Source organism: Pseudomonas sp. KH_017, from assembly GCF_057840285.1.
Window position 1 is genome coordinate 6,226,245 of record NZ_CM174509.1, and the last position, 112,984, is coordinate 6,339,228.

Sequence of the window (112,984 nt, forward strand, 5' to 3'; positions counted from 1 at the left end):
CCGCCCAACACCTGGAGCTACGCGAAAGGCCTGCCGGGTTACCCTCACGACATCGCCAAGGCCAAAGCCTTGATGGCCAAGGCCGGACTCAAGGACGGCTTCCAGACCACCATCTGGACCCGCCCTTCCGGCAGCCTGCTCAACCCCAACCCAAGCCTTGGCGCTCAACTGCTTCAATCTGACCTCGCGGAAATCGGCATTCAGGCTGAAATCCGCGTGATCGAATGGGGCGAGCTGATTCGCCGCGCCAAGGCCGGTGAGCACGACTTGCTGTTCATGGGCTGGGCTGGCGACAACGGCGACCCGGACAACTTCCTCACGCCGCAGTTCTCCTGCGCCGCAGTCAAGTCCGGCACCAACTTCGCCCGCTACTGCAATCAGGACCTGGACAAGCTGATCAGCGCCGGCAAGACCACCGGCGAGCAAGGTGTGCGCAGCAAGCTCTACGAACAGGCCCAGGCGCAGATCCAGCAGCAGGCGCTGTGGCTGCCCCTGGCCCACCCGACTGCGTTCGCGCTGACACGCAAGGATGTCGAGGGGTATTCGGTCAGCCCGTTCGGGCGGCAGGACTACTCCAAGGTCAACCTCAAGTAACTCGCCTCAACACAAAACCTTGTGGGAGCGGGCTTGCTCGCGATGGTCGTGAACGATAACGCGGGTAGCCAGACACCCTGCAGCGTTCTCGGGTTTATCGCGAGCAAGCTCGCTCCTACAGGGGCCATGCACTACATCCACCCATACTCCGCCATCGACAACGGATCGCCGTCTCCAATGATGAAATGGTCGAGCACCCGCACGTCAATCAACTCCAGCGCCTTTTGCAGGCGCTTGGTCAGCACCCGGTCGGACTGACTGGGGTCGGTGTTGCCCGAAGGATGGTTGTGGCAGAGGATCAATGCCGCTGCGTTGTTGGCCAAGGCGCGCTTGACCACCTCTCGCGGATGAACGCTGGTGTTGTCGATGGAGCCGCGAAACAGCGTCTCATACGCCAGTACCTGATGCCTGGAATCGAGAAACAGGCAACCAAACACCTCGTGTGGCTCGTGGCGCAGCATCGATTTCAGGTACTCGCGAACCGCGCGCGGATTTTCCAGTGCCGATTTTTGGCGTGCACGCTCGGCCAGATGACGCCTGCTCATTTCTTGCGCAGCCTGCAACTGTGCAAATTTCGCCGGCCCAAGTCCCAACTGCTTGCTGAAGGTTTCCTGATCGGCCTCAAGCAGCAAACGCAGGCCGCCAAACTGATTCAACAGGTGTCGCGCCAAATCTACGGCGCTTTTACCTACCACGCCTGTACGTAAAAAGATCGCCAGCAACTCGGCGTCCGAAAGGCTTCCCGCGCCCTGTTCAAGCAACCTCTCCCGCGGCCGTTCCGCCGCCGGCCAATCGCGAATACTCATAGCACCTCCCTGTCTGTGGGCACCGCTGTTCCGTAGCGGTCGCTGTGATATCGTAGCCCATCTTTTTTTGCGGGCGAATTCATCCTGGGGAGGGGGTTTCGCTACGTATGTCACCAACGAATTGAAAGGCAGGCCTATGCAGCGGCTGTATCGGAAACGCATTGTTCTGGGCGTCGGCGGCGGTATCGCTGCCTACAAAAGCGCCGACCTGGTTCGCCGCCTGATCGATCAGGGCGCCGAAGTGCGCGTGGTCATGACCCGTGGCGGCGCAGAGTTCATCACCCCGCTGACCATGCAGGCCCTGTCCGGGCACCCGGTCCACCTGGACCTGCTGGACCCGGCGGCCGAAGCGGCCATGGGCCACATCGAACTGGCCAAATGGGCCGATCTGGTGCTGATCGCTCCCGGCACCGCAGACCTGATCGCCCGCCTGGCCCAAGGCATTGCCAATGATCTGCTGACCGCGCTGGTGCTGGCCACCGACGCAGTGGTCGCCGTTGCACCGGCAATGAACCAGGCCATGTGGCGCGATCCGGCGACCCAGGCCAACCTGCAAACCCTCGAAAGCCGCGACATCAAGGTCTTCGGCCCGGCCTCCGGCAGCCAGGCCTGCGGCGACGTCGGCCTGGGGCGCATGCTCGAAGCCCTTGAACTGGCCCAGTGCGCCGCCGACTGCTTCCAGCGTCGGGCACTGACCGGCAAACACGTGCTGATCACCGCCGGCCCGACCCAGGAAAACATCGACCCGGTGCGCTACATCACCAACCACAGCTCCGGAAAAATGGGCTTTGCCCTGGCCGAAGCTGCCGTGGAAGCCGGTGCCCGCGTAACCCTGATCACCGGTCCCGTGCACCTGCAGACCCCGGATCGTGTCACCCGCATCGACGTGGTCAGCGCCCGCGACATGCTGGCCGCCTGCGAAGCGGCGATCCCTTGCGACCTGTTCATCGCCTCGGCAGCAGTCGCGGACTACCGCCCGGAAGTCGTTGCCCCACAGAAACTCAAGAAAGATCCTACGAACGGCGACGGCTTGTTGCTACAGATGGTGCGTAATCCGGACATCCTGGCCACCATCGCCACCCGCCCCGACCGTCCGTTCAGTGTCGGTTTCGCCGCCGAGACCGAACACCTGCTCGATTACGCTGCACGCAAGTTGAAAGACAAGAACCTCGATCTGATCGTCGCCAACGACGTCGCCAATCCGAGCATTGGCTTCAACAGCGAAGAAAACGCCTGCAGCGTCATCGACCGTGAGCTTCACGCCACACTCTTCGCCCAGACCAGCAAGAGCAAGATTGCTCGCCAGCTGATCACTTTTATCGCCGAACGTCTGAACCAGGTTTAATTTACATGCACGCTTTGCAAGCCAAGATCCTCGACCCCCGCATCGGTACCGAATTCCCGCTGCCGCAATACGCCACACCAGGCTCCGCCGGCCTCGACCTGCGCGCCATGCTGGAACAGGACACCGTGATCAAGCCGGGTGAAACCGTGCTGATTCCCACCGGCCTGTCGGTCTATATCGGTGACCCGAACCTGGCAGCGCTGATTCTGCCGCGCTCGGGGATGGGCCATAAGCACGGCATCGTGCTGGGCAACCTGGTGGGGCTGATCGACTCCGACTACCAGGGCCCATTGATGGTCTCTTGCTGGAACCGTGGCCAGACCGAATTCACCATGCCGGTCGGCGAGCGTCTGGCACAACTGGTGCTGGTGCCGGTGGTGCAGGCCCACTTCGAGATGGTTGAAGAGTTTGTTGAAACCGAGCGCGGCACTGGCGGTTTCGGCCATACCGGTACCCGTTGATTCGATAGAGATCCATTGTGGCGAGGGAGCTCGCCACAAAATTCAAAATGTCATCTTCAAGGTTTAGCTCCGAAAATCAAGGCATTGCCCGGTCAATCCCCCGCCGCCAGGGGCGTCATGGCCATTTCATACCACGAACTCTCTGTGGAAAACGCCGTCATACCCTTCAGTTTGAACCTGCCGCCAAATGAACCGGCGGCCTGTCCAGTCACTTTCGAGATGGAGCATTTCCACAGATGAACACCCCGGCCAAAGTCGCACCCAAGTTCCCTGACAGCATCTTCCGCGCCTACGACATCCGCGGCACCGTCCCGGAATTCCTGAACGCTGAAACCGCTTACTGGATCGGCCGCGCCGTCGGCTCCCAAAGCCTGGCCCAGGGCGAGCCAAACGTATCCGTCGGTCGCGATGGCCGTCTGTCCGGCCCGGAACTGGTCGCACAACTGATCAAAGGCATCGCCGACAGCGGCTGCCACGTCAGTGATGTCGGCCTGGTCCCGACTCCGGCGCTCTACTACGCCGCCAACGTACTGGCCGGCAAATCCGGTGTGATGCTCACCGGCAGCCACAACCCGTCGAACTACAACGGCTTCAAGATCGTCATTGCCGGCGACACCCTGGCCAACGAACAGATCCAGGCCCTGCACGACCGCCTCAAGACCAACGACCTGAGCAGCGGCCAGGGCAGCATCACCCAGGTCGAGATCCTCGACCGCTACACCACCGAAATCGTCCAGGACATCAAGCTGGCCCGTCGCCTGAAAGTGGTCGTCGACTGCGGCAACGGCGCGGCCGGCGTGATCGCCCCGCAACTGATCGAAGCGCTGAACTGCGAAGTCATCCCGCTGTTCTGCGAAGTGGACGGCAACTTCCCGAACCACCACCCGGACCCGGGCAAGCCTGAAAACCTCGTGGACCTGATCAATAAGGTCAAGGAAACCAAGGCCGACATCGGCCTGGCCTTCGATGGCGATGGCGACCGCGTCGGCGTGGTGACCAACACCGGCAGCATCGTCTACCCGGACCGCCTGCTGATGCTGTTCGCCCGCGACGTCGTGGCGCGCAACCCGGGCGCCGAGATCATCTTCGACGTCAAATGCACCCGCCGCCTGTTTGCGCTGATCAAGGAATACGGCGGCCGGTCGTTAATGTGGAAGACCGGTCACTCGTTGATCAAAAAGAAAATGAAACAATCCGGCGCCCTGCTGGCTGGCGAAATGAGCGGGCACATCTTCTTCAAGGAGCGCTGGTTCGGTTTCGACGACGGCATCTACAGCGCCGCACGCTTGCTGGAGATCCTCAGTAAGGAGAAATCCTCGGCCGAAGAGCTGTTCGCGACCTTCCCGAACGATATTTCTACGCCGGAAATCAATATCCATGTGACCGAAGAGAGCAAATTCAGCATCATTGATGCATTGCACGATGCACAGTGGGGCGAAGGCGCTGACCTGACCACCATTGACGGCGTGCGAGTCGACTATGCCAAAGGCTGGGGCCTGGTACGCGCATCCAACACCACACCGGTGTTGGTGCTGCGTTTCGAGGCCGATGACGAGGCTGAATTGCAGCGCATCAAGGACGTTTTCCACGCCCAGTTGAAGCGTGTTGCACCTGATCTCCAACTACCGTTCTGATTCACCCGGAGCCCTAAATGACCCTCGAACGCGAAGCCGCCGCCAACACCGCCAAGGTCCTGTCCGAAGCGCTGCCTTACATCCGCCGTTATGTCGGCAAGACACTGGTGATCAAATACGGCGGCAACGCGATGGAAAGCGAGGAGCTGAAAACCGGCTTCGCCCGCGACATCGTGCTGATGAAGGCCGTGGGTATCAACCCGGTGGTGGTTCACGGTGGCGGCCCGCAAATCGGTGACCTGCTAAAGCGCCTGTCGATCGAGAGCCATTTCGTCGACGGTATGCGCGTCACCGATGCCGCGACCATGGACGTGGTGGAAATGGTCCTCGGCGGCCAGGTCAACAAGGACATCGTCAACCTGATCAACCGTCATGGCGGCAGCGCTATCGGCCTGACCGGTAAAGACGCCGAGCTGATTCGCGCGAAGAAGCTCACCGTTACCCGTCAGACGCCGGAAATGACCACCCCGGAAATCATCGACATCGGCCATGTGGGCGAAGTAGTTGGCATCAATACCGACCTGCTGAACCTGCTGGTCAAGGGCGATTTCATTCCGGTGATCGCGCCAATCGGCGTCGGCGCCAACGGCGAGTCGTACAACATCAACGCCGACCTGGTGGCCGGTAAAGTCGCCGAAGCGTTGAAAGCCGAGAAGCTGATGCTGTTGACCAACATCGCCGGCCTGATGGACAAGTCGGGCACGGTCCTGACCGGCCTGACAACCCAGCAAGTCGACGACCTGATCGCCGACGGCACCATCTACGGCGGCATGCTGCCGAAGATCCGCTGCGCACTGGAAGCGGTCCAGGGCGGTGTGGGCAGCTCGCTGATCATCGACGGTCGCGTGCCGAACGCGATCCTGCTGGAAATCTTCACCGATACCGGCGTGGGCACCCTGATCAGCAATCGCAAGCGTCCTTAAGCGATAGCGCATACAAAAAAGACCCCGCTCGGCCTGGCTGAGCGGGGTCTTTTTCATACGGCGACAATGTGGGAGCGGGCTTGCCCGCGATAGCAATCTATCAACCAACATCCCTGTCGACTGACACTACGTCATCGCGGGCAAGCCCGCTCCCACAGGGATCTGTGGTCAGACACCAAACTGCGCGCGGTAGGCTTCCACGGCTGGCAGATGCTGCTTGAGCTGCGGATCATCAGCCAGAAACTCCAGCACCTGATTCAGCGAAACGATGCTGATGACCGGAATGCCAAAGTCACGCTCGACTTCCTGGATCGCCGACAACTCGCCGTTGCCACGCTCCTGACGGTTCAGGGCGATCAGCACGCCGGCGGCCTTGGCGCCGTCCTGGGAAGCGATGATTTGCATCACTTCACGGATCGCGGTGCCGGCGGTGATCACGTCGTCGATGATCAGAACGTCGCCAGTCAGCGGTGCGCCAACCAGGCTGCCGCCTTCGCCGTGGGCCTTGGCTTCCTTGCGGTTGAAGCACCATGGCAGGTCACGGTTGTGATGCTCGGCCAGGGCCACGGCGGTGGTCGCCGCCAACGGGATGCCTTTGTAGGCCGGGCCGAACAGCACGTCGAAGGGAATGCCGCTTTCGGCGATAGCTGCGGCGTAGAAGCGCCCCAGCTGCGCCAGGGCCGAACCCGAGTTGAACAAGCCGGCGTTGAAGAAGTAAGGACTGGTACGCCCGGACTTCAGGGTGAACTCACCGAAGCGCAAAACGCCGCGATCGATGGCAAAACGAATGAAATCGCGCTGATACGCTTGCATGAAAAAAACCCCAAATACCACGGATTTAGCTAATTAGCTTGACGCCGTGTATCATACACGCACGCGATTTTTGGGGCCATTTATGCGGATCATCAGTGTGAACGTCAATGGTATTCAGGCTGCAGTCGAGCGTGGTTTGCTCAGTTGGCTGCAAGCACAGAATGCCGACGTCATCTGCCTGCAGGACACCCGTGCCTCCGCCTTTGAACTGGATGACCCAGCCTTCCAACTGGATGGCTACTTCCTTTATGCCTGCGATGCTGAAGTCCCTGCCCAAGGCGGCGTGGCTTTGTATTCGCGGTTGCAACCGAAGGCTGTCATCAGCGGTCTCGGTTTCGAGACGGCCGACCGCTACGGGCGCTACCTGCAAGCCGATTTCGACAAGGTCAGCATCGCGACCTTGCTGCTCCCTTCGGGGCAGAACGGCGATGAAGACTTGAACCAGAAGTTCAAGCTAATGGACGACTTCGCCCGTTATCTGGATAAACAGCGGCGCAAACGTCGCGAGTACATTTATTGTGGCTCGCTGTACGTGGCGCAACAGAAGCTGGATATCAAGAACTGGCGCGACAGCCAGCAATCTCCGGGCTTCCTGGCACCTGAACGTGCCTGGATGGACGAAATTGTCGGCAACATGGGTTATGTCGACGCCCTGCGGGAAGTCAGCCGTGAAGGCGACCAGTACAGCTGGTGGCCGGACAACGAACAGGCGGAGATGCTCAACCTCGGTTGGCGCTTCGACTATCAGTTGCTGACCCCGGGCCTGCGCCGCTTCGTACGCAGCGCACGCCTGCCACGCCAGCCGCGGTTCTCGCAACACGCACCGCTGATCGTAGACTACGACTGGACGCTGACGATCTAAGTGATTTTTCACTGGACGTCCTGATAGACAGTTGAAAAAAATGCCCGTATCGCAAGATACGGGCATTTTTTATGCGTTCTATTCAGGGGGTCCCAACGGCCTGAACTTCAAACCGCGGCGAAAAACGGCAGTGCAAGGTACAACTTGATGACGATGACATTAATGATGTCGATGAAGAAAGCACCCACCATTGGCACCACCAGGAACGCTATCTGAGAAGGCCCATAGCGCTGTGTCACCGCTTGCATATTGGCGATGGCCGTTGGCGTGGCACCCAGTCCAAAACCGCAATGCCCTGCCGCCAATACAGCCGCGTCGTAGTTACTGCCCATCATCCTGAATGTCACAAAAATCGCAAACAGGGCCATGACCAATGTTTGCGCAGCCAGGATGATAAAGATCGGCAACGCCAGTGCAGCCAGATCCCACAACTTGAGCGACATCAGAGCGATTGCCAAAAACAGCGACAAACTGACATTCCCCAGCACGGAGACTTCTCGCTCAAACACCTGATACACACCAAGCGCCGAAAGCCCGTTCCGTAAAAGCACGCCCACGAACAACACACAAACAAACGTCGGCAACTCAAATGCGGTTCCCTGAAGCCACCCATTCAGGAGTGAGCCCGCCAGCAGGCTGACAGCGATCAAAGCCAGTGTCTCGACTAGCGAAAACGACGTGATCGAGCGCTCTTTGTTCGGTTGTTCAAAGCCCTTGGGCAGCCGTGGCTTTTCCTGCTCGCAGCCGGGTGTCTGAACACGACTGATGAGCAGGCGGGCAACAGGCCCACCAATCAAGCCGCCCAGCACCAGGCCAAACGTTGCAGAAGCCATTGCCAACTCAGAGGCAGAGGCCAGACCGAACTTCTCGCTGAACGTCGCCCCCCATGCAGCACCTGTACCGTGACCGCCTGCCAGAGTAATCGAGCCTGTCAACAAGCCCATCAACGGATCGAGCCCCAACGCCGTTGCGAGCCCGATGCCCATGGCATTCTGGATCACCAGAAGTCCGACAACCGCCAGCAGAAAGATCCCCACTATGCGTCCGCCCTTCTTCAGGCTGGCGAAGTCTGCGCTCAAGCCAATCGTGGCAAAAAACGCCAACATCAAGGGAGTTTGCAGCGAGGTATCAAATCGGATTTCAATATCGAGGGTTCTCAAAGCCAGAAGACCCAAGGCAACCACCAGACCGCCCGCTACAGGTTCCGGGATATTATAAGTACGTAAAAAACCGACACGCGAGACAAGAGCGCGCCCCAACAAAAGCACTAAAGAGGCGGCGACAAGTGTTCCATAAAAATCGAGCTGAAGCATTTGGGATATTCTTGCTTTTACATTCAGGGGCGAACTTTTTACCTGGACACGCCTCTTGAACAGGTTGATCAATCTCAACACTGACTAGTATTAGATTCAGAGGCCGTCAATGGTCCGAATATATCGAGATATTTCTTTATAAATATTACTCGCGGCAACTTTATCAATCGCCAAGTCTCATTGCCAAGCACGCAAGCGGGACTGCGCCTTGCAGTTTGTGACTAAACGTGTAAGAAACTTTATTTGCACGAATGAACTTCGTTTGAATAGCGAGCGACCAAGTACGCAACATTAGAGATTAATCTGATTGCAAAAAAACAAATGCCCCAACATGTTGGGGCATTTGTATTGAACTGCGCTTAAAACAACATCAGCGTCCTGGCTTACTTGATCAACCGCCAGGTGAACGGATACCGGTAAGGCTGCCCTTCATTGGCCTTCACCCCGGCGATGATCGTCAGCACCAGCGCACCGATCGCGATCAGGCCAAACAGGAAGAACCCGATAATCAACAGCATCAGCAGGAAGCAGATAGCCGAGGCGATCGCGACGGTGATTTGGAAGTTCAGCGCTTCCTTGCCCTGGGCATCAATGAACGGGTCCATCTCGCGCTTCATCTGCCAGAGAATCAGCGGGCCGATGATCGTGCCAAACGGAATCCAGATCCCCAGCAAGGCGGACAAGTGGCAAAACATGGCCCACTGACGCACCTCTTGGCTCGGCGTGGGCAGCGGCAGTTGCTCGTCACTCATGGTGTCCTCCTTGCCTGGAGCAGTCCGGTCAGTCGGCCAGTGCGGCCTTTTGCAGTTCGAAGATCTCGTTCATGCCTTTCTTGGCCAGTTCAAGCATCGCGTTCAGCTCTTCAGGCTGGAACGGCGCGCCTTCGGCAGTGCCCTGGACTTCGATGAAACCGCCAGCGCTGGTCATCACCACGTTCAGGTCAGTCTCGGCGGCCGAGTCTTCCAGGTAATCGAGGTCGAGCACAGGCTCCCCTTTGTACATGCCCACGGAAACCGCAGCGATCATTTGCTTGACCGGGTCGCCGCCCTTCAGGCCGCCACGCTTCTTGATCACTTTCAAGGCATCGATCAGTGCAACCATGGAGCCGGTGATCGAAGCCGTGCGGGTGCCGCCATCGGCCTGGATCACGTCGCAGTCGACGTACAGGGTGACGTCACCCAGCTTGGACATGTCCAGCGCAGCGCGCAGGGAACGACCGATCAGACGCTGGATTTCCAGGGTGCGGCCGCCTTGCTTGCCACGGCTGGCTTCACGCTGGTTACGCTCGCCGGTAGCGCGCGGCAGCATGCCGTACTCGGCGGTCAGCCAACCCTGGCCCTGGCCTTTCAGGAAACGCGGTACGCCCGGTTCAACGCTGACGGTGCAGATGACCTTGGTATCGCCGAACTCGACCAGCACAGAACCCTCGGCGTGTTTGGTGTAGTTGCGGGTGATGCGGATCGAGCGGAGCTGATCGGCAGCGCGACCACTTGGACGTATCATAGGGAGTACCTGTACTGGGGACGGAAAACTGCGGAGCATTATAGAGCCGACGGCCGCCACTGGGCACTTCTAAAAAATTCCGCCGACGACCGAGGGCTCTGCACAGCGCGTCAGTGCAGGTCTGCCGCTCTTTGTCACACCGTGTGTTTGGGCGCATCCGCGCCACTGCGCTACAATCCTGCGCCTTTGCTGCCAGTCGGCTTTAATTCATTGATATCGGATTCCCGGAACCTCGGTTCTGTGCCGATCTGCCTTGCGAGGTACCTCCATGGTGCACAGCATGACCGCCTTCGCCCGCGTCGAGAAAGCCGGCGCCCAGGGCACCCTGAGCTGGGAACTGCGCTCGGTCAACAGCCGCTACCTGGAACCCCACCTGCGCCTGCCGGAATCCTTCCGCGATCTCGAGGGCGCTGTTCGTGAAGCCCTGCGCCAGGGTGTATCGCGGGGCAAGCTCGAATGCACCCTGCGCTTCACCGAGGAAAACACCGGCAAAGCACTGCAAATCGATCAGGAGCGCGCCGCGCAACTGGTCGCCGCCGCCGAGACCATCGCCAGCCTGATCAAGAACCCGGCAGCGCTGAACCCGCTGGAAGTCCTGGCCTGGCCCGGCGTACTGGTAGGCGACGCCACCGACCCGCAAGCCTTGAACGCCGAAGCGCTGGCACTGTTCAATCAGGGCCTCAAGGAACTGAAGGCCGGCCGCGAGCGCGAAGGCGCGGAGCTGGCGCGGCTGATCAACGAGCGCCTGAGCTCCATTGAAGAAGACGTGGTGACCTTGCGCGAGCTGGTCCCGCAAATGCTCGCCACCCAGCGCCAGAAAGTCCTCGACCGCTTCGCCGACATGAAAGCCGAGATGGATCCGCAGCGCCTGGAGCAGGAAATGGTCATGCTCGCGCAAAAAAGCGACGTCGCCGAAGAACTGGATCGCCTGAGTACTCACATCATCGAAGTTCGCCGGGTGCTCAAATCCGGCGGTGCCGCCGGTCGGCGCCTGGACTTCCTGATGCAGGAACTCAACCGCGAAGCCAATACACTGGGCTCCAAAGCCTTCGACCCGCGCAGCACCCAGGCTGCGGTCAACCTCAAGGTGTTGATCGAGCAGATGCGCGAACAAGTGCAGAATATTGAGTAAGGCTACCCCCGACATGACACACAGCACCGGCACCCTGTACATCATTTCCGCCCCTTCGGGCGCGGGCAAGAGCAGTCTGGTCAAGGCCCTGACCGACGCAAATCCGGAGATCCGCGTCTCGGTCTCCCACACCACCCGCGCCATGCGCCCCGGTGAAGTGAATGGCGTGAACTATCACTTCGTCGACCGCAGCGAGTTCGTGAAGATGATCGAGCACGGGGATTTCCTCGAGCGCGCCGAAGTGTTCGGCAATCTCTACGGCACTTCGCAAAGCCACCTGCAGCAGACCCTGGACGAAGGCCACGACCTGATTCTGGAAATCGACTGGCAGGGTGCCGAGCAAGTGCGCAAGCTGATGCCTCAGGCCCGCTCGATCTTCATTCTGCCGCCGTCATTGCAGGCCCTGCACCAGCGTCTGACCAATCGCGGCCAGGACAGTGACGAGATCATTGACGGCCGGATGCGCGAAGCCGTCAGCGAAATGAGCCACTACGTCGACTACGACTACCTGATCTTCAACGACGATTTCGCCCACGCGCTGCACGACCTGAAGGCGATTTTCCGCGCCAATCAGCTGATCCAGAAGCGTCAGCAGCAGCGTCACGGCAAATTGCTGGCTGAATTGCTCGGTTAATCAGCTCTTCCCAAAACCGCTGCAAGGGCTTTACATTGGCACTTGCAGCGCGTTGAAGGGCTTGGTCAAAAAATCAGCGCTTCCCTAAACGCTGGTGATTTTTTAAACTGTTGAGTCCGCTCGCCCATCCGGGCAGCGCGCATATTGCATTTGCTACGAGGAAGACCATGGCCCGCGTAACCGTTGAAGACTGCCTAGAACACGTGGATAACCGCTTTGAGCTGGTCATGCTCTCTACCAAGCGTGCCCGTCAACTGGCCACCGGCGGCAAAGAGCCGAAAGTAGCATGGGAAAACGACAAGCCTACCGTCGTCGCCCTGCGCGAAATCGCTGAAGGCCTGATCGACTACGCAGCTATCGCTGAAGCCGAAATCGTTGAAGATGAACCGCTTTTTGCTGCATTCGAGGACGAGTCCAACGAGGCCGTCTAAGCCTATGCCTGGTCGACGTAGCACGGCGCGGGATAAAAGCTTACGGCAGGAGACATCATGCCGAGCATAGACGCCCTCGCCGATCGCTTATCGACCTACCTCGGCAAAGACCAGGTCAACCTGGTCCGCCGAGCGTATTTCTACGCCGAACAAGCCCACGACGGCCAACGCCGCCGTAGCGGCGAGGCGTACGTCACGCACCCCCTTGCGGTTGCGAATATTCTTGCCGACATGCACATGGACCATCAGAGCCTGATGGCTGCGATGCTGCATGACGTGATCGAAGACACCGGTATTGCCAAGGAAGCGCTGCAAGCGCAGTTCGGCGAAACCGTGGCCGAACTGGTCGACGGGGTCAGCAAACTGACCCAGATGAACTTCGAGACCAAGGCCGAGGCACAAGCCGAAAACTTCCAGAAAATGGCCATGGCCATGGCCCGCGACATTCGCGTGATCCTGGTCAAGCTGGCCGACCGCCTGCACAACATGCGCACGCTGGAAGTGCTGTCCGGTGAAAAACGCCGGCGCATCGCCAAGGAAACCCTGGAAATCTATGCGCCCATCGCCAATCGGCTGGGCATGCACGCCATCCGCATAGAATTCGAAGACCTCGGCTTCAAGGCCATGCACCCGATGCGTTCCGCGCGGATCTACCAGGCGGTCAAACGCGCCCGTGGCAACCGCAAGGAAATCGTCAACAAGATCGAAGAATCCTTAAGCCACTGCCTGGCCATCGATGGCATCCAGGGCGAGGTCAGCGGTCGCCAGAAACACCTCTACGGCATCTACAAGAAAATGCGCGGCAAGCGTCGGGCCTTCAACGAGATCATGGACGTCTACGCGTTCCGGATCATCGTCGACAAGGTCGATACCTGCTACCGCGTGCTAGGCGCTGTTCATAATTTGTACAAACCGTTGCCGGGGCGCTTCAAGGATTACATCGCGATCCCCAAGGCCAACGGCTATCAGTCGCTGCACACCACGCTGTTCGGCATGCACGGTGTTCCGATCGAGATCCAGATCCGCACCCGTGAAATGGAAGAGATGGCCAACAACGGCATCGCCGCCCATTGGCTGTACAAGTCCAGCGGCGACGAGCAGCCGAAAGGCACCCATGCCCGAGCACGCCAGTGGGTCAAGGGCGTGCTGGAAATGCAGCAACGCGCCGGCAACTCGCTGGAATTCATCGAAAGCGTGAAGATCGACCTGTTCCCGGACGAGGTCTACGTGTTCACGCCCAAAGGCCGGATCATGGAGCTGCCCAAGGGCTCCACGGCGGTCGACTTCGCTTACGCGGTTCACACCGACGTCGGCAACAGCTGCATTGCATGCCGGATCAATCGTCGTCTCGCGCCGCTGTCCGAACCGCTGCAAAGCGGCTCCACGGTCGAGATCGTCAGCGCCCCCGGCGCGCGGCCGAACCCGGCCTGGCTCAATTTCGTGGTCACCGGCAAGGCGCGCACGCACATCCGCCATGCACTGAAACTGCAACGCCGCTCCGAATCCATCAGCCTCGGCGAGCGCCTGCTGAACAAGGTCCTCAACGGTTTCGACAGCTCGCTGGAGAAAATCCCGGCCGAGCGCGTCAAGGCCATGCTCGTCGAGTACCGCCTGGAACTGATCGAAGACCTGCTGGAAGACATCGGCCTGGGCAATCGCATGGCCTATGTGGTGGCCCGCCGCCTGCTCGGCGAAGGCGAACAATTGCCAAGCCCGGAAGGCCCGCTGGCGATTCGCGGCACCGAAGGCCTGGTACTCAGTTACGCCAAGTGCTGCACGCCGATCCCGGGCGACCCGATTGTCGGTCACCTGTCCGCCGGCAAAGGCATGGTCGTGCACCTGGACAACTGCCGCAACATCAGCGAAATCCGCCACAACCCGGAAAAATGCATCCAGCTCTCGTGGGCCAAGGATGTCACCGGCGAATTCAACGTCGAACTGCGTGTCGAGCTGGAACACCAGCGTGGCCTGATCGCCTTGCTGGCCAGCAGCGTCAATGCGGCCGACGGCAACATCGAGAAAATCAGCATGGACGAACGCGATGGTCGCATCAGCGTGGTCCAGTTGGTGGTCAGCGTGCACGATCGCGTGCACCTGGCCCGCGTGATCAAGAAACTGCGCGCCTTGACCGGGGTGATTCGCATCACCCGCATGCGCGCCTAAGCCCCTAATTACAAGGAGTCCTACATGACCAAGACTGTTATCACCAGCGACAAGGCCCCGGCCGCCATCGGTACTTACTCCCAGGCGATCAAGGCAGGCAACACCGTTTACATGTCGGGTCAGATTCCCCTGGACCCAAAAACCATGGAACTGGTTGAAGGCTTCGAAGCCCAGACCGTCCAGGTGTTCGAGAACCTCAAGGCAGTGGCTGAAGCCGCTGGCGGTTCGTTCAAGGACATCGTCAAGCTGAACATCTTCCTCACCGACCTAAGCCACTTCGCCAAGGTCAACGAGATCATGGGCAAGTACTTCGACCAGCCTTACCCTGCCCGCGCCGCCATCGGCGTAGCAGCCCTGCCAAAGGGTTCGCAGGTTGAAATGGATGCCATCCTGGTCATCGAGTAATGCGTACGGCGCAGCCTCGAGCTGCGCCGACTGCTCTGCTGTAAAGAATGCTTGAAAGGATTCCACCCATGCGCAACGCGCTTGCTCTCTCGCTGCTCGCCCTGTTCCTGGGCGGATGTGCCAGCAACCCTGCCGACCGAGATATCAGCGGCACCTGGATCAACCAGGTGGCGATCGATGCTGCCGCCAAAGGCGTCCCCCTGCGCGAAGCGCTCCAGGCCTATGGCCCCAACCTGGAATGGGACATCAACACCAAGGCCGGTCAGGCCCGCTACACCAACGGTTTTGAAAATGTCGACGGCAAGCTGCTGGGTGAAGAGTCCGGCGCCTGGAAAGTCGACTTTTATGGCAGCTCGGCCAGTGAGCTGAAGCGTGACGGCAAGCAACTGAGCCAGTCCGCCAGCGACAATGAGCCTGAGCAAGTCTTCGACCGCGTACAGATCCAGGTACCGGATGGCGCACCGATGGGCGCCAGCTTCGAACGTGCGCTGTATTCAGCCTACATGGGCGGCGGCTGGACAATCGTCAACGGACCAGGCGAAGGCAGCACGGTTCAATTCCAGGCCGACGGCCAGGTGACCGGCCTGCCAGGCAGCGATCGCTATGCGTTGTGCCTGGCCGGTGATTGCGCATCCATGAGCGGTGGCAATGACAACATGTGGCTGCAACTCAATGGCCAGGGCAACGCCTGGATCTTTGCGCGCAAGGGCAAAGAGCTGGAGATTTTCCAGACCGTGAACACGGCGCAGGTGGACGAGATGCCCTCGTTCACCCCGGGTGAGCGCAAGTGGTTGCTCGAGAAGCAGTAAGCAACGCTTAACCCCCTGTGGGAGCGAGCTTGCTCGCGATGAGGCCATAACATCCAACATCATCGTTGACTGTTATGCCGCCATCGCGAGCAAGCTCGCTCCCACAGTTGTTTCAGAGTGCCTGAACGTCAGCAGCGCCCTTCAATGATCGCCGCATACCCCTCGCGAAAACTCGGATACTTCGGCGTCCAGCCCAACGCCTTGGCCCGCGCATTACTGCAGCGCTTGCTGCCAGTGCGCCGCACGCTGTCGTCATCGGCCCATTCAGTCACACCCAGATACTCACGCAACCAGCCCACCACATCGGCCAGCGCTGCCGGCGCGTCATCGACGCCGATGTAGATATCATCCAGCGCCACCCCACGCCGATCCGCCTCAAGCAGGCACCCGATCAACCCGGCGGCATCGTCGGCATGAATCCGATTGGCATACAAAGGCGGCTCGACCGCCACGCGATAACCCCGGCGCACCTGGGTCAGCAGCCATTCACGGCCGGGGCCGTAAATGCCAGTCAGACGCACGATGCTCGCCGGAATGCCGCTTTTGAGGGCAAGTTGCTCGGCTTCGAGCATCACACGCCCAGAATAGCCCGCCGCCACGGCCGGTGAGGCCTCGTCGACCCATTCGCCATTCTGCTGACCGTAGACACTGCTACTGGAAACAAACAACAGGCGACTGGGCATCTGCCCGTAGTCGTCCAGCCACTCCAGCACATGCTCCAGGCCCTGGACATACGCAGCGCGGTAGCCGGCTTCGTCGTGATCGGTGGCCGCGGCGCAATACACCAGGTAATCCACAGCGCCGATTGGCCAGGTAGCCGGGCAGTCTTTGTTGAACAGGTCACCGGCCACGCCGATGACACCCTTGGGCAGGCGTGAAACGTCGCGTCGCAGGCCATGGACCTCCCACCCCGCCGCCAGCAATTGTGTGGCCAGGCGGCTGCCGACATCACCGCAGCCGGCGATCAAAACAGTAGGCGCAGACATCAGAAAACTCCCATCGGAAAGCCACAGACTAGCGCCGGCAATAGACAGGCGGCTAGCAATGCAGGAAAAAAAGAGACGCTATTACTTCTGTTAACAAGAATTACTTGCAATAATGCGCCCCACTTTTGTTCTCGGCCTTTCGAGGCCTGGAAGAACATCACCCGTTTTTTCTCTCAGGTCCGGCCAGCATGACACGCAATCAAATCTCCGCTTCGCCAACCAAACGACCTCGCGCCTGGAGCGCGGTGGCCGCCCTGTTCCTCAGCCTGATGCTCGCGCCAGTCGCCGCTTTCGCCGATGCCCAGGCGCCAGCCACACCGGCCGCCACCGCGCCGGCTCCGGCCGATCACGCCGCCCCGGTCGCTGCTCCGGCCGCGACCGATCCTGCCCAGGCCGCACCGGCAGAAGCGTTGGGTGAAGACGTCCCGGAAGTACTCGAAGCCGACAACACCTTGGGCATGGCTCATGACCTGTCGCCTTGGGGCATGTACCAGAACGCCGACATCATCGTGAAAATCGTGATGATCGGTCTGGCCATCGCTTCGATCATCACCTGGACCATCTGGATCGCCAAGGGCTTCGAGCTGATGGGCGCCAAGCGTCGTCTGCGCGGTGAAATCGCCCACCTGAAAAAAGCCGCCACCCTGAAAGAGGCCAGCGCTACCGCGGCCAAGGAGGGCACCCTGGCCAACCTGCTGGTGCATGACGCCCTTGAAGAAATGCGCCTGTCCGCCAGCAGCCGCGAGAAAGAAGGCATCAAGGAACGCGTCAGCTTCCGTCTTGAGCGCCTGGTCGCGGCCTGCGGTCGCAACATGAGCAGCGGCACCGGCGTGCTGGCCACCATCGGTTCCACCGCGCCGTTCGTCGGCCTGTTCGGTACCGTGTGGGGCATCATGAACAGCTTCATCGGCATCGCCAAGACCCAGACCACCAACCTCGCTGTCGTCGCCCCCGGTATCGCCGAGGCCCTGCTGGCTACCGCGCTGGGCCTGGTTGCAGCGATCCCTGCGGTCGTGATCTACAACGTCTTTGCCCGCTCCATCGCCGGTTACAAGGCTCAGGTGTCCGATGCGTCGGCACAGGTCCTGCTGCTGGTCAGCCGCGACCTCGACCACCAGCCTGAGCGCAGCTCGCAACCGCACATGGTGAAAGTGGGGTAATCGGCCATGGGCCTGCATTTGAAAGAAGGGGCAGACGACGATCTGTCCGAAAACCACGAAATCAACGTTACGCCGTTCATCGACGTGATGTTGGTGCTGTTGATCATCTTCATGGTGGCGGCCCCGCTGGCCACCGTGGACATCAAGGTCGACCTGCCCGCCTCGACCGCCAAACCGGCGCCGCGGCCAGAGAAACCGGTGTTCCTCAGCGTCAAGGCCGACCAGCGCCTGTTCCTTGGTGAAGACGAAGTGAAGGCCGAAGCACTCGGCGCCACCCTCGACGCCAGGACCCAGGGCAAGAAAGACACGACAATCTTCTTCCAGGCCGACAAAGGCGTGGATTACGGCGACCTGATGAGCGTGATGGACAACCTGCGCTCTGCCGGTTACCTGAAGGTAGGTCTGGTCGGACTCGAGACGGCAGCCAAGAAATGATCACGACGCGCCATAAGCTGACGCGTTACAGCGGTAGCCTGGCCGTGGTGCTGGGCGTTCACGCGCTGGCCATCGCGCTGGCGCTGAACTGGTCCGCTCGTCCGCCCATCGAATTGCCTCCCCAGGCAATGCTGGTCGAACTGGCACCGGTTCCTGCCCCGCCACCGCCTGCTCCGCCGAAAGTCGTCACGCCTCCGCAGCCACCGGCTCCGGTTGAAGAACTGCCGATTCCCAAGCTAGCCGAAGCGCCGAAAGCTGAAATTGCCGTGCCCAAGCCCGTCAAGCCAAAGCCCAAGCCGCAGCCGCCCAAACCGGTAGAGAAGAAGCCCGAACCGCCGAAGGAAAAACCGGCTGAAGAAAAACCGGCCGAAACCCAGCAGACTCAGGCACCGACGGAGAAATCCGCCCAGCCTGCGCCGGGCCCATCGCCGGCTCAACTGGCGGCCAAGGCCAGCTGGCAAGGCACGCTGTTGGCACACCTGCAGAAGTACAAGAAGTACCCTGCAAGTGCCCAGGCACGGGGCAAGGAAGGCATGAACCGTCTGCGTTTCGTCGTGGATGCCGAAGGCAATGTGTTGTCGTTTGAGCTGGTAGGCGCCTCGGGCACTGCCGATCTGGACCGGGCTACCCTGGAAATGATCCGCCGCGCTCAACCGCTGCCCAAGCCACCGGCCGACATGCTGACCAATGGCTCCATCGAAATCGTTGCACCGTTTGTGTATTCGCTGGAAAAACGCCGCCGCTGATAACACCGGCAATCCCTGTGGGAGCGAGCTTGCTCGCGATGACGGCCTCACAGTCAACTTATTCGCTGACTGTTACTCCGCTATCGCGAGCAAGCTCGCTCCCACAGAGGTTTCCGCCAGCTGGCAGGTCGCGCTCCAAGCCCAAAAGGCACCGAAAGGTGCCTTTTGCATATCTGCCAGCGGCAATCCGGCATTGCCCGGTGTCACTCGACGCACTCAGTCTGATAACGTGCGTCTATCGATTGCAGCCGGTATGCTTGGCCCGCAACTACATGGACGCTTGCTATGACCCTCACAGAATTACGCTACATCGTTACCCTCGCCCAAGAGCAGCACTTCGGCCACGCGGCCGAGCGTTGCCACGTCAGCCAACCGACCCTGTCGGTGGGTGTGAAAAAGCTTGAAGACGAACTCGGTGTGCTGATTTTCGAGCGCAGCAAAAGCGCCGTGCGCCTGACGCCGGTCGGCGAAGGCATCGTGGCCCAGGCCCAAAAGGTACTGGAACAGGCCCAAGGCATCCGCGAACTGGCCCAGGCCGGCAAGAACCAGCTGACCGCCCCACTCAAGGTCGGCGCTATCTACACCGTCGGGCCATACCTGTTTCCGCACCTGATTCCACAACTGCACCGGGTTGCCCCGCAGATGCCGTTGTACATCGAAGAAAACTTCACCCACGTGCTGCGCGACAAGCTGCGCAACGGCGAGCTCGACGCGATCATCATCGCCCTGCCGTTCAATGAAGCCGACGTGCTGACCCTGCAGCTCTACGACGAGCCGTTCTACGTGCTGATGCCAGCACAGCACCCGTGGACGCAAAAAGAGTCCATCGACGCCAGCCTGCTCAACGACAAGAGCCTGCTGCTGCTCGGCGAAGGCCACTGCTTCCGCGATCAGGTACTGGAAGCCTGCCCGACCCTGACCAAAGGCAACGACGGTGCCAAGCACACCACGGTGGAATCCAGTTCCCTGGAAACCATTCGCCACATGGTCGCCTCGGGCCTCGGGATATCTATCCTGCCGTTGTCGGCAGTCGACAGCCATCACTACGCCCCCGGCGTGATCGAAGTGCGTCCGTTGTCGGCACCCGTACCGTTCCGCACCGTGGCCATTGCCTGGCGCGCCAGCTTCCCGCGCCCGAAAGCGATTGAAATCCTCGCTGACTCCATTCGCCTGTGCTCGGTGGCCAAGCCAGCGACGCAAGTCGCTGCGGGCTAAGCAAGGGTCATGAGCGAGTTGTCGCAAGTGTCGGTGACGGCACTCAAGGGTGTCGGTGAAGCCATGGCCGAGAAGCTGGCCAAGGTCGGCCTGGAAAACCTCCAGGACGTGTTGTTCCACCTGCCCCTACGCTATCAGGACCGTACTCGCGTGGTGCCGATCGGCGCACTGCGGCCCGGACAAGATGCGGTCATCGAAGGCACCGTCAGCGGCGCCGATGTGGTCATGGGCCGGCGGCGCAGCCTGGTGGTCCGATTGCAGGATGGCACCGGGGGCTTGAGCCTGCGTTTCTATCACTTCAGCAACGCGCAAAAGGAAGGCCTTAAACGCGGCACGCGGATTCGCTGCTACGGCGAGGCGCGGCCCGGCGCTTCGGGGCTGGAGATCTACCACCCGGAATACCGCGCCATCACCGGCGACGAACCACCACCGGTGGATGAAACCCTGACCCCGGTCTACCCGCTTACCGAAGGCCTGACCCAACAGCGCTTGCGCCAGTTGTGCATGCAGACCCTCACCCTGCTCGGCCCCAGCAGCCTGCCCGACTGGCTGCCGAACGAACTGGCCCGCGACTACCAATTGGCGCCGCTGGCCGATGCGATCCGCTACCTGCACAACCCGCCCGCCGATGCCGACGTCGATGAACTGGCCCTCGGTCACCACTGGGCGCAGCACCGTCTGGCCTTCGAAGAACTGCTGACCCATCAGCTGTCGCAACAGCGCCTGCGCGAAAGCATGCGCGCCCTGCGTGCGCCAGCAATGCCCAAAGCCACCAGGCTGCCGGCCAAATACCTGGCCAACCTCGGCTTCAACCCGACCGGTGCCCAGCAACGGGTCGGCAACGAAATCGCCTACGACCTCAGCCAGCACGAACCGATGCTGCGACTGATCCAGGGCGACGTCGGCGCCGGCAAAACCGTGGTCGCCGCCCTCGCCGCGCTGCAAGCGTTGGAGGCCGGTTATCAGGTCGCGCTGATGGCGCCCACCGAGATTCTCGCCGAGCAACATTTCATCACCTTCAAGCGCTGGCTCGAGCCACTGGGCATTGAAGTCGCATGGCTGGCCGGTAAGCTCAAGGGCAAGAACCGCGTAGCCGCGCTGGAGCAAATCGCCAACGGCACGCCGATGGTGATCGGCACCCACGCGTTGTTCCAGGACGAAGTGCAGTTCAAGAACCTGGCGCTGGTGATCATCGACGAACAGCACCGTTTCGGCGTACAGCAGCGTCTGGCCTTGCGGCAGAAAGGCGTCGGCGGGCGCATGTGCCCGCACCAGTTGATCATGACCGCCACGCCAATTCCGCGCACGCTGGCCATGAGCGCCTACGCCGATCTCGACACCTCGATCCTCGACGAATTACCGCCCGGCCGAACCCCGGTCAACACCGTGCTGATCACCGACACCCGGCGGGTCGAAGTCATCGAACGGGTGCGCAGCGCTTGCGCCGAGGGGCGTCAGGCCTATTGGGTATGCACGCTGATCGAAGAGTCGGAAGAGCTGACCTGCCAGGCCGCCGAAACCACCTTCGAGGACCTCACCGCCGCCCTTGGCGAGTTGAAAGTCGGGCTGATCCACGGCCGTATGAAGCCTGTGGAAAAAGCCGCGGTGATGGCCGAGTTCAAGGCCGGCAACCTGCAACTGCTGGTCGCGACCACGGTGATCGAAGTCGGCGTGGACGTGCCCAACGCCAGCCTGATGATCATCGAGAACCCCGAACGCCTGGGCCTGGCGCAATTGCACCAGTTGCGTGGCCGCGTCGGCCGGGGCAGCGCCGTCAGCCATTGCGTGCTGCTCTACCATCCGCCGCTGTCGCAGATCGGCCGCCAGCGCCTGGGCATCATGCGCGAAACCAACGACGGTTTTGTCATTGCCGAAAAGGATTTGGAACTGCGCGGCCCCGGCGAAATGCTCGGCACCCGGCAGACAGGTTTGCTGCAATTCAAGGTCGCCGACCTGATGCGCGATGCCGATTTGCTGCCCGCCGTGCGGGATGCTGCCCAGGCATTGCTCGAGCGCTGGCCGACCCACGTCAGCCCGCTACTCGACCGCTGGCTGCGTCATGGCCAACAATACGGCCAAGTGTGACAACCGTCACGGTTTCTGAGGCGTGGCCCCAAGCAAGCTGGTTATACTCCCGCAATTGTTTTAGTCCGGATACAGACCATGACCGAAGTTGCCTTCGCACCCGACACCCCGCACGCTCCGTCGGTCATTCGGCTGATGCTGGGCAAATTGGGCATTGCCTACGAAGAAGTGCTGGACCGTCACGGCCTGAATGCCGCGCGCAAAGTGCAGGCCGTTCTGCTGGATGACAGCGTTGGCGTGCTGATGGTGCTGTTCCCGCAGAGCCAATTGCTGGACCTCAATCGCCTCACTGAACTCACCGGTCGCCGCCTCGCCGCCGTACCGACCGAACGCCTGACAAAAATGCTCGGCAAGCACAACCTCAGCTTGCTGCCGGGCCTGCCGGCGCTGACCAGTTCACCGTGCCTGTACGACGCAAGCCTGCTGCACGAGCCGAAGTTGCTGATCAACTCCGGTGAGCCGGGCGTGCTACTGGAAATTTCCAGCGAAGACTTCAAGACGACCATGCTGACCAAGGCCAGCGCCGCCAACTTCGGCGAAAACCTGACCAGCATCCGTCCGAACCTCAACCGCCCCGATGACGACCGCGAGGAAATCACCCAGGCCGTCCAGGCGTTCACCGCGCGGCGCATCCAGCAGCGTCTGGAAGCGACCATCGAGATTCCGCCGCTGGCCGAAACCGCGCAAAAAATCATCAAGCTGCGCGTTGACCCCAACGCCACCATCGACGACATCACTGGCGTGGTCGAAACCGACCCGGCGCTGGCTGCACAAGTCGTGAGCTGGGCGGCATCGCCGTACTACGCCTCGCCGGGCAAGATCCGCTCGGTGGAAGACGCCATCGTCCGGGTGCTGGGCTTCGACCTGGTAATCAACCTGGCGCTGGGCCTGGCCCTGGGCAAAACCTTGAGCCTGCCCAAGGACCACCCGCAACACTCCACGCCGTACTGGCAGCAATCGATCTACACCGCCGCCGTCATCGAAGGCCTGACCCGCGCCATGCCGCGCGCCCAGCGCCCGGAAGCCGGCCTGACCTACCTCGCCGGCCTGTTGCACAACTTCGGCTACCTGCTGCTGGCCCATGTGTTCCCGCCGCACTTCTCGCTGATCTGCCGCCACCTGGAGGTCAACCCGCACCTGTGCCACAGCTTCGTGGAACAACACCTGCTGGGCATCAGCCGCGAACAGATCGGCACGTGGCTGATGCGCTACTGGGACATGCCTGAAGAGCTGGCCACCGCCCTGCGCTTCCAGCACGATCCACACTACGACGGCGACTTCGCCGAATACCCGAACCTGGTGTGCCTGTCGGTGCGCCTGCTGCGCAGCCGAGGCATCGGTTCCGGCCCCGACGAAGACATCCCCGACGCCCTGCTCGAACGCCTTGGCCTGAGCCGCGAAAAAGCCAACGACGTGGTCAGCAAAGTCCTCGAGGCCGAAGTGCTGCTGCGCGAACTGGCTTCGCAATTCTCTCAAGGCTGAAAAGCAATCGCGAACAGGCTCGCTCCCACAGAATTCAGACGATCCCTGTGGGAGCGAGCCTGCTCGCGATGAATATCACTCGGTCTACCTGAAAGACCTCAAGCCTTGGGCTTGGCCTTCTTCGGCTTCAAATACTTGGTCAGCCCCTGGAACCAGATCACCAGCGCCGGGTTGCCCTTGATCTGAATCGACTTGTCCTGAATCCCCGTCATGAACGCCAGTTGCTTGTTCTTCGCCTGCATCGTGGCAAAACCGTACGCGGCGTCTTTAAAGGCAATCGCAAACGCAGGCTCGGCATGCACACCCGATTGGCTGGTGATGCGCTGGTCCTTCACACGAAAATGCCGCGCCACTTTCCCGTCCAGGGTCTGCAGCTGAAACACCAGGTCCTTGTCACCCAGTTGCTGCTGAAACGCCGGATTGGTCCGGCTGGCCTTACCCATCAACAAACCCAGCATCCACAGCAGAAAACGAAATTTCATGCGCACAGCCTCAGAAGAAAAATGAACGGCTGGGGCAGTTTAACGGCTTAACAACAGAACGCCACCTTTCAGATGCGTTAGAAGAAGATAAGCCATATTTCTCGCATGATGACCGCCAAGTCACGCTTTCATACTGTCTCACTGATCGTTCCCACACTCATGCGTAGGAATGCCTTCCGTGACACTCCTACAACGGCAGAAACACATCCCTGTAGGAGCTGCCGAAGGCTGCGATCTTTTGATCTTGCACCCCGCAGACTTCTCGGACATTTCCTTCAAAACGCCGGGCCATGTGTGAACTAGGCGATTTTGGTCGGCACCGATAACCTCTTTAAGTCACCGCAAAATCGGTGACTCGGACGTGCAAGTCCGGAATCGGCACACAATCGGTAATGGCTATTCCCAGAGCGTTTTTTTATGCTCGCGGATCATTATGGCGGCTGTGTGTGGGAGATCTTCCGATCTGCCGGTTTACCGATTCCGGTCTTGCACACCTATACACAGCTGCCACCTCTTTCGAAGTGCAAGCGAAATGGTGTTAGCTCTCAAATCGGTACAACACCAATGATCAAGCCAACACCGAATCCCCCAGCAAACGAAGCCCTTGATACCAAAGAGCTCCATGAAGCCGCAGAACGCGCCCCCGATCACCACAACACCCAAACCGAACAGAAACAATCGAAACGTAACGGCCAACTTTTCAGCGTCTGCCCAGGCATCAACACCGAGGCGCTTCTGGCCAACGCCTCAGAAGATCTGCTCTCCATCAGCGCCATCGCCGCCGACCTCGCGGATGATGTAGACGGCTCACGTCGCTCGGTTGTCCTGGCTATCAGTCGCATGGCTGACGGCGCGCATTTACTGGTAGAGCAAGCACTGGATCATCTGGACGAACCGGAAATGGCGGCGATTCTCACAAGGAAATCAAGCCAAGCTAGCTAACTCGCCAAAAGGAAAGCGACCCCGATTGTTGCCGTCACTTTCGGGGTTTTAAGGCAAGTCGCTGCCACCCTCCTTAATAGCCAACTCCCACTCACTTCTCCCTTTCCCAAATCTGCGTAGGAAGCTTCCTGTTCTCCCTGTGATGTCTTGAATTACCTCTCTGCTCACGTACTTTACGCTAGCCCGACTCATTTCCGAACCGGGATAACTCATCGTTAACAACGGCGCATTTCCCCAAGGGATGGGGCGCCAGTTGAAAGGGACATCAAGACATGGCTATCGGGCATTACATTGGGCTAGGTGACAAAACTGACTGCGGCGGTACCGTTCTGGAGGGGGACCACACCTTCAGTTTCGGTCTCATCCATGCTCGTGAGGGTGATCTGGTTAGTTGCGGAAAAGATAAGAAGAGCTACCGGATCATCGGCGGCGTCTCTCACGTCCTTAGCGAGGGTCGACGTGTTGCTGGCACGCTGGACAGTTTCAGTGGTTGCCCTTGTCGAGCCAAACTGATTCCCTCGAATTTCGAGGGTAGTTATGTCAATGAGCCCTCTGCACCGAGAGCAGCCAGGGTAAACGCTCAATCGGCCGCGCCTGCGCCATCGATGACATCCACCAGCAATTCGACTGCGCAGCGTCCATCTGGCTTTACATCAGTGCCAAGTGCGCCGCCTTCATCGCTGCCCACCGGCATCGATACTTCGGAACCGGGCTTTTACATCGTGCCCAAGAGCACCACCCGCGAACAGCTCGAGGCCTCGTTGTTCACCCTGCGCGACCCGGCAGTGATGGGCAAATTCAAGCTGCTCAATCCCAATCTGCGCGACGTCAAAGCCGGCTCGATGATCGTGCTGAGCGACCCCAACGACTACCAGTGCACCCGTGAAGAAGCCCTGCTCATGGACGTGGCCGCCAAAACCAACCAAGTGCTTGCAACGCTCAGCCCGGAAGAGGCGGATTTCATGGTGCAACACCGTGATGCCATCCAGACCTTCTTGGGCCATGGTTCGACTGCTATTGGCGTCGGCGCGAGCATTCTCCACAATAACCTGGAAAATGTCCGCGAGACTCTAAAAGAAATCGAAGCGTTGCATCAGCATTCATTTCTGCGCGATGGCCACCTGAGCTCACCGACGTTTCTGGAAGATCGCAAAAAACTGCTCGCTCAACTCGACATCCACATGACAAGCCTGACGCGCAAAGGTATCGGTTTTCCCGACCATCCCAATTTGAATCGTGCAATGTTCCTTTCGCCTCCCAGCCTGGTTCATCGCTGGACGGAAGCCGGCGGCGTAGGTCAGATGCCGGGGTACGCCACTCCTCTGGATGGGGTGGCCAGGGCTTCCAAATACCTCCAGTACGGGGGCTGGGTCGGTACCGCAGTCGGTGGAGGGGCGTCGGCTATGAAGATTCAGGATGTGTGTAGGGCTGGGAATACTGAGGCATGCGAGCGGGTTAAATTCACTGAGGCGGGGAGCTTCAGTGGAGGAGTAGTTGGGGGCTCGGCCACTGGTGCGCTATTATCTGGCTCTACCGTTGGATATCTTTGTGCGGGCCTCAGTATAGGCACTGGTGGCTTTGGTATTCCTGTATGTGGAATTCTAGTTGTCGGAGCTGGCTCATATGCTGGAGGCATACTTGGCGAAAAAGGCGGAGAGATAATTGGCGAAGTTTTGTACGAAGCAATTAGATGACTAGTGCTGAATACATCGTCGGCAGCTTATGTGGCCTAGTACTCGTTGCCTTATTGCTTTGGAACGTCGCGGCGCTTTACCTGGCATATACACGAATGGACTTAATGCTGGACAAGCTAAAAAACTGTTCCGCCATTATGACCAGAGCCCCGCTTAGGCATGGCGGCCCGTGGGGAAAGTTGTTACTTGTTGGAGGAATCTCAGGAATTTTAACATTTCCTAGCTTTTATCTGAGCAGAGGTAAGTTAAGCATCAAGGATCTAGAAAGCTTCCCTACTACACTAAAGCGAAAACTAATAGCACTACAATTGACTGTTATTGGACTATTAACAACCTTGGCATTATTGGTTGCATTGTGGGAATCCGGATTACTTAAATAATCGCTTCGACAAAAATGGGCACCCAACCCTGGTTGGCGTGCCCATTTTTTATTCCACTCCCCCGCTACGCGGGAGGTGAAAAAGGATTACGGATTAACGCTGTCTTTCAACGATTTGCCTGGCTTGAACGCAACGGTGTTGCTGGCCTTGATTTTGACGGGTTCACCGGTTTGCGGGTTTTTGCCGGTGCGGGCACCGCGATGGCGTTGCAGGAAGGTGCCGAAGCCCACCAGCGTCACGCTGTCTTTGCGGTGCAGGGCACCGGTGATTTCTTCAAGAACGGCGTTGAGAACGCGGTTGGCTTGTTCTTTGGTGAGGTCTGCTTTTTCAGCAATGGCTGCTGCGAGGTCTGGTTTACGCATGTGAGTGAAGCCCCTTTGACGGTTTGTTGTTGTTATGTCCGTGCTGCTCTCTGCGGAGCAGCGCCAAAAGCGCCGCAGGTGCTCTACTCTGCGGCAGACGGGAGTGAGGATGGCACGCAGTGAGGCCCCGCGCCAGTATCGGCGCGGCCATTGTTAGGGCAAAAGGGGGGTGATTCCGACAGAACGACCGGTATTTACGCCAACAGGGCCGGAAGCTCTTTGTTCAGGGCCAGTTTTTCCATCACGGCGGCACCGGTGAGGGCGTAACCGAGCAGCTTGCCCGCGGCATCGCGGCATAAAACCTTGATGTCGGCACCCTGCCCTTCGACTGTCCAGATGCCTTCCGCGCCCCGTGGCGGCGGGGACACCACCAGCGGGCAGACTGGGGTTTTGACGGTGATTGGCATCGGGCCATAGGTGACGGCGGTCGGGTTGCCGGCCAGGGTTTGCGCCAGCGCCCTTGCACAGCTCATCAGGGGCATGACGTACAGCAGATTCAGCCCATCGACCTCGGCGCAGTCGCCCAGGGCGTAGATGTTGGCGTGGGAGGTTTTCAAGTGCCGGTCGACCATGACGCCACGGCTGACCTGCAAACCGGCCGCTGCCGCTAGGTCGACGCGTGGGCGCAGGCCTATGGCCGAGACCACCACGTCGCACGGGATCACCTGACCATCGGACAGGTGCGCTTCCAGGCCGTCAGCCACGCGTTGCAGGCGGTTGAGTACCGGCCCGAGGTGGAAGCGCGCGCCGAGGCTTTCGAGGCCAGCCTGCACTGCAGCGGCGGCCGCCGGGTGCAGCAGGGTCGGCATGACCTGTTCGCACGGTGCAACCAGCTGCACTTCGTAGCCGCCCAGAGTCAGGTCGTTGGCGAACTCGCAACCGATCAGGCCGGCGCCGAGCAGTAGCACACGGCGCTTGCCGGCCGCCGCCGCACGGAAGCGTGCGTAGTCTTCCAGGTCGTTGATCGGGAATACGCAGTCCGCCGCGTCGCCTTCGATGGGCACGCGCACGGTTTCGGCGCCCCAGGCCAGGATCAGGTCGCGGTAGATCACCGCTTCTTCACCGATCCACAGGCGCTTGTGGCCCGGGTCGATGCCGCTGATGCGCGTGTGGGTGCGTATTTCGGCCTTGAGCTGTTCGGCCATGGCGCCGGGCTCGGCCATGCTCAGGCCGTCGGCATCCTTGTTTTTGCCGAAGCCGGTGGAGAGCATCGGCTTGGAGTAGGAGCGCCCGTCATCGGCGGTAATCAGCAGCAGCGGGGTTTCGCTATCGAGTTTGCGAAACTCGCGGGCCACGTTGTAGCCCGCCAGGCCGGTGCCAATGATTACGACAGGTGCGTTCATTCCTTACTCCTCAATTTTTCAGGCAGCGATTTCGATCATTTCAAAATCCATTTTGCCCACACCGCAGTCCGGGCACAGCCAGTCTGCCGGGACGTCTTCCCAACGGGTGCCCGGCGCAATGCCGTCATCCGGCCAACCGTCGGCTTCGTTGTAGATCAGGCCGCAGACGATACATTGCCACTTTTTCATCAGGTACTTCCTCAGGGTTCAGGCGTTTTGCCGGCCAGACGGTCGATGGTTGCAGCACTGCCGTCCAACTCAGCGCGTTTTGTACTGATCGGGGCCGTCGGATGCAAGCCTGTTCGGCGTAACGGCAGGCCATTTCAATCGATATCGGCGGCTGACATGTTAAGCTCGCCGCCTCATTTGCTGCCAATAATGACTCATTGTGCATCACACAGAATCCCCCTCTCCAGTTCCTCTCTGGCTCTCGCGCAGCGAACTGGCGCCCCTCCCCGATGCCGCCACCCTCGACTGGCTGTTCGACGAAGGCTCGCTGACCAGACGTCTGATTCATCTGTCGAATGACGCCTTCAGCGTCTCGCCGATGTTCGAAGGCTGGCAACCCCTGCGTGCCGACGAATGCGCAGCGCTGGACCTGGTCGATGGCAGTGAGGGCTGGGTGCGCGAGGTGTATTTGCGCGGTCATGGCCAGGCGTGGGTGTTTGCGCGCAGCGTGGCGTCACGCAGTGCATTGCAAGGCGACGGCTTGCACATGGACGAACTGGGCAGCCGCTCGCTGGGCGAATTGCTATTTTGCGATCAGGCCTTCCAGCGCCGGGCCATCGAGGTTTGCCATTATCCGCAAGCGTGGCTGCCCGCCGAGGTGCAATCGCCTGAACTATGGGGCCGCCGCTCGCGCTTCGACCGCGGTGCGCTGAGCGTGCTGGTGGCCGAAATATTCCTGCCTTCCCTGTGGGACGCCGCCTGCGCCCAATCGGAGAACCGTTGATGTACCAAAGTCTGCTCAAGTCCTTGAACCGCTTGAACCCTCGGGCCTGGGATTTCATTCAGCTGACCCGCATGGACAAGCCGATCGGCATTTACCTGCTGCTCTGGCCAACGCTGTGGGCGCTGTGGATTGCCGGCAAGGGTTCGCCGTCCCTGGCCAACATTGTGATTTTCGTTCTCGGCGTGGTGCTGACCCGCGCTGGCGGCTGCGTGATCAACGACTGGGCGGATCGCAAGGTTGATGGTCATGTGAAGCGTACCGAGCAGCGGCCGCTGGTGAGCGGCAAGATCAGTTCCAAAGAGGCGCTGGTGTTCTTCGCATTGCTGATGGGCGTGAGTTTCCTGCTGGTGCTGTGCACCAATGCCGCGACCATTTGGCTGTCATTGGGTGGTCTGGCGCTGGCGTTCAGTTACCCGTTCATGAAGCGCTACACCTATTACCCGCAAGTGGTGCTGGGAGCGGCATTTTCGTGGGGGATGCCGATGGCGTTCACTGCAGAAACCGGTGAACTGCCGGCAGTTGCATGGCTGCTGTGGATCGCCAACCTGATGTGGACCGTGGGTTACGACACGTATTACGCGATGACCGACCGCGATGACGACCTGAAGATCGGCGTGAAATCCACGGCAATCCTGTTCGGCGACGCGGACCGGGCGATCATCCTGACCCTGCAAGGGCTGGCGTTGGGTTGCCTGCTGCTGGCGGGGTCGAAATTCGAGCTCGGCGGCTGGTTCCACCTTGGGTTGCTGGCGGCGGCGGGCTGCTTTGCGTGGGAGTTCTGGTACACCCGCGACAAGGACCGGATGCGTTGCTTCAAGGCGTTTTTGCACAATCACTGGGCGGGTTTGGCGATATTCGTCGGGATTGTGCTGGATTACGCGTTGCGTTGACCGTTGAAAAGATCGCAGCCTTGGGCAGCTCCTGCCGGAGGCTGCGATCTTCTTGCGATGTTACATATGCTCACGGACGACGTGCCAGACGTCTTTCATCTTGTCGCCTTTCATTTCTCCGGGTGCCTTGTCCTTCTGGAAGTAGTAAAGCGGCTTGCCGTCGTAGGCCCATTGCATCGTGCCATCGTCACGCTTGATGACGGACCATTTACCTTCAGCCTTTGCGCCAGCTTCCGCCTTCAGCGGTGGCCAGTACTCTGCACACTCACCTGTGCAGGCCGACTTGCCACCGGTGTCCTTGTCGAAGGTGTACAGGGTCATCCCTTTGTGGTCGGTCATCATGCCGTCTTTCATCATGCCCGGTTCGGCGGCGAAGGCCATCGAAGGCAATGCCAGGGCCGCGGCCAGCAGCAGGGCCTTGATGGAATGCGAGTGTCGATTCATTTGAAGCCTTCCTTTGTGGTTGTCAGGATTCGGACTTAAAGCTTAGCCCAGGATCCAACCAATCGCCGGCCGACTAAAATACTGTCACACGACTGCAATAATTCCGTTATCTAATGCGGCGCAAGACAGTTAAATGACAAGAGGAATAAGGGCATGGTTGGCAGGAGCATTCTGATCGTCGACGACGAAGCGCCTATTCGCGAAATGATCGCCGTTGCGTTGGAAATGGCCGGCTATGACTGCCTGGAGGCTGAAAACTCCCAGCAGGCCCACGCCATTATCGTCGACCGCAAACCGGACCTGATCCTGCTCGACTGGATGCTGCCCGGCACGTCCGGCATCGAACTGGCCCGTCGTCTCAAACGTGATGAACTGACCGGGGACATCCCGATCATCATGCTCACCGCCAAGGGTGAAGAGGACAACAAGATCCAGGGCCTGGAAGTCGGCGCCGACGACTACATCACCAAGCCGTTTTCCCCCCGTGAGCTGGTGGCGCGCCTGAAGGCTGTTCTACGCCGCGCCGGCCCGACCGATGGCGAGGCGCCAATCGAAGTCGGCGGCCTGCTGCTGGACCCGATCAGCCACCGCGTGACCATCGACGGCCGTCCTGCCGAGATGGGCCCGACCGAATACCGCCTTCTGCAATTCTTCATGACCCACCAGGAGCGCGCCTACACTCGTGGCCAGTTGCTGGATCAGGTCTGGGGTGGCAACGTCTACGTCGAAGAGCGTACGGTTGACGTGCACATCCGCCGCCTGCGCAAAGCTCTCGGCGATGCTTACGAAAATCTGGTACAAACCGTGCGCGGCACCGGCTACCGCTTTTCTACCAAAGCCTGACCCGGACCTTTACCGCCCGACAAGCTGACAAGGACGCGCGTCAAGTGAACCAAAACTGGCATGGCACCCTGATTCGCCACATGCTGCTGCTGGTCACCACCTGCCTGGTGATCGGCCTGATCACCGGCTATTACGGCTGGAGCCTCGCCGCAGGCCTGGGTCTTTACCTGGCCTGGACCCTCAAGCAATTGCTGCGTCTGCACGAGTGGCTGCGCTTGCACAAACCCGATGAAGCGCCACCCGACGGCTATGGCCTGTGGGGCGAGGTGTTCGACAGCATCTACCACCTGCAACGCCGCGACCAACGGGTACGTGGGCGCCTGCAAGCGGTGATCGACCGGGTTCAGGAATCCACCGCCGCGCTCAAGGATGCGGTGATCATGCTCGACTCCGACGGCAACCTGGAATGGTGGAACCGCGCCGCCGAAACCCTGCTGGGCCTCAAGACGCCACAGGACAGCGGCCAACCGGTGACCAACCTGGTGCGCCATCCGCGCTTCAAGGAATACTTCGAGCAAGACAGTTACGCCGAGCCGCTGGAAATCCCTTCGCCGACCAACGACCGCGTGCGCATCCAGCTGTACATCACCCGTTACGGCAACAACGAACACTTGATGCTGGTGCGCGATGTGACGCGCATCCATCAGCTTGAGCAAATGCGCAAAGACTTCATCGCCAACGTTTCCCATGAACTGCGCACACCGTTGACCGTGATCTGCGGTTACCTGGAAACCTTGCTCGACAACGTCGACGAGGTGAACCCGCGCTGGGGCCGTGCCTTGCAGCAGATGCAGCAACAAGGCGGACGCATGCAGACCCTGCTCAACGACCTGTTGTTGCTGGCCAAGCTGGAAGCCACCGATTATCCGTCGGACAACCAGCCGGTGCCGATCGACGGCTTGCTGCAATCGATCAAGAGCGACGCGCAGCAGTTGTCCGCCCAGAAAAACCAGAAAATCACCCTGGAAGCCGACCCGACAATTCTACTCAAGGGCAGCGAAGCGGAGTTGCGCAGCGCATTTTCCAACCTGGTGTTCAACGCAGTGAAATACACCCCGGCCGAAGGCAATATCCGCATTCGCTGGTGGGGCGATGACCAGGGGGCGCACCTGAGCGTGCAGGACTCCGGGATTGGCATCGATGCCAAACACCTGCCGCGCCTGACCGAACGCTTCTACCGCGTCGACTCCAGCCGCAACTCCAACACCGGGGGCACCGGCCTGGGGCTGGCAATCGTCAAACACGTCTTGTTACGGCATCGGGCACGGATGGAAATCAGCAGCGTACCGGGCCACGGCAGCACCTTTACCTGCCACTTTGCCCCGGCCCAAGTCACCAAATCACGGGTTATCAGCACCGCTGACTGATACCGGTCAGCACACACCACTAGGCAACTGGCCGGTCAGCCGCTACATTGGCTGACTTGTGCCTGCCTTTCAGGCGCGGTTTTTACTTCCCTCTTGAATATACGGAACCCGCAAAACTCCATCATGGACCCTTCCCCTGGCTTGACCCTCGCTACAATTTTCGCCGACTTCGGCATGATTCTTTTTGCTCTGATCCTGGTTTTGCTCAACGGATTTTTCGTTGCGGCTGAATTTGCCATGGTCAAGCTGCGCTCGACCCGGGTCGAGGCCATCGCTGACAAAAACGGCTGGCGCGGGCACATCCTGCGTACTGTGCACAGCCAGCTCGATGCTTACCTGTCGGCCTGCCAATTGGGTATCACCCTCGCCTCCCTGGGCCTGGGCTGGGTTGGTGAACCTGCGTTTGCGCACCTTCTGGCGCCTGTACTGAGTGCCGTGGGCGTAGATTCCGCTGAAGTGGTCAAGGCTATTTCGTTCTTCACCGCCTTCTTCATCATTTCCTACCTGCACATCGTGGTCGGCGAGCTGGCCCCGAAATCCTGGGCGATCCGCAAACCCGAATTGCTGTCGCTGTGGACCGCCGTGCCGCTGTACCTGTTCTACTGGGCCATGTACCCGGCCATTTACTTGCTCAACGCCAGCGCCAACCAGATCCTGCGCATTGCAGGGCAAGGTGAACCCGGCCCGCATCACGAACACCATTACAGCCGCGAAGAACTGAAACTGATCCTGCACTCCAGCCGTGGCCAGGACCCGAGCGACCAAGGCATGCGTGTCTTGGCCTCGGCGGTGGAAATGGGTGAACTGGAAGTGGTCGACTGGGCCAACTCCCGCGAAGACCTGGTGACCCTGGAGTTCAACGCGCCGCTCAAGCAGATCCTGGCGATGTTCCGTCGCCACAAGTTCAGCCGCTACCCGGTGTACGACAGCGAACGCCAGGAGTTCGTCGGCCTGCTGCACATCAAGGATCTGCTGCTGGAACTGGCGGCGCTGGACCACATTCCCGAGTCGTTCAACCTGGCCGAATTGACCCGCCCGCTGGAGCGCGTGTCGCGGCACATGCCGCTGTCGCAGTTGCTGGAACAGTTCCGCAAGGGCGGCTCGCACTTCGCCGTGGTCGAAGAGGCCGACGGCAACATCATCGGCTACCTGACCATGGAAGACGTGCTGGAAGTGCTGGTGGGCGACATCCAGGACGAACACCGCAAGGCCGAACGCGGGATCCTCGCGTATCAGCCGGGCAAGCTGCTGGTGCGGGGCGATACGCCGCTGTTCAAGGTTGAGCGACTGCTGGGCATCGACCTCGACCACGTCGAAGCCGAAACCCTTGCCGGGCTGGTTTACGAGAGCCTCAAGCGGGTTCCCGAAGAGGAAGAAGTGCTGGAAGTCGAAGGCTTGCGGATCATCATCAAGAAGATGAAAGGGCCGAAGATCGTTCTGGCCAAGGTGTTGATGCTGGATTAACTGGCTTATTCAGATTCGCGGCGATCCGACTTGCCCGCGATGGCGTCAGACCAGACAACGCCTCACTGCTTGCCCAACGCAAAGTTGGGCAGCGCGCCCACCGGCTGGTTGAACTGGTACGGAATCGATACCAGCCCCAACCCGGTATTGCGCTGCACCACAAAGTGCAAATGCGGCCCGGTGCTGTTGCCGGTGTTACCGGACAACGCCAGCGCACTGCCGACCGTTACCCGCTGACCTTCCCGCACGCGGACCGAGCCTTTCTTCAGGTGCAGGTAAACACCCATGGTCCCGTCATCGTGCAGCACCCGCACGAAATTGCCGGATGCATCGGTGCCGCGCCCGCTCTGACGATTCTCGGTCTTCACCACCACCCCGCCTCGCGCGGCAATGATCGGCGTGCCCTCAGGCATTGCGATGTCTATGGCGTATCGGCTCTTGGGCCCGAAGTGGCTGTAGGGGCCATTGGCGCCCTGGCTGATCCGGAACGGGCCGCCACGCCAGGGCAGCGGGTACCGATAGCCCACCGTGGGCCCTGAGGGGTCGCCCAGGGAGTATTTGAACTTCGGGACGTACGCGAGGGGCCTCCCACCTTTAGCCGCCGTGAGCTGCGCCAGGCGAACGCTGCTACGTAGCGGTATCACCCGCCGAATCGTCCCGCCCGGCACACCGCTGGCGTTCTTCACCCCGGCAAAACTCAATTCGACTTCTACCGGCGCATACAGGTCATTGCGCACGTACACGCTGTGCACGCCGTTCTTCTTCGTGATGATGAGACGTACCTGACGCTCAAGGTGCTCGACCATGCCATCGCGAAAAACGAACACATGGGCGCCTTTGCTGGGGCGGTCGCTGTAGGAAACCACGCCATAGGCATCTTTGGACTTGTAGATGGTCATGGCCATGGCCGAGTTGGCGACCATGAACAGGCCACATAAAAGCAGCAGGCGCGAGAACATGAGCAAGGATTCTGTCGAGTGAGATCTGGGATTGAGCCTAGCAGCTGCAATGGACCCGGGTAGTCGACAGATGTTTCAGAAAAGGTGTTCAGCAGATGTGCGGTAACAGTGATGACCCCATCGTCGGATCGCCGCCCGGAGCAAGCTCGCTCCCACAGGATTCACGACGGACCTGTGGGAGCGAGCTTGCTCGCGATGGCGGACTGTCAGGCGACGCTATATCAAGCGCCAGGAATGAAATGCTTCTGCGCCGTACCCCGCGCAATCAGGCGGGAAATGTAATCGAGCTTCTGCGCATCCTGGTCGACAAAACGGAAGGTCAGTTGCAGCCAGTCGCTGTCGGGCTTCGGTTCATGGGCCACGACGGCGTGCAGATAGCCGTTGAGGCGGGCGACTTCGGCGTTATCACCCTGCTCCAGGTCCAGCACGGCGCTGTCGAGGATCTGCGGCAGGGTCTCGGTGCGCTTGACCACCAACAGGGCTTCCTTGAGGCTCAAGGCCTTGATCACACATTGCGCGATGCCATTCGGCAAACGCAGTTGACCCTGGCCACGGCCACTGGTGGGTGCCGAAGAGGCCGCAGGCGCCTTGACCGGCGGGCTGTTGAGCAAGCCCTTGGACGGTGCGGGTGCGGCCGTTGGCGTGACGACGGGTGCCTTGCCACCGGTCAAGGCGGCGAGGGAGTCGTTACCGAATGCCGGACTCGTTTTGGTCGCGGCTACGTTGATCAAGGCGTCGAGTTTGCCGACCTTGTGCAACGCCTGCTTGACCTTGGTGATCAGTTGCTCGTTGGTGAACGGCTTGCTGACGTAACCGGAAACCCCGGCCTGAATCGCCTGGACGACGTTCTCCTTGTCGCCACGGCTGGTCACCATCACGAAAGGCATGGTTTTGAGGTTGTCTTGCTCGCGGCACCAGGTCAGCAGTTCCAGGCCGGACATTTCCGGCATTTCCCAGTCGCACAGGACCAGGTCGAAGGCTTCTTTGGCCAGCATGGCCTGGGCCTTTCTGCCGTTGATCGCATCTTCGATCCGCATGCCCGGGAAATAATTGCGCAGGCACTTTTTCACCAAGTCACGGATGAACGACGCGTCGTCCACGACCAACACACTGACCTTACTCATCCACCACCCCTTTAAAAATCCCGGCCAGCATACCGCCTTGCTGATGGCACATTGCCAAAAAACCTTCAGTCACGCCGGACTTTTCGTTCGCGGGTGCTGCTTTTCGAATTCGTAAGCCGCAAACAAAAACGCCCGGCCAAAAGGCCGGGCGCTTTACTTGGGCAACCTTACTTATCGTCAGTTTTGCCCGGAACATTAGCGCTTTCGCCAGTTGTTCCTTCGACTTCTTCCTTCATGCGCTTGAGACCCAGGTGCCGCACGTCGGTGCCGCGTACCAGGTAGATCACCAGCTCCGAGATATTGCGCGCGTGGTCGCCGATACGCTCCAGCGAACGCAGTACCCAGATAATGCTCAGAACCCGCGAAATGGAACGCGGGTCTTCCATCATGTAGGTGGCCAGTTCTCGCAGGGCGGTCTTGTATTCGCGGTCGATGATCTTGTCGTACTGCGCCACTGACAAAGCCAGATCGGCGTCGAAACGGGCAAAGGCGTCCAGTGCGTCGCGGACCATGTTGCGTACCTGGTCACCGATGTGGCGCACTTCGACGTAACCGCGCGGCGCTTCGCCTTCTTCGCACAGCTGGATGGCGCGACGGGCGATCTTGGTCGCTTCGTCACCGATGCGCTCCAGATCGATCACCGACTTGGAAATGCTGATGATCAGGCGCAGGTCGGAAGCTGCCGGCTGACGACGGGCCAGAATGCGCAGGCATTCCTCGTCGATGTTGCGTTCCATCTGGTTGATCTGGTCGTCGATCTCGCGCACCTGCTGGGCCAGGCCGGAGTCGGCCTCGATCAGCGCGGTCACCGCGTCGTTGACCTGTTTCTCGACCAGCCCGCCCATGGCCAGGAGGTGGCTGCGCACTTCCTCCAGTTCGGCGTTGAACTGCTGGGAGATGTGGTGTGTAAGGCCTTCCTTAGAAATCATGTCGTCTGCTCCGCAAAAGCTGTGAGCTGCAAGCTACAAGCTGCAAGCTGATGTATGTCGTACCCAAACCGCTCTGACTTGCCGCTTGAAGCTTGCGGCTCGTGGCTGCTGCTAGCCATAGCGACCGGTGATGTAGTCTTCGGTCTGCTTCTTCGCCGGATTGGTGAACAGGGTATCGGTGTCGCCGAATTCCACCAGCTTGCCCATGTACATGAACGCGGTGTAGTCGGACACCCGCGCCGCCTGTTGCATGTTGTGGGTTACGATCACGATGGTGAACTTGGATTTCAGTTCGTAGATCAGCTCTTCGACTTTCAACGTGGAGATCGGGTCGAGTGCCGAGCACGGTTCGTCGAGCAGCAGCACTTCCGGCTCAACGGCGATGGTGCGGGCGATCACCAGACGCTGCTGCTGACCACCGGACAGGCCGAGTGCCGACTCGTGCAGACGATCCTTGACCTCGTCCCACAATGCCGCGCCTTTCAACGCCCACTCGACGGCTTCGTCGAGCACGCGCTTCTTGTTGATGCCCTGGATGCGCAGACCGTAGACCACGTTTTCGTAGATGGTTTTCGGGAACGGGTTGGGCTTCTGGAACACCATGCCGACGCGACGACGCAGTTCGGCCACATCTTCGCCCTTGCGGTAGATATTGTTGCCGTACAGGTTGATCTCGCCTTCAACGCGGCAGCCGTCAACCAGGTCGTTCATGCGGTTGAAGGTCCGCAGCAGTGTCGACTTGCCACAGCCGGACGGGCCGATGAAGGCGGTCACGCGCTGTTTCGGGATGTTCATGCTGACGTCGTACAGCGCTTGTTTTTCGCCGTAGAACAGGCTCAGGCCCGGCACTTCGATGGCTACGGTTTCCTGCTCGAGGTTCAGGCTCTGCTTGTCGCGACCCAGCGCCGACATGTTGATGCCGTGGGTATGTGCTTCGTGCTGCATGGGAGGCTCCCTGTGCTAACAAATTCGGTTCGGAACGCCGCTTCGCGGCATGCCCAATAATGTCCGGTTGGACGCGTTCTACTGTGGGAGCGGGCTTGCCCGCGAAGGGGCCATCACGGCCGCCAAAAGCTTCGCGAGCAAGCCCGCTCCCACAAGGTCCGCGCCGACCAATTAACTATCCAGCGCCTTGTACTTCTCGCGCAGGTGGTTACGGATGTACACCGCCGACAGGTTCAATGTCGCGATCACCAGCACCAGCAGCAGCGCTGTGGCGTACACCAGCGGTCGTGCGGCTTCGACGTTCGGGCTCTGGAAGCCGACGTCATAGATGTGGAAGCCCAGGTGCATGATCTTCTGGTCCAGGTGCAGGTACGGGTAATTGCCATCCACCGGCAGCGACGGCGCCAGTTTCACTACACCCACCAGCATCAGCGGCGCCACTTCACCCGCGGCGCGAGCCACGGCGAGGATCATGCCGGTCATCATCGCCGGGCTGGCCATCGGCAGCACGATCTTCCACAAGGTTTCAGCCTTGGTCGCACCGAGGGCCAACGAGCCTTCACGCACGGTGCGAGGAATCCGCGCCAGGCCTTCTTCGGTGGCCACGATCACCACCGGCACCGCCAGCAACGCCAGGGTCAACGAAGCCCAGAGCAGACCCGGCGTACCGAAGGTCGGCGCTGGCAGTGCTTCCGGGAAGAACAGACGGTCGAGCGAGCCACCCAGCACGTAGACGAAGAAGCCCAGGCCGAACACGCCGTAAACGATGGCCGGAACGCCCGCGAGGTTGTTCACCGCGATACGGATGATTCGGGTCAGTGCGTTCTGCTTGGCGTATTCACGCAAGTAAACCGCCGCCAACACGCCGAACGGAGTCACGATCATCGCCATGATCAGGGTCATCATCACGGTGCCGAAAATCGCCGGGAAAATCCCGCCTTCGGTGTTCGCTTCACGCGGGTCGTCGGACAGGAACTCCCAGATCTTGCTGAAATAGAAACCGATCTTGGTGAAGGTGTTCATGGCGTTCGGCTGGTAGGCGTGAACCACTTTGCCCAGACCGATTTCGATTTCTTTGCCATTGGCGTCGCGGGCTGTCAAAGCGTCGCGGTTGAACTGTGCATGCAAGTCAGTCAGACGTGCTTCGACATCCTGATAGCGGGCGTTCAGCTCAGCGCGCTCGGATTCCATGTCCGCTTGTGCGGTGGCGTCGAGTTTGCCTTCCAGCTCCAGCTTGCGGCCGTGCAGACGGATGCGCTCCAGACCTGCGTTGATCGCACCAATATCACTCTTTTCCAGTGACTTCAGTTGCGCAGCAAGCTTGTTCACGCGGTCGATCCGCGCTTGCAGCTCAGGCCATGCCGCTTCGCCCTCGGCGATGACCTTGCCGTCCTGTTTGACGTTAACGAGGTAGCCGTAAAAGTTGCCCCACTCGCGACGCTCGATGGCCATCAACTCGACCGGGGTGGTCTGGTTGGTCAGCCACTCGCCGACGATCCAGGTGAAGTCGTTGCCGTTCAGGTCACGGTTGCCGACCTTGATCAGCTCGCGGGTCATGAATTCCGGGCCCTGATCGGGCACCGGCAGACCGGCACTTTTCAGACGGGCGCGCGGCACTTCTTCTTTCTGCACCACCTCACCGACGACCAGATGCTGGGCCTGGCCCGGCACGTCGTAGCTGGCGTGGATCAGATCCGCCGGCCAGAAGTGACCCAGGCCACGCACGGCAATCACTGCCAGCAGGCCAATGGTCATGATGACCGCGATGGACACCGCGCCACCGCTGATCCAGACGCCGGGGGCGCCGCTCTTGAACCATCCTTTCAGGGAGTTCTGTTTCACAGACTTCTACCTTTCTTAAAGCGACGAGTATTTCTTGCGCAGACGCTGACGAATCAGTTCTGCGAGGGTGTTCATGACGAAGGTGAACAACAGCAGCACCAGCGCCGAGAGGAACAGCACGCGGTAGTGGCTGCCGCCGACTTCCGATTCGGGCATTTCCACTGCGACGTTGGCTGCCAGGGTGCGCAGACCTTCGAACAGGTTCATTTCCATGACCGGGGTGTTACCGGTGGCCATCAACACGATCATGGTTTCACCGACCGCACGGCCCATGCCGATCATCAGCGCCGAGAAGATACCCGGGCTCGCGGTGAGGATCACCACGCGGGTCATGGTCTGCCACGGCGTGGCACCGAGGGCCAGGGAGCCCAGGGTCAAGCCACGAGGCACGCTGAACACGGCGTCTTCGGCGATCGAGTAGATATTCGGGATGACCGCGAAGCCCATGGCCAGGCCGACCACCAGGGCGTTGCGCTGGTCGTAGGTGATGCCCAGGTCGTGGGAGATCCACATGCGCATGTCGCCACCGAAGAACCAATTCTCCATGAACGGGCTCATGTACAGCGACAGCCAGCCCACAAACAGGATCACCGGAATCAGCAGCGCACTTTCCCAGCCATCCGGGACTTTCAGGCGAATCGACTCAGGCAGGCGGCTGAAGGTGAAGCCGGCGACCAGGATGCCGATCGGCAGCAACATCAGCAGGCTGAAGATGCCCGGCAAGTGCCCTTCCACATACGGCGCGAGGAACAGACCAGCGAAAAAACCGAGGATCACCGTCGGCATCGCTTCCATCAATTCGATCACCGGCTTGACCTTGCGGCGCATGCCCGGGGCCATGAAGTACGCGGTGTAGATCGCAGCGGCAACGGCCAGTGGCGCGGCCAGCAGCATGGCGTAGAACGCGGCTTTCAGGGTACCGAAGGTCAGCGGCGACAGGCTCAGCTTGGGTTCGAAGTCGGTGTTGGCGGCGGTCGATTGCCAGACGTATTTTGGCTCGTCGTAGTTCTCGTACCAGACCTTGCTCCACAGCGCGCTCCACGAGACTTCCGGGTGCGGGTTGTCGAGCAGCAGCGGGTGCAACTTGCCGCCAGCTTCCACGATCAGGCGGTTGGCACGAGGCGACAGACCGAACAGGCCCTGGCCGTCGACCACCTGGTCAACCAGCAAGGTGCGGTGCGCGGTGCTGTGGAACACGCCGAGTTTGCCGGAAGCGTCGAGGGCAACGAAGCCTTTGCGGCGCTCCTCGGCGGTGATTTCAACGATAGGCGCGGTGCCCATCTGGAAGGTACGAATTTGCTTCAGACGCTGCTCGCCATCGGGATCGCGGGCCATGAACCACTGGGCCAGACCGCCCGTGGAGTCACCGACGATCAGCGAGATACCGCCCACCAGTTGTGTGGTCGCGGTAACTTCGGCGTCGCCGTTTTCCAGCAATTTGTAGCGACCGTTGAGGCTCTTGTCGCGCAGACTGAACACGTCGGCCTGGGCTCGTCCGTTGACCACGTACAACCACTGCTGACGAGGGTCGACGAAGATGTTCTTCACCGACTCAGTCATCTGCGGCAGGTCGATACGCTTCTGCTCGTTGGTGACTTCGCCGGTCATCATGTTTTCTTCGCTGGTCAGCGACAACACATTGAGTTGCGAACCGGTCGAACCGACCAGGATCAGGGTCGAATCATTGGCGTTGAGGCTGACGTGCTCCAGCGCACCTCCGCTTTCGTTCAGCGCGATGGGCGTGTTGCCGTACGGATACTCGATATCCGGAGTGATGGTTTTCTTGCCATCGGGGTAGCTGACTTTATAGGTGTGACGAAACACCAGCGCCTGACCGTTGGACAGGCCCACGGCCACCAGCGGATGACCTGGCTGGTCTTCGCCGATGGAGGCCACGGTTGCGCCTGCCGGCACCGGCAGATCGACGCGCTTGAGCTCAGCGCCACTGTCGATATCGAAGAACAACGCCTGGCCCTTGTCGGAAACGCGCATGGCCACCTGATTCTGCTCTTCAAGCGAGATCATCAGTGGCTTGCCAGCGTCCTGCATCCAGGCCGGGGTAATGGACTCTTTCGCGGTCAGGTCGGCACCCTGGAACAGCGGCGCAACAACATAGGCAAGGAAGAAGAAGATCAGGGTGATGGCTGCCAGCACCGCCAGGCCGCCGATGAGGACGTACCAACGGGTGAAGCGATCTTTGAGCGCGCGAATGCGGCGCTTGCGTTGTAGCTCAGGCGTATTGAAGTCAATTCGCTTGGGGGGATTAGTAGTCATGTTGGAATTGGCCAGATCATTCATGCGCTCACCCTAGCGATCCTGTATGACAGAAAGATGACAATGCAGTGACGCACCAAATCCACCGCCAGCGGGACTGGCAGAGGATCGAAAATTTGAGGTGTGTAAAAGGCCGGCCTGCAAGCAGATCCGGCCTTTTACTTGAGTCCGGAAGGGTTCACCCCGGACTCAATTTGTTACTTTTTTACGACTGCAGCGCCACCTTCCGCCAGACCCAGGTCAGCCAGTGCTTTTGCAGCAACCTTGGCTGGCAGTGGGATGTAGCCGTCTTTCACCACAACTTCCTGGCCCTGTTTGGACAGAACCAGCTTCACGAACTCAGCTTCCAGCGGAGCCAAAGGCTTGTTCGGGGCTTTGTTGACGTATACGTACAGGAAGCGCGACAGCGGGTACTTGCCGTTCAGGGCGTTTTCTTCAGTGTCTTCAACAAACTCGGTGCTGCCTTTCTTGGCCAGGGCCACTGTCTTCACGCTAGCGGTCTTGTAGCCGATACCCGAGTAACCAACGCCGTTCAGCGAGGAACTGATCGACTGCACGACTGAAGCCGAACCTGGTTGTTCGTTGACGTTTGGCTTGTAGTCGCCTTTGCACAGGGCTTCTTCCTTGAAGTAGCCATAAGTGCCGGATACCGAGTTACGACCGAACAGTTGCACCGGCTTGGTGGCCAGGTCACCGGTCACGCCCAGATCGCCCCAGGTTTTAACGTCGGCTTTAGCGCCGCACAGACGAGTGGACGAAAAGATCGCGTCGACTTGTTCCATGGTCAGGTGCTGGATCGGGTTGTCTTTGTGTACGAACACAGCCAAGGCATCCACTGCAACCGGAATAGCGGTTGGCTTGTAGCCGTATTTGGCTTCGAAGGCTTGCAGCTCGGTATCCTTCATCTTGCGACTCATCGGGCCCAGGTTAGCGGTGCCTTCGGTCAGCGCAGGTGGCGCGGTAGAAGAACCGGCAGCCTGAATCTGGATGTTTACGTTCGGGTATTCTTTTTTGTAGTTCTCAGCCCAGAGGGTCATGAGGTTGGCCAGGGTATCGGAACCAACGCTGGACAGGTTGCCCGACACACCAGTGGTCTTGGTGTAGCTCGGGATAGCAGGGTCAACAGCGGCAACCGCATTGGCAGTCGCAACGCCAGCAGCGACAAAAGTCATTGCCGCCATCAAACGCTTCAGTTTCATGCCTTACTCCTAGCAGATAGGGTGTGTTATTCGGGGCCAAGTATCAGCAGGCCGTGTGAACACTCTATGGCTGAAATATGACAATTGGATGAAAGGCCAGTATTTGGGGTTTTGCAGGTTTACCGCATTACCGTTCTTCGCGAGCAAGCCCGCTCCCACAGGGGATCTGCGGTGTATACAGATCCAATGTGGGAGCGGGCTTGCTCCGGGCGGCGATCGACGAAGGCGTCTGCGCAGTCGATACAAAGTGCCGGCTTAGCGACCTTTCTTCCAGAGATAAGCCCCCACCAGGATCCCAACCCCACACAGCACCGCCACATAATAAGCAGGCCCCATCGCACTTTCCTTGAGCAACAGGCTGACGATCATCGGCGTCAGACCACCGAAAATCGCGTAGGCCACGTTGTACGAGAACGACAGGCCGCTGAAACGCACCACTGGCGGGAAGGCCTTGACCATCACGTACGGCACCGCGCCGATGGTGCCGACCAGCAGACCGGTCAGGGCATACATCGGGAACAGCCAGTCGGGATGATCGGCCAGGCTGTGGTAGAAGGTCCAGGAACTGGCCAGCAACGCGGTACAGCCGATCACGAAGATTCGTCCCGCACCGAAGCGATCGGCCAGTGTGCCGGCAATGATGCAACCAAAGCTCAGGAACACGATCGCCACGCTGTTCGCCTGCAGGGACGTGGTTGGCGAGAAGTGATAGACCGTCTGCAACACAGTCGGGGTCATCAGGATCAACACCACGATGGCGGCCGACAGTAGCCAGGTCAGCAGCATCGAAATGGCAATCGCGCCACGATGGTCACGCAGCACCGCACGCAGCGGTACTTCTTCGGCCAAGGCCTTGCGCTGTTGCAGCTCGGCGAACACCGGGGTTTCGTGCAACCAGCGACGCAGGTACACCGAGAACAGACCGAACACGCCACCCAGCAGGAACGGAATGCGCCAGGCGTAATCCGCTACTTCCACCGGGGTATAGAGGCTGTTGATCGCCGTGGCGACCAGCGAGCCGAGCAGGATGCCTGCCGTCAGGCCGCTGGTCAGGGTGCCGCAGGCGTAGCCGACATGCCGCTGCGGAACGTGTTCGGAAACGAAGACCCACGCCCCCGGCACTTCACCGCCAATGGCCGCGCCCTGGATCACCCGCATCAACAGCAGCAGGATCGGCGCCCACATGCCGATCTGCGCATAAGTCGGCAGCAAACCCATGATCAGGGTCGGCACCGCCATCATGAAAATGCTCAGGGTGAACATTTTCTTGCGGCCCAGCAGGTCGCCGAAGTGCGCCATCACGATGCCGCCCAGCGGCCGCGCCAGGTACCCGGCGGCGAAGATGCCGAAGGTTTGCATCAGCCGTAGCCACTCAGGCATGTCCGCCGGAAAGAACAGCTTGCCCACCACCGTGGCGAAGAACACGAAGATGATGAAATCGTAGAACTCCAGCGCGCCACCCAGGGCCGACAGCGATAGAGTCTTGTAGTCGTTGCGGGTCAGCGGACGTGCGGGTTGGTCTGGCTGCGCTATGCTCGAGGGCGCTGTGGTCATGGCAAGGGCTTCTCTTATAGTCGGATCTGCAACCTCAACAACGCTGGCTGAGGTTTGGGCAGGTCCGGCACGATAGCAAATTGTTCGAAAAAGCACATAGAGGTGCGTTTTTGACGGTCAAAATGAGAACCGGACGGTCGTCGCGGAGTCTACCGATCGATATACTCAAAGCCTGCTCCGGTTTTTGAGGGGTTGCTGTGCGAAAGCGCCTGTCAGGTTCATAGGCGATTTCGCAGAGTTTCCCTTTAGGCGCCTTATGGAAAACGTGACGAACGTAGTATGTTCGGTGCTGAATCGTTTTTCCCGAAGACGGCTACCACCAGCAATACCAACGTAGAGTCACGGGTCAGAGGCACCCCCGGCATGATAGAGCTCGAACAAGAAGATCCGATCCCGCAAGGCGACCTGGCCCTGCAAATCACCGCGCTTCCTCGCGAAACCAACGGCTTTGGCGATATCTTCGGCGGCTGGCTGGTGGCGCAGATGGATTTGGCAGGTACCGCGATGGCCAGCAAGGTCGCCGGTGGACGCGTTGCCACCGTTGCAATCGACCGCATGGCCTTTCTGGTTCCAGTGGCGGTGGGCGCTCAGCTCTCCTTTTATACCCAGGCCCTGGAAATCGGCCGCAGCTCGATCAAGATGATGGTCGAGGTCTGGAGCGACGATCCACTGTCCAGCGAGTGGCGTAAAGTGACCGAAGCGGTGTTTGTGTTCGTTGCCATCGACGGCAGCGGCCGCACCCGTTCGGTTCCGCCTCGGGCTCGCTGAAAGAGCTTCTAAACCTGGTAGCCGTTTTGCGGTCGATAGTCGTCCACGTTACTGATCGAGAGCTGTCCCATGAGCACGCCCAATGTTGAAGCCGTAAAACTGGATGAACTGAACTGCTGGCGCATCCGCCACGGCCAGGCCGAATTACTGGTGGCCCAGCAAGGCGCGCACATCCTCAGCTATCAATTGGCCGGCCAGCCGCCGCTGATCTGGCTCAACGACGAAGCCGTGTTCAAGACCGGCAAGAGCATCCGCGCTGGCGTGCCGGTGTGCTGGCCGTGGTTCGGCAACTTTGCGCGCAACCCGCAAAGCGTGCAGGCGATGCGCACCAGCAATGAAGCGCCGTCGGCTCACGGTTTCGTGCGAGCGATGGATTGGGAACTGGGCGGCATCGAAGCCGAAGGTGAAAGCCTGAAGGTCGAATTCCTCCTGCCCTACCCCGAAGGCGGCTTTCCCGGCTGGCCGCACCAGGTGGATTTGACGCTGAGCATTCGCCTCGACGAGCAATTGCACATCCATCTGACCAGCCACAACCGGGGCTCTGAAACCGTCAGCATCAGCCAGGCGCTGCACAGTTACTTTGCCGTCAGCGATGTGCGCGAGGTGCATGTCGAAGGTGTGGATGGCCTCAACTACATCGAAACCCTGGACAACTGGAAAACCGTCCCCCAGACCGGTGATCTGCGCTTTACCGGGGAGACCGATCGCATCTATCTCGACGCCCCGCCACTGCTGAGCATCGTCGATCCGGCCTGGGAGCGACGCATCGAACTGACCAGCATTGGCTCGCGCACCGCGGTGATCTGGAACCCATGGATCGACCGCGCCGCCGCGTTCAGCGACATGGCCGACGACGGCTGGCAGCGCATGCTGTGCATCGAGACGGCGAACGTGATGGGCGATGTGGTGAACCTGAAACCAGGTGCCAGCCACAGCCTGGGTGTGAGCGTCGGTTGCAAGCCGCTCTAACAAACGCCTAAATCCCTGTGGGAGCGAGCTTGCTCGCGATGAGGCCATAACATTCAACATCCATGTTGGCTGTTGCGCCGCCATCGCGAGCAAGCTCGCTCCCACATTGGTTTGGTGCTGATCTTACAAATCCGACTCTTTCACCACTCGTACCGCCTGCGCATCCAGCGCATACGCCGCATCGGCCAGGTCATTGCTGACCTTCTCGACTTTCAGCGTGCCGGTGACCCACAGCGGCGTGTAGATATCGTTCAGCTTCAGGCCCTTTGGATAGCGCACCAGCACCAGTTGATTGGGTGGCGGCGGTGGCACGTGGATGCACGCGCCCGGGTACGGCACCAGGAAGAACAGCGTACTGCGGCCCTTGGCATCGGACTCCAGCGGCACGGGGTAACCGCCAATGCGGATGTTCTTGTCGTTCATCGACGCAACGGTCTTGGTCGAGTACATCACCGCCGGCAAGCCTTTGGCCTGCTTCATCCCACCCTTGTCGGTGAAAGTGCCATTGGCTTCAGGGGAGTTGTGGTCGATTTCAGGCATGGCCTCGAGGGCTTTCTGGTCCGACTTGGGCATCAGTTCGAGCCAGTCGGTTTCCGGCAGTTCGCCGGCATGGGCAAGGCCCGTTCCCAACAAAAGAAGAGTCAGCAGAAGACGGCGCATGAAGGTGCTCGGTATAGGAAAGATCAGGAAACGCCGAGCATTCTAGCCCTCCCGGCTTGTGCGGCCGAGAGGACTTTGTCACTTGATTCAGTTCTTTTTGATCAGTCCGTAGATCACCAGCAACACAACGGCGCCCACCAGCGCACCGATGAAACCTGCGCCTTGACCTGCCTGATAGATGCCCAGGGCCTGGCCGCCGTAAGTGGCCGCCAGCGAACCGCCGATACCGAGCAGGATCGTCATGATCCAGCCCATGCTGTCATCGCCCGGTTTCAGGAACCGCGCCAGCAGGCCGACAATCAAGCCGATAAAGATGGTTCCGATAATTCCCATGGCATTCTCCTCTCAATGAAGTAGCTATTGGAAAGCCTAGTCAGACTTTCGTAACGTGCCATGAGAGAACGGCGCACCCCGAAGGTTCCGCCGTTGCCAGATAAAAACTATTCGGCGATCAGTGCTTGAACCTTGAGGATCTGGGCCGACAGCGTCTCGCGGTCTGCACAACGAAGGTTGGCGTGACCGACCTTGCGGCCGACCTTGAACGCCTTGCCATAGTGATGCAGATGGCAATCGGCGATGGTCAGGACCTTCTCGGTCTCTGGCACTTTGCCGATGAAGTTGAGCATCGCGCTCTCGCCTACCTTGGCAGTCGAACCCAGCGGTAAGCCGGCGACGGCCCGCAGGTGGTTTTCGAACTGGCTGCACTCGGCGCCTTCGGTAGTCCAGTGCCCTGAGTTGTGCACCCGCGGGGCGATTTCGTTGGCCTTGAGGCCACCGTCGACTTCAAAGAACTCGAACGCCATCACGCCGACGTAATCCAGTTGCTTGAGCACACGGCTGGAGTAGTCTTCGGCCAGGGCTTGCAACGGGTGATCGGTGCTGGCCACGGACAGCTTGAGAATGCCGCTTTCGTGGGTGTTGTGTACCAGCGGATAGAAGCGGATTTCACCGTCGCGGGCACGCACGGCGATCAGCGAGACTTCACCGGTGAATGGCACGAAGCCTTCCAACAGGCAGGCCACACTGCCCAGCTCGGCAAAGGTGCCGACCACATCTTCGGGAGTGCGCAGGACTTTCTGACCCTTGCCGTCGTAACCCAAAGTACGGGTCTTCAGCACCGCCGGCAGACCGATGGCAGCCACGGCAGCGTCCAGATCAGCCTGGGACTGAATGTCGGCGAACGCCGGGGTAGGAATCCCCAGGTCCTTGAACATGCTCTTCTCGAACCAGCGATCGCGGGCGATGCGCAGCGCTTCGGCGCTCGGGTAGACCGGGACGAATTGCGACAGGAAAGCCACGGTCTCGGCCGGAACGCTTTCGAACTCGAAGGTCACCAGATCGACTTCATCGGCCAACTGACGCAGGTGATCCTGATCGCCGTAATCGGCTCGCAGGTGTTCGCCCAACGCGGCTGCGCAAGCATCCGGCGCCGGGTCCAGGAAAGCGAAGTTCATGCCCAGCGGAGTGCCCGCCAGCGCCAACATGCGACCCAACTGGCCGCCACCGATTACACCGATCTTCATCGTCAACAACCTCAGGCGATGCGTGGGTCTGGATTGTCCAGGACGCTGTCTGTCTGCTCAGCACGGAAGGTTTTCAGCACCGCGTGGAACTGCGGGTGCTTGGCGCCCAGGATACTCGCCGATAGCAGTGCTGCGTTGATCGCGCCTGCCTTGCCGATGGCCAGGGTGGCAACCGGAATGCCCGCTGGCATCTGCACAATGGAAAGCAGTGAATCGACGCCCGACAGCATTGCCGATTGCACGGGTACGCCCAGCACCGGCAGGTGGGTCTTGGCCGCACACATGCCAGGCAAGTGCGCCGCGCCACCGGCACCGGCGATGATCACCTCGATGCCACGCGCCTCGGCTTCTTCAGCGTACTGGAACAGCAGGTCCGGGGTGCGGTGGGCAGAAACCACTTTCACCTCGTAAGGGATGCCGAGCTTTTCCAGCATATCGGCGGTGTGGCTAAGGGTGGACCAATCGGACTTGGAGCCCATGATCACGCCAACCAGTGCACTCATCGTCGTGCCTCTTCTCTCTGGGCGCCCGCAGGCGCGTCAAAAAACAACAAGCCACGCAGGATGCGTGGCTTGATTGTACGAATTATGGCCGGTCGTAACCGGCCGAAGGCCGCGCAGTATACCTCAATGAAGCAGATAAACAGCCCCTGTTGCGACCATCTGTCATTCACCTCAACGCGGCGTATTTACTGACTCTCAAGTCAGCCAACGGAGCCCTTTCAGCGACGAGGGCTTAGCTGCCCAAATACGCCCCCCCCTGACACTGCTACGAACTTTAATCCTGACGCTGCTTTTTATAATCAACACTCTGCAATAGAAAGAAATATGCTCCAACTCGCAAAAACAGTACATCGTCGATAGATTGAATATCACCTACACCCATAGGCAAACAAAACCAACAAACATTCAATGACAGTTAAGTGGATCAACAATGAACTCAACTATCGAACACCCCAAAGAAAGCATCACTATTTTCGCCATCATTCATAACGACGTCCCGCAATCAACAAAGAACACGCTGTATGACGACCACTTCCATCCATTCGTAACCGAGTTAGAAAGTTTCACTGAAAGAAGAGTCCGTATCATCTCAAGCGAACGCAAGCCCTATAGTGACTTCCCCTACAAAGGGGAAAATGAGAGCCTCACCCTAAGTCTCTGGGAAAACATGGCATTCAACTTTTTAGATGAGATGAGGGCAAAAGGAGTTCAAACAAACCTTCTGACAAAAATTATATTGATCACCAACGACACGCTAAACGCTAAAGTCGCAGGTATTGCACGCACTGTTCCCCCGCTCCACTCAGGAACAGTTGCAATCTCATCGCTCTCCACTTATGTGAATGTCGGCCATGAAATAGGCCATTTACTGGGTGCTAAACATGAGGACGCAGAAACTCAGTACAACGGTTGGTGGTGCGATACCTACATGAGACCACAAGGAGACGTTTTAAAGTCAAACTGCTACACCTTCAGCCCAGCCAACCGACAAAACATAAAAAATTACTTGGCAAATTACGACTGATACCGCCCGCCTGACCACGAATAGATCCGCATTGACATATCAAGCCGCCGCCCCTTCGATTGAAAGGCTTGGCACTCAGTGAAAGCATAAATTTCAAAACAGGCTATCGACGTAGTCACGAAGATCGGAAGAACCACAACGAAGACAAACTCTACATAGACTTACTACGACCAAGTCGATTGAGCCTGATAATTTTTCGCACAACTCATAGTCACTGAACCGGCGGCCAAACCATCTTCGGAATATCAACTACAGAAAAATACTTGGAGTTTTTCAATGCCACGCCCATTAATGCTACTTGTTTTCATGCACAAAGACCTTTCTGACTACAAGACTGGCGAACTTTTTGAGAACCACTTCAACTGGCTATCAGATGAGTTCGAGGCACTATCCGGACGGCCATTTGCGATCATCTTCATAACGCCCTCAGATGCGCCGACGCTTAGTGACCACTCTTATAAAATTGATACGCCTGAACAAGCGCTTCATGACTGGTATCTAAAAGTCGAGGAACAAAAAATGACCTACACCTCCGGCAGCTACGACGATCACACTCGAAAGTTCCTTCTGCTGACACGCGACAACCTCAACAGTTCTACTGCCGGGATTGCCAGTCCCAAGGGGTATTGTGCAATTTCATCTATTCGCAGCAACCAGTCTCCAGCCCATGAAGTGGGTCACATGTTCGGTGCAACACATGAGGACTATGAGGTTTATTACAACGGCTGGTGGGACGAAACCATCATGGCGCCGGGTACAGGTTTTTCCGCGCTCAGGGGAGACGCCAAGCGCTTCAGCGACAAAAACAGGGAAAACATCCGTAATTATCTCGAAGAGTACGCTTGAAACGCTTTGAATCACGCGGCGGCAAAGAGTGAAAACAGAAATGGCTTTCACTCTTTACTCTCCTTCAGCTACTTGAGCCCGCTGCCCCACCCTCAAGCTTGCGCCACAACAACCGCACGTTCGCCTTGCGTACCAGCGCACAGCGGTACAGACGAATCTCCAGCGGCACATGCCATTGCGGCCCACCACAGACCACCAGCTCACCCCGCGCCAGCTCGGCGCGCACGCTCAGTTGCGGCACCCAGGCGATGCCCAGGCCTTCAAGGGCCATGCTTTTCAGGCTGTCGGCCATGGCGGTTTCGTAGATGGTGGTGAAGCGTAGCGCCCGTTGACGCAGCAGCATGTTCACCGAACGGCCGAGAAACGCACCGGCGCTGTACGCCAGTAGCGGCACGCTGCCTTCGCCTTCCAGATCGAACAGTGGTTTGCCGTCGGCGTCGGCGGCACACACCGGCAGCATCTCGGTGTGGCCAAGGTGCAGCGAGGGGAAGATTTCCGGGTCCATCTGCATGGCGGCGTCCGGGTCGTAGAACGCCAGCATCAGATCGCAGCCGCCTTCGCGCAAGGCATGCACGGCATCGCCGACGTTGGTCGCCACCAGCCGCGTGGCGATGTTCAGGCCTTCGTTGCGCAACTGCGCGATCCAGCGCGGAAAGAAACCGAGCGCCAGGGAGTGCGCGGCAGCGACCTGCATCACTTCGCCCTGCCCGCCTTCCAGGTGATGCAGATGGCGCAGCACTTCGCCCAACTGTTCGACCACGGTGCGTGCGGTGACCAGAAACAATTGCCCTGCCGCTGTCAGTTCCACCGGCGTGCGCGAACGGTTGACCAGGGTCAGCCCCAGCGCCGCCTCCAGGCTGCGGATTCGCCGGCTGAACGCCGGCTGAGTCACGAAACGCCGCTCGGCGGCCTGGGAGAAACTGCGGGTGGCGGCCAGGGCACTGAAGTCCTCCAGCCATTTGCTTTCCAGATTCATCACGTCCTCCCGGACACGCACCAATTTAGGTCACACGTTCGCCGTCAAGCCGGCGTCACACGGGCATTATGCCGAATATGCATAGCCTAGTGTTTAACAGCATTGGCCCAAAATTCTCCACAGGCCTAGCATTCGCAGCGTTCCGGCACAGACCGGGTCCATATTGAGATGATTTCTATCATGTCCTCCGCTGCATCATTCCGCACAGAAAATGACCTGCTTGGCGCCCTCGAAGTACCGGCTCAAGCGTATTACGGTATCCAGACCCTGCGAGCGGTGAATAACTTCCGCCTTTCGGGCGTTCCGATTTCGCACTACCCGAAACTGGTTGTCGGCCTGGCCATGGTTAAACAGGCCGCTGCTGACGCCAACCGTGAGCTGGGTCACCTGAGCGAAGCCAAGCACGCTGCCATCAGCGAAGCCTGCGCACGTTTGATCCGCGGCGACTTCCACGAAGAGTTCGTGGTGGACATGATTCAAGGCGGCGCTGGCACTTCGACCAACATGAATGCCAACGAAGTCATCGCCAACATCGCACTGGAGGCCATGGGTCACCAGAAAGGCGAGTACCAGTACCTGCACCCGAACGATGACGTGAACATGGCGCAGTCGACCAACGACGCCTACCCGACGGCGATCCGTCTGGGTCTGCTGCTGGGTCACGACGCCCTGCTCGCCAGCCTCGACAGCCTGATTCAGGCATTCGCGGCCAAGGGCCAGGAATTCAACCACGTCCTAAAGATGGGTCGTACCCAACTACAAGACGCCGTGCCGATGACCCTGGGTCAGGAATTCCGCGCTTTCGCCACCACCATGGGCGAAGACCTGGCCCGTCTGAAGACGCTGGCCCCGGAACTGCTGACCGAAGTGAACCTGGGCGGCACCGCGATCGGTACCGGCATCAACGCCGATCCGCGTTACCAGCTCCTGGCCGTTCAGCGCCTGGCAGTGATCAGCGGTCAACCGCTGGTACCGGCCGCCGACCTGATCGAAGCCACCTCCGACATGGGCGCCTTCGTGCTGTTCTCCGGCATGCTCAAGCGTACCGCGGTCAAGCTGTCGAAGATCTGCAACGACCTGCGCCTGCTGTCCAGCGGCCCACGCACCGGCATCAACGAGATCAACCTGCCGGCACGTCAGCCAGGCAGTTCGATCATGCCAGGCAAGGTCAACCCGGTTATTCCGGAAGCGGTCAACCAGGTGGCGTTCCAGATCATCGGTAACGACCTGGCCCTGACCATCGCGGCCGAAGGCGGCCAGCTGCAACTGAACGTGATGGAGCCACTGATCGCCTTCAAGATCTTCGACTCGATCCGCCTGCTGCAACGCGCCATGGACATGCTGCGCGAGCACTGCATCGTCGGCATCACCGCCAACGAAGCACGTTGCCGTGAACTGGTCGAGCACTCGATCGGCCTGGTCACCGCACTGAACCCGTACATCGGCTACAAAAATGCCACCCGCATCGCCGGCCTCGCCCTTGAAAGCGGCCGCGGCGTGCTGGAACTGGTGCGCGAAGAAGGTTTGCTCGACGAAGCCATGCTCGCCGACATCCTGCGCCCGGAAAACATGATTGCTCCGCGTCTGGTGCCTCTGAAGGCATAACCCGACGCGTTATCTGTAGCACCGCTCACCAGGTCGAGGGACTAGACACCTCTCACCTTTTGAGGGCTTGGGGATTTAGTCCCCAGGCCCTTTTTTTTAACCGTTTGCTCCTGAGAACCGTATGTCTGGGGACTGACCAATGTGGGTGCGGGCTTGCTCGCGAAGACGACGGCACATTCAACAATGCCGTGTCTGATACACCGCCTTCGCGAGCAAGCCCGCTCCCACAGAAAAGCAATCTCCACATAAGCCCGGCGCCGGTAACGTCGGGTGCTTCAAAGGCTTCGCTTCACCGAACGCACCACAATCGTGCAGACGGACGGCACTGTCATCGGTATAGTGCCGCCCCTCTTCGCATGAGCGGTCGTCGGTAGCGAGGCCACAACCCATGCGAAACCCGAACTAATAACAAACCCGCGATATGAAACCGGGACGAACTTCGAACCGCCCATTGTGCCGTGCGCCAACGGGTGTAACTCGATGTGTCTGCCCGGCCAGCATTGTTGCCTACACAAAAAACAGCGAGGAATAATCCATGCTCGAAGTCATTAACGACTTCCTCTCAGGGAAAGTACTGATCGTGCTCATTGTCGGGCTCGGTAGCTACTTCACGATCCGCTCGCGTTTCGTTCAATTGCGTCACTTCTTCCACATGTTCGCGGTGTTCCGCGACAGCCTCAAAAGCAGCGCCGGGCAACTCAGTTCGTTCCAGGCCCTGATGCTCAGCCTCGCCGGCCGCGTCGGTGCGGGCAACATCGCCGGTGTCGGCATTGCCGTGACCCTCGGTGGCCCCGGTGCCGTGTTCTGGATGTGGGTGACCGCGCTGGTCGGCATGTCCAGCAGCTTCTTCGAATGCTCCCTCGGCCAGCTCTACAAGCGCTGCGATTCCGAAGGCCAGTTCCGTGGCGGTCCGTCCTATTACATCCAGCATGGTTTGCAAAAACGCTGGTTGGGCATGCTGATGGCGTTCCTGTTGCTGGTGACTTTCGGGTTCGCCTTCAACGGCCTGCAAGCCCACGCCGTGACGCACTCGTTGAACAACGCGTTCGGCCTCGACACCACTTACACCGGCATCGGTCTGGCTGTGCTGCTGGGCCTGGTGTTCATCGGTGGGATCAAGCGCATCGCCAAGGTTGCCGACCTGTTGGTGCCGGTGAAAACCCTGGTGTACATCGGCGTGACCATCTACGTGATCGTGCTGCAGTTCGACCAGGTGCCGGGCATGCTGATGACCATCGTCAAGAGCGCCTTCGGTCTGGACCAGGCCTTCGGCGGCCTGATCGGCAGCGCCATTGTCATGGGCGTGAAGCGTGGCGTGTTCGCCAACGAAGCAGGCCTGGGCAGTGCGCCGAACGTGGCGGCTGTTGCGGCGGTCGAGCACCCGGTGGCACAAGGCGTGGTCCAGGCGTTCAGCGTGTTCCTCGATACCTTCGTGATCTGCACCTGCACCGCGCTGCTGATCCTGCTCTCCGGCTTCTACACCCCGGGCTTCGAAGGCGACGGCATTGCCCTGACCCAGAACTCGCTGGCCGCCGTGGTCGGTGACTGGGGCCGGATGTTCATCTCCGTGGCCCTGGCGTTGTTCGTGTTCACCTCGATCCTCTACAACTACTACCTGGGCGAGAACAACCTGCGCTTTTTGATCGGTGAAAACCGCAAGGCGCTGATGGGCTATCGCGCGCTGGTACTGGTGCTGATTTTCTGGGGCGCCATCGAAAACCTCGGCACCGTATTTGCCTTCGCCGACATCACCATGACCATGCTCGCGTTCGTCAACCTGATCGCGCTGTTCCTGCTGTTCAAGGTCGGCATGCGCATCCTGCGTGACTACGATGACCAGCGCGCCGCCGGGATCAAGACCCCGGTGTTCGACTCCGCCAAGTTCCCGGACCTGGACCTCGATCGCCAGGCGTGGCCGGCCAATCCGCCTGCCGCTGTCGGCAAGACTGAAGTTGAGCCGCAAGGTGTACCCGCAGCGCAACGCTGATCGGTAAAAAACGGGCGCATCCCTTGCGCCCGTCAGCTAGAGTGCGCAAATCCATTGTGGGAGCGGGCTTGCTCGCGAAGGCGTCAGCACATTCAACACAGGTGTTGACTGATCGTCCGCCTTCGCGAGCAAGCCCGCTCCCACAATGGCAGTCATCGCTTCGGAGAACCTCCATGAATTCCTCGACCTACCCTGCCGCCCAGCACGTCATGGTGCTCTACACCGGCGGCACCATCGGTATGCAGGCCAGCGCCCATGGCCTGGCCCCGGCGTCCGGCTTCGAAGCGCGAATGCGCGACTACCTGCACAGCCAGCCTGAGTTGGTGGTGCCGCAATGGCGCTTCCGTGAAATGTCGCCGCTGATCGACAGCGCCAACATGACCCCGACGTATTGGCAGCAGTTGCGTGAAGCCGTGGTCGATGCAGTGGATGCTCAGGGTTGCGACAGCGTGTTGATCCTGCATGGCACCGACACCCTGGCCTACAGCGCGGCCGCGATGAGTTTCCAGTTGCTCGGCCTGCATGCGCGCGTGTGCTTCACCGGCTCGATGCTGCCGGCCGGTGTGACTGACAGCGACGCCTGGGAAAACCTCGGCGGCGCACTGGTTGCACTGGGCCAGGGCCTGGCGCCGGGCGTGCATCTGTACTTCCATGGCGAACTGCTGGACCCGACCCGTTGCGCCAAGGTACGCAGTTTTGGCCGTCATCCGTTCAAGCGACTGGAGCGTCAAGGCGGCGGTGTGAAGGCGACTTCGGTTCCGTCGCAGCTGAATTACAACCAACCCAAACAATTGGCGAACGTCGCGGTGCTGCCGCTGTTTCCCGGCATCGGCGCCGAAGTGCTGGATGGTTTGCTCGACAGCGGCATTCAGGGCCTGGTGCTGGAGTGCTACGGCAGCGGCACCGGCCCGAGCGACAACCCTGGGTTTCTCGCCAGCCTCGCACGTGCGCGGGACAACGGCGTGGTCGTGGTAGCCGTCACGCAATGCCACGAAGGCGGCGTTGCACTGGACGTCTATGAAGCCGGCAGTCGGTTGCGCGGTGTGGGCGTGTTGTCCGGTGGCGGCATGACCCGTGAAGCGGCGTTCGGCAAGTTGCATGGGTTGTTGGGGGCCGGGCTTGATACGGACGAAGTCCGTCGGCTCGTCGAACTCGACCTGTGCGGCGAACTGAGCTGAATCAACACATAACCCTGTGGGAGCGGGCTTGCTCGCGAAGGCGGCGGGTCAGACGACATCAATGTTGACTGACGCGCCGCCTTCGCGAGCAAGCCCGCTCCCACATTAGGACTCTCGCCCGGCATACAACTTGCTGCGCTCCAGCCATCCCTAGGCTGGAAGTCCTCATGCTCCACTCCCACCTCACCACGCTCAACGCGGTCTCCCTGGTACTCGATGCCTTCAAGGCACAAGGCTTGTCCAGCGAAGCGCTGCTGGCCGGAAGCGGCATCAGTGCGGCGGATCTGAACCGTGCCGACACGCGCATCACCACCAATCAGGAAATGCAGGTCTGCGCCAACGCCGTCGCCCTCAAGCGTGACATCGGCCTGGAACTGGGCCGGCGGATGCACGTTTCCTGCTACGGCATGCTCGGTTACGCCCTGCTCACCAGTGCCACCTTCGGTGACGCTTTGCGTCTGGCGATGCGCTATCCGGCGCTGCTGGGAACACTTTTCGAACTGAACCTTGAAGACGATGGCGAGCGCATCTGGTTCGCCGCCGCCGATTACCGCGAGAGCCCCGCCATGGCGGTGTTCAACGCCGAGTTCTGCCTGGTGTCGCTGAAAGTCACCTGCGACGACCTGCTCGGCCATCCCCTGCCCTTGCTCGACGCACGCTTCGAACATGCCGCGCCCGATTACGAAGCGACCTACGCCGAACACTTCAACTGCCCAATGCACTTCGGTGCGCGGAACAACGCCTTCGCCTTCGACAAGCGCTGGCTCGACCAGCCACTACCGCTGGCCGATGTCATCACCCATCAAGCCATGGCCGAACGCTGCCGCAAACAGAACATCGAGTTCACCGGGCGCCAGGCCTGGCTGGGACGGATCCGCCAATTGCTCAGCGCGCAACTGAATGCCGCGCCCGGGCTGGAAGGGCTGGCCGAGCAAATGAACTGTTCGGCGCGGACCTTGCGCCGGCATCTCAAGGACATGGGTTGCAGCTACCAGGAACTGCTCGACGAACTGCGCTTCGAGCAGGCCAAGCAAATGCTGTGCGAGGATCAATTGCCGATCTATCAGATCGCCGAAGCGTTGGGCTTCAGCGAGACCGCAAGTTTTCGCCATGCGTTTGTGCGCTGGAGTGGTGTGGCGCCCAGCCAGTTCCGGCCACACGGATAACCCTGTGGGAGCGGGCTTGCCCGCGAAGAGGCCGGTACAACCGATACATCTCCATTGGCTGGAACACCGCTTTCGCGGGCAAGCCCGCTCCCACAGGTTTAGCTTTTCATGCACTCACCCGGAACGCAGCCGTGAGTAAGGGGCGAATTTCGGTCAAATGTTTTGGCCATATCGATCCCCTTTTGGCCTTTCCTGCCGTTCTCCGATTCGCCGTGCGCCGCAACACTGGGGGCAACCGAATCAGCCCTGCGGAGAACAACAAATGCTGACGATCTACTCTGACGATCACCACCTGCACCATGGCCGCTGCGAACTCATCGACGGCCAGCTCAAGCCGTGCTTCGAGATGCCATCGCGCGCCGATCATGTGCTGCAACGCGTGCAGAACCAGAATCTTGGCCCAGTCGAAGCGCCAAAGGATTTCGGCCTCGAGCCGATCGCACGTATTCACAGCCGTGACTACCTCGACTTCTTCAAAGGCGCCTGGGCACGCTGGACCGAATTCAACACCGACGGTGACCTGCTGCCCTACACCTGGCCAGCACGCACCCTGCGCCGCATCAAACCCACCAGCTTGCATGGTGAGCTCGGTTATTACAGTTTCGATGGCGGCGCCCCGATCACCGTCGGCACCTGGCAAGCGGCGTACAGCGCAGCACAAGTCGCGCTCACCGCCCAAGCGGAAATCCAGCGCGGCGCCCGTTCTGCTTTCGCCCTGTGCCGTCCACCGGGACACCACGCCGCCAGCGATTTGATGGGCGGTTATTGCTACCTCAACAACGCCGCCATCGCCGCCCAGGCGTTCCTCGATCAGGGCCATGAAAAGGTCGCGATCCTCGACGTCGACTACCACCACGGCAACGGCACCCAGTCGATTTTCTACGAGCGCAACGACGTGCTGTTCACCTCGATCCATGGCCACCCGGAAGCCGAGTTCCCGTTCTTCCTCGGCTATGAAGATGAACGCGGCGACGGCGCTGGCGAAGGGTTCAACTTCAACTATCCGTTGGCCGCCGGTTCGGGCTGGGACACCTGGAACGCAGCGCTGGAACAAGCCTGCAAAGAGATCGAAAGCTACGGCGCCGACATCATCGTGGTGTCCCTGGGCGTCGATACCTTCAAGGACGATCCGATCTCGCAATTCAAACTCGACAGCCCGGATTACCTGGCCATGGGCAAGCGCATCGCGGCGCTCGGCAAACCCACGCTGTTCGTCATGGAAGGCGGCTATGCCGTGGAAGAAATCGGCATCAATGCCGTGAACGTTCTCGAAGGTTTTGAAAGCGCTTGATGAGGAAGTAGAAGAATGAAAAGTCTTAAGCGTTTTATTGTTCCAGCCCTGTGCGCCACGCTACTCAGCGGCACTGCACACGCTGAAGAGCGAACCCTTCGCGTCTACAACTGGTTCGACTACATCACACCCAAGGCCCTGGAAGACTTCAAGGCCCAGAACACCCAGACCAAACTGGTCTACGACATCTTCGACACCAACGAAGCGCTGGAGGCCAAGCTGCTGACCGGCAACTCCGGCTACGACGTGGTGGTGCCATCCAACGTATTCCTCGCCAAGCAAATCGAAGCCGGCGTGTTCCAGCCGCTGGATCGTAGCAAGCTGCCGAACTGGAATCACCTCGATCCCAAGCTGATGAAGCTGATCGAGGCCAACGATCCGGGCAACAAGTTCGCCGTGCCGTACATGTACGGCACCATCCTGATCGGCTTCAACCCGGACAAGGTCAAGGCAGTCCTGGGCGCCGACGCGCCGGTAGACAGCTGGGACCTGATCTTCAAGGAAGAGAACATCAGCAAGCTCAAGCAGTGCGGCGTCGCCCTGCTCGACTCGCCCTCGGAGATCCTGCCGCTGGCCCTGCAACACCTCGGCCTGGACCCCAACAGTAAAAAGCCTGCGGACTACGCCAAGGCTGAAGCACTGCTGATGAAGATCCGTCCGTACATCACCTACTTCCACTCGTCCAAGTACATGGCCGACATTGCCAACGGTGACATCTGTGTCGCAGTCGGCTATTCCGGCAGCTTCTCGCAAGCCGCCAACCGCGCCAAGGAAGCCAAGAACGGTGTGGTCGTCGACATGCGCCTGCCGAAAGAAGGCGCGCCGATCTGGTTCGACATGCTGGCGATTCCGAAGGGGGCGAAAAACCCCGAAGACGCCTACACCTTCATCAACTACCTGCTGCAGCCGCAGGTGATTGCACCGGTCAGTGACTTCGTGGGTTATCCGAACCCGAACAAGGACGCCACGGAACTGGTCGACCCGGCGATCCGCAACAACCCCAACCTGTACCCGACCGACGCGGCGATGGGCACGCTCTACACCTTGCAACCGCTGCCGCGCGATGCCGAACGTGCGCGGACCCGGGCCTGGACCAAGATCAAGTCCGGTACCTGATACGCGCCTCGTTCCCGTCGTCAACAAGACCTGCGTTTACGCAGGTCTTTTTTGCCCACGAAATTTACTTACCGCCAACCGCACGCTGATGCACCCTCGCGATTGGACTGAACAGGCCGCCCGCTTCAGAGCACCTTCCACACCCTGCGCAACCGCTCCAATGCGGATTCGATCGCCTTTTCAGGTACGGCGGCAAAGCCCAGTACCAGTCCCGCACGTTGATCCATCGGAGTCACGGATTCCGGCAGCCAATAACTGCTCAAGCCGTTGACCTCGACATCGACACTGCTCGCCAACTCGATCAGTTCGCGTTCACGGGCCACGCTGTCGACCGGCACCGTCATGTGCAGTCCCGCAGCGACGGTGGGCAGTTTGCCGATGCCTGGAATATCCAGCGGCCAACCATTGAGCAAGGTATTGCGCCAACTCAGCGCCGCACGCCGCATACGCCGGATGTGACGCTGGAAATGCCCGGCCGCCATGAACTCGGCCATCACCGCCTGGGTGCTGACTTCGGAGTGCCGCACGTCCACCGCACGTCGCTGCGCAAAGGCCTGCACCAGCCCCGGCGGCAGCACCAGATAACCGAGGCGCAACGCTGGAAACGCGACCTTGCCGAACGTGCCGACATACAACACCCTTCCGTGACGATCGAGTGCCGCCAAAGGCGCCAGTGGCGCACCGCTGTAGCGGTACTCGCCATCGTAATCATCCTCGACGATCCAGCCTTGGGTGCGCTCGGCCCAGGCCAGCAACTCCAGGCGTCGCGCCAGGCTCATGACCACGCCGGTGGGATACTGGTGTGACGGCGTGACGTAGGTCAGCCGACAATCATCGAGTGCTGACAGTTCGCTGCAATTGATGCCCTCGCTGTCCACCGCCACCCCATGCAACCGCGCCCCCGCCACGGCGAAGGCATGACCTGCTGCCCGATACCCTGGATTTTCAATCGCCACCCCGTCACCGGGCTCCACCAGCAACTGTGCACAAAGGCTGATTCCCTGCTGCGCGCCACTGGTGATCAGAATTTGTTCAGCTGTGCACTGCATGCCCCGCGAACTGCGCAAATACGCGGCGATCATCCCGCGCAAGCGTGCGTCGCCTGCCGGGTCGCCGTAGCACAGCTGTTGAAAATCCGGTTTGCGCCAGAAAGCCGCATTCAGCTTGGCCCAGACCTCGAATGGAAACAGATCGAACGCCGGAACACCGACCCGAAATGCCCGGGGCGGACCGCTCGGCGGACTGGCCAAATGGTTGTTTTTGACCCGGGTCAACGGGTCGTTGTGGATAACTTTGCTGGATGGATCCACAGGTAAATCGAGCCAATTTGTGGATAAGGCTGTGGGTAACCCTGTTGAAAACCCTGTGGATACTTTTGTGGATAGTTTTTTCGCCGGCAAGGTTGCCTGGGGCAATTGCGCGACATAAGTCCCGTCGCCGACCCGCCCTTCGATAAACCCTTCGGCGTACAGCTGATCGTAGGCGCGCACCACACTGTTGCGGGAAATCGCCAGCGCTGCTGCCAGATCACGACTGGCCGGCAGACGTGTACCGCTGGCCAGTCGCCCGTCCAACACACGCGTGCGCAATGCCTGGTAGAGCTGACGACTCAGCCCCTGGCGACGATCAAGTTCGATACCTGCGGGGTTGAAGGTCAGGGACAGTGGTTCGCTAGTCATCGCAATGGACCTATGAAATTGGTCATTAATGGCTCTTACAACAGACCAATAGCCTGCCTAGGATGCAGGCATTCGCCAAGGAAAATATCTCCATGTACACGCCACGTGCTTTTGCCATCGACGAGTTGTCCCAACTGCATGAACTGATCCTCGCCACCCGTCTCGCCATATTGGTGACCCACGGTGAAAGCGGCCTGCAAGCCAGCCATGTACCGGTGCTGCTGCATTGCGAACAAGGCTCGAACGGCACGCTGTACGGACATCTGGCCAAAGCCAATCCACAGTGGAAAGACCTGCGCGACGGTGCCGAAGCCCTGCTGATTTTTGCCGGTGCCGACGCCTACGTCAGCCCTGGCTTCTACCCGAGCAAGGCCGAACACGGCAAAGTCGTGCCAACCTGGAACTACGTCGCCGTACACGCCTATGGCCGAGCCGAAACCTTCAGCGATGGCGGGCGGCTGCTCGACATCGTCAGCACCCTCACCGATCGTCATGAAGCTGGCCGCGCCCAACCGTGGTCAGTAGCCGATGCCCCCGCCGATTACATCGACGGCATGCTCAAGGCCATCGTCGGTTTCGCCATTCCCATCGACCGTCTGGAAGGCAAGCGCAAGCTCAGCCAGAACCGCAGCCCCGCCGACATCGCCGGTGTGCGCGAAGGCCTGGCCGCCAGCCCCGACGTCAACGACCAAACCCTCGCCCAATTGATGCGCTAAGGAAGTCACCATGAGTCAAATCGACATTCGCCAAGTCACCGCCGGTGATCACGCGGCCTGGTTGCCGCTGTGGCAGGCCTACCTGCGCTTCTATAAAACCGAACTGCCGCAAGCCGTCACCCAAAACACCTGGCAGCGCATGCTCGATACGAACGAGACAACCCACGCCGCCCTCGCCTGGGCCGACGGCAAAGCGGTGGGCATGGTGCATTTCATCTACCATCGTTCGAACTGGGCCATCGAAAACTCCTGCTACCTGCAAGACTTGCTGGTGGTCCCGCAAACCCGTGGCACCGGCGTTGGCCGCCAGTTGATCGAGTTCGTCTACGCCACGGCCAAGGCCGACGGTTGCAACAAGGTCCACTGGCTGACCCACGAAACCAACGCCACCGCGATCCAGCTCTACGAGCGCATCGCCGAACGCCCGGGTTTCATCCAGTTTCGCAAAGCCATCTAGGTTCAAGGAGAACAGCATGTCGATTTCACTCGCCGACTGGAAAGGCGCCCCGGCCCCCACGACTCAACTGATCGAAGGGCGTTACATACGCCTGGAAAAACTCGACCCTGCACGCCACGGCGACGGTCTGTACAAAGCCCTGCAAGGCCCGGGCGCCGACCCGAAGTTGTGGGACTACCTGCCTTACGGCCCCTTCCCGGAGCGCAGCGTCTTCAACGACTGGTTGAACAACCACGCGGCCAGCAGCGACCCGTATTTCTTCAGCGTGATCGACCGCGCCAGCGGCGAGGTCCAGGGCATTCTCAGCCTGATGTCCATCGTCCCGGCCCAGGGCCGCATCGAAATCGGCCACGTCACCTTCGGCGCCCCGATGCAGCGCTCGCCGAAAAGCACCGAGGCGGTTTACCTGCTGGCCAAGGAATCCTTTGCCCTGGGTTACCGCCGCCTGGAATGGAAATGCAACAACGCCAACGCCCGCTCCAAATACGCGGCCGAGCGCCTGGGGTTCAGTTTCGAGGGTGTGTTCCGCCAGCACATGGTGGTCAAAGGGCAAAATCGGGACACCGCGTGGTACTCGATTCTGGACTCGGAATGGCCGGCGATTGGCGCCGGGTTCGAGAAGTGGCTGAGTGATGAGAACCAGACGGCTTCGGGGCAGGTTAAAGGGTTGGTGGAGTGTCGCGCGTAAAGTGCTTCCAGGCATCGCGATAGCTGGCCATGTCCCGACTTCTTGTAAGAAAAGACGTCAGTTCGATGGGGCAAAAACTGTCTCCGTCGAACAGTCAGGCATTTACTACATGACAATCTGAGACTCCCCGCACCACCGCCGGAACCGCCTGACATCGGTACCGATAGCCTTCCTTTTAGAGTTTGGTCTTCTGACAAAGAGGCCAAACTCGATGCCTGTTCAACACAAATACCGACCCCAACAACTCGTCTTGGCGATTGCACTTGTCCTGGGTTGCGCTGACGTTGCATCAGCCCAGCAACCGGCGCCACCCAGCCCAGAGAACGCGTCTGACGCCATCGAGCAACTGGGCGCAGGCACTATCGCCAACCTGGCCAACGCGACGTTGAACAGTGACAGCTCCGTGAGCGCCGCGATGCTCTCGGCGATGCGCCAGTCAGACAGTGCCTCAGGCTTCAGCAGTCAAAGGAGAGCTTCGCGCCCGACAGCGGCCGACAATAGCGCTAGCCGAGTCTGGCTACAGGCATTGGGGTACGGCGGCACACTGGATCGCGACTACGATGCCTTGAAGTACTCGACCCAAGGTCTGGTTCTGGGAGCGGATTGGGCATTTGACGAAGAATGGCGCATCGGCATGACGGGGGGTAAATCACAGACTCGCCTGGACAGCCGTGACCTCGATGGCGATCTCGAAAGCTGGCATCTGGGGGCTTATGCCCTGCGCCAGAGCGGCGCCATGTCTTTGCGTCTTGGCGCCAGCTACAGCAATCACGACGGCAGCACTCAACGCCAGGTGACCTTCAATGGTTTCAGTGACCGCCCCAAAGGCAGGTACGACGCCAACACCCAACAGACGTTTGCCGAAGTCGGATACAACCTCGGCCGCGCCAACATCAACATCGAACCATTCGCAGGCCTTGGCTATCAACGTTATCAGCGCGATGGCTACACGGAAAAAGGAGGCGCTGCGGCGTTAAAGGTCGAGGGCCAGGAGCAGAACAATATCAACAGCACTTTTGGCCTGCGACTGGCGAAGATCAATACGCTGGATAACGGTATGCAACTGACGCCACGGTTCAGTGCCAGCTGGAAACATACCTACGGGGAGATCGCCACAGAAACCCGCCAACGGCTGATCACCGGTGGCCGTAAAGACACCGTTTCCGGTGCGCCGCTGGATCGTGACAGTCTGATGGTGGATGCGGGTCTGGAGCTGGGGCTTTCGGCGCAGCACACGCTGGGCGTCGGCATAAATGGCGAGATGGGCACCGACAGCCGAAACCATGGCGCGACAGCGCGGTGGAGGATGACCTTCTAACCATCAAACGCTGGGCGAAAAAAAGGGGAGCACATGCCCCCCCGAGGTATAAAGCGTTGTATCGCGGCCGTTAACTCAGCCTTCGATCTCGATCAGGATCTCGCCCGGGTTCACCCGGTCGCCCTTGGCCACGTGAATGGCGGTGACTTTACCGGCGATGGCCGCCTGGACTTCGGTTTCCATCTTCATCGCTTCGGTGATCAACACAGCCTGGCCGGCCTTGACGGTGTCGCCCTCCTTGACCAGCACGTCGACGATGTTGCCCGGCATGGTGGTGCTGACGTGACCCGGTGCAGTGGCTTGCTTGCGCTTGCTGCTGCCGCCGCCGACGAATTCGTTGAGTGGCTCGAACACCACTTCTTCCGGCATGCCGTCGATGGACAGGTAGAAGTGACGCTTGCCTTCGGCCTTGACGCCGACGCCGGTGATGTCGACGCGGTAGGTTTCGCCGTGAACGTCGATGACGAACTCGGTTGGCACGCCTTCCCCACCAACAGAAGCGACGCCGCCGGCTTCAGGAATCGGTAGCAACACTTCAGGTGTCAGAGTCCCGGCAGCACGCTCTTCGAGGAACTTGCGACCGATGTCCGGGAACATGGCGAAGGTCAGCACGTCTTCTTCAGACTTGGCCAGTGCGCCGATGTCGGCACGCAGCTTGGCCATTTCCGGCTTGAGCAGATCGGCCGGGCGGACGTCGATCACTTCTTCGCTGCCGATGGCCTGACGGCGCAGTTGTTCGTTCACGGTGCCCGGCGCCTTGCCGTAGCCGCCTTGCAGGTACAGCTTCACTTCGTTGGTGATGGTCTTGTAGCGCTCGCCGGCCAGCACGTTGAAGAACGCCTGGGTGCCGACGATCTGCGAAGTCGGGGTCACCAGCGGCGGGAAGCCGAGGTCTTCACGAACCCGCGGGATTTCGGCCAGCACTTCGCTCATGCGATTGAGTGCGCCCTGCTCTTTCAACTGGTTGGCCAGGTTGGAGATCATCCCGCCCGGTACCTGGTTGACTTGAACACGGGTGTCGACGGCGGTGAATTCACTTTCGAACTGGTGGTACTTCTTGCGCACGGCGTAGAAGTACAGGCCGATCTCCTGCAGCAGCTCCAGGTTCAGGCCGGTGTCGAACTCGCTGCCTTTAAGGGCGGCGACCATCGACTCGGTACCCGGGTGGCTGGTGCCCCAGGCGAAACTGGAGATCGCGGTGTCGATGTGGTCGGCACCGTTTTCGATGGCCTTCATTTGGCACATCGCGGCCAGACCAGCCGTGTCGTGGGAGTGAATGAACACTGGCAGCGATTGCTCGGCTTTCAGCGCCTTGACCAGTTCGCCGGTGGCGTACGGGGTCAGCAGGCCGGCCATGTCCTTGATCGCCACCGAGTCGCAACCCATGGCTTCCATTTGCTTGGCCTGGTTCACGAAGGCCTCGATGGTGTGCACCGGGCTGGTGGTGTAGGCGATGGTGCCCTGGGCGTGTTTGCCGGAGGCTTTCACCGCTTCGATGGCCACGCGCAGGTTACGCACGTCGTTCATGGCGTCGAAGATGCGGAACACGTCGATGCCGTTGACCGCTGCCTTGGCGACGAAGGCTTTGACCACGTCATCGCTGTAGTGGCGGTAGCCCAGCAGGTTCTGGCCGCGCAACAGCATTTGCAGGCGGGTGTTAGGCAGCGCGGCGCGCAACTGGCGCAGACGCTCCCACGGATCTTCTTTCAGGAAACGTACGCAGGCGTCGAACGTCGCGCCACCCCAACACTCCAGCGACCAGTAGCCGACTTTGTCGAGCTTGTCGCAGATCGGCAACATGTCTTCGGTGCGCATGCGGGTCGCGAGCAGCGATTGGTGAGCGTCGCGCAGGATGGTGTCGGTTACATGAATCTTCTTGCTCATTGTTCTATTCCTCACAGGCCTGCGTGGGCGGCGATGGCGGCGGCGATGGCCAGGGCCAGCTCTTCGGGTTTGCGCTTGATCGAGTAGTTGGTCAGTTCAGGGTGGCTTTCAACGAAGCTGGTGTTGAACTGGCCGCTACGGAATTCCGGGTTACGCAGGATTTCCTGGTAGTACGCAGCGGTGGTCTTGACCCCTTGCAGGCGCATATCGTCGAGTGCGCGCAGGCCACGGTCCATTGCCTCTTCCCAGGTCAGCGCCCACACCACCAGTTTCAGGCACATGGAGTCGTAGTACGGCGGGATGGTGTAGCCGGTGTAGATCGCCGTGTCGGTCCGCACGCCAGGGCCGCCGGGAGCGTAGTAACGGGTGATCTTGCCGAAGCTCGGCAGGAAGTTGTTCTTCGGGTCTTCGGCGTTGATCCGGAATTGCAGGGCGAAACCGCGGTGCTGGATGTCTTCCTGTTTCACCGAAAGCGGCAGGCCGGAGGCGATGCGAATCTGCTCACGGACAATGTCGATACCGGTGATTTCTTCGGTGATGGTGTGTTCCACCTGCACCCGGGTGTTCATCTCCATGAAGTACACCTCGCCCTCGGCGAGCAGGAACTCCACGGTGCCGGCGTTCTCGTATCCCACGGCCTTGGCTGCGCGCACCGACAGGTCGCCGATGTAGGCGCGCTGTTCCGGGGTCAGTTGCGGGCTCGGGGCGATCTCGATCAGCTTCTGGTTGCGACGCTGGATCGAACAGTCACGCTCGAACAGGTGCACCACGTTGCCGAAGCTGTCGCCAAGAATCTGCGCTTCGATGTGCTTGGGATTGACGATGCATTTTTCCAGGAACACTTCCGCCGAACCAAATGCCTTGGTGGCTTCGGAAATGACCCGTGGGAAGGCCTGTTCGAGTTCTTCGCGGCTGTTGCAGCGACGAATGCCGCGGCCGCCACCACCGGACGTGGCCTTGAGCATCACCGGGTAACCGATGCGATCGCCTTCGGTCAGGGCTTCTTCGATGCCCGACACGTTGCCTTCGGTGCCCGGGGTCACCGGTACGCCGGCCTTGATCATGCTGCGGCGAGCTTCGGTCTTGTCGCCCATACGGCGAATGACTTCAGCCGAAGGGCCGATGAACTTGATCCCGCGTTCGGCGCAGATCTCCGCCAGCTCGGCGTTTTCCGAAAGGAAGCCATAGCCGGGGTGCAGTGCATCGCAACCGGTTTCCACAGCCAGGTTCACCAGCTTGCGCGGGTTCAGGTAACCGGCCAGCGGCTCGGCACCAATACTGTGGGCCTCGTCCGCACGCTTCACATGCAAGGCATGACGGTCGGCATCGGAGTAGATCGCGACCGAGCGAATGCCCATTTCGGCGCAGGCACGTACGATTCGTACGGCAATCTCACCACGGTTGGCGATCAGGATCTTTGTTATCACTTGGAGTTTCCCTTGAGCCGGTGGTACCCACGACCTGCTAGACCAGGTCGACGAGTGACCAAATGTTTCAATTTGGTCGCAGGTCCACACTAGCGCCCACAAGGGATTAACAAAAATGAATAATTATTGGGTCACGCATAAGTAAAGACTTATAGTTGATTCACCAGCCAGCGACGAGAGCGACCATATAATGCGTAAGTCATTGATGCGTATGACTTTGCGGCAATTGCAGATCTTCAACGAGGTCTGTGATTTACGGTCCTACAGCCGCGCGGCCGAGGAAATGTCGCTCACACAACCTGCCGTCAGCCTACAGATTCGTCAACTTGAAGAGCTGATTGGCCAGCCTTTGTTCGATTACGTCGGCAAAAAACTCTACATGACCGAAGCGGCTGAAGCGTTACAGCGGGCCAGTCGGGATATTTTCGGGCGCCTGGAAAACCTCGACATGCAACTGTCGGACATGCAGGGCTCGTTGCAGGGGCAACTGAAGCTGGCGATCGAATCCAGCGCCAAATACTTCGTGCCGCATCTGTTTGCCGCGTTCAAACGCCAGCACCCGGAAGTGAACCTGCAACTGACGGTGGTCAATCGCGGCCAGGTCATTCGGCGTCTGTCGGATAACCGCGATGACCTGGTGATCATGTCCATGGTGCCTCAGGACATGGGCCTGGAATTCCTGCCGTTCCTGAACAACCCGATCGTCGCCGTGGCGCCACCGGATCACCCGCTGTGTCATATGGGGCCGCTGCGCCTGCAGGATCTCGAGCCCTACACACTGCTGCTGCGCGAGCCAGGCTCAGGGACGCGGCTGGCGTGCGAAGAATACTTCAAAGAGAAGCGCGTGCACTTCAACCAGACCCAGGAGGTCTCGTCTGCCGAAGCTCAGCGAGAATGCGTACTGGCAGGCCTGGGCGTTGCGCTGTTGACGCGCCACGCCCTGAGCCTTGAACTGGCAACCGGTGGACTGATCGAGCTACCGGTCGAAGAGCTGCCACTGTTTCGCAGTTGGTGCCTGGTGCAGGCCAAGGCGAAACGCCTGTCACCGGTTGCTCACGCCTTCCTGGCGTTTATCCGTAGCGAACGGATTCAGATCAGCGCGCTGGTTGAGCGTTTCGACGGGACGCCGAGGGAGATGCCTGCCAGAAGTTGAGTTCCAACTCCGGAAAATCGCCAATTTCGGCCAGAAGCTGACGGCGTTCGCAGCGATCTTCGATGGCGCGGCGGAATTCCATGCGGCGCTGATCTTCTTGCTGACGACGGGTTTTGACAGCGCTGTTGCGTTCTTCGTAGGGCATGGCCATTTCGAGTCTCCCAAGGCGAGTACGGGAGTTTCAAGATAGGCTCGGGGGATGACGGTTTGGCGGCTTGGGTGTTACAGACTGATGAAAATTGCGGCGTATTCGAGGACGCCATCGCGAGCAGGCTCGCTCCCACAGGAGATCGCGGTCAAAGGTGGGAGCGAGCCTGCTCGCGATTAAGGTCGGAACGACCTTACGACGACGTCAGTCGTCCAGCGCTTTCACCGACTTGGGCGACAACCGCAAGCTGCGCAGGCTGCGCTTGACGCTCTTGAGGTGGTTGACCAGGCTCGGGCCACGCGCCATGGCCACGCCCATCGCCAGCACGTCGATCACCACCAGATGGGCGATACGCGAAGTCAGCGGCGTATAGATTTCAGTGTCTTCATGCACATCGATCGCCAGATTGACCGTAGACAGCTCGGCCAATGGCGTCTGGCTCGGGCACAAGGTGATCAATGAGGCGCCGCTTTCGCGCACCAGGTTGGCGGTGATCAGCAGGTCCTTGGAACGCCCGGACTGGGAAATGCAGATCGCCACGTCGGATGGCTTGAGCGTCACGGCCGACATCGCCTGCATGTGCGGGTCGGAATACGCCGCAGCGGTGAGCAGCAAGCGGAAGAACTTGTGCTGGGCGTCAGCCGCGACCGCACCCGAGGCGCCAAAGCCATAGAACTCGACACGCTGGGCCTGGGACATCAGCGTCACCGCCCGCTGCAATTCCAGCGGATCGAGTTTCTCGCGAACCTCCATCAGCGTATGCAGGGTGGTGTCGAAGATTTTCAGGCTGTAGTCGGCGACCGAATCATCCTCATGGATCGCAAACTGGCCGAAACTCGCACCTGCCGCCAGGCTCTGGGCCAGCTTCAGCTTCAGGTCCTGAAAGCCGGAACAACCGATGGCACGGCAAAAACGCACGATAGTCGGTTCGCTGATGCCCACGCTGTGGGCCAGGTCGGCCATGGAGCTGTGCATCACAGCCGCAGGATCAAGCAGCACGTGGTCGGCGACCTTGAGCTCCGACTTGCGTAACAGGTGGCGAGACTGGGCGATGTGTTGCAGCAGATTCAAGGGGCTGGACTCTTTGTTATTGGCAGGTGCCGGGGATGTAGCACGCTTGTAGTTATACTACAAGAATCGGCTTTTTGCCTGCTCAATGCGTTACCGAATCCCTCGATTTCAGGTGCCCGCGCTTCATGTAGCACTCATCGTGCATGTCCAGGTGCACCGGCGGGTGCACAGATTTAAGAGGACAAAAGCACCTTAAGTTATTAAATGGAAGTTACATACGATTCGCTGTGACTGATTAACAATAGAACACACAGCCTTACAAACCAAACAAAGAAATCCCAACCAAAAGCAACTTCAATTGAATACATTAATACCGCAGGAAGCAAAAACCTGGTTAAAGGAGCTACACATTATGAGTATTAAAACAAAAGACTGGACCGCACAGATTGACCGCATGCCCGGTGCCCCTTCGTTCCGCGCCTTTGGCACCGTAACCGTTGCCCACACTGGCATCACCCCAAAGCTGGAAATGACAGCACTGCAAGACAAATCCTTTGATCTGCGCCTGGAACTAAAACTGGAATATTCTAATGAAGTTTCACTGCAGGTGGAATCTGACAAGTTTGTCGAATATAAAGCAATGGGTAATTCCAATGTTACCGGTGTCAGCATCTTCTACGAAGGCAAGTTGCTGCACCATATTGATGAAATATTGATTACCCACTAAAAACATATACAGCTTCCGGCATCTCAGGCGTCCTGTCCGACACTTCGTGCAGGACGCCTCCTTGTCAGCTTGCGGCTTGCGCGTGCAGCAAACCGGCCAACGTCTCGGCCTCGACCGGGCGGCTGATCAGATAGCCCTGTACTTCATCGCAGCGCTCGGCTTTGAGGAACTCAAGCTGTTCTTCCCGTTCCACCCCTTCCGCCACGACCTTCAGCTTCAGGCCGTGAGCCATGGCAATAATGGCCCGGGTAATCGCCGCGTCTTCGCTGCCCTCCCCCAAGCCACGAATAAACGCCTGATCGATCTTCACGTAATCCACCGGGATGCGCTTGAGGTAGCTCAGGGATGAATAACCGGTGCCAAAATCGTCAATGGCCAGTTTCACCCCGAGATCACGCAACTGCTGGAACGTCGCGATGATGTGTTCGACGCTATCCAGCAACTGGCTTTCGGTGAGTTCCAACTCCAGCAGTTGCGGCGCCAGCCCGGTCTCTTCCAGCACCTGCCGCACCAGACTGACCAGCTTGCCCTGGCGCAATTGATGCACCGACAGATTGACCGACACCCGAATCGCTTCGAGCCCCTGCCGTTGCCACTCACAGGCTTGCCAGCAGGCCTGACGCAGCACGAACTCACCGATCGGGCCGATCAATCCGGTTTCTTCAGCCAGGCCGATGAAATCCCCCGGCGGCACACGGCCCATGGTCGGATGGTCCCAACGCACCAAGGCTTCGGCGGCATTCAATTTGCCAGTGGCCAGGCACAGTTTCGGTTGGTAAAACACCTTCAGCTGCCTGTCTTCGATGGCTTTGCGCAAGTAGTTTTCCAGCTGTAAACGCTCCAGCGTGCTGGCTTGCAAACTGTCGGTGTAAAACTGGAAATTATTACCACCCAGGTGTTTGGCGTGCTGCATCGCCATGTTCGACTGACTGACCAGTGCAGAAATTTCCCGGGCGCTGTCCGGCAACAAGCTGATGCCCATCGACACGCTGACCACCAGCTCATGCCCCTCAATGGTCACCGGCAGGCGCAACTTGTTCGCCAGACGAGTCGCCACCCGGGCCAGGCTCGAAAGGTTACCGTAGGAGTTGAACAACACGGCAAACTCATCCCCAGAAAGGCGCGCGATGGTGTCTGCTTCAGGCAATGCATTCACCAACCGCCGGGCCATCTTCTGCAACAACTGGTCGGCGACTTCATGCCCCAGGCTGTCGTTGAGTTGCTTGAACCGATCGAGATTGATGTGCAGCAACGCCAGGCTGCGATAACCGCCCTGTCGCACTCGTTGATGAGCCTCGCTGAGTCGTTCGCGAAACATCGCGCGGTTGGCCAGACCGGTAAGCTCGTCGTAATGGGTCAGATAGCGCATGCGCTCTTCGGATTCTCGGCGGGCCGAGAGATCAGCGAAAAAGCCCACAATATGGCTCACATTTCCCCGGGGGTCGCGCACGGCATTCAGTTGCAGCCATTGCGGATACATCTCGCCGTTCTTGCGGGTTTCCACCAATTCACCCTGCCAACTGCCCTGCTGTTCCAGCGCCTGATGAATTACCGCGTAATGCCGACGCGCATCGCGACTGCATGGCAACTCAATGACATTGCGTCCGATCATGTCGTCGATGTCATAGCCGGTCACCCGACTGAAGGCCTGATTGATCGCGATCAGGACGTAGTTCGGATCGAAAATCACGATCCCTTCGCTGGCCGCCTCGAACACGGTCGCCGCCAGTTGCCGCTGCTCTTCCAGGCCTTTGCTGGCGCTGATGTCGCGGCGAGTGCCGACCATGCGAATCACCCGACCGTTCTTGGCGCGCTCGACCGCCCGCCCGCGGTCCTCGATCCAGACCCAGTGGCCGTCGCCATGCCGCACGCGATACTCGATTTGATAGTCTTCGGTGCGGCCCTTCAAATGCTCGACCAGTGCCCTTTTCAGCCCAGGAAGATCCTCGGGATGAAGGCGCGGCTTGAGGTGACGCAATATCGCCGTGACCTGTTCCGGCTCCAGGCCGAACAATTCCTGAATCTGTGTGTGATGGACTTCGTCGGTTTGCAGATTCCAGTCCCACAACCCCAACTCGCTGGCCTTCAGTGCCAGCGCCAGGCGCGCCTCACTCTTGCTCAGTGCCTGGTTGGCGGCATCCAGTTCCAGGCTGCGCTGAGCGACTCGGTTTTCCAGGTCGATCTGGATTTCTCGCAATTCGGTTTCGGCACGCCGGCGCTGTTCAATCTCCTTGGCCAGCTTCTGATTGAGCTGATCACTGCAGCTTTGCGCTTGCTGTAGATGCTCGATCAGTGCCTGGTTCTGAAAGCGTCGCATCAAGCCCCGATCGATCAATCGATTGACTTGCCAGGCAACCACGCTCAATGCACCGAGCAGAATCAGCCCGAACCAGCCCCAACCTTGCTGCTGTTCGTCAGCCCCCCAAAACATATAGGCGATGGCCGGCAACAGGCAGGGCAAGGTGAATGACAGAAAGGCCGGCAAACTGACCGCATAAGCCACGCTGGCCGAGAGCGCCGCGGCACCGATGAGGCCGAAGACCCAGGCTTGCTGAATGAAGTTATCGGCAGGAACCAGGGCGATGCCGGCACCGGCCAGGGTCAGACCGGTGAGGCCGGAGCCCAGCAAAAACATCCGTCGCCAAATGGGATGGGCCTGACGATTGGGAATGGCCGAATCGAAGGCTGCGACCTGAATCACCCGCAATGCCACCAATGACAACAACCACACCAGCCAGACACTGACCAGGAAATAACGCTGCGGACTCCAGAGCAAACCGGCACAGACCAGGCCATTGATCAGCATGAATAACGTGGGCAGCAGCGAGCCTTGATACAACAGGCGCGTGCGTTCGACCGCCATTTCCATGGCGTACTGTTTACGGATCTCCCGGGGCTCCACAGTGGGGCCCGACAGGTCGAAGCTGAGGGTCATAGGCGATGTTCTTGTTCTTATAATGATGAGCATGGGCCCGAAACTGCTCGGAGCATACACAAGCAATTGCCCGGACCAAACTGCTGCTGATCAATAAATCGCCAAATTTTTCAGCCGCCGACGCCCCTGAAAATGCCGAGGGCACGCCCCGCCAACGCCTGCAGCCGATGACCGACCGGTCGTCCTTCGCATAACTTTCATCGGTTAAAGCGAAGCGGGGTTTGCCCGGTGTGTCGCGGCCCCCTAGAATGCCCCGATGCGCGATGATCTCTCCCTTCTGCTGAACTCCCTCAACGATGCCCAACGCCAGGCCGTAGCGGCCCCCGTGGGTCGTCAGTTGGTCCTGGCCGGTGCTGGTTCCGGTAAAACCCGAGTGCTGGTGCACCGTATCGCCTGGTTGATCCAGGTCGAAAACGCCTCGCCCCACTCCATCCTGTCGGTGACCTTCACCAACAAGGCCGCTGCCGAGATGCGCCAGCGCATCGAGCAGCTGATGGGTATCAACCCGGCCGGCATGTGGGTCGGCACCTTCCACGGCCTGGCGCACCGCCTTCTGCGGGCGCACTGGCAGGAAGCGGGTTTAAGCCAGACCTTCCAGATTCTCGACAGCGATGACCAGCAGCGGTTGGTCAAGCGGGTGATCCGCGAGCTCGGCCTGGACGAACAGCGCTGGCCGGCCCGTCAGGCCCAATGGTTCATCAACGGCCAGAAAGACGAAGGCCTGCGCCCGCAACACATCCAGGCCAGTGGCGACCTGTTCCTGGCGACCATGCGCGGCATCTATGAGGCCTACGAGGCCGCCTGCCTGCGTGCCGGCGTCATCGACTTCTCCGAATTGCTGCTGCGCGCCCTCGATCTGTGGCGCGATCACCCAGGCCTGCTCGCTCACTATCAAAAGCGCTTCCGGCACATCCTGGTGGACGAGTTCCAGGACACCAACGCTGTGCAATACGCCTGGTTGCGCCTGCTGGCCAAGGGTGGCGACAGCCTGATGGTCGTAGGCGACGATGACCAGTCGATCTACGGCTGGCGCGGCGCGAAAATCGAGAACATCTACCAGTATTCCGAAGACTTCCCGGACGCCGAAACCATTCGCCTGGAGCAAAACTATCGCTCCACCGCCGGCATCCTGAAGGCTGCCAACGCCTTGATCGCCAACAACACCGGGCGCCTAGGCAAAGAGCTGTGGACAGACGGCGGCGACGGCGAAGCGATCAACCTGTACGCCGCCTTCAACGAGCACGACGAAGCACGCTACGTTGTCGAAACCATCGAAAGTGCGCTGAAAACCGGCTTGTCTCGCAGCGATATCGCGATTCTGTACCGTTCCAACGCCCAATCGCGAGTTCTGGAAGAAGCCTTGCTGCGCGAGCGCATTCCCTACCGCATCTATGGCGGCCAGCGCTTCTTCGAACGCGCCGAAATCAAGAACGCCATGGCCTACATGCGCTTGCTCGAAGGCCGTGGTAACGATGCCGCGCTGGAACGGGTCATCAACGTGCCGGCCCGTGGCATCGGCGAGAAAACCGTTGAAGCGATCCGCGACCATGCGCGCCACAGCGATGTGTCGATGTGGGAAGCGATGCGCCAATTGGTAGCCAACAAAGGCCTGACCGGTCGTGCGGCCGGTGCCTTGGGCGCGTTTATCGAGCTGATCGAGAACCTCGCCGCCAAGTGCATGGAAATGCCACTGCACCTGATGACCCAGACCGTCATCGAGCAGTCGGGGCTGATCGCCTATCACGAAGCGGAAAAAGGTGAGAAAGGCCAGGCCCGGGTAGAAAACCTTGAGGAACTGGTCAGCGCCGCGCGCAACTTCGAAAACAGCGAAGAAGACGAAGACCTGACGCCACTGGCAGCGTTTCTCGGTCACGCATCGCTGGAAGCCGGCGATACTCAGGCCGACGAGCACGAAGACAGCATTCAACTGATGACCCTGCACAGCGCCAAAGGCCTGGAATTCCCTTACGTGTTCCTGGTGGGCATGGAAGAAGGCCTGTTCCCGCACAAGATGAGCCTGGAAGAACCCGGCCGCCTTGAGGAAGAACGTCGCCTGGCCTACGTCGGCATCACCCGGGCCATGCAGAACCTGGTAATGACCTTTGCCGAAACCCGACGCCTTTATGGCAGCGAGACCTACAACAAGGTGTCGCGCTTCGTACGTGAAGTTCCGAAAGGCCTGATTCAGGAGGTGCGGCTGTCCAACAGCGTCAGCCGTCCGTTCGGTGGCAACCAGTCGATGAGTGGCAGCAACCTGTTCAGCGGCAGCGAGATTCCGCAGACCGGCTTCAGCCTCGGCCAGACCGTGCGCCACTCGGTGTTTGGCGATGGCGTGATCCTCAACTTCGAAGGCGCCGGGGCCCAGGCCCGGGTGCAGGTGAACTTCAGCGAAGGCAGCAAATGGCTGATGTTGGGTTACGCCAAACTGGAAGCGATCTGAACACCAGACACAGGACCTTTGTGGGAGCGGGCTTGCTCGCGAAGAACGATGACGCGGTATTACTGCATTACCGCGGTGCGCCCATTCGCGAGCAAGCCCGCTCCCACAGGGTTCCGTGTGGACTAACAGATATTGATCTGAATAAGATGCAAAAAGCATGGTCTCAGGCTTTTTTTCCTCCTGGACATTCTGGGCCCTGTTATCGGCGGCATTCGCGGCAATAACCGCCACTTTCGCGAAAGTTGGCATCGAAAGCGTCAATTCCGACTTCGCCACCCTGCTACGTACGATAGTGGTACTGGTCAGCCTGGCCTTGATTTTGTACGCCACGGGCCAATATCAGTCATTGGGATCGATCTCTGCGAAGAGCTACCTGTTCCTGCTGTTGTCGGGCCTTGCCACCGGTGCATCGTGGGTCTGCTATTTCCGCGCACTCAAGGTCGGTCCAGCGCCACTGGTTGCCCTGCGACGCTAGGCAAGCGTCCTACAAGCCCTGTCCACTCATCTGACAGATCAAAGTCAAAAGGCCTTCTTGCACTGACTGGAGCTGAACACGACCTATCAGGCAAAAGCCCGAAACACTCTGCCGCTAGCCAGTAACACTTCACCTGTGCAACATGGCGCGCGTGCCTTCCACAAATGGGAATTCCCTTTATGAAACGTTTTCTTAGCATCGCCATGGCGTTGTGCATCGGCCTGACGATGAGTCTCGACGTCAATGCCGCCAAGCGCTTCGGTGGTGGCAAAAGCGCAGGCGCTGCGCCGACTCACCAGACCAGCCAGATGGCTCCTTCTTCTCCAGGCATGGGCGGCGCTGCGGCGACCGCGGGTGCTGCCGGTGCCGCTGGCGCCGCTGCCAAGGCCGGTGGCGCTTCGCGCTGGCTCGGCCCACTGGCCGGTATCGCGGCCGGTGGCCTGCTGGCATCCATGTTCATGGGTGACGGCTTCCAGGGCATGCAGATCCTCGACATCCTGATCATGGCCGTCATTGCGTTCCTGGTCTTCCGCTTTATCGCCGCCCGTCGTCGCAAGCAGCAGGAGCAATACGCTCCGGCCGGCCACGCGCCGATGCAACGTGAGGCGTTCGAACAAAAGCCGGCCGGCGGTTCGATCTTCGGTGGTTCGGCAGCGCCTGTTGCCGCTCGCCCAGTGATCAATGCGCCAGCCTGGTTCAACGAAAGAAACTTCGTCGAAGCGGCGCGTAATCACTTCCAGTCCCTGCAACAGCACTGGGACGCCAACGAAATGGACAAGATCACCGAGTTCGTGACCCCGCAAATGCTGGAGTTCCTCAAGCGTGAGCGTGCTGACCTGGGTGACGGTTTCCAGTCCACCTACATCGATAACCTCAATGTACAGCTGGACGGTGTAGACGATCGCGCTGACAAGACCATTGCCACCCTGACTTTCACTGGCGTGTCGAAAACCTCGCGTTTCGACCAGGGCGAAGTCTTCAGTGAAAGCTGGAACATGGAACGTGCACAGGGCGAGAATCAGCCTTGGCTGGTAGCTGGTATCCGCCAGAACGGCTGATCACCCTCCACGTTTCACTTGCTGCAAACAAAACCCCGGCCTCGGCCGGGGTTTTCTATTTCGCGGTTGCATCTATAGCAAGCTACTGTATAAACCGCCCCATATAAACCGCGCCATACAAGCAAGAGGATCCCGGACGTGGAAGAAATCATCGAACAACTGCGTGAAGCCAACGAACCGGTACCGGTCCCCTTGGAGTTGCCCGACGAAGACCTGCTGGTCGAAATCGAAGAACAACTGTTCATCGACATACCCTTCGTCTTCAGAGAGTTTCTGCTGACCGTCAGTGACGTGGTCTACGGCAGCCTGGAACCGGTCACCGTGACCGACCCGCAATCCCACACCTACCTGCCCGACGTTGCCGCCAACGCCTGGGACGCCGGCGTCGATCGCAGCCTGATCCCGATCTGTCAGGACGGTGACGATTACTACTGCGTCGAAGAAGACGGCACCGTAGTGCTTTGGCAGGCCGAAGAAGAGCTGATCGCCGAAGAGACCTGGGAGTCGGTTTGGCACTGGGCACGGGACGTCTGGCTGGAAAGCTGATCAAGTCAACGCCGCTGGTTGGTCAATGCCCGGACGACTCCTTGTGATTGTCGAGGGTTTCCAGCAACGCCACCTGCATCCGCGTATGCACACGAATGAACCAGCGCCATAGCAGCGCCGCCACGGCGGCCGCGACCACGGCGATCAGTACCAGCAACTTGTTGGTCGGCAGAATACTGGCCGACAAGGCTGCCAACAGCAAAAAGATCACCAGCAGCGACAGGATCGGGATCACTTCGGCGATCACCCGGCGCACTCGCTGCGTGTGGCGCCCGGCCATCTCCGGCTTCACACCCATTTCCGCCAGCAACATCGACAGCGCCTTTAGCTTGCGGTACGCCGCAATCAAAAAAGGCAGCGATAACAGCAGCGCCCCACCCCAGATCAACGCCTTTTGCCAACTCGGATCGCTGATCCAGTGTTGCAGGTAAGCCGACATGCGTTCGGCGAAGTACGCGCCCGAGAAGAAGATCGCGATCACCAGCGCCAGATTGACCCCCACCTGCAGCAAGATCCTGCGAATCATGGATGCCAGTAACGCGCCCTCGCCCTGAGGCTGGATGCTGCACAACCATTCGCCGTACATCCCCAGCACCCGCCCCAGGCGTTCTGGCATGGCGCCGGCGAGCTTGATCGACAATGGATCAGCCGCACGAATCAGATAAGGCGTCAGCAAGGTCGTGATCACCGAAACCGCCACAGCCACGGGGTATAAAAAGTTACTGGTGACCTGCAAGGTCATGCCCAGTGCCGCGATGATGAAAGAGAATTCGCCAATCTGTGAAAGACCCATCCCGACCCGTAGCGAGGTGCGTCCGTCATTGCCGGCGATAAATGCACCAAGGCCGCAGGACAACATCTTGCCGAACACCACGGCTACGGTGATTACGGCAATTGGCCAGGCGTACTGAAGCAGGATCGCCGGATCGAGCATCAACCCGATGGCCACAAAGAAAATCGCACTGAAAAGATCGCGAACCGGTTCAATCAAACGCTCGATTTTCAGCAGTTGCCGGGATTCAGCCATGATCGCGCCGATCAGGAATGCCCCGAGGACCATGCTGTATTCAAGCTTGACCACCAGCAGGCAGAAGCCAAAACACAGGCCCAGCACCGTGATCAGCAGCATTTCGTTGCTTTCGAACCTAGCGACGTAGGCCAGCAGCCGCGGCACCATCAGGATACCAATGACCAACGCGACGATCATGAACAGCGACAGTTTGCCGACCGTGGAAAACACTTCCCCGGAGCTGACCGTACCGCTGACCGCGATGCTGGACAGTAGCGCGATGATGCCGATGCCCAGAATGTCCTCGACGATCAGCACTCCGAATATCAACTGGGCAAATCGCTCGTTCTTCAGCTTCAGATCATTGAGCGCCTTGACGATGATGGTGGTCGAGGAAATCGCCAGGATCGCGCCGAGGAACAGTGAATCCATGGTGTTCCAGTCGAACCAGCGGCCAATCTCGTAGCCGATCCAGATCATCAGCACGATTTCCAGGAATGCCGCGATGAATGCCGTGGCACCGACCTTGAACAACTTGCGCAGGCTGAACTCCAGGCCCAGGCAGAACATCAGGAATATCACCCCGAGTTCGGCCAGGGTCTTGATGGTCTCTTCGTCGTGGATCAGGCCGAATGGCGGGGTGTGAGGGCCGATGATGAAGCCGGCGACGATGTATCCCAGCACCACCGGTTGTTTCAGGCGATGGAAGACTACGGTGACCACACCTGCGATCAACATGATCACTGCCAGATCCTGAATGAAACTGATGGCATGCATGGCGTGAGACTCCCTGAGTGGCATTGCTCGATCCCCGGACGCAGGAAAAGTCTGATCGAGCAGAACAAAAATCGGAATTGCACGTAGGAAATGCCCTTGAGGCAGGGCTTTTTGCAGGGTAACACCGCGACTTCTGGCAGAAAGACGGTGCAATATATGGAAACAGATCGATCCGGCGTGACGGCGACCCTGCACCCGGCGTCCCGATAACTGTTGGTTTGAAAAAACCGCCGAGGCACCCGCAGAGGTGCATCCCTCAAACCTGGCCTTGACCCGTGAGAATGCTATGGAACCCGGAAACGCCCAGCTGTCGATGACGGTATTGATGACCCCCGACATGGCCAACTTCTCTGGCAATGTCCACGGCGGCACCCTGCTCAAATACCTCGACGAAGTGGCCTACGCCTGCGCCAGCCGTTATGCCGGCCGCTATGTGGTGACCCTGTCGGTGGACCAGGTCATTTTCCGTGAGCCGATCCATGTCGGCGAATTGGTGACCTTTCTCGCCTCGGTCAACTACACCGGCAATACCTCCATGGAGGTGGGCATCAAAGTGGTGACCGAGAACATCCGCGAACGCTCGGTGCGCCACACCAACAGCTGCTTCTTTACCATGGTTGCGGTGGATGACCAGCGTAAACCTGCCTCCGTACCACCGTTGCAACCGCAGAATAGCGAAGACAAGCGTCGTTACATGCAGGCGCAGCAGCGCCGACAGATTCGTCAGGAGTCGGAAAAGCGCTATCAGGAGATCAAGGGCGACGTCTGAGTTGTTCAGGCAGGTTGATGGTGTTCTCTAGATAGCCTTCGCGAGCAAGCCCGCTCCCACACTGGATCTATGCAACAACGAAGATCAAATGTGGGAGCGGGCTTGCTCGCGAATAGGTTCAACGCTCAATCAGAGGCTGATCGAGGTCGCCTCGAACCGCACCCGCGGATGGGCAATCCGGTCCTGAGCCCGTACCAGTTCCAACTCGTAGCTGGCGCAGGCCTGGGTTTCCAGCAGCACTTCATGCACCGCCGACGCCGCGAACTCGAAGGCGGCCACCAGGCTGTCGCCCAATAGCACACGCGCCAGGAACAGACCGGACGTCAGATCGCCCACGCCCACCGGCTGACGCGGGAACGCCAGCAACGGGCGCTGCAAATGCCAGCTGCCTTCGGCCGTCACCAGCAGCATCTCGAAGGCCTCTGCCGATTTGCCTGGGTAGTCCAGATGCTTGACCAGCACTGCTTTCGGGCCGCGCACCAACAATGCACGCGCCATTGCCAGGCAATCGAACAGCGATTGCGGCTTGCGCCCGGAGAAGCTGTCCAGCTCCAGCTGGTTCGGGCACATGAAGTCCGCCACGGCGGCGGCTTCTTCCAGCAGAAAATCACTGACCTCCGCCGGAACACTGCAGCCCTTCTCCGGATGCCCCATGACCGGGTCACACAGGTACAGCGCCTTGAGATTCATCGATTTGATCCGCGCCACACCCGTCAGGATCGCCCGGCCCTGGGCCGCACTGCCGAGGTAACCGGAGAGCACCGCATCACAGTTGCCCAGCTCGCCAATCGCGGCGATGCCTTCGACCAAGTCAGGTATCTGGTGCGGCGCCAGCACTTCACCGGCCCACTGACCGTACTGGGTGTGATTGGAGAACTGCACGGTGTTGAGCGGCCAGACATTCACCCCGACCCGTTGCATCGGGAAAACCGCGGCACTGTTGCCGGCGTGACCGAATACCACGTGGGACTGGATAGCGAGCAAATGCGGAGTACGTTTCATGCGGTGGATTTCCGTAAAACGATTGAAATTCTAGCCGCGCAGTATGCGACTAAACGCAGCCTGTACGACAGACCAGCGACGCAGTTAAGCTGACACTATCTTGTTGGAGCACCCTGTTGATGCTGACCCTTGGAAATATATTCGTGCTGATGCTGTTCGCCACTGCCGGCGCATGGCTATGGCATAACCACGGCTTGCGCGAGCGCGCGCTGGAGCGGGTCAAGCAGCATTGCGGCAAGCTCGGGATCGAATTGCTCGACGGCAACGTGGCCTTGAAAAGAATCGCGTTCATCAAGGATGCCAATGGTCGGCGACGCCTGGCCCGTGTGTATAACTTCGAATTCACCGTGACGGGCGAAACCCGCCACAACGGCACCATCACCCAGTTCGGCGCTCACAGCGCACAGATTGAGCTAGCGCCCTACCCGGTCCCGTTCGACGAAACCGAGCCGGTGGTCGACGTGGCGAAACCTCGCGCGGAAGTGATCGAGCTGAGCCAGTGGCGTCAGGACCATACCAAGTGGCGACCTTGAGTCATTAACCCGATCCGGATCGGCACGCTGCCAGCTCACGCTGCAATCGTTCTGCATTCTGCGCCTCACTGAAAATCAGCTCGATACGCGAATCCTGCCGCCATTCACTGGGCTGCCAGTCCAGCACCGAGTTATCCACCGCGTTCGCCGAGACCCACCCGTGGGCGCTGTGGATAACCAGCTTCGCCCGCCTCCAGCCAAGGCTTTCAAGCCACCGGCCAACCAGCGCGGCATCAAACACCTGGCTTGGGTGCCAACGCCATCCGATGCTCCAGCCTCTGTCCTGTTCCTGACTCAAGCAAATGGGCAACGCGGGATCGCTCCAGACCGCCGGCAGCTGCGCCAATCCCTTGGGCACGACGAAGTTATCCACACCTGCCCGCGCTTTGGCATTCAGCCCTGGCAACTCGCTCAAGGGTAAAACCGCCTGTTGCGTCCAGCACAGGGGGAGCGGCGGCAATTGCCCGGCGATTCGCTGGCGACTGTCTTCGTCGAGCCCTTCAGACTTGTTCAACAGCAGTAGTCCCGCATGGCCCAGCGCTTGCTGCTGAACATCCGGCAGCGGTTTGCCTGCGGCGAGCGCCTGGGCATCCAACACCAGCACACAAGGCTGGACAGCCAACACGCCTTGCCACGGCGCTTCGCTCAATTGCCTGAGCAACTGCGCCGGATGCCCCAGCCCCGAGGGTTCGATGAACAGCCGATCCGGTTGTGCCTTGCGCAACAAGCGCCCAAGGCCAATCTGAAACGGTGCACCGTTGACGCAACACAAGCAGCCCCCGGCCACTTCCCCCAGTGCGATACCATCGGCGTCCCGGGTCAGTAGCGCAGCGTCGAGACCGATCTGGCCAAACTCGTTGATCAACACCGCCCACCGCTCGCCAGCCGGGCGCTGGGCCAGCAGGTGCTTGATCAGGCTGGTCTTGCCGGCGCCCAACGGGCCGGCAATGACATGAGTGGGGATATTCTGCAGCATGGTTGATGATTTCTGAGGAGGTGGTGGATGCGGTTGATCGGCTTGTCGTTGCTCCTGGCACTCGTTTCAGGCGAGGCGCTGGCCCAGGCTTGTGTGGTTCATAGCCAGGGCCAGCGGCTTGATGTCCAGGTTTGCCAGCAGAACCGCAACATCCCGCCAAAACTCTTCGCCGATGGTTTCTGCCAACCGAACCTGGCGGGGCAGAAAGTCGATGTGCAGTATGTCGATCAATGCCCCGGCGGCGCATTTGGTGTCTGCAGCAACGCCCAAGTCGCCAATATGCCCTACCGACAGGATATTCACTATTACGGCGTTGCCAACGACGCGGTGTATTTGCAGCCTTACTGCGAGGCCCAGAGCCAAGGCACCTGGCTCAAGCCTTGAAGCGACACTAGTGGATCAGGCGGCTTCTTCATACCAAGGGCCGAATGGATCAGGCAGCAAACGCCAGCCCTCTACGCCCAGCGCCATTTCCTCATCGGTCAGCAGGCATGCGTCCAGCTCGGCCGTGAGCTGCGTGAAGTCGATATTCTGGCCGATGAACACCAGTTCCTGGCGGCAGTCCCCGCTGTCCGCAGTCCAGTTTTTCATGATCCCGGCGGTACTTTCTTCGTCCTGAGGCCATTGGTTTTTCGGTACGTAACGCCACCAGCGCCCGGCAAAGCCATAGCGCATCAAACCACCGGCCTGAGACCAACTCCCTGCGTCCATGTGCTTGCTCGCCAGCCAGAAAAAGCCCTTGGAGCGCAGCAGTTTGCCGTTGTCCCAAGGACCGTCGATGAAGTTGAAGAAACGCTGTGGATGGAACGGCCGGCGAGCCCGGTAAGCACTGGAAGCGATGCCGTATTCCTGGGTTTCCGGCACGTGCTCGCCGCGCAGCTCCTGCAACCATCCCGGTGCCTGGGCCGCCTTTTCGAAGTCAAAACGGCCGGTGTTGAGAATCTTGTTCAAGGGGATTTCGCCCATCGCCATCGGAATGATTTCCGCCCGGGCGTTGAGCCGCTCAAGTATGGCGATCAGTTCCTCGCGCTGGTGGCTGCTGATCAAGTCGATCTTGCTGAGCAAAATCACATCGGCGAACTCGACCTGCTCGATCAACAGATCGGTAATCGAACGTTCGTCTTCTCCTCCAAGGGTTTCTCCTCGGGAAGCCAGGCTTTCGGCAGCCTGGTAATCGAGCAGGAAGTTCATGCCATCGACCACCGTGACCATGGTGTCGAGACGGGCGATGTCGTTGAGGCTCTGGCCGTTTTCATCACGAAAAGTGAAGGTTTCCGCCACGGGCAGCGGTTCGGAAATACCGGTGGACTCGATCAGCAGATAGTCGAAGCGACCCTCCCTGGCGAGCTGACTCACCTCCTCCAGCAAGTCTTCACGTAACGTACAGCAAATACACCCGTTACTCATCTCCACCAACCGTTCTTCGGCTCGGTTTAGGCTGACATCGCGCTGAACTTCGGTGCCATCGACGTTGATTTCGCTCATATCGTTGACGATGACTGCAACCCGCAATCCATCTCGATTACGTAGTATGTAATTAAGAAGTGTACTTTTTCCGGCGCCAAGAAAGCCGGAGAGAACGGTCACGGGGAGTCGATTGGACATCTGCATATTCCTCACAGGGATGCCCGGTCACTGTGTCGGGCTTTCCTAATGTTATACTATAACAACACAAACAAACCATTCCCTCTTGCCCGACAGGGCAAAGGACAGGATGCTGAACGCCGCTCCCCTCGTGAGAAAGCCCATGCGCAACGCCCTTAAAGCTGCATTGATCATGCTTTCCCTGCTGGTGGCTGCAGACGCGACGGCCCAGGTCCCGAGCCTGGCCAAGTGCACCCGCAGCGCCAACCTGCTGGCCTGCGTGGATGCGGATGGCGACGCCTACAGCGTCAATACCGCCGGAAGCACCCTCTATCTGCGGGGTTTCGAAACGGCCGGAAAACGCTATTGGGCACAGACCAACAGCCGCTACGGCCAGCTTACGTTTTTCACCGGTATCGCTTCCGATGGCGAGGCCTGGGTTGGCTACAACCGGCGCGTCGGCTGGACCACGATCAATCGGTTTTCCAGTTCCGGCGGCAGCAGCGCCAGGTTCACCTGCAGCCGGATCGCTGGCTGTTAGGCCTCTTTGTTTTTCTGTTGATGGCATGAAATCAGGCTGAGCATGTGGTGGTTGCGCATGATGAAAGTCCGTTCATGAAAAAGGCATCGTCGATTGTATTGTTATACTATAACATGTCAAATCAACTCCCACGATGGACCTGCTCATGAATGCGCTGACTCTGCCGGATATCGCCGCGCAGGCCTCACGCCAAGCCCTGCCACTGGAGTGGGTGGGCATGTGCGGCATTGATCTTCCCGTTTTGTTCGATGGCCAAAGACTGAATGCAAAGGCCGATGCCGGCGTAAGCCTCGACGATGGCAACGCGCGTGGCATTCACATGTCACGGCTCTATCTGGCGCTTGAATTGTTGGAGCAGGAAAGCCTTTCACCGGCTTTATTGCGGCGGGTTTTGCAGCGTTTTCTTGAGAGCCATGAGGGACTATCCAGCAGCGCACACCTAACCATTCATACCGATTTGTTGCTGAAAAGGCCGGCGCTGATCAGTCCACTGGCTGGCTGGAAAAGCTATCCGGTCAGCATCGAAGCACGTTTGAAAAACGCGATGTTCCACGTGGAACTAAAAATCGATGTGCCTTATTCCTCAACCTGCCCGTGTTCCGCAGCCCTTTCTCGACAGTTGATTCAGCAGCAGTTCGTCGATGATTTCGCCAACAAGCCACTGCAACACGCCGACGTTTTAACGTGGCTCGGTTCCACGAACGGCATAGTCGCCACACCTCACAGCCAACGCAGCAGCGCAAAGTTGTGCGTACGGCTGGCTGATTTTCTGGACGAGTTGCCTCTGATCGCTGTCATCAACGACGCCGAAGCCGCACTCGGCACCGCCGTTCAAACAGCGGTAAAACGCGCCGACGAACAAGCCTTCGCCCTGGCCAATGGTCAGAACCTGATGTTCTGCGAGGACGCCGCACGCCGTTTGAACCTGGCTCTGAAACGCTCCGCGGGCATCAATGCCTTCCACATTCGTGTGACCCACGCCGAAAGCCTGCACGCCCATGACGCGGTAGCCGAAAGTCGTTTCAACTGGGAGGCCGAATGATTGCCTGCCATGCCTTGCGCTGGGGCGCACCGGGGCAGCCACTCACACCCGCGCTGGACTTCGAACTGTCGCAGGGCAGCCTGATCGCCATCATCGGCGCGAACGGCTCCGGGAAAAGCAGCCTGTTGAAGGTCATCGCCGGCTTGCAAAAACCGTTGGCCGGAAAGGTTCGACTGAGTGTTCCACTTAAAGGCGGAGTGTCGTTCCTGCCCCAGCAACAACACCTGGACAGGCAATTTCCGATCAGCCTTCAGGCATTGGTCGCCGCCGGTTTCTGGGGCAACAAACAGTCACCCGAGATCCGCAGCCAACGACTTAACACCGTCCTCGAAAACTGGTGCCTGAACGGCCTGGAAGATCGACCCTTGATGGCCCTCTCCGGCGGCGAACTGCAACGCGCCCTGCTCGCCCGGTTGAGCCTGGCCGATGCACCCTTGCTGTTGCTCGATGAACCCCACGCGGCCCTCGATGAGCTCGGCCAGGCATTGCTCTGGAAGCACATACAGGATTGGCACCTCGAGGGCCGGACACTGATGGTCGTATGCCATGACCTCGCTGCTGTCCGCGAGCACATCCCACACACGTTGCTGATCAAAAGCAGCGGTTGCGCATTCGGCCCGAGCACCGAACTGATCCGCCAACCACCACAAGTGCAGGTGGCCTGATGAACGCTGCTGCGCATCTTTGGCAACCGTTCCACGAGTTCGTGTTCATGCGTCGGGCGTTGCTCGGCGGTTTGCTCCTGGCGTGCAGTACGGCACCCCTTGGGGTGTTTCTGATCCTCAGACGCATGAGCCTGATCGGTGACGCTGTCGCCCACGGCATCCTTCCCGGTGCGGCTCTGGGTTTCTGGTTTGCCGGGTTGAGCCTCCCGGCGTTGACCATTGGCGGTCTCGGCGCCGGCCTGAGCATGGCCGGCCTCGCGGCCTGGATTACACGGCGCACCGGCCTGCGAGAGGACGCCAGCCTCGCGGCGATCTACCCGATTTCCCTGGCCGGCGGCGTGCTGATTCTCGGCATCGCCGGCAAACGCCTGGACCTGTTGCACCTGCTGTTTGGCTCGGCGCTGGCGGTCGACGGCCCGACCTTGACCGGCATGCTTTGGGTGTCGGGCCTGAGCCTGATTGCCATGGCACTGATCTACAAACCACTGCTGCTCGACACCCTCGACCCGCTTTTCCTGCAAACCGTCAGCCGACTCGGCCCACTGGCCCATGGCGTGTTCCTGACGCTGGTGGTGTTGAATCTGGTCATCGGTTTCCAGGCGATCGGCGCGTTGATGGTGGTCGGCTTGATGATGCTGCCTGCCGCCGCGGCGCGTTTCTGGAGTCGTCGCCTGCCGGTGCTGATCGTCGTCACCGCCTTGCTCGGCAGCCTCTCGGTGTGGCTCGGTTTATTGATCTCGTTCTATTACTCGCTGCCCAGTGGCCCGGCAATCGTGCTGGTGGCCGGCGGTGGGTATCTGTTGTCCGTGGTGTTCGGGCCGGTGCACGGCTTGCTGCGCCGCCCGCCTTTGCTTACATCCCAATGAGGTGTTACCCGATGCGCGCTTTACTCGTGCTGTTCAGCTTGATGGTGTCGATGTCACCGTCTGCCGCCGAAAAACTTCAGGTGGTCACCAGCTTCAGCATCCTTGCCGACATGACCCGGCAGGTCGGCAGGGAGCATATCCAGATCACCAACATGGTCGGCCCGGACGCGGATGCCCATACCTACGAGCCGACACCGGACGATGCCAAAGCGCTGCTCAAGGCCAGGCTCATCATCAAAAACGGCCTGGGTTTCGAGCCCTGGCTGGATCGCCTGGTGACGAGCACAGAGACCCGGGCGCCGGTCATCAGCGCGAGCCACGGTGTCATACCGCGTAGCCTGGATGAAGACGGCGAAACCGTTCCCGACCCGCATGCCTGGCATAACCTGGCGAACACCGAACTGTACATCGCTAACATCACCAAGGCGCTGATCGCCGCTGACCCGGCGAACACCGCCGACTATGAGCGCAACAGCCAGGTGTACCTGAAACAGGTCTACGCCCTGCTCGCCGAAGCCAAGGCCAAACTCGGCTCACTGCCACCGGGCAACCGCAAGATCGTGACGTCCCATGACGCCTTCGGTTATCTCGGCCAGGCCTACGGCATCGAGTTCATGGCACCTCAAGGCCTGTCTACCGAGCGTGAACCTTCCGCCGCCGAAGTCGCCGCACTGATCACCCAGATTCGTCAGGCCAAGGTCAAAGCCGTGTTCATGGAAAACATCAAGGACGCCCGCCTGCTCAAGCAGATCGCAGAAGAAAGCGGCGCGCAGATCGGCGGCACGCTGTACTCCGATGCCCTGGCGGCGAGCGGTCCGGCCAGCACCTTCACCGGGTTGTTCGAGTACAACCTCAACACCCTGTACAACGCGTTGAGCAAGCCATGATCCGCAAGAACCCTTCAGGAGATTTACCGCTGATTGACGAGTCGGCCTATATCGACAAGACGGCGATCATCTGCGGCAAAGTGGTGATCGGCGAGAACGTGTTCGTCGGGCCCTATGCCGTGATCCGCGCTGACGAAGTCGATGACTCAGGCGACATGCAGCCGATCACCATCGGCGCCAACACCGACCTCTCGCAATACCCGCCGGTGAGCGTCAGTGCCTCGGAGTTTTCCGAAGACGTGGCGCGCACCAACGTCGACCTGGTGCGCGGCTACAAAGCCCTGCAAAACGAGTTCTGAAGCGGGTGGCCAAAAACAGCCAACGTGTCAGGACAAATTGCCTGCCACGACAAACGTCTTAATGTTTGCCCCTATGGTTTATGCGATAACGCTCGTTAGAAGCACGTGAGTACGCCGACCATGATCCAGATCACCCTGCCCGATGGTTCATTGCGTGAATACGATCAGCCACTGTCCGTGCATGAGGTGGCCGCCAGCATCGGCGCCGAACTGGCCAGCGCGGCCGTGGCGGGAAGGGTCGACGGTGTACTGGTGGACTGCGAATACATGATCGAGGCGAATGCCCGGGTCAGCATTGTCACCCCCCGGGAGCCGGACGGTCTGGAGATCCTGCGCCGCTCCTGTGCATTGATGCTGGCGATGGCGGTCAAGCAACTCCACCCTCATGCGCAAATGCGTGCGGGAAAGGAATTGGGCGACGGTTTCTTTTACGAGTTTGCAGTCGAGCAACCGCTAACCCCGGCAGACCTGCCCCTCATCGAAGCGCGCATGCAGTCACTGGCAGCGACCAATCACTCGATCCGTCGACGGCCGACGCGCGAAGCAGTGTCGCTGTACCGTCTAGGGGACACCGAGTACCAGAGCCATGGACCGCACGTCCCCACCACCAAAGTCTTGCAGGCGTTTGCCCTCGATCACATCAGCGGCACGTTGCAACAACGGATCTACGGCACCTGCTGGTCCAGCCATCAGGAACTGCAACACTGGCGCGTTCCACCCCATGTGGTCGTCGTGAGCATGGATGACCGCCAGGCGACTTATGCACAAGCGGTGACCGAATCCTTGCGCCAAAAAGGTGTGCGCGCCAGGGCCGACCTGCGTAACGAAAAAGTCCGCTACAAGATTCGCCAGCACAGCCAGACCGTGCCGTACCTGGTGGTGGTTGGTGAAAAAGAACAAGCTGGGGGGTTTGTCAGTGTGCGCAGTCGCACGGGGGAGGATTTTGGCCGGATGGCTGTCGAAGCGGCGTGTGACTGGTTGAGTCGGCCGGGGATCTAGGGCGGCTGGAAGGACGCCTTCGTCGGAACGCCGCCCGGACCAAGCCCGCTCCCACATTGGTTTTGTGAACACCACAGATCCAGTGTGGGAGCGGGCTTGGTCCGGGCGGCGTTCCGACGAAGGCGATCCGAGGAAGCTTTTAAGCTCTTGGCTTCACAGTACCGCAATCCTGCCCCAACCAGACGGCGCGGGATTCGAGGCTGCCCTTCTGCTGAAGGCCGGTGGCGTTGAACGTCCCGTTGACCTTGGTGGTGAACTCGCGATCACTGAGGAACGTCGCCACGCCGGCACCCTGGGCTCTCGGGCAGCTGAAACGGAATTTCCACTGATTGCCGGAGCGGTCGGTGATTTCCTGTTTGCAGCCCGACTGCGGATCGGTCAGCGGAATGTTGTCGGTCTTGACCTGCTCAGGGGTCAGGCATGCCCGGATCCCTTTGCCACCCATGGTGATGCCCTGCTTTTCCAGCTGGGCGCGCTGCTCAGGGGTCATCTGGCTCTGGATCTGGCCGAGGATCAATTGCAGGTCCGGCATATTCTGCTCGTCGACCTTCATGTTGCTCGTGGTCATCTCCCACAATCCTGGTTGCAGCATTTGCGCGTGAGCCGCCACAGGAAGTGCCAAACCCAGTGCCATGGCCAAACCCAGCAGACGAACGTTCATCGAGTAACTCCTGATCAGTAGTGGCCGTTAGACGTCAGCTGCGGGCTTCGGTTCATGGGCCAATTAATTAGCGACATTCTGCACGGAACATGGTCTGTTAAGCACTGAATCTTCAGGAGCAAGGCAGCCCCCATGGATTATTTCGGACCGCATATTTTCGGTTACACCATCGCCCTGCTGCACTCGCTGGGCATGATCGCGGCCATACACGCCGTGTTGACCGTCCGTACCGCCCAAGGCTCGATCGCCTGGGCCCTGTCGCTGTTTTTCATCCCTTACCTCACGCTGATCCCGTACCTGATGTTCGGCCGCAGCACCTTTGATGGCTACATCAAGGCCCGGCGGCAGGCCAACGAGGAGATGCGCAAGGCCGTTTCCGAACTCAACTGGCGACCCTGGGTAGAAGAAGCCCTCACCGCCCGCGCTTCTTCTGCCTACGCCTCACTCAGAGCGATGCCCAAGCTCGGACACATGCCCTGCCTGGCCAATAACCAGACGCGGCTGTTGATCAACGGCCAGTCGACGTTCGAGGCCATTTTCGATGCCATCAGCCAGGCGAAAGAAGCCGTGCTGATCCAGTTTTTCATCGTCCACGACGACCGTCTCGGCCAACGCCTGCAAACTTTGCTGTTGAAGAAAGCCGCCGAAGGCGTGGCGATCTACCTGTTGTATGACCGAGTCGGCAGCCACTCCCTGCCCAACGGCTACGTGCAGGCCTTGCGTGATGGCGGGGTCGAGGTCAAGGCTTTTGGCCCCCGTAGTGGCTGGTTCAATCGCTTTCAGGTGAACTTCCGCAACCATCGCAAGATCGTGGTGGTGGACGGCATTCTCGGCTTCGTTGGCGGGCACAACGTCGGTGACGAATACATGGGCGAGAAACCGCCCTTGGCCCCTTGGCGCGATACCCACGTGCAAGTGCGCGGGCCAGTGGTGGCGTGTATGCAGGAGTCTTTCGCTGAAGACTGGTTCTGGGTGGCGCGTGCCCTGCCGCCGCTGATCCTGCCTGAGGTTTATCCGGAAGACGGCGTGCTGTGCCAGTTGCTCGCCAGCGGGCCGGCAGACGCCTGCGAAACCTGTTCTCTGTTCTTTGTCGAGGCGATCCATGCGGCGACGGAACGGATCTGGATCACCAGCCCGTATTTCATCCCCGATGAAGCCGTGTTCGCAGCATTGCGCCTGGCGGCACTGCGCGGTGTGGATGTGCGCCTGCTGTTGCCGTCTCGGCCCGACCACCGAATCGTCTACGCCGCCTCCAGCCTCTACGCTTTCGAAGCCGTGCGCGCCGGTGTGAGGGTGTTCCGTTACGAGCCCGGATTCCTGCACCAGAAAGTGGTGTTGATCGACCGTGAAATCAGCGCCATCGGCAGCGCCAACCTGGACAACCGTTCGTTCCGGCTGAATTTTGAAGTGATGTTATTGACCGTCGACAGCGCCTTTGCAGCCGAGGTGGAACAGATGCTCAACGATGATTTCGCCAACGCCCACGAAATCGCCAAAGGAGAAGGCCGGGAGACCCACCGCCTGCAGCAGGTCGGCATGCGGGTCGCCCGGCTTATTTCGCCGATTCTCTAGAGGTAGATATCGTCGCGGGTCCATGGCAGTTCATGACTGCCATCGGCGTGGGCCTTCACTGCGAGAATCTGGTGCAGGTTGATCCAGCCGCGGGCGAACGCGTAGGCGCAACCGGCCAGGTACAGCCGCCAGATGCGCAGGACTTGTTCCGGTACGAGCTTGGACGCCGCTTCGAGGTTGTCTTCCAGGCGTTCGCTCCAGTGATCGAGCGTACGAGCGTAGTGCAGGCGCAGGCTCTCGACGTCGACGATTTCCAGCCCCGCCTCACTGATCTCGGCAGAGATCATCGACAGGTGCGGCAGCTCGCCATTGGGGAACACATATTTCCCGATGAAATCTCCGGCACCACGTCCTACCGGACGGCCATCAGTGTATTTGGCGGTGATCCCGTGGTTCATCACCAGGCCACCCTCTTTCACCGCGCCGAACAAGGTATTGCAGTACTCGGCCAGATTGGCATGACCAACGTGTTCGAACATACCGACGCTGACCACTTTGTCGAAACGGCCATCCTGCGGCAGATCGCGATAGTCGAGCAGTTGCAGCTCGACCAGGTCGTCCAGGCCCTCCGCTTTTACGCGTTCCCGGGCCAGGGCCAACTGCTCCTTGCTGAGGGTGATACCGAACACTCTCGCGCCAAATTCCCGCGCCGCAAAACGCGCCAACCCGCCCCACCCGCAACCCACATCCAGCAAATATTCGCCGGGCTGCAGGCGCAGCTTGCGGCACAAATGACGGAACTTGGCTTGCTGCGCCTGCTCGAGGCTTTCGCTGCCGGTCTCGAAGTAAGCGCAGGAATACGCCATGTCGCTGTCGAGCCACAGCTGATAGAACGCGTTGGAAAGGTCGTAGTGGTAGGAAATCGCCTTGGCGTCCATCTCTTTGTCGTGGGCGCTACGAACGGGCTGATTGTCGTCGTCTTCATTAAGCAACGCCTGGCTCCATTCATCGCAGACGCGGATCACTTCGCTGATGGAGCCTTCGAGTTCCAGTTTGCCTTCGACAAATGCAGCGCCAAGGGCGTCCAGGCTTGGATGGGTAAACTGGGTGACCATTTGTGGGTCCTTGACCACAATAGTGACGCTGGGCGCCGGTCCCAGATTGAGTTCATGGCCATCCCAGAGTCTCAGGCGAAGCGGTAATTGCAGATTCTGTAAGGCCGGTGGAAGATGCGCGAGCATGGAGAATCTCCCTTGTTTCATACGTCTAAACAGAGGGTAGACCATCTTTGAAAAATAGCTGGCTATCGAATTAATAGCCGATTTCCATGATTCGCGACGCCTGCACCTGCCGCCGCGAACGCACAAAAAAGATGTGCCCTCATCTCCAATGACTACGAACCGGGCGCACAGTTCTAAAAAGTTGAAGCCCCCGTGATTACCCGATTTAGAGCATTCGCCTTCAGGTTTCGTCCTTGAGCTTGAGCAACGGCTCCTGGAACCGCAGCAAACGACCGGCATTGCCCAACACCAACAAGGTGCTGAGGTTATGCAGCAACGCCGCAATCATCGCCCCGGCAGCGCCGAGCCAGCCGAACGCGGCGAAGGCCACGATCGCCAGGGTCCAGCCCAATCCGATGATCACATTCACCTGCAACGTCTGGCGGCACTGACGACTCAGGCGCACGCAAGTGCCGAGGCGGCGCAGGTCGCTGCCGATCAGCACGATGTCCGCCGATGCCAGGGCGATATCTGCACCGCCCGCGCCCATGGCCACACCCACCACGCCAGCCTTGAGGGCCAGGGAGTCGTTGATGCCATCGCCGACCACCATCGGCCGGAAGCCGCTGTCGATTTCCTTGAGCACGCGGTTCAGTTTGTCTTCGGGCAGGGCTTGCGCTTCGACGTCACTGATCCCGACATCCCGAGCGAGCGTTTGCGCGACGCTGTGGCGGTCACCGGTGAGCAACAACTGGCGGCCCAAGCCCAATTCGCGCAACTCACCCAAAGCAAATTGCGCCTCGGGTTTGACGCTGTCGGCCAACAACAGCCAGGCAAGGAATTCACCGTTGAGCGCCAGCCCGGCAATCGGACCGTCATGATCGGGAACCGTTGTTGTGCTGATGCCCAGTTGCGCAAACAACTCCGGCCGGCCGAGCGCCGCTTCGCCCTGCTCGGTCATCGCCACCACGCCCAGGCCCTGGCGCTCATGAATGTCAGAAAGCAGCAGGAAATGCTCCTGGGTCACCAACCCCGCAAGCGCACGGCTGACCGGGTGACTGCTGGCCGAGCCGAGGCTGGCGGCGAGCTTCAGGACATGGCTGCGGTCCTCCAGCGGACTGTCGATGGATTGCAGGCGCAAGGTGCCGAAGGTCAGCGTCCCGGTCTTGTCGACCACCAGCGAAGTCAGGTCCGCCAACTCTTCGAGGAACGCAGAACTGCGGATCAGAATCCCGTGGCGTGCCGCTACCGCTACCCCGGCAATCGCCGTGGCCGGTGCCGACAACACCAGCGCACAAGGACAGGCTGCCACCAACACCGCAAGCATCGCTTGAGCGTTGTTGGTGATGAACCAGGTCACCGCCGCCAACAGCAACACCAGCACCATATAGCTGCCCGCGTAACGCTCAAGCAAACGAGTGATCGGCGGTTTCGAGCGCTCGGCGTTTTGCATCAGGGCGATGACTTTGCCGAGGGTCGATTCCTGGCCGGTGCGGGTCACTTCGATTCGCAGCAGACCGTCGAGGTTGATCGCGCCCCCGAACACCGACATGCCGACGCCCGCTTCCATCGGTACCGATTCGCCGGTAATGGAGGCAGTGTCCAGACTGGCCTGGCCGGACAACACCCGACCATCCGCCGGCACCCGGTCCCCGGCGCGGACCTCGACCAGGTCGCCGGCCTTGAGCGTGCCATTGTCGACTTCAATGATGGAGCCGTCCGCCTGCACCTTGCGCGCGTGGCTGCGGGTCAGTTTACCGAGTGCGTGAATCGCCTCCTGGGAACCGATCACGCTGCGCTCCTCCAGCACGTGACCGAAGATCATGATGATCGGCAACAGAGCCGCCGTCAGCAGATCCCCGGTGGCCCAGGCACCCAGCATGGCCAGGGCAATCAATTGATCGGTGATGCCATGCAGGCTTGGATAACGCAGGCTGTACCAGGCCGAGCGCATGACCGGAACGGCGACCAGCAGCGAGGCAAAACCCAGCAGCAGCTGACTGACGCCAGTTTGCTCAGGCGCCAGCCAACGCCAGATTAATCCCAAGGCCAGCAAGCCCAATGCGAGCATGGCCAGGGTCAGCTGGCGCGCGGCGCGGCGCTGTTCAGCCGAAGACAACAGGCTCGGTGCGACGGCGGTTTGAGCGGTCATTGTGCAGCTCCCTGAATGATCAGGCGGGAATCGTCTTTGGGATCGACCGTCGTGACCGAACCGGCCTGACCGAGAATTTTCGGCAACCGCTCGCGATAAATGCGCAGCAGCATTTGCGGGTCAGTGCCCTGTTGTTGCGCCTTGGCCAGGCTCAACACCGTGGCCGTGTCAGTGGATGCTTTGGCCAGTCGTTCACTGGCCTGGGCATGGGCAACCTGTAGTGTTCTGTCGGCTTGCTCGTTGGCAGTTTGTGTCAGCTTTTCGGCTTCGGTACGCGCATTGGCCACGGCTTTGTCGGCCTGCTGGCTCGCTGTGAGTACCGCATTGAAGGCATTCACTGCCGGGCTTGGCAGACTCGATTGCACATCGACCCGCGCCACCTCGATCCCCAGTCCCTGCCCCGTCGCCGTGAGTTCAGCAAGACGCTGGTTGATGCCCTGCACCAGATCGCCTCGCAAGCGCTCGCGTCGTTCCGCCGCCTGACTGTCAGCACCGATCAGTTCTGGCCGGGCGACCAGAATCGTGTCCAGATCGCGGGCGGCGGTGAGTGCTACAGCGCTGCGGGTGACCAACCGATCCAGTGCCGGCAACACATGTTCGCCTTGAAGCACGAACGCGTAAGGTTCGGTGACTTTGTAGAAAACCCGAACATCCAGTTGCACCACACCGGCATCACCCGTTAACAGATAGCCGGAGCCTGCGAGGGCATCGCTGATGGGCGTGGCAAAACTGGCCACGCGATCTGCCTGGATCGCGGCACCACTGCGCAACAGACCTTCCACTCGACGCTCGATCACCCGCTCCGCCGCCGGCAACAAAATCACCTGCTCGAACGGTTGTGGCCATGCCAGTAACAGCCCGGCATTCTGAATGCGATCCAGCGCACCGAAATGCAAAACCACCGCGCGATTTTGCGGATCGATCTGCCGCACATTGGAAAACGCCCAAGCCAATGCCGCCAATACTGTCACCGCATACAAGGCCAGAAACGCCAAGCGCCCGGCCTGAATCCAGGGGCTGCTCAATTCATTTGTTCCACGTGGAACCAAACTCATGGCTGCGATCCGGACTTGTTGTCGAGGCTCGGCGGACCGTCAACCAACACCCGGAACGGTGCGGCATCGGTGCGCAGAATCAGCTTGGTCCCTGGCGTTACCACCGTGCCCAAGGTGTCGAGCGAGCGCAGCAGGTTGTAGAGCTGCGGCGATCCCGCGTAGGCGCGACCGTAAATCTGCGCCGCTTCCACCCGCGATTGCGCTTCGATATCTGCCGCTTTCACTGTGGCATCGGCCTGCACAATTCGCGCATCACGCTCGGCGGCGGAACGAATTTGCGCGGCTTCACGCTTACCGATAGCCGTGCGTTCAGTGGCGATGGTTTCGCGCTCGGCACGCATCCGGTCGACCGTCGCGGTGAGCGTCACCGAAGGCAGCGTCAATCGTTCGATACCGACCTGCAACACGCGCACACCATAAGTGGTGAGCAGTTGCTGATCGATTTGCTTGCGCAGTTGTGCTTCGAAATCGGCAATGCGCACCTGACTGGCATCGGTATTGACCAGGTTCGCCAGATCAAAACTGCTGGCGGTGGTTTCCAGTGCGGAGCCGACAAAGGTACGAATCTGCCGCGCGGCTTCATCGGGCTGGTTCTGCACCGCGCGCATGAAACGTTGCACGTTGTCCGGATCGCCCTGCACCTGCCACGCCACGTAGGCCTGGACGATGATGCGCAAACCGTCCCGCGTACCGACATCCTGCAAACCGCTGGACGTGGTGCGCAGTCGCAGATCCACCGGGATCGCCGCCTCGAACGGTGCCGGCCAGCGCCAACCCAGTCCCGGCTCCAGCAAGACTCGCGATGGATTGCCGAAGCGCGTGATCACCGTGGCCTCACCGGAGCGCACCTGCACCAGGCTTGCGGCAGCGACCGCAAACGCCACCAACAATGCCGCCCAACCCATCCGACGCCACGGGAATGGACCGGCCTCCTGCGGATCGCCGTGGTGATGATGATGGTGGCCGTGGTGGTGCCCGCCATGGCTGTGATCGTGGCCGGCGTGGTCATCGTGGTCGTGGGTATGGGACTGGCTCAATTGGCAGCTCCTGGCTGAGCGGTTTTACGCGACGGCGCAGGGTCAACCGGCAGCGTGAACGTACGGAGGTCGATGGTCGGCGCATTGCTGCTGCCGCCCAGTCGATGATCAAGAATCAGCAATCTGGCGTTGGCCAAACCCTGGGACAACTGGCTGAAATACTGCTCCAGCACAAAGGCCTGGCCAGCGCTGGCATAGGCTTTTTGCTCGGCGTTGAATTTCAGGTCTGCGGCCTGGGCGCCAGCGTTGATTTCACGGGCGCTGGCTGTCGCCTGATCGCGGGCGATGCTGGCCTGCAACTGCGCCTGGTTGGTGGCCTCGGCAGCCGCGCCGCGTTCACGGGCGATCAAGGCTTGCGCGCCAATCTGCGCCGCTTGCACGCCGTGATAGGCATTGGCTGCACCGGCCGGCGGATGAATCGCTTCGACCACCGTGGCGAGAATTTCCACGCCGCTGTCGAGTTTTTGCAGGTCAGCCTGCACCGCACGGCCGATCTCTTCGGCCAGCCCTACCCTGTCCTCGCCGAGCAAACCGTCGAGGGTGCGCGAGGCGAAGTCGTGAACGAGGATTCGGCTGGCGGTGCTGCGAATCAACATCGGCACATCGGCACTGTTATAGGTCGCGGCCAACGCCGCCTCATCGCTCAGACCAATGCGATAGACGAAGCGCACGTCCATGTTGACGACCTGAAAGCTCTGCTTGTCGGCTCGGCTGCTGGCGATCACCTGGGATTTGTCGTTCACATGACTGGCGTCCCACAAACGATTGGCGATCGCCGGGGCCGGGCCTTCAGCGGGGTCGGCCTGAATGGGGGCTGTGGTTTCGCCAACACTGGTGGCCAACTCGTGAACCACGCCATTCTCGACGCTCAACACCCGGCCCAAAGGCCAAGGCAAACCCATATGCAAACCTGGGCCGAACACCTCCACTGGCTTGCCGAATCGTTCGTAGATGCCACGCCCTTGCAGGGCAATTTCGTGAATACCGGTCAGTGACCAGCCAACCAGCGACACCACCGCCAGCACCGGCAGGAACGCCCGACGCATGTAAGTGAAAGCCCAGATCTGCCGCAGATCGATGCCGAAGCGGTTATGCAATTCGTGCTGCAACGCCAGCAATGGCTGTGGTGGCCAGCGCAGCATGTCAGCGACAAAACTGCGCGCCAACAGCTCCGGCTCAAGGCGTTCGCGGCGCGGGCTGAACAATGACAACACCGCGCGCAGCAACAGCTCTGCCGCCACCAGCCCCGGCAGCAGTCCGATCAACACCGCCAGACGTACAGGCCATACCGAGGTTTCATTGGCAAACAACAGACAAAAAGCACCGAGCACCAGGCTGATGATCGCCACACGGATCAATTGCGCCAACGTAGCGGCTTCAGGCCATTGCGCGGTGTTTTCCTGCGCCAGATGGCGCTCCATCACCAACAGGCCGAACGCCAACAGCAAAAAGCACGCAGCCCCGACAGTGGCCGACAGGCCCAGCGCTGCCGGGGGCAACGTGAGGTTCCAGGCCTGTTCCACGCCCAATACCGCCAACAATGCCCAGCCGCCAAGCCACAGCGTCGGCGCGCCGATTTGCCCGAGCAGGTGCTGCGATTGCTGGCTGATCCGGTCCAGCAAACGCTCATACCACCCCGAAGGCGCGGCAGACTCGTCGACAACGACCACCGGCACTTCGGGACTCATGGCGCGGGCACGCCACTGGGCCACCCACCAAGCCGATTGCGAACCCGCCATCAACACCACCGACGCCGCGCTCAGGTTCAGCAGCAACGCTGGCCACAGTGTTTGCGACGAAAACAGCCCGACAAAAAACGCTAGCAGCACACCCACCGTCGCGAGTACGCCCGCACCGATGGCGAACTGGCGCAAACGCCGCCCTTGAATGACCGCCTGCTGAAAGCGCGGCAACCCGGCTAACGGCGCTTCATCAACATCGAGATCGACTTGCATACCACCCCAGAGTGTCTTCGCTTACAGAACAATTCGTTACGATATAACGAAATGGTGAAATTTCTGTTTTCAAGCGCGCTATCTAAAGATTCCCAAGCTGTCGCTTAGCTGAAGCCTTGACCGAAATACGGCAAAACGCACATATTACGATCGTAATTTTATCCAGGTACTACTTTTACCCATCCCTACCCCCCTTTCGATCCAGGAGTACATCCATGAGCATTTATGACGTCGTGATACTCGGCGGTGGCCCCGGCGGTTACAACGCGGCGATCCGCGCCGGACAACTGGGTCTGAAAGCCGCCTGCGTGGAAGGACGCGCCACACTCGGCGGCACCTGCCTGAACGTTGGTTGCATGCCGTCCAAGGCGTTGCTGCATGCCTCCGAACTGTACGACGCGGCCATGGGGGCGGAATTTGCCAACCTGGGGATCGACGTCAAACCCAGCCTCAACCTCGCCCGGATGATGACGCAAAAGGATGAAAGCGTTACCGGGTTGACCAAGGGCATCGAATTTCTTTTCCGCAAAAACAAAGTCGACTGGATCAAAGGCTGGGGCCACATCGACGGACCGGGCAAAGTCACTGTGACCGATAGAGCCGGTGGCAAGACCGAACTGATCGCCAGGGACATCATCATTGCCACCGGTTCCGAGCCCATGCCCCTGCCTGGTGTGGACATCGATAACAAACGCATCCTCGACTCCACCGGTGCCCTGGCCCTGAGCGAGGTGCCCAAGCATCTGGTTGTGATCGGTGCCGGCGTGATCGGCCTGGAACTGGGTTCGGTCTGGCGACGCCTTGGGGCGCAGGTAACGGTGGTCGAGTTTCTCGACCGGATCTGCCCTGGCGTGGACATCGAAGCCGGCAAAACCCTGCAACGCTCCCTGAGCAAGCAAGGCTTGAGTTTCAAGTTGAGTTCAAAAGTGACCAGCGCTACCAGCTCCGCCAATGGCGTTCAGCTCAGTATCGAGCCTGCCGCTGGCGGTGCTGCAGAGTTGCTGGAAGCGGATTACGTATTGGTGGCCATCGGGCGCCGACCTTATACACAGGGCCTGGGCCTGGAGAACGTCGGCCTCGCCACCGACAAGCGCGGCATGCTCGCCAACAAGGGGCATCGCACCGAAGCCGCCGGCGTCTGGGTGATTGGTGACGTGACCTCAGGTCCCATGCTCGCCCACAAGGCCGAGGACGAAGCCATGGCCTGCGTCGAGCAGATCGTCGGCAAGGCGGGCGAGGTCAATTACAACCTGATCCCCAGTGTGGTCTACACCAAACCGGAACTGGCCAGCGTCGGCAAGACCGAAGAGCAGCTCAAGGCCGAAGGCCGGGCGTACAAGGTCGGCAAGTTTCCCTTCACCGCCAACAGTCGGGCGAAGATCAACCACGAAACCGAAGGCTTCGCCAAAGTGCTGGCCGATGAGCGCACGGACGAAGTCCTCGGCGTGCATCTGGTCGGCCCGAGCGTCAGTGAAATGATTGGCGAGTACTGCGTGGCCATGGAATTCAGTGCCTCGGCCGAAGACATCGCCCTGACCTGCCACCCACACCCGACCCGCTCCGAGGCCTTGCGCCAGGCGGCGATGAATGTGGAGGGGATGGCGACGCAGATGTAAGGCCATGGACTGGCGGTGACGGGGCCACCGCCTTCGCGAGCAAGTCGGATCGCCGCTCCCACAGTTGATCTGTGGCGTTCACAAAACCAGTGTGGGAGCGGGCTTGCTCGCGAAAGCAGGCGACTCGGTTTAAAGCGGCAAATGCTCCAGCGGCAACACCCCCGGGGCCTTCACCGTGTGAATCGCAAAGTTGCTGCGGATGTCGCTCACCCCCGGCAGCTTCAGCAAACGCCCGGTGAGAAAGCGGTCATAGGCACGCAAGTCCGGCACCACCACCTGCAGCAGAAAGTCCGACTCCCCTGACACCAGAAACGCCGAAATCACCTCGGGTAATGCCGTCACCGCCTGGCGAAAGGCTTCGGCTTGTTCATCGTTATGACGCTCGACCTTGACCCCGACAAACACCGTCAGCCCCAACCCCACTTCATCGCGATCAAGATTGGCCTGGTAGCCGCGAATAACCCCCGCCTCTTCAAGCATCCGCACCCGGCGCAAGCAAGGCGATGCCGACAGGCCAATCTCGTCTGCCAGTTGCACATTGCTCAAGCGGCCATCCCGTTGCAGTGCGGCGAGAATCTTGCGGTCGTAGGCGTCGAGTTTCATGGTTTGGCAGATCCTGATGGTTCAATCTTGATTAAGTGGCAGATTATGCCAATACACGCCCCGATAGAAGCTGACAACGCAAGCACCTGCCCCGCCCTTCAGCCCTAGACTGGCACGACCAAATCGACAACGAATGGGGTGCAACATGCAAGGTCTCTGGCTGTTTTTCATGGCACTGGCAGTGGTTTACCTGTTGCCGGGGCCCGACATGATCCTGCTGTTGCAGACCGGTGCCCGCCAGGGCAAAGGCGCCGCGCTGGCCACGGCCGTGGGCCTGGGCATCGCCCGAGGTTGCCATGTGGCATTGGCGGCACTGGGGCTGGCGGCACTGTTCAAGGCGGCGCCCTGGACTTTCGACGTGGTGCGCCTGGCCGGTGCCGCGTATCTGCTGTGGATCGGCATTCAGTGCCTGCGAACCACGATGCTGCCGAGCCTCACCAGCGCCGACGCAACCGGCGAAAAACCGCGCTGGGGCGCAGCCATCCGACGCGGACTGCTGACCAACCTGCTCAACCCCAAGGCACTGCTGTTCTGCTCGGTGCTACTGCCGCAATTCATCAACCCACAGGCCGGGCCGGTGCTCGGGCAATTTGCGACCTTGGGCGTGGTGCTGGTCGGTGTCGGTTTGCTGTTCGACAGCGCCTACGCTTTGATCGGCGCGGCACTCGGCCGTTGGCTGCAACGCAGCCCCTCAGCCCAGCGCCTGCAACAATGGTTGTTCGGCAGCCTGTTGATCGGTTTCGCCGTGCGGCTGACCTTTGTGCAACAGGTTTGAACCTCACTGCGCCTTGCGGCGGCGACGCTTGAACATCAACAGCGCGGCTGCCGCGAACGCCATTACGCTACCGACCTGTAACGGCGTCTTGTACGGTCGCAAGGCCGAGCGCGCAGCGTCGGTGACTTGGGTCACGTAGCGTTTGTCGGCGTTCTCGAAGTCGGGGTACGGGCACTGGTGGCCGAAGTTGGCGGCCCACTCCACGTAAGGCCCTTCTTTGACATAACGCTGATAAATCGCACTTTGCTCTTCGAGGCTGCTGTTCCACCCCGACGCCTCGCACAACACCGCCGCAAACGCCTGGCTGGTGTGAGGCAAGTTATCCGCCGCCTTGCTCGCCAGCGCGGTGGCCACGAAGCGATAGTGGTAACGCTGATCTGGTTGGGCAGTGCTGGCCTGCTGGCGCTTCACTTCGTCCTCGGCCACCAACGGACCAACCTTGAGCTCGTCGTTTGCCAAGGTGAAGTTACCGCCGAAGGTGGCGTAATCCGGCGCCATCTCGTAGCCCAGAATGTCCATCCCCCACTCGCGGGCCGTCCAGGCCGCGTTGAACAGCGCAGCGGCGCGACGGGTCGGCCACCAGGCTGCATCAGCCGCCAGACGTTGCTCGCCATACAATCTTGCCTTGTGCCGCAAACCGTCATTATCGAAGTATGCCGGTGCCTCCTCGTAATGCCCCTCGCGCAACAAGCGCCGACCCAGCAGATTGCGCAGGCTCGCTGCCACCGGCAAGGGCACGTAGTTGTCGCGGTCCTGCTGGCTGAGCGGTGGCGGTGCCGGCACTTGAGTGTCGACGTAGTGCTTGAGTTCTTCGAGGGTCAACACGCGCTCGGCAACGGTGGCGGCGTCGAACCAGTAAATGCTTTGGCTGCGATACAGCTGATCGAAGGCTTGCAGGTAATCCCCGCGTTGCAGGGCCAGGATCGCACTTTCACCCTCGACCCGGCATTTGGGCTGAAGCGTTTCGTAATCGAAGTCCGGGGTCCGTCGCTCGCCCCAGGATTCATTCTGCGGGAAGGCCTGGGCCGCTTTGGCATAGGCTGCGGCGGCCGCGGTTTTATCGCCCTCGCGCACCGCCAGTTTCGCCCGCAGCCACCAGGCCAAACCGCCATCGCCGGCATGTTCGAGGAAAGCCTTGGCGCTGGCGTAATCACCCTGTTGATAATTCATCGCCGCCAGGCGGTCGGAGTTTTCGAGACTGCCACGGGTGCTGTTTTGCAGCAGCTTGATCATTTTTTGTTCGTTGGGCGGTTGATCGCCGAACGACCAACCCAACCGACTGATCAGCGATGCGGTCACCAGTTGCTGCACTGGCTGGCCCTTGAGCAACTTGGCCACCTGATCCTCCGGCAGCGTCATCAGGTCCGCCATCAATAGCTTCAGCGATTCGTAGCCCACCGCGGAGCCGTGCAGATTCTGCGTGGCGTATAGCTCGATGGCGCGGTTCCAGTCGCCGGCGGTGCGTACCACCCGGGCTTCTTCGCCGAGGCTGGCGACACCCAGTTCCAGTGGATCACTGAAGCCGTCGATGCTCAGTTGCCGGGCTTGCTCGAAGGCCCTTGCGGATTGCTCAAGCAGACCCGGAGCCGAATCGGCTTCGACGCTCATGGCGAACAACGCGCGCCCCAGCGAATAAGCCGCCCAGGTGCTGCGCGAGGCCCGTTGCTCGGCGGGCAAGGCCAGCACTTTCTTGAAATACCCGGCGGCCAAGGCAGGATCACCCGCGCCAAATGCCACAGCGCCGGCCAGGTACAACCTGAGCTCAGGCGGCAGTTGCGCGCCCTCGTTTTCAACCTGACGGGCATCGGTCAGGCTGCGTAGGTGTTTCACCAACACTTGTTGCTCAGCGGACAGTCCGGCTTGCTCAGCCTGATCCCGCAGCGCTACTGGGTCAGTTTCATCCGCGTAGTTGGCGCCAGCGGTGACATTCTTCAAGCCTTTGATGGCGTGGCCGAGGCGGCTGATTTCGAAGCTGAAGTTGCCTTCCGGCAGTTCCGCCAGCGACTGGCCACGGTTATCCAGCAGGCGCATGGGGAAGTCCGGGCCGCAGGCCAGCGCCGAACCCAGCGGCAGGCTGAGGCTCAGGCAAAGCAAATGACGCGGCCAGTTACGGGTGAACATTCGAACCTCCTTGATCAATGTGTGCGCAGCGAGCCCAACCAATGGCACGCTGTCCGCCGGCCGGTATTCGGCCATCGCGCAGGCGGGTGAAGGTAAGCAGATCCGGACGCTGTTGCAACGCGTAACCGGCCAAGGCATCGGCGCCCTCACAACCGCTCACTGCCAGTGTCAGGCGTTCGGGCCAGGCGCGGTCGAGATTGCCCTGGTTGCTGATGCCGATGTCATAGAGGCCATTGTCGGCCGAGAGTTTCAGGTTCAATTGACTGTCGAGCGCATCACCGCGCGCCACGGCGCGCAAGGTGGTCAAGCTCCAGGCCCGACGGTCGTTGGCCAATGGCAGGCGAAACCAGATCAGGCCCGCCAGATGTTTCGGTGGATCGGCCCGCAGCTCGGTACCGAGGGTGCGCAACGACTGCGGATCGGCGAGCAACTCCCGGCGCAGGCCTTCGCGCTCCAGCGTGACTTCGCTTTCCACAACGGGTGCGCCACCCTCCGACGGCAGCAACGCCACGCCATAGGCCGGCAGCGCCAGATAGAAGGGTTTCGTCGTGATTCGGCTCCAGGCTTTCGCCCATTGCCGGGCCTGATCGGCATCAAACAAGCCGCTACGCGGATCGCTCACCGCGTGCACCTGCAACACGCTGCTGTCGACTGTGGATAACAACGTCGGCAGTTCACGACTGTCGAGCCATGACGGCAACGCGGTGATGCTCAGGGGCAGCGACGTCGGCAACGCTCCGCGCAAATGTGCGAGAAGTTGGCGGTACGCCGGTAGCCGGGCATTACCGGCGTCGTGGTCGATTTCCACACCGGTGAGGTTCACCTCCTGCCCCTGCCAATCGCTGATCACCTGCCGGATTTGCGCCGTAACCTCATCCTGATCCAGCGCCTTGAGCTGCCCATCCAGGCGAATCACCGCAATCACCGGCCGACCATCGCGCTTGAGCAGTGCCGGATCAATCCGGGTCCGACTCCAGCCCGCGTTGGGAAAAGCCTGCAAGGCCAGCACCCGCAACGTCGAAAAATCGGCGCGGCTGTCCCGGAGGGCGGCATCGTGGGCCGGCGTCCACTGCCGCTGCCAGACGTAAAGCTGTTGATCCAGCGGCGGTGCATCCTGTCTTTCGCAACCGGTGGTGAGCGCCAACGCCATCAGCAAGACCATCGAGCGAGTGAAAAAAACCATTGAAACGCCTGTTCCTGAAATGCAGAAAGGGCCATTGCGGCTCTTTTTCGTTCTGCCCCTACCCTACTCAGCCATCGACCGGCGGGCAATGTTCGCCTGCAATGATCTTCAGATATCGAGCACCAACGGCTGCGCCCCCTGCGCCGGAATCGCACAGCAGATCAGTACCTGTCCGTCATCCGGCACCTCCGCTGGCGGCAGTGGGTAATGCACCTGACCGCTGATCAGGCGCGTCCTGCAGGTGCCGCAGGAACCACCACGACAACTGAATTCCGGACGCAGGCCACGGCTTTCCGCCAGCTCCAGCAAGCTGCCGCCATCCGGTTGCCAGCGCGCCTCCTTGGCCGAACGCTGGAACACCACGGGCACGGACGTGGTGGCGGCTGGCGGTTGCTCGATGACCACCGCATCGGGGTCCGGTCGCCGGCGCAAGGTGGACGGGCCGAAGGTTTCGGCGTGAATCCGCGAATCGCGAATGTCCAACTCGCGCAAGCCGTCGTACAGCGCCTGGGTAAAACTCCCGGGACCACAGACGACAAAATCCAGCTGATCGTAGTCCTCGACTGCCAGCAGAACCTTGAGCAGCGCGACGTCGATCCGTCCACTGAGGTCGAAGTCCTCTCCTTGTATTGCCTCGACTTCCGGTTGGCTGAGCAAGCGCACCACCCGCACCGCGTCCCCGGCATCCTCGAGCAAGCGATCCAGCTCCCGGCGAAACGGTTGGTCGGCCAGCGTGCGCGAACTCTGGATGAACCAGGTCGGCCGGATACGGCGGGTGCGCAAACCCTGGTAAACCACTTCCCGCAGCATCGACAACAGCGGCGTGATGCCGACCCCGGCCGCCAGCAACACCAGTGGCCGACGCTCATGGGGCGCCACGGTGAAATGCCCTTGCGGCGCCCGCGCTTCCAATACATCGCCAACACGAATCTGCTCATGCAAATGCGTAGACACCCGCCCGTCACGCTTCACGCTGATGCGGAAAAAATCATCGGACGGCGCGCTCGATAGGCTGTACGTGCGAATGAGCACATCGCCGCCAATGTTGAAGCGCAGGGGCAAATGCTGCCCGGCCTGGAACAGTGGCAACCCGGCCCCATCGGCGGGCTTCAGGTAAATCGAGCGAATGCTGTGGCTTTGCGCTTCAATCCGCACCACCCGCAACGGCCGCCATTGATCGCCCAGGGCCTTGGCCTGCAAACGCGCCTTGGCCTGCTCCCATGTGCCGGTGAGCAAACTGGTGGGTGAAATACCGTCGAAGCGCCAGCGCAACGCCAGGGCGGCCGGGCGACGGACCACCTGCTCGACATCGATCGTCCACAGGCGCTCGGCCCCCTGGAACGCCTCGACCTGGGGACCGTCCAGGATGATTTCGGTGCGCCCGCTGAGCTGCAGCAAATCACCGGTATTGAAATCGATGAACAACAACCCGGCCCGGGGATTGAGCAGCAGGTTGCCCAAGGTGTTGAAATGCAGGTTGCCGGCGAAGTCCGGAATGGTCAGGCGATTGCCTTCCACCTGTACGAAACCGGCCTGACCGCCGCGGTGAGACACATCCACCGAACGTTCACCGTCGACATCCACATAACTGGCAACGAAGAAGGTGTCCGCCTCGGCGATCATGGCTTTGGCCGCATCATCCAGTTCGTAGAAATGCCGGGCGGCACGCGTCGAGGGATCGGCCAGCGGCACCGAGCGAAACTGGCGCAACTGAATGTACTGCGGGCAATTGCCGAAGGACTGGTCCACCGTCACTGCGAAACCGTCCATGGACATGGCGCGAACATGCCCATTGATGCGGTTGCGGCGGCGGGTGTGCAACTCGATGCCCAACAGGCCGATGGCCGAGCCGTCGCTCAACTGCGCGGGATCATCAAAGGCCGGCAGGCTGCGAAATTGCAACAAGCCAGGTTCTGGCGAGTGTGCGAAACCGGGCTGACCTTCAAGGATGCTGGCCCAGGGATGACCGTCGGCATCCACCGTTGCGTACAGCATGAACGGCAATTGCTGATAGAAGGTGCGGTGCTGGTCCGGCATCTCGCTGCGAATCACCTTACGACCGAACGCCTCCATTCGTTCGGCAACGCCCACATGCGCCTGCAGTTGTTTCTCGCCGGCATGCCAGGGTGAACGGTCCATACGGCTGCTCCCTTGCGCCAGTGGCGCAGAACGGGGTGGCCCGGCAACACCGGGCCGCCGGCATCAGGCGGTTTTTTGCAGACCAGCGACGGTGCGCGGCATGCCGACAAAACCCGGCAAGGCTTCGATGCGGGCCAGCCAGGCGCGAATGTTGGCGTACTCCTCCAGCGACACATTGCCCTCAGGCGCGTGGGCGATGTAGCTGTAGGCGGCGACGTCGGCAATCGTCGGTTCAGTGCCGGCCAGATACGGCGTATTGGCCAGTTCGTGATCGATCACTTTGAGCACGGTATGGGTGTAGGCAATCACTTCCGCAGCGTTGTAAGGCGCGCCAAACACAGTGATCAATCTTGCCCGGGCAGGGCCGAAGGCTATCGGACCGGCAGCCACCGACAACCAGCGCTGGACCTTGGCGGCCCCTACCGGATCAGCCGGCAACCAGCGACCGTTGCCGTACTTTTGTGCCAGGTAAACCAGAATCGCGTTGGAGTCGGCCAATACCACGCCTTGGTCATCAATCACCGGCACCTGACCGAATGCATTACGCGCCAGAAACGCCGGTTGCTTGTGTTCGCCCTTGGCGAGGTCAACGAAGATCAATTCGGTCGGCAATTTCAGCAGGGACAGCATCAACTCGACCCGATGAGCGTGGCCGGAACGTGGGAAGTTGTAGAGTTTGATCGCTTGCATGGTCGACACCTCGGGGTCAGTGGTGCTGTTCAGGAGAGAGATGGGTCGTATCTTCTACTCACATCCAAACCAACAGAATCACCAGCCAACGCAATCCATTATTTCACTGGTTGAAATAATTCAACGCGTGAGTGCCGGATGCTCGCGCAGGGTCTTCACCGCGAAATCGACAAAACTGCGCACCCGGGCCGGCGCTTTGCGCCCGCCCTGATAGACCACATGGATGGGCAACGGCGGCAGTTCGAAGTCGGCCAGAATGATTTCCAGCTCACCGGCAGCCACCTTGCTCGCCACTTGATAAGACAGTACCCGCGTGAACCCCAATCCCAGACAGGCTGCCGTGATGGCCGCCTGATTCGCCGTCACCACCAGTCGCGGTTCAGCCCGGACACTCAAGGTTTCGCCGTCTTCAATGAATGGCCAACTCCTGAGTTGGCCGATAGCCGAGGTCGCAATAATCGGCGCCTGGGCCAGTTCCCGGGGATGCCTGGGCCGACCATGGCTGGCCAGAAACTGTGGCGAGGCGCAGATCACCCGACGCACCTCGCCGACCCGAATCGCATGCTGGTTGCTGTCAGGGAGTTCGCCGATGCGAATCGCCACATCGACGCCCTCCTCGACCACGCTCACCACCCGGTCCACCAGCAGCGCGTTGATGCAGACCTCGGGGAATTGCGTCAGATAATTCACCATCATCGGCGTGACGAACAGCTCTCCAAACAAGACCGGTGCGGTGATGGTCAGTTGCCCACGGGGATGGATATGGCTGCCCGCTGCCGAGTCCTCGGCTTCCTGCACCTCGGCGAGAATTCTCCGACAGTCCTCCAGATATCGCTGACCAGCCTCGCTCAAATACACGCTGCGCGTGGTACGCGTGAGCAGTTGTGTGCCTATTCGCTTCTCCAGCGCCGCGACCGCTCGGGTGACACTGGCCGCCGACAGGCCCAAACCCCGCGCCGCCGCCGAAAAACCCTGCTCCTTGGCGACAGCAGCGAAGACCTGCATTTCCTGGAAGCGGTCCATGGGCAAGTCCTCATTTCAGATAGATAAATCGCAACCGAAGGCCGGAATGTTAAGCGCAAATGTTCAACAACATAGTTGGGCGTCCGACCATCAGGTAAATCAATGGGCTACTGCACTCTAGCGCCTGCACCGTAAAAACCAAGCGTGTCACAAACCTCAAAAACCGGACCGGGGATTATTGATAATTATTGAGGATTATTTTCTTGCGACGGGTGCGACTGTTGGCAATTATCCGGATCGGTCCGCTGCAACGGCTAATGCCTGACACGAAACAAGAGCCACTGGCTCGGCGCAGCTCGTTTCCAGGCAAGGGCGCGTCAGCGGACTCCATCAACTGCAGCAGAATTCCAGCCTGTACAAACAGGCGGAATATACGACTGCTCCTATACTACAAACCACCCTGTTACCTATTGAGTATTTGGTAGGTACCTCGTTGAAATTTTCCCTACTTGAAGTAAGGCGTTATTGGGTTTTTAACGCTTGGACGGCTGTCCGTGGATCTTGCTTCAAGGATTCACTTAGTAGGGAAGAGTTGAACTTGAACCGGCTGGCTAACCTGTGTGACACAGCAAGGAGTTCGACAATGTTGCGCACTAACATTTCCGCTAGAGCACTGTCCGGTGGTTTGCTCGACGTACTGATTCGCGCCGGGCTGATTACGGTGCTGGTACTGTTCTGCTTCCAGATCTTTCATCCCTTCCTCAACCTGATGCTCTGGGCAATGATTCTGGCCATCACCCTGTATCCGCTGCATGCGCTCATCAAGCGCAAGCTGGTCAACAAGGATGGTCGTGCCGCTACCCTGATCGTGGTGGTCGCCCTGGCTTTGCTGATGGTACCGATCTACCTGCTGGGCACCTCGATCAGTGAATCGGTCCAGGGCACCCTGGCGGTCCTCAAGTCCGATACGCTGCAGATTCCGCTCCCCAGCGAAAAAATCGCTTCCCTGCCGCTCATTGGCGAGCCGCTCTATGGCTACTGGATGCAGGCCGCCACCGACATGAGCAGCGTGGTGATGAAGGTGTTGCCCTATATCAAGTCCGTCGGCCTGACGTTGTTGGGCAAAATGGCTGACGTTGGCGTAGGTTTTCTG

Annotated in this window: 103 protein-coding genes and 3 pseudogenes (2 of these 106 only partly in view); 60 read left to right on the forward strand and 46 right to left on the reverse strand. The window is 60.0% G+C overall.

The features are described from left to right. Nucleotides 1-594 carry the 3' portion of an ABC transporter substrate-binding protein gene (locus AC3IT6_RS28460; RefSeq protein ID WP_489353827.1) on the forward strand. It extends 993 nt beyond the left edge of the window, so 594 of the gene's 1,587 nt are visible here — the last part of the coding sequence; its start codon lies beyond the left edge, outside the window; the stop codon is at nt 592-594. Between the two features lie 131 nt (nt 595-725). Here AC3IT6_RS28460 and radC read toward each other — a convergent pair whose 3' ends face one another. Further along, nucleotides 726-1,400, reverse strand: coding sequence for a RadC family protein (radC, locus tag AC3IT6_RS28465; protein WP_489353828.1), 675 nt, complete (start codon nt 1,398-1,400; stop codon nt 726-728). Nucleotides 1,401-1,536: 136 nt separating this feature from the next. Between radC and coaBC the strand changes: the two genes are divergently transcribed. The 4 genes and pseudogenes from coaBC (at nt 1,537) to argB (ending at nt 5,763) form a co-directional block, all read left to right on the forward strand. After that, on the forward strand, nt 1,537-2,745 hold the full coding sequence (gene coaBC, locus AC3IT6_RS28470) for a bifunctional phosphopantothenoylcysteine decarboxylase/phosphopantothenate--cysteine ligase CoaBC (RefSeq protein WP_489353829.1): 1,209 nt from the start codon (nt 1,537-1,539) through the stop codon (nt 2,743-2,745). A gap of 5 nt (nt 2,746-2,750) precedes the next feature. Then, nucleotides 2,751-3,206, forward strand: coding sequence for a dUTP diphosphatase (dut, locus tag AC3IT6_RS28475; protein ID WP_007975171.1), 456 nt, complete (start codon nt 2,751-2,753; stop codon nt 3,204-3,206). Nucleotides 3,207-3,463: 257 nt separating this feature from the next. After that, nucleotides 3,464-4,840: pseudogene (locus tag AC3IT6_RS28480) on the forward strand (phosphomannomutase/phosphoglucomutase); the annotation flags it as partial. 17 nt (nt 4,841-4,857) lie between these two features. Next, nucleotides 4,858-5,763, forward strand: coding sequence for an acetylglutamate kinase (gene argB, locus AC3IT6_RS28485; protein ID WP_008047078.1), 906 nt, complete (start codon nt 4,858-4,860; stop codon nt 5,761-5,763). Nucleotides 5,764-5,931: 168 nt separating this feature from the next. Here argB and pyrE read toward each other — a convergent pair whose 3' ends face one another. Further along, entirely contained in the window at nt 5,932-6,576 is a 645-nt protein-coding gene (pyrE, locus tag AC3IT6_RS28490) for an orotate phosphoribosyltransferase (RefSeq protein WP_011336558.1), read from the reverse strand. Nucleotides 6,577-6,658: 82 nt separating this feature from the next. Between pyrE and crc the strand changes: the two genes are divergently transcribed. Continuing rightward, nucleotides 6,659-7,438 carry a catabolite repression control protein Crc gene (gene crc / locus AC3IT6_RS28495; protein ID WP_003176915.1) on the forward strand — a complete coding sequence of 260 codons (780 nt, stop codon included), beginning with the start codon at nt 6,659-6,661 and terminating at the stop codon, nt 7,436-7,438. A 107-nt stretch (nt 7,439-7,545) separates the two neighbouring features. Here crc and gltS read toward each other — a convergent pair whose 3' ends face one another. The 3 genes from gltS to rph form a co-directional block, all read right to left on the reverse strand. Beyond that, nucleotides 7,546-8,751, reverse strand: coding sequence for a sodium/glutamate symporter (gene gltS / locus AC3IT6_RS28500; protein WP_489353831.1), 1,206 nt, complete (start codon nt 8,749-8,751; stop codon nt 7,546-7,548). 383 nt (nt 8,752-9,134) lie between these two features. Next, nucleotides 9,135-9,503 carry a DUF4870 domain-containing protein gene (locus AC3IT6_RS28505; RefSeq protein ID WP_103395943.1) on the reverse strand — a complete coding sequence of 123 codons (369 nt, stop codon included), beginning with the start codon at nt 9,501-9,503 and terminating at the stop codon, nt 9,135-9,137. 28 nt (nt 9,504-9,531) lie between these two features. Beyond that, nucleotides 9,532-10,254: a ribonuclease PH gene (gene rph, locus AC3IT6_RS28510; protein WP_007989575.1), complete on the reverse strand. Its 723-nt coding sequence runs from the start codon at nt 10,252-10,254 to the stop codon at nt 9,532-9,534. 268 nt (nt 10,255-10,522) lie between these two features. Between rph and AC3IT6_RS28515 the strand changes: the two genes are divergently transcribed. From AC3IT6_RS28515 to AC3IT6_RS28540, 6 genes are all read left to right on the forward strand, one after another. Continuing rightward, nucleotides 10,523-11,386 (forward strand): YicC/YloC family endoribonuclease, encoded by an 864-nt coding sequence (locus AC3IT6_RS28515; RefSeq protein ID WP_489353832.1) that lies wholly within the window; start codon nt 10,523-10,525, stop codon nt 11,384-11,386. Between the two features lie 13 nt (nt 11,387-11,399). Continuing rightward, nucleotides 11,400-12,020 carry a guanylate kinase gene (gene gmk / locus AC3IT6_RS28520; RefSeq protein ID WP_489353833.1) on the forward strand — a complete coding sequence of 207 codons (621 nt, stop codon included), beginning with the start codon at nt 11,400-11,402 and terminating at the stop codon, nt 12,018-12,020. A 167-nt stretch (nt 12,021-12,187) separates the two neighbouring features. Next, the gene (gene rpoZ, locus AC3IT6_RS28525; protein WP_007921129.1) at nt 12,188-12,451 is read left to right on the forward strand and encodes a DNA-directed RNA polymerase subunit omega; all 264 of its coding nucleotides are present in this window, start codon (nt 12,188-12,190) and stop codon (nt 12,449-12,451) included. Between the two features lie 57 nt (nt 12,452-12,508). Beyond that, nucleotides 12,509-14,614, forward strand: coding sequence for a bifunctional GTP diphosphokinase/guanosine-3',5'-bis pyrophosphate 3'-pyrophosphohydrolase (gene spoT, locus AC3IT6_RS28530; RefSeq protein WP_008047084.1), 2,106 nt, complete (start codon nt 12,509-12,511; stop codon nt 14,612-14,614). 24 nt (nt 14,615-14,638) lie between these two features. Then, on the forward strand, nt 14,639-15,019 hold the full coding sequence (locus AC3IT6_RS28535) for a RidA family protein (RefSeq protein WP_003229509.1): 381 nt from the start codon (nt 14,639-14,641) through the stop codon (nt 15,017-15,019). Between the two features lie 68 nt (nt 15,020-15,087). After that, complete coding sequence (locus tag AC3IT6_RS28540; protein ID WP_489353834.1) at nt 15,088-15,828, forward strand: hypothetical protein; 741 nt, start codon at nt 15,088-15,090, stop codon at nt 15,826-15,828. Between the two features lie 128 nt (nt 15,829-15,956). On the opposite strand, the gene AC3IT6_RS28545 is transcribed toward AC3IT6_RS28540, so the two are convergent. Next, nucleotides 15,957-16,814 carry an SDR family oxidoreductase gene (locus AC3IT6_RS28545; RefSeq protein ID WP_489353835.1) on the reverse strand — a complete coding sequence of 286 codons (858 nt, stop codon included), beginning with the start codon at nt 16,812-16,814 and terminating at the stop codon, nt 15,957-15,959. Nucleotides 16,815-17,002: 188 nt separating this feature from the next. Between AC3IT6_RS28545 and exbB the strand changes: the two genes are divergently transcribed. From exbB to AC3IT6_RS28575, 6 genes are all read left to right on the forward strand, one after another. After that, the gene (gene exbB / locus AC3IT6_RS28550) at nt 17,003-17,974 is read left to right on the forward strand and encodes a tonB-system energizer ExbB (protein WP_458370505.1); all 972 of its coding nucleotides are present in this window, start codon (nt 17,003-17,005) and stop codon (nt 17,972-17,974) included. A gap of 6 nt (nt 17,975-17,980) precedes the next feature. Further along, nucleotides 17,981-18,409, forward strand: a complete 429-nt coding sequence (gene exbD, locus AC3IT6_RS28555) for a TonB system transport protein ExbD (protein ID WP_007975187.1) — start codon at nt 17,981-17,983, stop codon at nt 18,407-18,409. After that, nucleotides 18,406-19,155 (forward strand): energy transducer TonB family protein, encoded by a 750-nt coding sequence (locus AC3IT6_RS28560; protein ID WP_007989592.1) that lies wholly within the window; start codon nt 18,406-18,408, stop codon nt 19,153-19,155. The genes exbD and AC3IT6_RS28560 overlap by 4 nt, the downstream gene beginning before the upstream one ends. 285 nt (nt 19,156-19,440) lie before the next feature. Then, nucleotides 19,441-20,370: a hydrogen peroxide-inducible genes activator gene (locus tag AC3IT6_RS28565; protein WP_008000272.1), complete on the forward strand. Its 930-nt coding sequence runs from the start codon at nt 19,441-19,443 to the stop codon at nt 20,368-20,370. Nucleotides 20,371-20,379: 9 nt separating this feature from the next. Then, nucleotides 20,380-22,455, forward strand: coding sequence for an ATP-dependent DNA helicase RecG (gene recG, locus AC3IT6_RS28570; RefSeq protein ID WP_489353836.1), 2,076 nt, complete (start codon nt 20,380-20,382; stop codon nt 22,453-22,455). 78 nt (nt 22,456-22,533) lie between these two features. Then, complete coding sequence (locus tag AC3IT6_RS28575) at nt 22,534-23,937, forward strand: aminoacyl-tRNA deacylase and HDOD domain-containing protein (RefSeq protein WP_489353837.1); 1,404 nt, start codon at nt 22,534-22,536, stop codon at nt 23,935-23,937. A 98-nt stretch (nt 23,938-24,035) separates the two neighbouring features. On the opposite strand, the gene AC3IT6_RS28580 is transcribed toward AC3IT6_RS28575, so the two are convergent. Then, complete coding sequence (locus AC3IT6_RS28580) at nt 24,036-24,419, reverse strand: hypothetical protein (RefSeq protein WP_008018281.1); 384 nt, start codon at nt 24,417-24,419, stop codon at nt 24,036-24,038. A 564-nt stretch (nt 24,420-24,983) separates the two neighbouring features. Here AC3IT6_RS28580 and AC3IT6_RS28585 point away from each other — a divergent pair. From AC3IT6_RS28585 to AC3IT6_RS28595, 3 genes are all read left to right on the forward strand, one after another. Further along, the gene (locus tag AC3IT6_RS28585) at nt 24,984-25,361 is read left to right on the forward strand and encodes a DUF6124 family protein (RefSeq protein WP_489353838.1); all 378 of its coding nucleotides are present in this window, start codon (nt 24,984-24,986) and stop codon (nt 25,359-25,361) included. A gap of 272 nt (nt 25,362-25,633) precedes the next feature. Continuing rightward, nucleotides 25,634-27,055 (forward strand): PAAR domain-containing protein, encoded by a 1,422-nt coding sequence (locus AC3IT6_RS28590; RefSeq protein WP_489353839.1) that lies wholly within the window; start codon nt 25,634-25,636, stop codon nt 27,053-27,055. Then, on the forward strand, nt 27,052-27,435 hold the full coding sequence (locus AC3IT6_RS28595) for a hypothetical protein (protein WP_489353840.1): 384 nt from the start codon (nt 27,052-27,054) through the stop codon (nt 27,433-27,435). Before AC3IT6_RS28590 ends, AC3IT6_RS28595 begins: the two co-directional genes overlap by 4 nt. 86 nt (nt 27,436-27,521) lie before the next feature. On the opposite strand, the gene AC3IT6_RS28600 is transcribed toward AC3IT6_RS28595, so the two are convergent. From AC3IT6_RS28600 to AC3IT6_RS28610, 3 genes are all read right to left on the reverse strand, one after another. Further along, on the reverse strand, nt 27,522-27,797 hold the full coding sequence (locus AC3IT6_RS28600) for an HU family DNA-binding protein (RefSeq protein WP_003195589.1): 276 nt from the start codon (nt 27,795-27,797) through the stop codon (nt 27,522-27,524). A 194-nt stretch (nt 27,798-27,991) separates the two neighbouring features. Further along, nucleotides 27,992-29,140: an NAD(P)/FAD-dependent oxidoreductase gene (locus AC3IT6_RS28605; RefSeq protein ID WP_218431562.1), complete on the reverse strand. Its 1,149-nt coding sequence runs from the start codon at nt 29,138-29,140 to the stop codon at nt 27,992-27,994. Between the two features lie 18 nt (nt 29,141-29,158). Continuing rightward, on the reverse strand, nt 29,159-29,329 hold the full coding sequence (locus AC3IT6_RS28610; protein ID WP_007995385.1) for a rubredoxin: 171 nt from the start codon (nt 29,327-29,329) through the stop codon (nt 29,159-29,161). Between the two features lie 199 nt (nt 29,330-29,528). Here AC3IT6_RS28610 and AC3IT6_RS28615 point away from each other — a divergent pair, with 199 nt between their 5' ends. Beyond that, nucleotides 29,529-30,092: a chorismate--pyruvate lyase family protein gene (locus AC3IT6_RS28615; protein WP_489353841.1), complete on the forward strand. Its 564-nt coding sequence runs from the start codon at nt 29,529-29,531 to the stop codon at nt 30,090-30,092. Continuing rightward, a complete protein-coding gene (ubiA, locus tag AC3IT6_RS28620; RefSeq protein WP_150724876.1) occupies nt 30,092-30,982 on the forward strand; it encodes a 4-hydroxybenzoate octaprenyltransferase in 891 nt (296 codons plus the stop codon). The genes AC3IT6_RS28615 and ubiA overlap by 1 nt, the downstream gene beginning before the upstream one ends. A gap of 60 nt (nt 30,983-31,042) precedes the next feature. Here ubiA and AC3IT6_RS28625 read toward each other — a convergent pair whose 3' ends face one another. Beyond that, nucleotides 31,043-31,426, reverse strand: a complete 384-nt coding sequence (locus tag AC3IT6_RS28625; RefSeq protein WP_489353842.1) for a COG4315 family predicted lipoprotein — start codon at nt 31,424-31,426, stop codon at nt 31,043-31,045. A 153-nt stretch (nt 31,427-31,579) separates the two neighbouring features. Between AC3IT6_RS28625 and phoB the strand changes: the two genes are divergently transcribed. The 3 genes from phoB (at nt 31,580) to AC3IT6_RS28640 (ending at nt 35,100) form a co-directional block, all read left to right on the forward strand. After that, nucleotides 31,580-32,269, forward strand: a complete 690-nt coding sequence (gene phoB / locus AC3IT6_RS28630) for a phosphate regulon transcriptional regulator PhoB (protein WP_003229608.1) — start codon at nt 31,580-31,582, stop codon at nt 32,267-32,269. An 80-nt stretch (nt 32,270-32,349) separates the two neighbouring features. Beyond that, nucleotides 32,350-33,636: a phosphate regulon sensor histidine kinase PhoR gene (phoR, locus tag AC3IT6_RS28635; RefSeq protein WP_489356691.1), complete on the forward strand. Its 1,287-nt coding sequence runs from the start codon at nt 32,350-32,352 to the stop codon at nt 33,634-33,636. Between the two features lie 123 nt (nt 33,637-33,759). Continuing rightward, nucleotides 33,760-35,100 (forward strand): hemolysin family protein, encoded by a 1,341-nt coding sequence (locus AC3IT6_RS28640; RefSeq protein ID WP_007992853.1) that lies wholly within the window; start codon nt 33,760-33,762, stop codon nt 35,098-35,100. Nucleotides 35,101-35,162: 62 nt separating this feature from the next. On the opposite strand, the gene AC3IT6_RS28645 is transcribed toward AC3IT6_RS28640, so the two are convergent. From AC3IT6_RS28645 to AC3IT6_RS28680, 8 genes are all read right to left on the reverse strand, one after another. After that, nucleotides 35,163-36,059: a peptidoglycan DD-metalloendopeptidase family protein gene (locus tag AC3IT6_RS28645; protein WP_489353843.1), complete on the reverse strand. Its 897-nt coding sequence runs from the start codon at nt 36,057-36,059 to the stop codon at nt 35,163-35,165. A gap of 221 nt (nt 36,060-36,280) precedes the next feature. Next, a complete protein-coding gene (locus tag AC3IT6_RS28650) occupies nt 36,281-37,183 on the reverse strand; it encodes a response regulator (protein WP_489353844.1) in 903 nt (300 codons plus the stop codon). A gap of 167 nt (nt 37,184-37,350) precedes the next feature. Continuing rightward, nucleotides 37,351-38,112, reverse strand: coding sequence for a phosphate signaling complex protein PhoU (gene phoU, locus AC3IT6_RS28655; protein WP_223443765.1), 762 nt, complete (start codon nt 38,110-38,112; stop codon nt 37,351-37,353). Between the two features lie 111 nt (nt 38,113-38,223). Continuing rightward, a complete protein-coding gene (pstB, locus tag AC3IT6_RS28660) occupies nt 38,224-39,057 on the reverse strand; it encodes a phosphate ABC transporter ATP-binding protein PstB (RefSeq protein ID WP_007971742.1) in 834 nt (277 codons plus the stop codon). A 171-nt stretch (nt 39,058-39,228) separates the two neighbouring features. Next, nucleotides 39,229-40,899, reverse strand: a complete 1,671-nt coding sequence (gene pstA, locus AC3IT6_RS28665) for a phosphate ABC transporter permease PstA (RefSeq protein WP_223443763.1) — start codon at nt 40,897-40,899, stop codon at nt 39,229-39,231. Between the two features lie 15 nt (nt 40,900-40,914). After that, entirely contained in the window at nt 40,915-42,948 is a 2,034-nt protein-coding gene (locus AC3IT6_RS28670) for an ABC transporter permease subunit (protein WP_489356693.1), read from the reverse strand. Between the two features lie 422 nt (nt 42,949-43,370). Then, nucleotides 43,371-44,372, reverse strand: coding sequence for a phosphate ABC transporter substrate-binding protein PstS family protein (locus AC3IT6_RS28675; RefSeq protein WP_489353845.1), 1,002 nt, complete (start codon nt 44,370-44,372; stop codon nt 43,371-43,373). A gap of 255 nt (nt 44,373-44,627) precedes the next feature. After that, nucleotides 44,628-45,926, reverse strand: coding sequence for an MFS transporter (locus tag AC3IT6_RS28680; RefSeq protein WP_489353846.1), 1,299 nt, complete (start codon nt 45,924-45,926; stop codon nt 44,628-44,630). A gap of 363 nt (nt 45,927-46,289) precedes the next feature. On the opposite strand from AC3IT6_RS28680, the gene AC3IT6_RS28685 reads away from it, so the two are divergent. Both AC3IT6_RS28685 and AC3IT6_RS28690 read left to right on the forward strand, forming a co-directional pair. Beyond that, a complete protein-coding gene (locus AC3IT6_RS28685; protein WP_007942704.1) occupies nt 46,290-46,694 on the forward strand; it encodes an acyl-CoA thioesterase in 405 nt (134 codons plus the stop codon). Nucleotides 46,695-46,763: 69 nt separating this feature from the next. Next, nucleotides 46,764-47,663, forward strand: a complete 900-nt coding sequence (locus AC3IT6_RS28690; protein ID WP_489353847.1) for a D-hexose-6-phosphate mutarotase — start codon at nt 46,764-46,766, stop codon at nt 47,661-47,663. A gap of 123 nt (nt 47,664-47,786) precedes the next feature. Here AC3IT6_RS28690 and AC3IT6_RS28695 read toward each other — a convergent pair whose 3' ends face one another. The 4 genes from AC3IT6_RS28695 to purE all read right to left on the reverse strand — a co-directional run bounded on the left by AC3IT6_RS28695 (nt 47,787) and on the right by purE (nt 50,349). Beyond that, on the reverse strand, nt 47,787-48,323 hold the full coding sequence (locus AC3IT6_RS28695) for a DUF3299 domain-containing protein (protein ID WP_489353848.1): 537 nt from the start codon (nt 48,321-48,323) through the stop codon (nt 47,787-47,789). Between the two features lie 87 nt (nt 48,324-48,410). Next, nucleotides 48,411-48,656, reverse strand: a complete 246-nt coding sequence (locus AC3IT6_RS28700; protein ID WP_008030708.1) for a GlsB/YeaQ/YmgE family stress response membrane protein — start codon at nt 48,654-48,656, stop codon at nt 48,411-48,413. A 107-nt stretch (nt 48,657-48,763) separates the two neighbouring features. Then, on the reverse strand, nt 48,764-49,846 hold the full coding sequence (locus AC3IT6_RS28705; RefSeq protein ID WP_489353849.1) for a 5-(carboxyamino)imidazole ribonucleotide synthase: 1,083 nt from the start codon (nt 49,844-49,846) through the stop codon (nt 48,764-48,766). An 11-nt stretch (nt 49,847-49,857) separates the two neighbouring features. Further along, on the reverse strand, nt 49,858-50,349 hold the full coding sequence (gene purE, locus AC3IT6_RS28710) for a 5-(carboxyamino)imidazole ribonucleotide mutase (protein WP_046038893.1): 492 nt from the start codon (nt 50,347-50,349) through the stop codon (nt 49,858-49,860). A 430-nt stretch (nt 50,350-50,779) separates the two neighbouring features. Between purE and AC3IT6_RS28715 the strand changes: the two genes are divergently transcribed. After that, nucleotides 50,780-51,373: a zinc metalloprotease gene (locus tag AC3IT6_RS28715; RefSeq protein WP_489353850.1), complete on the forward strand. Its 594-nt coding sequence runs from the start codon at nt 50,780-50,782 to the stop codon at nt 51,371-51,373. Between the two features lie 276 nt (nt 51,374-51,649). Continuing rightward, a complete protein-coding gene (locus AC3IT6_RS28720; RefSeq protein WP_489353851.1) occupies nt 51,650-52,219 on the forward strand; it encodes a zinc metalloprotease in 570 nt (189 codons plus the stop codon). A gap of 64 nt (nt 52,220-52,283) precedes the next feature. Here the strand turns inward: AC3IT6_RS28720 and AC3IT6_RS28725 are convergent, their stop codons facing one another. Continuing rightward, on the reverse strand, nt 52,284-53,195 hold the full coding sequence (locus AC3IT6_RS28725; RefSeq protein WP_095943430.1) for a LysR substrate-binding domain-containing protein: 912 nt from the start codon (nt 53,193-53,195) through the stop codon (nt 52,284-52,286). Between the two features lie 180 nt (nt 53,196-53,375). Between AC3IT6_RS28725 and AC3IT6_RS28730 the strand changes: the two genes are divergently transcribed. The 6 genes from AC3IT6_RS28730 (at nt 53,376) to AC3IT6_RS28755 (ending at nt 61,538) form a co-directional block, all read left to right on the forward strand. Then, nucleotides 53,376-54,800, forward strand: a complete 1,425-nt coding sequence (locus AC3IT6_RS28730; protein ID WP_223443733.1) for an aspartate ammonia-lyase — start codon at nt 53,376-53,378, stop codon at nt 54,798-54,800. A 535-nt stretch (nt 54,801-55,335) separates the two neighbouring features. Beyond that, entirely contained in the window at nt 55,336-56,787 is a 1,452-nt protein-coding gene (locus AC3IT6_RS28735) for an alanine/glycine:cation symporter family protein (RefSeq protein WP_489353852.1), read from the forward strand. A 173-nt stretch (nt 56,788-56,960) separates the two neighbouring features. Then, on the forward strand, nt 56,961-57,965 hold the full coding sequence (locus tag AC3IT6_RS28740) for an asparaginase (RefSeq protein ID WP_489353853.1): 1,005 nt from the start codon (nt 56,961-56,963) through the stop codon (nt 57,963-57,965). Between the two features lie 167 nt (nt 57,966-58,132). After that, entirely contained in the window at nt 58,133-59,131 is a 999-nt protein-coding gene (locus tag AC3IT6_RS28745) for an AraC family transcriptional regulator (RefSeq protein WP_489353854.1), read from the forward strand. Between the two features lie 262 nt (nt 59,132-59,393). Next, the gene (locus AC3IT6_RS28750; RefSeq protein WP_489353855.1) at nt 59,394-60,422 is read left to right on the forward strand and encodes a histone deacetylase family protein; all 1,029 of its coding nucleotides are present in this window, start codon (nt 59,394-59,396) and stop codon (nt 60,420-60,422) included. Between the two features lie 15 nt (nt 60,423-60,437). Then, complete coding sequence (locus AC3IT6_RS28755) at nt 60,438-61,538, forward strand: polyamine ABC transporter substrate-binding protein (RefSeq protein ID WP_489353856.1); 1,101 nt, start codon at nt 60,438-60,440, stop codon at nt 61,536-61,538. Between the two features lie 125 nt (nt 61,539-61,663). On the opposite strand, the gene pdxR is transcribed toward AC3IT6_RS28755, so the two are convergent. After that, nucleotides 61,664-63,217, reverse strand: coding sequence for a MocR-like pyridoxine biosynthesis transcription factor PdxR (pdxR, locus tag AC3IT6_RS28760; RefSeq protein ID WP_489353857.1), 1,554 nt, complete (start codon nt 63,215-63,217; stop codon nt 61,664-61,666). A 92-nt stretch (nt 63,218-63,309) separates the two neighbouring features. Here pdxR and AC3IT6_RS28765 point away from each other — a divergent pair, with 92 nt between their 5' ends. The 4 genes and pseudogenes from AC3IT6_RS28765 to AC3IT6_RS28780 form a co-directional block, all read left to right on the forward strand. Further along, entirely contained in the window at nt 63,310-63,933 is a 624-nt protein-coding gene (locus AC3IT6_RS28765; protein WP_150724855.1) for an FMN-binding negative transcriptional regulator, read from the forward strand. A gap of 10 nt (nt 63,934-63,943) precedes the next feature. Next, nucleotides 63,944-64,390, forward strand: coding sequence for a GNAT family N-acetyltransferase (locus tag AC3IT6_RS28770; RefSeq protein WP_489353858.1), 447 nt, complete (start codon nt 63,944-63,946; stop codon nt 64,388-64,390). Between the two features lie 16 nt (nt 64,391-64,406). Further along, nucleotides 64,407-65,078 carry a GNAT family N-acetyltransferase gene (locus AC3IT6_RS28775; RefSeq protein ID WP_489353859.1) on the forward strand — a complete coding sequence of 224 codons (672 nt, stop codon included), beginning with the start codon at nt 64,407-64,409 and terminating at the stop codon, nt 65,076-65,078. A 319-nt stretch (nt 65,079-65,397) separates the two neighbouring features. Beyond that, a pseudogene (locus AC3IT6_RS28780) lies at nt 65,398-66,396 on the forward strand (autotransporter outer membrane beta-barrel domain-containing protein); the annotation flags it as partial. Between the two features lie 75 nt (nt 66,397-66,471). On the opposite strand, the gene oadA reads toward AC3IT6_RS28780, so the two are convergent. Next, on the reverse strand, nt 66,472-68,280 hold the full coding sequence (gene oadA, locus AC3IT6_RS28785) for a sodium-extruding oxaloacetate decarboxylase subunit alpha (RefSeq protein ID WP_223443709.1): 1,809 nt from the start codon (nt 68,278-68,280) through the stop codon (nt 66,472-66,474). Nucleotides 68,281-68,291: 11 nt separating this feature from the next. After that, nucleotides 68,292-69,707 carry an acetyl-CoA carboxylase biotin carboxylase subunit gene (locus tag AC3IT6_RS28790; protein ID WP_046038868.1) on the reverse strand — a complete coding sequence of 472 codons (1,416 nt, stop codon included), beginning with the start codon at nt 69,705-69,707 and terminating at the stop codon, nt 68,292-68,294. A gap of 190 nt (nt 69,708-69,897) precedes the next feature. Between AC3IT6_RS28790 and AC3IT6_RS28795 the strand changes: the two genes are divergently transcribed. Continuing rightward, nucleotides 69,898-70,860, forward strand: a complete 963-nt coding sequence (locus tag AC3IT6_RS28795) for a LysR family transcriptional regulator (RefSeq protein WP_150671917.1) — start codon at nt 69,898-69,900, stop codon at nt 70,858-70,860. Here the strand turns inward: AC3IT6_RS28795 and AC3IT6_RS28800 are convergent. Both AC3IT6_RS28800 and hexR read right to left on the reverse strand, forming a co-directional pair. Continuing rightward, a complete protein-coding gene (locus AC3IT6_RS28800; protein ID WP_046038865.1) occupies nt 70,802-71,011 on the reverse strand; it encodes a PA3496 family putative envelope integrity protein in 210 nt (69 codons plus the stop codon). The two genes, AC3IT6_RS28795 and AC3IT6_RS28800, sit on opposite strands and share 59 nt — an antisense overlap. Nucleotides 71,012-71,212: 201 nt before the next feature. Further along, the gene (gene hexR / locus AC3IT6_RS28805; protein ID WP_008056956.1) at nt 71,213-72,079 is read right to left on the reverse strand and encodes a transcriptional regulator HexR; all 867 of its coding nucleotides are present in this window, start codon (nt 72,077-72,079) and stop codon (nt 71,213-71,215) included. 352 nt (nt 72,080-72,431) lie between these two features. Between hexR and AC3IT6_RS28810 the strand changes: the two genes are divergently transcribed. Beyond that, nucleotides 72,432-72,746 carry a hypothetical protein gene (locus tag AC3IT6_RS28810; RefSeq protein ID WP_223443707.1) on the forward strand — a complete coding sequence of 105 codons (315 nt, stop codon included), beginning with the start codon at nt 72,432-72,434 and terminating at the stop codon, nt 72,744-72,746. Between the two features lie 64 nt (nt 72,747-72,810). Here the strand turns inward: AC3IT6_RS28810 and AC3IT6_RS28815 are convergent, their stop codons facing one another. Then, entirely contained in the window at nt 72,811-75,681 is a 2,871-nt protein-coding gene (locus AC3IT6_RS28815; protein ID WP_489353861.1) for an EAL domain-containing protein, read from the reverse strand. A 256-nt stretch (nt 75,682-75,937) separates the two neighbouring features. Here AC3IT6_RS28815 and uvrD point away from each other — a divergent pair, with 256 nt between their 5' ends. From uvrD to AC3IT6_RS28835, 4 genes and pseudogenes are all read left to right on the forward strand, one after another. After that, complete coding sequence (gene uvrD, locus AC3IT6_RS28820) at nt 75,938-78,121, forward strand: DNA helicase II (RefSeq protein ID WP_458370522.1); 2,184 nt, start codon at nt 75,938-75,940, stop codon at nt 78,119-78,121. A gap of 157 nt (nt 78,122-78,278) precedes the next feature. Further along, a pseudogene (locus AC3IT6_RS28825) lies at nt 78,279-78,584 on the forward strand (EamA family transporter); the annotation flags it as partial. 191 nt (nt 78,585-78,775) lie between these two features. Beyond that, nucleotides 78,776-79,654, forward strand: a complete 879-nt coding sequence (locus AC3IT6_RS28830) for a Tim44 domain-containing protein (RefSeq protein WP_150724848.1) — start codon at nt 78,776-78,778, stop codon at nt 79,652-79,654. Nucleotides 79,655-79,792: 138 nt separating this feature from the next. Then, on the forward strand, nt 79,793-80,200 hold the full coding sequence (locus AC3IT6_RS28835) for an SMI1/KNR4 family protein (protein WP_003187120.1): 408 nt from the start codon (nt 79,793-79,795) through the stop codon (nt 80,198-80,200). 22 nt (nt 80,201-80,222) lie between these two features. Here AC3IT6_RS28835 and AC3IT6_RS28840 read toward each other — a convergent pair whose 3' ends face one another. Next, a complete protein-coding gene (locus AC3IT6_RS28840; protein ID WP_489353862.1) occupies nt 80,223-81,986 on the reverse strand; it encodes a cation:proton antiporter in 1,764 nt (587 codons plus the stop codon). Nucleotides 81,987-82,272: 286 nt separating this feature from the next. Here AC3IT6_RS28840 and AC3IT6_RS28845 point away from each other — a divergent pair, with 286 nt between their 5' ends. Then, nucleotides 82,273-82,755 (forward strand): acyl-CoA thioesterase, encoded by a 483-nt coding sequence (locus tag AC3IT6_RS28845; RefSeq protein ID WP_046038855.1) that lies wholly within the window; start codon nt 82,273-82,275, stop codon nt 82,753-82,755. Between the two features lie 129 nt (nt 82,756-82,884). Here the strand turns inward: AC3IT6_RS28845 and pdxY are convergent, their stop codons facing one another. Further along, on the reverse strand, nt 82,885-83,757 hold the full coding sequence (gene pdxY / locus AC3IT6_RS28850; protein WP_489353863.1) for a pyridoxal kinase PdxY: 873 nt from the start codon (nt 83,755-83,757) through the stop codon (nt 82,885-82,887). Nucleotides 83,758-83,876: 119 nt separating this feature from the next. Here pdxY and AC3IT6_RS28855 point away from each other — a divergent pair, with 119 nt between their 5' ends. After that, nucleotides 83,877-84,290, forward strand: coding sequence for a DUF3301 domain-containing protein (locus AC3IT6_RS28855; RefSeq protein WP_489353864.1), 414 nt, complete (start codon nt 83,877-83,879; stop codon nt 84,288-84,290). A 4-nt stretch (nt 84,291-84,294) separates the two neighbouring features. Here the strand turns inward: AC3IT6_RS28855 and AC3IT6_RS28860 are convergent, their stop codons facing one another. Beyond that, the gene (locus AC3IT6_RS28860; RefSeq protein ID WP_489353865.1) at nt 84,295-85,266 is read right to left on the reverse strand and encodes a CobW family GTP-binding protein; all 972 of its coding nucleotides are present in this window, start codon (nt 85,264-85,266) and stop codon (nt 84,295-84,297) included. A 27-nt stretch (nt 85,267-85,293) separates the two neighbouring features. On the opposite strand from AC3IT6_RS28860, the gene AC3IT6_RS28865 reads away from it, so the two are divergent. Further along, nucleotides 85,294-85,650: an NADH:ubiquinone oxidoreductase gene (locus AC3IT6_RS28865; RefSeq protein WP_489353866.1), complete on the forward strand. Its 357-nt coding sequence runs from the start codon at nt 85,294-85,296 to the stop codon at nt 85,648-85,650. A 15-nt stretch (nt 85,651-85,665) separates the two neighbouring features. Here the strand turns inward: AC3IT6_RS28865 and zigA are convergent, their stop codons facing one another. Continuing rightward, nucleotides 85,666-86,871: a zinc metallochaperone GTPase ZigA gene (gene zigA / locus AC3IT6_RS28870; RefSeq protein ID WP_489353867.1), complete on the reverse strand. Its 1,206-nt coding sequence runs from the start codon at nt 86,869-86,871 to the stop codon at nt 85,666-85,668. Nucleotides 86,872-87,013: 142 nt separating this feature from the next. Here zigA and AC3IT6_RS28875 point away from each other — a divergent pair, with 142 nt between their 5' ends. The 7 genes from AC3IT6_RS28875 to AC3IT6_RS28905 all read left to right on the forward strand — a co-directional run bounded on the left by AC3IT6_RS28875 (nt 87,014) and on the right by AC3IT6_RS28905 (nt 92,149). Beyond that, nucleotides 87,014-87,391 (forward strand): glutamine synthetase, encoded by a 378-nt coding sequence (locus tag AC3IT6_RS28875; protein ID WP_489353868.1) that lies wholly within the window; start codon nt 87,014-87,016, stop codon nt 87,389-87,391. 145 nt (nt 87,392-87,536) lie between these two features. Further along, nucleotides 87,537-88,433 carry a GTP cyclohydrolase FolE2 gene (gene folE2 / locus AC3IT6_RS28880; RefSeq protein ID WP_489353869.1) on the forward strand — a complete coding sequence of 299 codons (897 nt, stop codon included), beginning with the start codon at nt 87,537-87,539 and terminating at the stop codon, nt 88,431-88,433. Beyond that, the gene (locus AC3IT6_RS28885; protein ID WP_489353870.1) at nt 88,430-89,098 is read left to right on the forward strand and encodes a metal ABC transporter ATP-binding protein; all 669 of its coding nucleotides are present in this window, start codon (nt 88,430-88,432) and stop codon (nt 89,096-89,098) included. The genes folE2 and AC3IT6_RS28885 overlap by 4 nt, the downstream gene beginning before the upstream one ends. Beyond that, nucleotides 89,098-89,964 (forward strand): metal ABC transporter permease, encoded by an 867-nt coding sequence (locus tag AC3IT6_RS28890; RefSeq protein WP_489353871.1) that lies wholly within the window; start codon nt 89,098-89,100, stop codon nt 89,962-89,964. Before AC3IT6_RS28885 ends, AC3IT6_RS28890 begins: the two co-directional genes overlap by 1 nt. An 11-nt stretch (nt 89,965-89,975) precedes the next feature. Next, nucleotides 89,976-90,851 carry a metal ABC transporter substrate-binding protein gene (locus AC3IT6_RS28895; RefSeq protein ID WP_489353872.1) on the forward strand — a complete coding sequence of 292 codons (876 nt, stop codon included), beginning with the start codon at nt 89,976-89,978 and terminating at the stop codon, nt 90,849-90,851. Further along, nucleotides 90,848-91,150 carry a hypothetical protein gene (locus tag AC3IT6_RS28900; RefSeq protein WP_489353873.1) on the forward strand — a complete coding sequence of 101 codons (303 nt, stop codon included), beginning with the start codon at nt 90,848-90,850 and terminating at the stop codon, nt 91,148-91,150. The genes AC3IT6_RS28895 and AC3IT6_RS28900 overlap by 4 nt, the downstream gene beginning before the upstream one ends. 120 nt (nt 91,151-91,270) lie before the next feature. After that, complete coding sequence (locus tag AC3IT6_RS28905) at nt 91,271-92,149, forward strand: His/Gly/Thr/Pro-type tRNA ligase C-terminal domain-containing protein (RefSeq protein ID WP_489353874.1); 879 nt, start codon at nt 91,271-91,273, stop codon at nt 92,147-92,149. A 139-nt stretch (nt 92,150-92,288) separates the two neighbouring features. Here AC3IT6_RS28905 and AC3IT6_RS28910 read toward each other — a convergent pair whose 3' ends face one another. Beyond that, the gene (locus tag AC3IT6_RS28910) at nt 92,289-92,810 is read right to left on the reverse strand and encodes a DUF3617 domain-containing protein (protein WP_150753798.1); all 522 of its coding nucleotides are present in this window, start codon (nt 92,808-92,810) and stop codon (nt 92,289-92,291) included. 132 nt (nt 92,811-92,942) lie between these two features. On the opposite strand from AC3IT6_RS28910, the gene cls reads away from it, so the two are divergent. Further along, on the forward strand, nt 92,943-94,382 hold the full coding sequence (cls, locus tag AC3IT6_RS28915) for a cardiolipin synthase (RefSeq protein ID WP_489353875.1): 1,440 nt from the start codon (nt 92,943-92,945) through the stop codon (nt 94,380-94,382). Here the strand turns inward: cls and cfaB are convergent. The 5 genes from cfaB to hflK (AC3IT6_RS28940) all read right to left on the reverse strand — a co-directional run bounded on the left by cfaB (nt 94,379) and on the right by hflK (AC3IT6_RS28940) (nt 101,741). Next, nucleotides 94,379-95,563 (reverse strand): C17 cyclopropane fatty acid synthase CfaB, encoded by a 1,185-nt coding sequence (cfaB, locus tag AC3IT6_RS28920; protein ID WP_489353876.1) that lies wholly within the window; start codon nt 95,561-95,563, stop codon nt 94,379-94,381. The two genes, cls and cfaB, sit on opposite strands and share 4 nt — an antisense overlap. A 220-nt stretch (nt 95,564-95,783) precedes the next feature. Beyond that, nucleotides 95,784-97,694 (reverse strand): cation-translocating P-type ATPase, encoded by a 1,911-nt coding sequence (locus AC3IT6_RS28925; RefSeq protein ID WP_489353877.1) that lies wholly within the window; start codon nt 97,692-97,694, stop codon nt 95,784-95,786. After that, on the reverse strand, nt 97,691-98,749 hold the full coding sequence (gene hflK / locus AC3IT6_RS28930) for a protease modulator HflK (RefSeq protein WP_489353878.1): 1,059 nt from the start codon (nt 98,747-98,749) through the stop codon (nt 97,691-97,693). Before hflK (AC3IT6_RS28930) ends, AC3IT6_RS28925 begins: the two co-directional genes overlap by 4 nt. Next, nucleotides 98,746-99,786, reverse strand: a complete 1,041-nt coding sequence (gene hflC / locus AC3IT6_RS28935; protein ID WP_489353879.1) for a protease modulator HflC — start codon at nt 99,784-99,786, stop codon at nt 98,746-98,748. Before hflC ends, hflK (AC3IT6_RS28930) begins: the two co-directional genes overlap by 4 nt. Further along, nucleotides 99,783-101,741 (reverse strand): protease modulator HflK, encoded by a 1,959-nt coding sequence (hflK, locus tag AC3IT6_RS28940; RefSeq protein WP_489353880.1) that lies wholly within the window; start codon nt 101,739-101,741, stop codon nt 99,783-99,785. Before hflK (AC3IT6_RS28940) ends, hflC begins: the two co-directional genes overlap by 4 nt. A 215-nt stretch (nt 101,742-101,956) precedes the next feature. On the opposite strand from hflK (AC3IT6_RS28940), the gene lpdA reads away from it, so the two are divergent. After that, nucleotides 101,957-103,357 (forward strand): dihydrolipoyl dehydrogenase, encoded by a 1,401-nt coding sequence (gene lpdA, locus AC3IT6_RS28945; RefSeq protein ID WP_489353882.1) that lies wholly within the window; start codon nt 101,957-101,959, stop codon nt 103,355-103,357. Between the two features lie 129 nt (nt 103,358-103,486). On the opposite strand, the gene AC3IT6_RS28950 is transcribed toward lpdA, so the two are convergent. Continuing rightward, nucleotides 103,487-103,960: an Lrp/AsnC family transcriptional regulator gene (locus AC3IT6_RS28950; RefSeq protein ID WP_150724827.1), complete on the reverse strand. Its 474-nt coding sequence runs from the start codon at nt 103,958-103,960 to the stop codon at nt 103,487-103,489. Between the two features lie 145 nt (nt 103,961-104,105). On the opposite strand from AC3IT6_RS28950, the gene AC3IT6_RS28955 reads away from it, so the two are divergent. Continuing rightward, complete coding sequence (locus AC3IT6_RS28955; RefSeq protein ID WP_489353883.1) at nt 104,106-104,735, forward strand: LysE family translocator; 630 nt, start codon at nt 104,106-104,108, stop codon at nt 104,733-104,735. Nucleotides 104,736-104,738: 3 nt separating this feature from the next. On the opposite strand, the gene AC3IT6_RS28960 is transcribed toward AC3IT6_RS28955, so the two are convergent. The 5 genes from AC3IT6_RS28960 to AC3IT6_RS28980 all read right to left on the reverse strand — a co-directional run bounded on the left by AC3IT6_RS28960 (nt 104,739) and on the right by AC3IT6_RS28980 (nt 111,891). Next, nucleotides 104,739-106,856 carry a hypothetical protein gene (locus AC3IT6_RS28960; protein ID WP_489353884.1) on the reverse strand — a complete coding sequence of 706 codons (2,118 nt, stop codon included), beginning with the start codon at nt 106,854-106,856 and terminating at the stop codon, nt 104,739-104,741. Next, complete coding sequence (locus tag AC3IT6_RS28965; protein ID WP_489353885.1) at nt 106,843-108,039, reverse strand: DUF3142 domain-containing protein; 1,197 nt, start codon at nt 108,037-108,039, stop codon at nt 106,843-106,845. Before AC3IT6_RS28965 ends, AC3IT6_RS28960 begins: the two co-directional genes overlap by 14 nt. A gap of 108 nt (nt 108,040-108,147) precedes the next feature. Then, nucleotides 108,148-110,178 carry a pyridoxamine 5'-phosphate oxidase family protein gene (locus AC3IT6_RS28970; protein ID WP_489353886.1) on the reverse strand — a complete coding sequence of 677 codons (2,031 nt, stop codon included), beginning with the start codon at nt 110,176-110,178 and terminating at the stop codon, nt 108,148-108,150. A gap of 63 nt (nt 110,179-110,241) precedes the next feature. Continuing rightward, nucleotides 110,242-110,868, reverse strand: a complete 627-nt coding sequence (locus AC3IT6_RS28975; RefSeq protein ID WP_489353888.1) for a glutathione S-transferase family protein — start codon at nt 110,866-110,868, stop codon at nt 110,242-110,244. A gap of 120 nt (nt 110,869-110,988) precedes the next feature. Beyond that, a complete protein-coding gene (locus tag AC3IT6_RS28980) occupies nt 110,989-111,891 on the reverse strand; it encodes a LysR family transcriptional regulator (RefSeq protein WP_489353889.1) in 903 nt (300 codons plus the stop codon). Nucleotides 111,892-112,474: 583 nt separating this feature from the next. Here AC3IT6_RS28980 and AC3IT6_RS28985 point away from each other — a divergent pair. Next, nucleotides 112,475-112,984, forward strand: partial view of an AI-2E family transporter gene (locus AC3IT6_RS28985; protein WP_489353890.1) — the 5' end (the start) only. The gene runs 648 nt beyond the window's last position; only the first 510 of its 1,158 coding nucleotides appear in the window; the start codon lies at nt 112,475-112,477; the stop codon falls past the right edge of the window.

Excerpts from the sequence above, each read along its gene's own strand:
- phoR (WP_489356691.1), top strand. The coding sequence starts at position 32,350 with ATGCTGCTGCTGGTCACCACCTGCCTGGTGATCGGCCTGATCACCGGC.
- exbD (WP_007975187.1), top strand. The coding sequence starts at position 17,981 with ATGGGCCTGCATTTGAAAGAAGGGGCAGACGACGATCTGTCCGAAAAC.
- AC3IT6_RS28925 (WP_489353877.1), bottom strand. The coding sequence starts at position 97,694 with ATGACCGCTCAAACCGCCGTCGCACCGAGCCTGTTGTCTTCGGCTGAA.
- AC3IT6_RS28715 (WP_489353850.1), top strand. The coding sequence starts at position 50,780 with ATGAACTCAACTATCGAACACCCCAAAGAAAGCATCACTATTTTCGCC.
- AC3IT6_RS28755 (WP_489353856.1), top strand. The coding sequence starts at position 60,438 with ATGAAAAGTCTTAAGCGTTTTATTGTTCCAGCCCTGTGCGCCACGCTA.
- cls (WP_489353875.1), top strand. The coding sequence starts at position 92,943 with ATGGATTATTTCGGACCGCATATTTTCGGTTACACCATCGCCCTGCTG.
- AC3IT6_RS28970 (WP_489353886.1), bottom strand. The coding sequence starts at position 110,178 with ATGGACCGTTCACCCTGGCATGCCGGCGAGAAACAACTGCAGGCGCAT.
- AC3IT6_RS28605 (WP_218431562.1), bottom strand. The coding sequence starts at position 29,140 with ATGAACGCACCTGTCGTAATCATTGGCACCGGCCTGGCGGGCTACAAC.
- AC3IT6_RS28885 (WP_489353870.1), top strand. The coding sequence starts at position 88,430 with ATGATTGCCTGCCATGCCTTGCGCTGGGGCGCACCGGGGCAGCCACTC.
- coaBC (WP_489353829.1), top strand. The coding sequence starts at position 1,537 with ATGCAGCGGCTGTATCGGAAACGCATTGTTCTGGGCGTCGGCGGCGGT.
- argB (WP_008047078.1), top strand. The coding sequence starts at position 4,858 with ATGACCCTCGAACGCGAAGCCGCCGCCAACACCGCCAAGGTCCTGTCC.
- AC3IT6_RS28965 (WP_489353885.1), bottom strand. The coding sequence starts at position 108,039 with ATGGTTTTTTTCACTCGCTCGATGGTCTTGCTGATGGCGTTGGCGCTC.
- AC3IT6_RS28980 (WP_489353889.1), bottom strand. The coding sequence starts at position 111,891 with ATGGACCGCTTCCAGGAAATGCAGGTCTTCGCTGCTGTCGCCAAGGAG.
- radC (WP_489353828.1), bottom strand. The coding sequence starts at position 1,400 with ATGAGTATTCGCGATTGGCCGGCGGCGGAACGGCCGCGGGAGAGGTTG.
- AC3IT6_RS28895 (WP_489353872.1), top strand. The coding sequence starts at position 89,976 with ATGCGCGCTTTACTCGTGCTGTTCAGCTTGATGGTGTCGATGTCACCG.
- AC3IT6_RS28675 (WP_489353845.1), bottom strand. The coding sequence starts at position 44,372 with ATGAAACTGAAGCGTTTGATGGCGGCAATGACTTTTGTCGCTGCTGGC.
- AC3IT6_RS28590 (WP_489353839.1), top strand. The coding sequence starts at position 25,634 with ATGGCTATCGGGCATTACATTGGGCTAGGTGACAAAACTGACTGCGGC.
- AC3IT6_RS28840 (WP_489353862.1), bottom strand. The coding sequence starts at position 81,986 with ATGCATGCCATCAGTTTCATTCAGGATCTGGCAGTGATCATGTTGATC.
- pdxY (WP_489353863.1), bottom strand. The coding sequence starts at position 83,757 with ATGAAACGTACTCCGCATTTGCTCGCTATCCAGTCCCACGTGGTATTC.
- AC3IT6_RS28740 (WP_489353853.1), top strand. The coding sequence starts at position 56,961 with ATGAATTCCTCGACCTACCCTGCCGCCCAGCACGTCATGGTGCTCTAC.
- rph (WP_007989575.1), bottom strand. The coding sequence starts at position 10,254 with ATGATACGTCCAAGTGGTCGCGCTGCCGATCAGCTCCGCTCGATCCGC.
- folE2 (WP_489353869.1), top strand. The coding sequence starts at position 87,537 with ATGAATGCGCTGACTCTGCCGGATATCGCCGCGCAGGCCTCACGCCAA.
- AC3IT6_RS28650 (WP_489353844.1), bottom strand. The coding sequence starts at position 37,183 with ATGAGTAAGGTCAGTGTGTTGGTCGTGGACGACGCGTCGTTCATCCGT.
- pyrE (WP_011336558.1), bottom strand. The coding sequence starts at position 6,576 with ATGCAAGCGTATCAGCGCGATTTCATTCGTTTTGCCATCGATCGCGGC.
- oadA (WP_223443709.1), bottom strand. The coding sequence starts at position 68,280 with ATGAGCAAGAAGATTCATGTAACCGACACCATCCTGCGCGACGCTCAC.
- AC3IT6_RS28700 (WP_008030708.1), bottom strand. The coding sequence starts at position 48,656 with ATGGGAATTATCGGAACCATCTTTATCGGCTTGATTGTCGGCCTGCTG.
- AC3IT6_RS28515 (WP_489353832.1), top strand. The coding sequence starts at position 10,523 with ATGGTGCACAGCATGACCGCCTTCGCCCGCGTCGAGAAAGCCGGCGCC.
- phoU (WP_223443765.1), bottom strand. The coding sequence starts at position 38,112 with ATGATTTCTAAGGAAGGCCTTACACACCACATCTCCCAGCAGTTCAAC.
- spoT (WP_008047084.1), top strand. The coding sequence starts at position 12,509 with ATGCCGAGCATAGACGCCCTCGCCGATCGCTTATCGACCTACCTCGGC.
- AC3IT6_RS28910 (WP_150753798.1), bottom strand. The coding sequence starts at position 92,810 with ATGAACGTTCGTCTGCTGGGTTTGGCCATGGCACTGGGTTTGGCACTT.
- AC3IT6_RS28640 (WP_007992853.1), top strand. The coding sequence starts at position 33,760 with ATGGACCCTTCCCCTGGCTTGACCCTCGCTACAATTTTCGCCGACTTC.
- AC3IT6_RS28535 (WP_003229509.1), top strand. The coding sequence starts at position 14,639 with ATGACCAAGACTGTTATCACCAGCGACAAGGCCCCGGCCGCCATCGGT.
- AC3IT6_RS28545 (WP_489353835.1), bottom strand. The coding sequence starts at position 16,814 with ATGTCTGCGCCTACTGTTTTGATCGCCGGCTGCGGTGATGTCGGCAGC.
- AC3IT6_RS28905 (WP_489353874.1), top strand. The coding sequence starts at position 91,271 with ATGATCCAGATCACCCTGCCCGATGGTTCATTGCGTGAATACGATCAG.
- ubiA (WP_150724876.1), top strand. The coding sequence starts at position 30,092 with ATGTACCAAAGTCTGCTCAAGTCCTTGAACCGCTTGAACCCTCGGGCC.
- AC3IT6_RS28730 (WP_223443733.1), top strand. The coding sequence starts at position 53,376 with ATGTCCTCCGCTGCATCATTCCGCACAGAAAATGACCTGCTTGGCGCC.
- hflK (WP_489353880.1), bottom strand. The coding sequence starts at position 101,741 with ATGCAAGTCGATCTCGATGTTGATGAAGCGCCGTTAGCCGGGTTGCCG.
- AC3IT6_RS28690 (WP_489353847.1), top strand. The coding sequence starts at position 46,764 with ATGAGCACGCCCAATGTTGAAGCCGTAAAACTGGATGAACTGAACTGC.
- AC3IT6_RS28855 (WP_489353864.1), top strand. The coding sequence starts at position 83,877 with ATGCTGACCCTTGGAAATATATTCGTGCTGATGCTGTTCGCCACTGCC.
- exbB (WP_458370505.1), top strand. The coding sequence starts at position 17,003 with ATGACACGCAATCAAATCTCCGCTTCGCCAACCAAACGACCTCGCGCC.
- uvrD (WP_458370522.1), top strand. The coding sequence starts at position 75,938 with ATGCGCGATGATCTCTCCCTTCTGCTGAACTCCCTCAACGATGCCCAA.
- recG (WP_489353836.1), top strand. The coding sequence starts at position 20,380 with ATGAGCGAGTTGTCGCAAGTGTCGGTGACGGCACTCAAGGGTGTCGGT.
- AC3IT6_RS28505 (WP_103395943.1), bottom strand. The coding sequence starts at position 9,503 with ATGAGTGACGAGCAACTGCCGCTGCCCACGCCGAGCCAAGAGGTGCGT.
- AC3IT6_RS28565 (WP_008000272.1), top strand. The coding sequence starts at position 19,441 with ATGACCCTCACAGAATTACGCTACATCGTTACCCTCGCCCAAGAGCAG.
- AC3IT6_RS28810 (WP_223443707.1), top strand. The coding sequence starts at position 72,432 with ATGAGTATTAAAACAAAAGACTGGACCGCACAGATTGACCGCATGCCC.
- AC3IT6_RS28775 (WP_489353859.1), top strand. The coding sequence starts at position 64,407 with ATGTCGATTTCACTCGCCGACTGGAAAGGCGCCCCGGCCCCCACGACT.
- AC3IT6_RS28845 (WP_046038855.1), top strand. The coding sequence starts at position 82,273 with ATGGAACCCGGAAACGCCCAGCTGTCGATGACGGTATTGATGACCCCC.
- AC3IT6_RS28765 (WP_150724855.1), top strand. The coding sequence starts at position 63,310 with ATGTACACGCCACGTGCTTTTGCCATCGACGAGTTGTCCCAACTGCAT.
- AC3IT6_RS28865 (WP_489353866.1), top strand. The coding sequence starts at position 85,294 with ATGCGGTTGATCGGCTTGTCGTTGCTCCTGGCACTCGTTTCAGGCGAG.
- AC3IT6_RS28815 (WP_489353861.1), bottom strand. The coding sequence starts at position 75,681 with ATGACCCTCAGCTTCGACCTGTCGGGCCCCACTGTGGAGCCCCGGGAG.
- AC3IT6_RS28720 (WP_489353851.1), top strand. The coding sequence starts at position 51,650 with ATGCCACGCCCATTAATGCTACTTGTTTTCATGCACAAAGACCTTTCT.
- AC3IT6_RS28725 (WP_095943430.1), bottom strand. The coding sequence starts at position 53,195 with ATGAATCTGGAAAGCAAATGGCTGGAGGACTTCAGTGCCCTGGCCGCC.
- AC3IT6_RS28585 (WP_489353838.1), top strand. The coding sequence starts at position 24,984 with ATGATCAAGCCAACACCGAATCCCCCAGCAAACGAAGCCCTTGATACC.
- crc (WP_003176915.1), top strand. The coding sequence starts at position 6,659 with ATGCGGATCATCAGTGTGAACGTCAATGGTATTCAGGCTGCAGTCGAG.
- AC3IT6_RS28770 (WP_489353858.1), top strand. The coding sequence starts at position 63,944 with ATGAGTCAAATCGACATTCGCCAAGTCACCGCCGGTGATCACGCGGCC.
- AC3IT6_RS28540 (WP_489353834.1), top strand. The coding sequence starts at position 15,088 with ATGCGCAACGCGCTTGCTCTCTCGCTGCTCGCCCTGTTCCTGGGCGGA.
- dut (WP_007975171.1), top strand. The coding sequence starts at position 2,751 with ATGCACGCTTTGCAAGCCAAGATCCTCGACCCCCGCATCGGTACCGAA.
- AC3IT6_RS28610 (WP_007995385.1), bottom strand. The coding sequence starts at position 29,329 with ATGAAAAAGTGGCAATGTATCGTCTGCGGCCTGATCTACAACGAAGCC.
- AC3IT6_RS28950 (WP_150724827.1), bottom strand. The coding sequence starts at position 103,960 with ATGAAACTCGACGCCTACGACCGCAAGATTCTCGCCGCACTGCAACGG.
- AC3IT6_RS28975 (WP_489353888.1), bottom strand. The coding sequence starts at position 110,868 with ATGCAAGCGATCAAACTCTACAACTTCCCACGTTCCGGCCACGCTCAT.
- AC3IT6_RS28900 (WP_489353873.1), top strand. The coding sequence starts at position 90,848 with ATGATCCGCAAGAACCCTTCAGGAGATTTACCGCTGATTGACGAGTCG.
- AC3IT6_RS28645 (WP_489353843.1), bottom strand. The coding sequence starts at position 36,059 with ATGTTCTCGCGCCTGCTGCTTTTATGTGGCCTGTTCATGGTCGCCAAC.
- AC3IT6_RS28695 (WP_489353848.1), bottom strand. The coding sequence starts at position 48,323 with ATGCGCCGTCTTCTGCTGACTCTTCTTTTGTTGGGAACGGGCCTTGCC.
- gltS (WP_489353831.1), bottom strand. The coding sequence starts at position 8,751 with ATGCTTCAGCTCGATTTTTATGGAACACTTGTCGCCGCCTCTTTAGTG.
- lpdA (WP_489353882.1), top strand. The coding sequence starts at position 101,957 with ATGAGCATTTATGACGTCGTGATACTCGGCGGTGGCCCCGGCGGTTAC.
- AC3IT6_RS28705 (WP_489353849.1), bottom strand. The coding sequence starts at position 49,846 with ATGAAGATCGGTGTAATCGGTGGCGGCCAGTTGGGTCGCATGTTGGCG.
- AC3IT6_RS28625 (WP_489353842.1), bottom strand. The coding sequence starts at position 31,426 with ATGAATCGACACTCGCATTCCATCAAGGCCCTGCTGCTGGCCGCGGCC.
- AC3IT6_RS28735 (WP_489353852.1), top strand. The coding sequence starts at position 55,336 with ATGCTCGAAGTCATTAACGACTTCCTCTCAGGGAAAGTACTGATCGTG.
- AC3IT6_RS28875 (WP_489353868.1), top strand. The coding sequence starts at position 87,014 with ATGCGCAACGCCCTTAAAGCTGCATTGATCATGCTTTCCCTGCTGGTG.
- rpoZ (WP_007921129.1), top strand. The coding sequence starts at position 12,188 with ATGGCCCGCGTAACCGTTGAAGACTGCCTAGAACACGTGGATAACCGC.
- AC3IT6_RS28745 (WP_489353854.1), top strand. The coding sequence starts at position 58,133 with ATGCTCCACTCCCACCTCACCACGCTCAACGCGGTCTCCCTGGTACTC.
- AC3IT6_RS28830 (WP_150724848.1), top strand. The coding sequence starts at position 78,776 with ATGAAACGTTTTCTTAGCATCGCCATGGCGTTGTGCATCGGCCTGACG.
- zigA (WP_489353867.1), bottom strand. The coding sequence starts at position 86,871 with ATGTCCAATCGACTCCCCGTGACCGTTCTCTCCGGCTTTCTTGGCGCC.
- purE (WP_046038893.1), bottom strand. The coding sequence starts at position 50,349 with ATGAGTGCACTGGTTGGCGTGATCATGGGCTCCAAGTCCGATTGGTCC.
- AC3IT6_RS28575 (WP_489353837.1), top strand. The coding sequence starts at position 22,534 with ATGACCGAAGTTGCCTTCGCACCCGACACCCCGCACGCTCCGTCGGTC.
- hflK (WP_489353878.1), bottom strand. The coding sequence starts at position 98,749 with ATGAGTTTGGTTCCACGTGGAACAAATGAATTGAGCAGCCCCTGGATT.
- cfaB (WP_489353876.1), bottom strand. The coding sequence starts at position 95,563 with ATGCTCGCGCATCTTCCACCGGCCTTACAGAATCTGCAATTACCGCTT.
- AC3IT6_RS28860 (WP_489353865.1), bottom strand. The coding sequence starts at position 85,266 with ATGCTGCAGAATATCCCCACTCATGTCATTGCCGGCCCGTTGGGCGCC.
- AC3IT6_RS28685 (WP_007942704.1), top strand. The coding sequence starts at position 46,290 with ATGATAGAGCTCGAACAAGAAGATCCGATCCCGCAAGGCGACCTGGCC.
- pstB (WP_007971742.1), bottom strand. The coding sequence starts at position 39,057 with ATGCAGCACGAAGCACATACCCACGGCATCAACATGTCGGCGCTGGGT.
- pdxR (WP_489353857.1), bottom strand. The coding sequence starts at position 63,217 with ATGACTAGCGAACCACTGTCCCTGACCTTCAACCCCGCAGGTATCGAA.
- AC3IT6_RS28890 (WP_489353871.1), top strand. The coding sequence starts at position 89,098 with ATGAACGCTGCTGCGCATCTTTGGCAACCGTTCCACGAGTTCGTGTTC.
- AC3IT6_RS28680 (WP_489353846.1), bottom strand. The coding sequence starts at position 45,926 with ATGACCACAGCGCCCTCGAGCATAGCGCAGCCAGACCAACCCGCACGT.
- AC3IT6_RS28800 (WP_046038865.1), bottom strand. The coding sequence starts at position 71,011 with ATGGCCATGCCCTACGAAGAACGCAACAGCGCTGTCAAAACCCGTCGT.
- gmk (WP_489353833.1), top strand. The coding sequence starts at position 11,400 with ATGACACACAGCACCGGCACCCTGTACATCATTTCCGCCCCTTCGGGC.
- AC3IT6_RS28795 (WP_150671917.1), top strand. The coding sequence starts at position 69,898 with ATGCGTAAGTCATTGATGCGTATGACTTTGCGGCAATTGCAGATCTTC.
- AC3IT6_RS28595 (WP_489353840.1), top strand. The coding sequence starts at position 27,052 with ATGACTAGTGCTGAATACATCGTCGGCAGCTTATGTGGCCTAGTACTC.
- AC3IT6_RS28955 (WP_489353883.1), top strand. The coding sequence starts at position 104,106 with ATGCAAGGTCTCTGGCTGTTTTTCATGGCACTGGCAGTGGTTTACCTG.
- AC3IT6_RS28670 (WP_489356693.1), bottom strand. The coding sequence starts at position 42,948 with ATGCAGGACGCTGGCAAGCCACTGATGATCTCGCTTGAAGAGCAGAAT.
- phoB (WP_003229608.1), top strand. The coding sequence starts at position 31,580 with ATGGTTGGCAGGAGCATTCTGATCGTCGACGACGAAGCGCCTATTCGC.
- AC3IT6_RS28580 (WP_008018281.1), bottom strand. The coding sequence starts at position 24,419 with ATGAAATTTCGTTTTCTGCTGTGGATGCTGGGTTTGTTGATGGGTAAG.
- AC3IT6_RS28750 (WP_489353855.1), top strand. The coding sequence starts at position 59,394 with ATGCTGACGATCTACTCTGACGATCACCACCTGCACCATGGCCGCTGC.
- AC3IT6_RS28960 (WP_489353884.1), bottom strand. The coding sequence starts at position 106,856 with ATGTTCACCCGTAACTGGCCGCGTCATTTGCTTTGCCTGAGCCTCAGC.
- AC3IT6_RS28560 (WP_007989592.1), top strand. The coding sequence starts at position 18,406 with ATGATCACGACGCGCCATAAGCTGACGCGTTACAGCGGTAGCCTGGCC.
- AC3IT6_RS28600 (WP_003195589.1), bottom strand. The coding sequence starts at position 27,797 with ATGCGTAAACCAGACCTCGCAGCAGCCATTGCTGAAAAAGCAGACCTC.